Raw genomic sequence first — 110,048 nt, forward strand, 5'->3', positions numbered from 1 at the left:
TGACCGGAAAATCCTCTGTTTCGGTGGCCGTGATGGCCAGGTCGATGGTGACATCGAAACGCTGGCGGAACGCGTCGATGATTTCGTCGACGATGATCTCCGGCGCCGATGCCCCTGCCGACAGGCCGAGCGTCGAAATGTTGCCGATGTCATTCCATGGAATCTCGGCGGCGCGCTGCACGAGAAGCGACATGGTGGCGCCGGCTCGCTCCGCCACTTCGACAAGGCGGCGCGAATTGGAGGAATTGGGGGCGCCGACGATCAGATAGAGGTCAGCGCCCGGGGCGGTATCCTTGACCGCCTCCTGGCGGTTGGTGGTGGCGTAGCAGATCGATTCCGCCGCCGGCGCCTGCAGGTCGGGAAAGCGCTCCTGCAGCGCGCGGATGATGCCGGCGGTGTCCTCGACCGACAGCGTGGTCTGGGTGACAAATCCCAGCGCCTTTGGATCGGCAGGTTCAAGCCTGGCGGCATCGGCTTCGGTCTCGATCAGCGTGACCGCGCCCTCCGGCAATTGCCCCATCGTGCCGATCACCTCGGGGTGGCCGGCATGGCCGATCAACAGCACATGGCGGCCAAGCCGCTGATGGCGCATCGCCTGCTTGTGGACTTTGGAAACCAGCGGACAGGTGGCGTCGAGATAGAACAGGTTGCGCGCCTGGGCATCCGCCGGCACCGATTTCGGCACGCCATGCGCCGAGAACACGACCGGCGACTGCCGATGTTCGGCCGGGATTTCGGAAAGCTCCTCGATGAAGACAGCGCCAAGGCTTTGCAGCCCCTCGACGACGTATCTGTTGTGGACGATCTCGTGGCGGACATAGACCGGCGCGCCATATTTCTTCAGCGCCAGCACGACGATCTGGATGGCACGGTCGACGCCGGCGCAAAAGCCGCGTGGCTGGCAGAGCCGGATCGTCAGCGGAGGCTTGGTGGTTGTCTGAAGCATTAAATCCTGGCCGGTTCGTCAGCGCCGAAATGAGGTGCCTACCCCTGCCCTGTCAAGGGCGTCGGTAGAAAGGGGCGCGCTGCTTGCGTTCATTCCTCTTTCGCGGGACGGCGAAGCCGCAGGATGAGCACAGCGGCGAGTGCTGCGGCAAGCCCATACCAGGTGACGGCATATTGCAGATGGCTGTTCGGCAGGTCGATGATGGTGACGCCTCCGATCGGCAATCCGCCAGGATTCGGCGTCTTGTCGGCATCGATGAAGATCGGCACCAGCGTGAACCTGGCCGGCAGACCGGCGCTCGCCGCCATGACGTCGCGGTCCTTCCAGTAGAAGATGTTCTTCGCCACGTCATTGTCGGGAAGCATCATCGACGGCTTTGCCGGCAGCGGATTGCGGGCGAGCCCGGTGATGGTCACCTTGCCTGTGACCTGCCCCTTGGCGCGCTTGGCGGGATCTTTCAGATCATAGGGAATGAAACCACGATTGATCAGGACGAAGCGGCCATCGTCGAGGGCAAGTGGCGTGTAGACGTTGAAGCCGGCGTCACCCTCCCAGGTCGCGTAGAAATGCCGCTCGCCCGAATGCAGGAATGTGCCGGAGACCGTGACCGGCGTGTAGTCGACGTCGCCGGTCGAAGCGAATTCCTTCTCGACCTCGGCCAGCGGCTGTGGTGCCGAATGGGTGCGCTGGTCGATGGTCTGCAGGAGACCTTCCTTCCAGTGCAGGCGCTGGACCTGCCAGGTGCCGAGCGCCAGCAGGATCAAAAGCAGCACCAGGCCAAGGCCGAGCAGCAATGCCGATCGTGGCCGCGAACGGCCGTCACTTTTAATGGATGCCTCGCTCATTCGCCGCGGTCCAGCCGGCCTTCGGCCGCCTTGTTGGCATATTGCAGGGTGAGCAGCACGCCCTTGATCAGCCGCAGCGCCGTCAGGCACAGCACCAGGGCCAGCGGGATCCAGACCAGCAGATGCAGCCAGAGCGGCGGGCTCAGCGTCACTTCAACCCAGAGCGCCAGGCCGACGATGATGAAGCCGATGATCAGGATGACGAAGACCGCCGGCCCGTCGCCGGCATCGGCGTAGGAATAATCGAGGCCGCAATTGACGCAGCGTTTGCCGACGGTGAGGAAGCCGGAAAACAGCCGCCCCTCGCCGCAGCGCGGGCAACGGCCATGCAGCCCGGCCGAAATCGGATCGATCGGAGGCCAGATCGCCTTGTCTTCAGTCATGGATAGGGCCGTCACTCATGGTCATTGCTTGATCTCGATCGGTGTGCCATCGGCCGCCATTGCCCAGATTTCGTCCATGTCAGAGTCCGTAACGGCAATGCAGCCGTCGGTCCAGTCGACCAATTGAAGCAGCCGGCCCCACCAGCCGAAACCATTCGGCTGGCCGTGGATCATGATCATGCCACCGGCATCGATATTGCGCGCCTTCGCGGCCGCCAGATCATTGGCATTGGGGTACGAAATATGGATCGATCTGTGCGCGATGCTGTTGGGGTTGCGCCAGTCGAGCATATAGCGCCCCTCGGGCGTGCGCTGATCGCCCTCCTGGTGCTTGTGGCCGACGGGATCCCCGCTAAGCGCAATGCTGTAGCTGCGCAGGACCTTGCCGTCGCCGATCAATTCCAGCAGCCGTTCCGCCTTGTGGACACGCACCAGATCGACTTTCTCAGCCGCAAGGACCGGGAATGCCATGAGGATGAATGCGCAAATCACCCAGGGAATTGTCCGCCGCATTGGCAATCGATCAGCGATCATTGCGCCGAAAAGAAGAAGGTGGCCCCGTCGCCGCGGCCGCCTTCCCGAAATCGAAATCATAGACTCTTTGTTTCGACGCAATTCCGAACGGAAAACCGTTTACACTTTTCCTGGAATTGCTCCAAAGACTGGATCAGTGGCCTTCGATCACCGCGCCGGCAGATCCCCAGACATAGATCGCAGAGAACAGGAACAGCCAGACCACGTCAACGAAGTGCCAGTACCAGGCGGCTGCCTCGAAGCCGAAATGCTGCTTGGGGGTGAAGTCGCCCTTCATCGCCCGGACCAGGCAGACCAGCAGGAAGATGGTGCCGATGATGACATGGAAACCGTGGAAGCCGGTCGCCATGAAGAAGGTGGCGCCATAGATGGAATCCTTGAAGCCGAACGGAGCGTGCATGTACTCATAGGCCTGCACCATGGTGAACAGCATGCCGAGGCCGACGGTCAGCACCAGGCCGTTGATCAGGCCCTTGCGATCGCCATGGATGAGCGAATGGTGCGCCCAGGTGACCGTAGTGCCCGACAGCAGCAGGATGATGGTGTTGTAGAGCGGCAGGTGGAAGGGATCGAGAACCTCCATGCCCTTCGGCGGCCAGACACCACCGGTAAATGTGTGGCGCGCGTAATTCTGCGCCTCACCGGCAAAAAGGCTGGCGTCGAAATAAGCCCAGAACCAAGCGACGAAAAACATCACCTCCGAGGCGATGAACATGATCATGCCGTAGCGCAGATGCAGCGACACGACACGCGTGTGATGGCCCTCATGCGCTTCCTTGATCGTGTCCGACCACCAGGCGAACATGGTGTAGAGGACGATCACGATGCCGATGAAGAACAGCCACGGATTGGCAATGTTGAAGCCGAAGATCGGGAAGGAGCCGCCCTTCAGGTACTCCATGAGACAGACGCCGCCAAAGGCGGTAACGAGCGCCCCTACCGATCCCAGGAAGGGCCACGGGCTCGGGTCGACGAGATGATAGTCATGCTGTGGTTTTGCGTGCGCGTCTGGCATATCAACCCCCGAGATTTGCTTCGGTATTGGAAATTGTCTTGCTGTTGCCTTGGACCGGCTCCGAGGAGGCGACCGGCTTGGTCTTCTCGACTGGGAACATCGTGTAGGACAGGGTGATCGTCTTCACGTCCTTCAGTTCCGGCACATTGACGATGTCGGGATCCACATAGAACAGGACCGGCATGTCCAGCGTCTCGCCGGGCTTCAGCGACGTATCGGTGAAGCAGAAGCACTCGACCTTGTTGAAATACGGACCCGCCAGTTCCGGCTGCACGTTGAAGGTGGCGCGGCCGGTGACGGGGCGATCGAACTTGTTGGTCGCCTGATAATGCGCCTGCACGGTCTCGCCGATCTTCATGGTCATCGAGCGCTGGACCGGCTGAAATTCCCACGGCACGCCGGCAATATTGGCGTCGAAGCGCACCGTGATCTCACGATCGAGCACGCGGCCGGCATACTGCTTCTCGGCACGCTGCGTCTTGCCGCCATAACCGGTCGCCTGGCAGAACATCTTGTAGAGCGGCACGGCGGCATAGGCCATGCCGATCATGCCGGTGAAGAAGGCAAGGCAGACCGCCGCGACGATGACGTTGCTGTTCCTGCCGGCCGGCTTTTTGGACATCTCGACGCTCATCACATCGTGCCCAGATTGTGGCCGAACTTGACGATCGTCGCGATGTAGAAAATGACGACCAGCGCCGCCAGCGCCACGCCTATGGCGATGGATCGGCTACGCTGGGCCTTCTTCTGACGATCGGTCAAAGTGACCGTCTCAAGTTTTTCCTCGACCATGGTCATGCCCCACCCATGGCAAGTGCGCGTTCGACAACGCTGTCGGCCAGGTAGGCAGCGAAGATGGCGAAGAGATAAAGCAGCGAATAGGCAAACAGCGCCTTGGCCGGCTTCATGGCGCGGTCGTCGTCGGCCATGCCGAGCACTTTCCACGCATACCAGATAAAGCCAACGCCCAGCAGCACGGAGGCCACGCCATAGATCGGCGTCGTGTAGCCGAGCAGCCAAGGCAGCACGCCGACCGGGGCCAGCACCAGCGCATAGGCAAAGATCTGACGGCGGGTCGACGCCTCGCCGGCGACATTGGGCATCATAGGTATGCCGGCGCGCCCATAATCCTCGGACTTGAACAGCGCGAGCGCCCAGAAATGCGGCGGTGTCCACAGGAAGATGATCAGGAACAGGATGATGCTTTCGAGGCTGACCGACCCGGTCACTGCGGCCCAGCCTATGACCGGCGGAATGGCGCCGGCAGCACCGCCAATGACGATGTTCTGCGGCGTCCAGCGCTTCAGCCACATCGTGTAGACGACGGCATAGAAGAAGATGGTGAAGGCCAGCAGCGTCGCCGACAGCCAGTTGACCAGCACGCCGAGCGTCATCACCGACAGCACCGAGAGCACCAGGCCGAAGCTGAGCGCCTCGTGCGGCTGGATGCGGCCGGATGGCACCGGACGGCTGGCCGTCCTGGTCATCACCGCGTCGATGTCGGCGTCATACCACATGTTGAGTGCGCCCGAGGCGCCAGCGCCAATGGCAATGGCCAGGATGGCGATCACCGCCAGCAGCGGGTTGATGGTCACGGGTGCGGCAACCAGCCCGACAAAGGCGGTGAACACCACCAGCGACATGACGCGCGGCTTCAGCAGGGCGAAGAAATCGCCCGCCGTCGCTTCCGACATGCGGAAGCCCGCTTCGTCAATGCTGGTTTCGTCGACTAGGGCCATGCGTACTCAGTCCATTATTCCGTTGGCCAAAACCGCCGGCGGACCGGCGGTTTCGTATTCGAGCGAGGAGCCGCCTTACTTGATCTTCGGCAGCTGCTCCCACTGGTGGAACGGCGGCGGCGAAGGCAGCTGCCATTCGAGCGTGGTGGCGCCCTCGCCCCATGGGTTGGCACCAGCGATCCGCTTCTTCTGGAAGGCTTCGAACACGCCATAGAGGAAGATCGCCACGCCGACGGCCGAGATATAGGAGCCGATCGACGACACATAGTTCCAGCCGGCAAACGCGTCGGGATAGTCGATGGTACGGCGCGGCATGCCGGCGAGGCCGAGGAAATGCTGCGGGAAGAAGATCAGGTTGACGCCGATGAAGGTGACCCAGAAGTGGGTGTTGGCGATGACGGGCGAGTACATGTAGCCGGTCATCTTCGGGAACCAGTAGTACCAGCCGGCGAAGATGGCGAACACCGCGCCCAGCGACAGCACGTAGTGGAAGTGGGCGATGACGAAATAGGTGTCATGCAGCGAGCGGTCGAGGCCGGCATTGGCCAGCTGGACGCCAGTGACGCCACCGATGGTGAACAGGAAGATGAAGCCCAGCGCCCACAGCATCGGCGTCTTGAACGAGATCGACCCGCCCCACATCGTCGCGATCCAGGAGAAGATTTTCACGCCCGTCGGCACCGCGATGACCATGGTGGCGAAGACGAAGTAGCGCTGCGTGTCGAGCGACAGGCCGGTCGTATACATGTGGTGCGCCCAGACGATGAAGCCGACGGCACCGATCGCGACCATGGCGTAGGCCATGCCGAGATAGCCGAACACCGGCTTCTTCGAGAAGGTCGAGATGACGTGGCTGATGATGCCGAAGCCTGGCAGGATCAGAATGTAGACTTCCGGGTGACCGAAGAACCAGAACAGGTGCTGGAACAGGATCGGATCGCCGCCGCCGTCGGGCGCGAAGAAGGTGGTGCCAAAATTGCGGTCGGTGAGCAGCATGGTGATGCCGCCCGCCAGAACCGGCAGGGACAAGAGCAGCAGGAAGGCGGTGACCAGCACCGACCAGGCAAACAGCGGCATCTTGTGCAGCGTCATGCCAGGGGCGCGCATGTTGAAGATGGTGGTGATGAAGTTGATGGCGCCGAGGATCGACGAGGCACCGGCGATATGGATCGACAGGATCGCCAGATCCATCGCCGGTCCGGGCTGACCCGAGGTCGACAGCGGCGGATAAAGCGTCCAGCCACCACCGACGCCGTAAGCGCCCGGCGCGCTCGGCATGAACATCGAGGTGAGCAGCAGGATGAAGGCCGGCGGCAGAAGCCAGAAGGAGATGTTGTTCATGCGCGGGAACGCCATGTCGGGAGCACCGATCATGATCGGCACCATCCAGTTGGCGAAGCCGCCGATCAGCGCCGGCATGACCATGAAGAAGATCATGATCAGCGCATGCGCGGTGGCGAAGGCATTGTACATGCTCTTGCCGCCGTCGATCGCGGCGTCACCGTTCATGCCATAGACCATCTGCGCCAGACCGCTGAAGATCTGGATGCCAGGCTCCTGCAGTTCCATGCGGATGGCAACCGACAGCGCGCCGCCGATGATGCCGGCCATGATCGCGAAGATCAGGTAGAGCGTACCGATATCCTTGTGGTTGGTCGAATAAACCCAGCGCACCCAACCGTGATAAGGTTTGTGGTCGTGCCCATCGTGAGCTGCAGCGTCTGCCATGTTCCGCTCCGTTCCCTAAATCTTGCTAACCCGCGGCATCAGTTGCCGGCGGCCGCTACCTTGTTCTGGCCATCAACCTCAGCCATCAGCGTCTTGTTGGCGCCGGGCAGATTGGTCTTGGCTGCCGCCAGCCAGGTCTTGAACTGCGCGTCGGTGACGACACGGATGGCGATCGGCATGAAGGCATGGTCCTTGCCGCAGAGCTGCGAGCACTGGCCGTAATAAAGGCCTTCCTTCTCCGCCTTGAACCAGGTCTCGTTGGTGCGCCCCGGAACGGCGTCGATCTTGATGCCGAACGACGGCATGGCAAAGGAGTGGATCACATCGGTCGCGGTGACGAGCACGCGGGTCATCGTGTTGACCGGCACCACCAGCTCGTTGTCGACGGCGAGCAGGCGCGGATAGACCTTGCGATCCTCCTTGCCGGCCTTGGCGCGATCGCCGTCCTGGAGGATGGCCGAATTGAAGGTCAGCGTGTTGTCGGTCTGGTATTCGTAGTCCCAGTTCCACTGGTTGCCAGTCGCCTTGACGGTCAACTTGGCTTCTTCCGGCGGCGTATACTGCGCGGTCAGAAGCTGGAACGAGGGAATGGCGATCAGGAGCAGCACGATAACGGGGCCGACCGTCCAGATCACCTCGATCAGGGTGTTGTGACTGGTTTTCGAAGGAACCGGATTGGCGCTCGCCCGGAATCTGAAAATGCAATAAGCGAGAAGGAACAGCACCAGCAAGGTGATGATCACGATGAACACAAAGGTGTAGTTTCCGAACCACTCGATCTGCCGCATCATGTCGGTTGCCGGTGCCTGGAAGCCCGTTTCCCAGTTCACGGGTTGATCGGCATGGGCGGATGTGCCGGCAAAAATCGTGGCAGCGGCCCCAGCACTTGCTAGAAACTTGGCGTTTGCTAGGAAATTTCTCATCGCCCTCTTCGTCTCCCAGTTCCTCGCGGCTGTGCCAACGAGAATAACGAACAATGCCGGGACGGGAATCCCGACAGTCTCAAGCTGGTTCAAACCATACTCTTTTTCCCTCCGCAAGAAAGGAGCGGAGGAAACCGTGCGGCATTTTTGCGCGCAAGCTGGCATGGCCCTTCCGGGGCAGCGGCCACGGTGACGAATCGCGTATGTTCGGCAGGTTGCCGGCCTCATGCCGGCGGGGTTCGCGAAGCGTCGTAATTCAGGCGAATTTGGCAGGGAAAAGCGCTGTATTGCCTGTTTCGCGACAGTTCGGCCGCGGTCTCGTCCTTTACTTGGCATTGGCGCGGCTTAAAGTGCCGTGATTCGCAATGGAGCCGTCATGAACTCTTGGCTTTCGGGACTGAGGCATACGCGACAGGAGCTTTCGAGAGCACTGGCGAAGGCCGTGTTTCTCGCCGTCTTGTCCGCGGCCGGTCTGTTCGTCACCGGTCAGGCCAATGCCGCCCAGCCGAGCGGCACGGTGCGCTCGACGCATGGCGCGTGGTCGATCATCTGCGACACCCCGGCCGGTGCCACCTCTGAACAATGCGTGATGATGCAGAATGTCGTCGCCGAGGATCGTCCGGAGATGGGGCTGTCGGTCGTCGTGCTGCGCACCGCCGACAACAAGGCCGAGATCCTGCGCGTGCTGGCGCCGCTCGGCGTGCTTTTGCCGAACGGGCTCGGCCTCAATGTCGACGGCAAGGACATCGGCCGCGCCTATTTCGTGCGCTGCTTCCAGGACGGCTGCTACGCGGAAGTCATTCTCGAAAAGCCGCTGCTCGACACGCTGAAGACCGGCACGTCGGCGACGTTCATCGTCTTCCAGACGCCTGAAGAAGGCATCGGCATCCCTGTCGACCTCAAAGGTTTTGCCGACGGCTTTGCCGCCCTTCCCTGACAGCGGACGCTTGCGAAAAACCCGGCCCTGACGCAGAATTCCCATGGGATGCGGGTTTTTGGCGGTGGGGATCATCATGCGCTCGTTTTCATTGCTTCTATCCGCCGGTCTGATTTCGACCGGCGCGGTTTCCGTTGCGTGGGCTGAAGATAGCGAAATCATCACCGCGCCTGATCCAGCCGCAATTCTCGACATTGCCAAGGGCTACGGCTCGGCCAAGCTGGATAAGGACGACGGTGGCGACCCCATGGTCTCCGGCCGGCTCGAAGGCATGAAATATGTCATCTACTTCTATGGCTGCGAAAACCACGAGAAGTGCAAATCCATCCAGTTTTCCTCGGGCTACACCGACGCCTTCACGGCCGAGCAAGCCAACGAGTGGAACAAGAAGTATCGCTGGGTCAAGGCGTTTTCCGGCGACGGTTCCAACTTCAAGATGGATGTCAGCTTCATCGGCGGCATCACCAAGGCCAATCTCGAGGAGCAGTTCTCGAATTGGGATTCGATGACCACCAACATCAAGGATTTCGTCAACCAAAAGTGACGCCGGCAGCCTGTCGGCGAGCGCATTTGCCCACACAGCGCGTCGGGGGCGATTGTCTCAGCGCGGCTTCGCGCCTACATCGTGGGAAACCAGCTCTCTTCCCACGAATGGATGCGCCATGAACAGCCTGATCGGCCAATTCGACATTTCAGACGATCGCATCAAGCAGATCGTTGCCGACACCATCAACGGCGCCGACGACGGCGAGCTGTTTCTCGAATACAGCGAGAGCGAGGCGCTGATGTTCGACAATGGCCGGCTGAAGACCGCCAATTTCAACACCGACCAGGGCTTTGGCCTGCGTGCCGTCGCCGGTGAAGCCAGCGGCTACGCCCATTCGAGCGACCTGTCCGAGGCCTCGCTGCTGCGCGCGGCCGCTGCCGTCTCGACCGTCAAGGGCGGCTATTCCGGTACGCTTGCCGCCGCACCCGCCCGCACCAACCGCCATCTCTACGGCGACGAGAACCCGATCCCCTCGCCTTCCTTCGAGGCCAAGGCAAAGCTGCTGCAGGAAATCGACGCCTGGCTGCGCGCCGAGGATCCGCGCGTGCGCCAGGTGACGGCCTCGCTCGCGGCGTCCTGGCAGCATGTCGAGATCGTGCGCGCCGACGGCCAGGTGGTGCGCGATATCAGGCCCCTGGTTCGCATCAACGTCTCTGTGGTGGTCGGCGATGGCGACCGCCAGGAAAGCGGCTCCTACGGCATGGGCGGACGCAAGGCGTTTGGCGAATTCCTGATCGAGGACAGCTGGAAGCACGCTGCCAAGGAGGCGCTCAGGCAAGCGCTGGTCAACCTCGAGGCGATCCCTGCCCCGGCCGGCACCTTCGACATCGTGCTGTCCAGCGGCTGGCCGGGCGTCATGCTGCACGAAGCTGTCGGGCACGGGCTGGAAGGCGACTTCAATCGCAAGAAGACTTCGGCCTTCGCCGGCCTGCTGGGCCAGCAGGTCGCAGCCAAGGGCGTCACCGTCGTCGACGACGGCACCATCCCCGAGCGGCGCGGCTCGCTCACTGTTGACGATGAAGGCACGCCGTCGGCCCGCAACGTGCTGATCGAGGACGGCAAACTGGTTGGCTACATGCAGGACCGGCAGAACGCCCGGCTGATGGGCATGAAGGCCACCGGCAATGGCCGGCGCGAAGGCTATGCGCACCAGCCGATGCCGCGCATGACCAACACCTATATGACTTCAGGCGATATGGAGCCGGACGAGATCATCGCTTCGGTCAAGAACGGCATCTACGCCGTCTCCTTCGGCGGTGGCCAGGTCGACATCACATCGGGAAAATTCGTGTTCGGCTGCACCGAGGCCTACATGATCGAGAACGGCAAGGTGACGCAGCCGATCAAGGGCGCGATGCTGATCGGCAACGGGCCGGATGCCATGCACCGCGTCTCGATGGTCGGCAACGACATGAAGCTCGACAATGGCATCGGCATGTGCGGCAAGGCCGGACAGGGCGTGCCGGTCGGTGTCGGCCAGCCGCATCTCAGGATGAACCAGATGACGGTCGGCGGCACCCGGGTTTGAGGCTGCAAATCCGGCAGGCTTGAATAGCTTCCACGACAAGACTATCTTACCTTCGTCTTACATGAAGGCGTGGCGTGATGGCAGAAAAACTTATAACGACCGTCTCCACCAAGGGACAGGTAATCCTGCCCAGCGCGATCCGGAAACGGAAAGACTGGGGTGCGGGCACGCGCCTGCAGGTCGAAGACACTCCGGACGGAGTGCTTTTGAAATTAGCGCCGGTCTTTGCCCCGACGCGACCAGAAGACGTCTTTGGCGTGTTGCCGCACAGTGGCAAGCCGAAGACGCTGGAGGAAATGGACGCGGCCGTCCTTGCTGAAGCACGGCGACGCGATGCTCGCAATTGATACCAACATTGTCGTCAGGTATTTGACGAACGACGATCCGGAGCAGTCCCCACGAGCCCGGCGGCTGATCGATGGTCAAGCCGTCTTTGTCGCCGTCACGGTAATCCTGGAGACTGAGTGGGTGCTGCGCAGCGCCTATGGTTATAGCCAGGCGGTGGTCACCAGCGCATTGCGGGTGTTCGGCGGGTTGCCCACGGTTGAGCTGGAAGATGCCGCGATTGTCTCCTCTGCGCTCGATCTGTCGGACGCGGGAATGGATTTCGCAGATGCGCTGCATCTGGGGAAATCAGTTCACTGTGCCGGCTTGGCAACCTTTGATCGTAATTTCCTCAAAGCTGCGAGGGCGGCCGGATATGAGAGCGTGCAGGAAGCATAATTTGGAGGCGCGCGGCTGGCGCTCCGACCGTCGAGCTTGGTCTGAATGTGCCGACTGATCCTTGCTTTTCTAACTTGAATCCCTGTCGGCACCTTGAAGTGAACACAATCGGCGTTAGGAAATTAGTAACTGTTAAACTGCCTGGGCTGCCTTTTGCGCACGAACGCAGCACCAGTTCCTCGTTGCGGTGGTGGTTTTGGCAATGCGGCCCGTCCTGACTTCGTCTATCCTGCTTGGCTTCGTTTCGTTGATTGGTGCGACATCGCTGCAGGTCAGCCCGGCGGCGGCACAGTCGACCTTGTTCAAGCGAATATCGACGCAACCATCGAAGGATGGGGCACTCTCCGCCGCGGTTGGCGGCTCCACCAGCGTCCCCTACGGCTGGCTCGATTTCTGCCATCGCCGACCAAAAGAGTGCAAGGTGCCCGCTCTGCCGGCCACGAACGTCAAGCTGACCGCGCAGAACCTGCGCACCCTCAAGCGGATAAATCAGAAGGTTAACAGCTCCATCAAACCCGTCAGCAATTTCGATCACTGGGGCACGATGGCGGACCACTGGGATTACCCGGTTGACGGCAAGGGCGACTGCAAGATCTACGCACTCTACAAGCGTAAGCTTCTTCAGGAGGCTGGATTCCCCCGGCAGGCGCTGCTGATGACCGTGGTCCACGACCTTGACAATGAAGGCCACACCATCCTGACGGTGAAAACCGACAAGGGCGATCTCGTCCTCGACAATCTGGTCAACGAAATCAGGCCCTGGAACGCGACCGGCTACTACTTCCTGAAACGCCAGTCGCAGCAGAACCCGAATATCTGGGTTTCGATCAACAAGCGGGGTGGCACGCCGAAGGCCCTCACGAATGCTGCCAAGCTCGTCGACTGAGAAACCTTTCAGAGCCGAAGCGGTCCAGGCACTTGTGAACGCACGGTGAGTTCACAGCCGTCGAGATGAGGCTTCGCGACTGTCTCGTCCCCCAAGCGGAAGCAGCTTCAGACGGATACACGGTTCATATCTTTCCGGAATCGCCGCCAGCCTCCAATCAAGGCAGGCTGGCAGCGAAGCTTTCGCACAAATCCCTGATCAGGTGGCCTTGCCGCCGTTCTTCTTGCAGTCGGCCCGGAACTTCTCGCGTGCCTTGCCGTGCAGCTTCTTGGCATCGGCAAGGGCTGAGCATTGCTTCGAAATAGCGGTTTTCTCCGGCGTCATGGCGGTCGCCGGCGCCTTCTTCATGGGGGCGGCCGTGGTGGCGGCCGGCGCAGTGGTCGTCGTGGCTGCTGTCGTCGCTGCCGCGGCGGCTCCCGTCGCAATGAAACCGGCCACGGCGATAGACGTCAGAACGCTTGCAATCCTCATTATGGTTACTCCCTTGAGCCCCCCGGCACTGACTGGGTATCAGCGAGCCGGGGCGCCGCGAAATCTCAGCTGTGGCCAACCACGCAGTTGTGATCTGATCGCGGGTTGCCGCAGCGGCCCGGCCATGTTTTGCCGCGGGCCCGGCAAAGCCGTCTCACCTCACACAACGCGACCGGCGATGCGTTTCAAGCCTTACGCATGTCGCGACCGAAGTCGGGCCACCTCCGGGCGACATGTGCTATTTCTTGCAAGCGGGCTCATTGGGGTGCCCGCAAGACGGCTTCTTGACGCCTGGCGGCGGCGGCTTTGGCTGCGCCTGCGGCTGCCGGTGCACCTGCTGGATCTGCTGCTTCGGCTGGGCGTGGAACTCCGGCCTCTGCGGCTTGGGCTGACCCTGCACCTTCAGCTGCGGATTGCCATTGTTGACCTTGAATTTCTGCTGGACGTTGCCACCACCGGTTCCATTGGCGGGTAGCTTGTGGAATTTGGGACCGTTGCCATTGCCCTTCGCCCCATTGCCTTGCCCATTGGCCTGGCCGTTCGTCTGGCCACTGCCCTGATTGTGAAGCTTCTTGAACTTGCCATTGGGCGGATTCTGGCCTGAATTCTGGCCATTGAGCGCCGATGCGTTGTTCGCTCCATTCGCCGCAGGCGTGCCGTTGGCGCCAGGGATCTTGCGGAGCTTCTTGCCAGTCTTGCCAGTACCGTTCTGGCCCTGCCCATTGGCCCCGTTTTGCCCACTCACCACCGGGTTGCCGGTCACGGCGTTTCCAGCTGCCGTGCCCTGCTTGTTCAACAGCTTCTTAGACTTGTTGTTGGGTAGGATCGGGTTGTTGGGCAGGTTCTGTCCATTCAGCACCGGGTTCCCGGTCACGGCGTTTCCACCTGCCGTGCCCTGCTTGTTCAACAGCTTCTTAGACTTGTTGTTGGGCAGGTTCGGGTTGTTGGGCAGGTTCTGTCCATTCAGCACCGGCTTGCCATTGACGAGCGGCAGCGTCTTGCCGTCGGCGCCGGGCAAGGCATGACCTGTCAGCTTGTCGGCAGGCAAGGTCTTCGACAGCGGCGTGGCACCTCCGGGCTGCTGGCCACCCTGCCCCGGCTTCAGCGGCAGGCCGCCCGGGTTCTGCTTGGACAGCACGGCTTCTTTCTTCTGCAGAAGAGCTGGCAGCGCCACCTTGGTCGCCAGTGCGGCCGCACCTAGGCCCACGGCGCCGGCGGTCAGTTTCTGGCCCGTGGTGAGGCCACCGCCCTGGTTGTTGTTCTCGTTGATCGTCGTGTTGTTGATGATCGTGGTGTTGTGGATGTTATTGAAAATGACATTGTCCGGCGGTGGGAAGACGTCATGCGGCGGATTCACCCAGGCCGGCACGGGCACAAAGACGGGTGTCGGCAGAAGGAAGATTCCGACTGGCGGCGGCGGTGGCGGCAGTTCGATGAAGTCGCGCGGCCGCGGCGGCAGGAAGATCACCGCGATCGGTGGCGGCGGATCGAAATCGAAGTCGGGGTCGTCGAAATAGAGTACGGGACGGTCGACGTAGACGATTTCCTCCTCCGGCGGCGGCGGCACGTCATAGGCGTAGACGGTGAAATCCTCCGGGGGCTCCAGGGCCGCCTCGAAATGCTCGAGCCGGCGGCGGGCATCCCAGGCATGCGGGCCATGCGGGTAGCGCCGGAGATATGACCAGTAGGCTTCCGGCGTGTCCCGTAGCCAGGTTTCGCGCCAAGTGATCGCCTCGCGCCGCGCCGCGATGATGGCGCGCACGCGCTTGGCCATCGGATCGTGCGGATAGGCGCCGACGAAATCCTCATAACCGCGCAGCGTGTCGCGATCGAGCGCCGCTACATAAGCGTCGTGGGCATCGAAGTCGCGGATTTCCCTGGTCCGGTTGGCCTGGGATTCGGCCTCCGAAACCTTCGGCGCGGGCGCATCCGGGGCACGATCGAAGAACACGAAGGGCGCGCTAATCTTCGAGGCGTTCCAAGGCACTTCGGCCCCTTGCGTCACTTCGTTGACGCGCAGGCGCGTGCGGTCGAACACATCGTCGAGCGACAGGCCCCCGTCGCGCATCATCTCGGCCAGCGCCTGGGCATAGGCGCCGTACGGGCCCTTGCCTTCCGGCGCGACGGTTCCCGGCGCGGCGTTGAAGGCGATCAGCATGTTCGGGTCGGGATCGACCAGCGCGAGACCGCCGGCCAGCGGCTGGTTCGTTTGCGGGAATGCATTCGGTCGCGCCGCGTCGAGCACGACGATGTTGACCTTCGTCGGCAGTCCAGCCAGCGACTTGGTGACGTCGGAGAGCCGCATCGCCTGGAGCGGGACGTCGGCAGGATTGGCGATCTGGGCATCGACCGGCAGGAAGTAGTTCTCGCCTTCGAACTGCACACCTTGGCCGGCGAGGTAGACGAAGACGACCGCGTCGGGTCCGGCGGCGGAGACCTTGCCGAGGAAGTCGCGCAGCGCGCCGCGCAGCGACTCCTGATCCACATCACGGGCGCCGACCACATCGAAACCGGCAGCCTGCAAGGTCTGCGCGATCAGTCCGGCGTCGTTGGCGGGTGTCACCATCGCGCCGGACGGATAGGCAGCGTTGCCGATAACGAAAGCGAGGCGTTTTTGCTGTTGCGCGAGCGCGCCCGTCGCCGAGGCGGCGACGACAAGCAAGAGGACGAATAGACTGAGGAATTTCTGGAGCATCCGCATTTCAGGCCACCATGGGTAAAGAGCCGACGCTGTCGAGGCCCTTCCCCTCCTCCAGCGATCTGGACTAGATGGGCGCAAAGAGGCGGCTTTGCGGCGCGATCTCGGCAGGTTGGGATCGAGTATAGCCTAATTCGCGATTTCAAGGAAAAGTGATCGCTGTCCGCGCGGCAGTCGAACCGATCCGCCTACCGGCGCTTCCTGGGCTTTTCCAGCAGGGCGACCGCCTCGACATGGGGCGACCACAGGAACTGGTCGATCGGCGTCACGCTTCTCAGTTGATAGCCGCCGTCGATGAGGATGCGCAGATCGCGCGCCAGCGTCACCGGATTGCAGGACACCGCGGCAACGAAGGGAACATCCGAGCGGGCGATCTGCTTCGACTGGTCCTCGGCACCGGCGCGCGGCGGATCAAAGACAAGTCCGTCAAAGGCATTCAGTTCCTTGAACGTCAGCGGCCGGCGGAACAGGTCGCGGCGTTCGCCCGTCACCCGCTTCAGGCCGGTCGCGAAACGCGCCCCCCGGTCGAGTGCAGAGAGGGCCGCCGCATCGCCTTCCACCGCATGGACTTCCGACTTCGCGGCCAACCGCAAGGCAAAGCTGCCGCAGCCGGCGAAAAGATCGGCGACCTTCTTGGCGCGCTTCAGATGGCCGCCGACGATCTCGGCCATGGTCTGTTCGGCTGCCTCGGTCGCCTGCAGGAAGGCGCCGGGCGGCACGGCGACAGCGACGCTGCCGAACATGACCACAGGCTTCCTCGGTTCGATGACGATCTCGTCGTCGATGGACAGTCTGGCAAATCCCTGCGCAAGGACAAAATTGGAGGCGATACGGCGCTGATGTTCGCCGAGCTTGCCGGACTCATGCACCGCGACATCGAGGCCGGAACCGGTCACGGTGACCGCCATCCGGAACGATTTGGTGGTGGCGCATATCAAGTCAGCGAGCGCCCTGAGCCGGTCGAGCGCGGCGACGATCTCGGGCAGCGAGATCGGGCATTCGGATATGGAAATGATTTCCGGCGACAGATGGCGGTTGAAGCCGAGCAGCATGCCCGTCTCGCTGCGCCGGGCGGCGAGCACGACACGGCGGCGCGCGTGCGGCGCGCAGGCGACCAGCGGATCGATGTCGCAATCGAAACCCTTCAGGGCGTGCACCACCTTCTCGCGTTTCCACTGGCGATAGGCCTCGGCCTCGAAATGCTGCAGGGCACAGCCGCCGCATTCGGTGAAATGGCGGCAGGCGGGTTCGATGCGCAGCGGCGAGGCCTCCAGCACCGCCATCAACGCGGCGCGATCCCTTTCGCGCGCGGCGGTGACAGTCTCGCCCGGCAGCGTGAAGGGGATGAACAGATCGCCGCTTTCGGTCTCGGCAATGCCGTCGCCCTGGGCGCCCAGTTTTTTGATGGTGAAGCGCGTGCTCATCGATCCTTGATCCCACCGAGCAGGAATTCGCGGTTGCCGTCGCCGCCTTCGATGGGCGACAGATGCAGGCCGAGCGAGCGCCAGCCGGGAACGGCATCCAGCCAATCCTGCAGCAGGCCGGCGACACGGGCGGCATCGAAGGGGTCTTTCAGCAGGCCGCCCTTGCCGATCGCCTCGCGACCCGCCTCGAATTGCGGCTTGACCAGAAAGATTGCGGCGGCACCAGGCTTCGCAAGGGCGAGCGCCGGCGGCAGCGCCAGTTTCAACGAAATGAAGCTGACATCGGAGACAATGAAATCCGGAACACGGCCAGCAAGATCCGCGGCAGTGAGATCGCGGGCGTTCAAGCCTTCGATGACCGTCACGCGCGGGTCTTTGCCGACATCAGGATGCATCTGGCCGTGTCCGACATCGATTGCCGTGACATGGGACGCACCGCGTTCGAGCAGCACCTGGGTGAAGCCGCCAGTCGAGGCGCCGATGTCGAGCGCTTCGCGGCCGGCTGGGTCGAGACTAAAATGGTCGAGCCCACCGATCAGTTTCAGCGCCGCGCGCGAGACATAGCCCTGCGCAGGATCATCGATGGTAACAAGGCATTGCGGCGAAACGTTCTGACCGGGCTTGCGGGCAATCGTGCCATCAACCGTCACCGTGCCACGCTCGACCGCGTCGCGGGCACGCGAGCGGCTGGCAAACAGGCCGCGCTGGACGAGCAAATCGTCGAGCCGCTGGCGTGTGCTGGCTGGCAGAGGCGAGTTCATCGGCCTTCATGGCGAAAGCCGGCAGCGAAGGCAAGGACATTGGGCGGAACAAGGAAAGAAGCGGCGAACGCATCGAGCCGCGTGGCGGCTTGCGTGCATCGTATCAGGTCCGGCAAAATGGCAATCGAGAAGACGAGCCCTCTATTGTCGGAATCCCGGGGGAGGACGAATGCTGACGGGAACCTGCCACTGTGGCGCAACCCACTGGACCCTGGAGGGCGATCCCGGGCCGGTGACAGCCTGCAACTGCACGCTCTGCCGGCGCTATGGCGTGCTCTGGGCCTATGATTATGTCGACGAACGCATCCGCGTTTCGGGACCGATGGCCAGCTATACGCGCGCCGGAAAGGACACGCCGTCGCTGGAAATTCTGTTCTGCCCGACCTGCGCCTGCGTGCTGGCCTGGCGCGGCTTGCGCGCCGGTGCCTCCGGTCGCACACGCATCGCCGTCAATGTGCGACTGGCTCCGCCCGAGGCCGTCGCCGATCTGCCAATCGACCATTTCGACGGCCTCGACACATACGACGACCTGCCGCGCGACGGCCGTTGCGTGCGCGACATGTGGTTCTAGAGCGGTTCTGCGTTTCACGGAAACGCAGAACCGCTCTATCTCTTTATCTTGACGCAATTCCGGACGGAAAACCGCGCGGCACTTTTCCTGGAATTGCTCTAGCAGGCTGTTGAAGAAGTGCTGGCGCGGTTGTTTGGAGCGTGATTCACTTCTCCCCGGATGATTTGGGGATTTGTGGATGCGCGGCTCGGACGAACGGACAGGCTCTCTGTTTTCGTATGTCGATCTTGAGGCGCGGGTTCGACGTGATCATCCGCTGCGGGTGATACGGGAGATCGTTAACGCGGCTCTTGTCGCGATGGATGGCGATTTTGCGGTGCTTTATCCACCCGGGCTCGGCCGCCCGTCGATCGCCCCGGAACGGTTGCTGCGTGCGATGCTGTTGCAGGCCTTCTACGGCATTCGTTCGGAACGTCAGTTGATGGAGCGGATGGAGTTTGATCTTCTGTTTCGCTGGTTCGTGGGGCTTGGCGTTGACGATCCGGCCTGGGATCATTCGAGCTTCACCAAGAACCGGGATCGGCTGTTGGAAGGTGAGATCGCGGCAAAGTTTCTGCGCGCTGTGCTGGCGCAGCCAAAGGTGAAGCGGCTTTTGTCGTCGGATCACTTCTCGGTGGACGGGACGCTGATCGAGGCCTGGGCTTCGATCAAGAGCTTCCGCCGCAAAGACGGAGACGACAACGGTCCAGATGGAGCAGGTCGCAATGCCGAGCGTGGCTTTCATAAGGAGAAGCGCTCCAACGACACACACCAGAGCACGAGCGACCCGCAGGCGCGGCTCTACAAGAAGGGCGACGGGCAGCCGGCGAAGCTCTGCTGCATGGGGCATGCGCTGATGGAGAACCGCCATGGGCTGGCGGTCGATGGCGGCATCACCCAGGCCACGGGCACGAGCGAGCGTGATGCCGCGCTCGCCATGTTGGACCGCAGACCGTCGCGGCGGCGCATCACACTGGGTGCCGACAAGGCCTATGACGTGCGCGCTTTCATCAGGGATCTGCGCGAGCGCAAGATCACGCCGCACATCGCCATCGACGGCCATCTGAGCAAAACCGGCAAGCCTCGCGTGACGGCGATCGATGGTCGCACGCGCTCCCATGCCGGCTATGCGGTCAGCCAGCGCTGCCGCAAGCGGATCGAAGAAGTGTTTGGCTGGATCAAGGCCTCGGCGGGTATGGCCAAGGTCAAGCTGCGAGGATGCGCCCGTGTGGGCGCGGCCTTCACCCTGAACCTGGCGGCTTACAATCTGATCCGCTTGCCCAAGCTGCTGGCGGCGCCGGCATGAGCCTCACCGGCCGCTGGCGGATTGTCGCGATGCCCGACTACGTCGAGGACTATCGCGATATGATGGAGCCCGCCTACATTGAGTTCGCGGCCGATGGCTCCGGTGAATTCGCCTTCGGCTGCGTCACTGGTCAGATATTCGGCGCGGGCGATGGCAGCAATGTCGCCTTCTCCTGGCAAGGCAATGACGAAATGGACGAAGCCCAGGGCAATGGCTGGGCTGAAATCCAACCAGACGGCTCCATCAACGGACAAATCTGCTTCCATGGCGGCGACGAAGCTGACTTCGTCGCTCGCAAGTGCACTTCTTCAACAGCCTGCTAGAAAATGGTGCGGGACACCTGGCGCTCGACGGCCGGAGACAGACCGTCGTGCCGATCCCCTGAAGCTTGCTCACGTGGAGGCTCAGCCGCAACCGCGGACGCAGGCACGGTATCGGGCAGGACCACAAGCTGCGGCACCTGCTTATAGGAAAAGCCGCCCCTGATATCGCCCATCTTGCTGGCGACGATGCCCACCGCCGCTTTTTCGAGATTGCGGTCGTAACGCGTCTCGGCGGCGGATGCTGCGATGGTGGCTGAAAGCGCCACGCCACACAGAAGCGTTCTCATTGTTGTTGTCTCCCTGCCTGATCACGATCTAGCAGGGCGCCGTTGAAAAACGGCCAAGGGACACGGTAAGCAAAGCGCCAAACGGCAGCGTAAACAATGCGTTAAGAAATCAAGCCGGCAAACTGATTCAAGCGCTTGAGATTTTGATTCAGGCGCGCTGGGCGCGGGCCGTATGACCAAGCGCCGTGAAAACGGTGCGCACGATGCCGGCGGCATCGAGGCCGGCATCGGCATACATCTTTTCCGGCTTGGCGTGGTCGGCGAACACATCAGGCAGCACCAGCGGGCGCACCTTCAGGCCGCTTTCCAGCAGTCCTTCATGAGCAAGGAACTGCAGCACGTGGCTGGCGAAGCCGCCGATGGCGCCCTCCTCCACCGTCACCAGAACCTCGTGCGAGCGGGCCAGCCGCCGGATCAGATCCTGGTCGAGTGGCTTGGCGAAACGGGCATCGGCAACGGTGGTGGAAAGCCCGGCCGCACCGAGTTCCTCGGCGGCGATCAGGCAATCCTGCAGCCGCGTGCCGAAAGACAGGAGTGCTACCTTGGTGCCTTCCCTGACGATGCGGCCCTTGCCGATTTCGAGAACCGAGCCACGTTCCGGCATGTCGACGCCGACGCCGTTGCCGCGCGGATAGCGGAAGGCGATCGGGCCGTCATCGTAGCTTGCCGCCGTGCGCACCATGTGGCGTAGCTCCGCCTCGTCGGCCGCCGCCATCACGACAAAGCCCGGCAGGCTCGCCAGGAAAGTGGTGTCGAACGCCCCGCAATGGGTGGCGCCATCGGCGCCAACGAAGCCGGCGCGATCGATGGGAAAACGCACCGGCAGTTTCTGGATCGCGACGTCGTGCACGACCTGGTCGTAGGCGCGCTGCAGGAAGGTCGAATAGACCGCCGCGAACGGCTTGTAGCCTTCGGTCGCGAGACCGGCAGCGAAGGTCACCGCATGCTGTTCGGCAATGCCGACATCAAACGTCCTTGACGGGAACACTTCGCCGAACAGGTCAAGCCCCGTGCCGCTCGGCATGGCGGCGGTGACGGCGACGATGCGGTCGTCCTCGCGCGCCTCCTGGATCAGGCTTTCGGCGAACACTTTTGTGTAGGCCGGTGCGTTGGCCGGCGCCTTGGCCTGCGCGCCGGTGATGACGTCGAACTTGTTGACGCCGTGATATTTGTCGGCGGCTTCTTCCGCCGGCGCGTAGCCCTTGCCCTTCTGGGTGACGACATGGATCAGCACCGGGCCTTCGCCATTGTCGCGGACATTTTTGAGCACCGGGATCAGATGTTCGAGATTGTGACCGTCGATCGGGCCGATGTGATAGAAACCGAGCTCCTCGAACAAAGTGCCGCCGGTGACATAGCCGCGCGCATGCTCGACTGCCCGCGTGATGGCGCGATCGGCGCGCTTGCCGAGGTAGGATGTCAGTTTCTTGCCGAAGTCGCGCAGGCCGGCATAGGCCTTGCCCGAGGCGAGACGCGCCAGATAGGCGCTCATCGCGCCGGTCGGCGGGGCGATCGACATGTCGTTGTCGTTGAGGATGACAATGAGCCGTGCATCGAGCGCGCCGGCATTGTTCATCGCCTCATAGGCCATGCCGGCCGACATGGCACCGTCGCCGATGACGGCAATCACATTGTTGCGGCCGCCGGCGAGGTCGCGCGCGGCGGCCATGCCGAGGCCCGCCGAGATCGATGTCGAGGAATGAGCGGCGCCAAACGGATCGTATTCGCTCTCGGCGCGGCGGGTGAAGCCGGACAGGCCGCCTTCCTGGCGCAGTGTGCGGATGCGATCGCGGCGGCCGGTGAGTATCTTGTGCGGATAGGCCTGGTGGCCGACATCCCAGATCAGCCGATCGTCGGGGGTGTTGAAGACATAATGCAGCGCCACCGTCAGTTCGACCACGCCGAGGCCAGCGCCGAGATGGCCGCCGGTGCGGGACACCGCGTCGACCAGTTCGAGGCGAAGCTCGGAAGCCAGTTGCGGCAATTCGCTCTCGTCAAGCGCGCGCAAATCCGCCGGAATGCGGACCTTGTCGAGAAGCGGCGTATGCGGCGTTGCGTTCACGGGTGCTCAGGCTTTCTGTTCAACGGCGGGATAGGCCGCCGGCCTGCGAAAGTAAATGCGTGTCAGTGACGCGGATCAATCAGGTCCCCTCGCCGATTTCCTCAGCTTTCCGGCAGCGGGATGAACTCTTCCTCGTCTCCAGGAACGATATCGAAGCGGCCCGTCTTCCATTCCTGCTTGGCCTGTTCGATGCGCTCCTTGGATGAGGAGACGAAATTCCACCAAATGTAACGTTTCGAGCCGAGCGAAGCGCCGCCGAACAGCATGAAATGCGCACCGCTTTGCGACGATATGATGATCTCGTCGCCGGGCCGGAACACCAGCAGCCGTTCGGCCGGAAAGACGTCGCCCGAAATCGCGACCTCGCCTTCCAGCGTATAGATGGCGCGCTCTTCGGCATCGGCTGGGATCTTTATGCTGGCGCCCGGCGCCAGCCTGAGGTCGGCGTAGAGCGTCTCGGTATCGGCCCGCACCGGGGAGCGCAGCCCCTGGAAGTCACCGATGACGACGCGGCCGCGAACGCCTTCGGCATCGATCTCGGGCAGCCGCAGGGCAGCGGTGTTCTCGAACACCGGCGCCACTTCCTCCTTGCCATCGGGCAGGGCCAGCCATGTCTGCAGGCCGGAGATCGACATCGGCGCGCCGCGCAGTTCCTCCGGCGTGCGCTCGGAATGCACGATGCCGCGACCGGCCGTCATCAAATTCACGTCGCCGGGCTGGATCACCATTTCGGTGCCGAGCGAATCGCGATGCCGGATCTTGCCGTCGAACAGATAGGTCACCGTCGACAGGCCGATATGCGGATGCGGACGGACATCCATCGCCTGGCTGCCGCGCAGGATCGCCGGGCCCATGCGATCGAAAAAGATGAACGGCCCGACCAGCCGCCTCTTGGCGGTCGGCAACGCCCGACGGACCTCGAAGCCGCCAATATCCTTGGCGTTCGGGATGACCATCAGCTCGATCTGGTCGCTGGCGAAGGCGTCGCCCGCTTCAGGGTCTTTCCCTGGAAAGAAGCTCATGGACTCTCCTTGTCAGCGGTCAAGGACCGCTTTGGCAGCGTCAGGCAAAGCGGATCGCCGCTTTTGCCCGCAGTTTGGCCGCCACCTCTTCGCGATTGCGCGGGTGCTGATGGGTTTCGAGTGAATCGAGCAGCTCGCGCGCCGATGCCGCGATGGCCTCGACCGCATGGTCGAATGCATGCTGGTTCTGTTTCGAGGGCCGTGTCGTTCCGCTCAGCTTGCGGACAAACTGAAGGGCCGCGTCGCGCACTTCGTCATTGGTTGCCGGCGGATCAAAATTGAACAGGGTCTTGATGTTTCTGCACATCGCTTCCGTATCTCCTCTTGTCCTGGGCGCCATATCAATGGCGACGAACCTTATCCTCAATCACGATGATGTCCAAAACTCGGTGAACGGCTCGCGCCTCAGTCCGCGTCGAGCGGCTCCGTGCCAACCGGCTTGCCGTCGCGCGACAGCCTGATCTTCTCGACCTTGTCCTCGGCGGCCTTCAGCAGCCGGTCGCAATGCGCCTTCAGCGCCTCACCGCGCTCATAGATGCGGATCGACTGGTCGAGCGGCACGTCGCCACGCTCCAGATCATCGACGATCTTCTCCAGCGCGTCGAGTGCCTGCTCGAAGCTCATCGCCTTGACGTCTTCGTTGGTCTCAGCAGCCATCATTCATCCTTTCATCAGTCGGCCGACATGGGCGGCGACCGAAAATGCCAGTCCCTGCAGATCGTAGCCGCCCTCGAGCAGGCTGACGAGCCTGTTGCCGCTGTGGCGGGCCGCACGCTGCATCAGCTGGCCGGTCGCCCAGTCGAAATCGTCCTCGGTCAGATTGATCTCGGCCAGCGGGTCGCGATGGTGCGCGTCGAAGCCGGCCGAAATGATGATCAGATCCGGCGCGAAATTGTCGAGCGCCGGCAGGACACGCGACAGGAAGGCATCGCGAAACACCTCGCTGCCGGTCTGCGGTGCCAAAGGCGCGTTGACGATGTTGCCGGCGCCGGTCTCGCTCTTCGCGCCGGTGCCGGGATAGAGCGGCATCTGGTGCGTCGAACAATAGAGCACCGACGGATCGTCCCAGAAAATATCCTGCGTGCCGTTGCCGTGGTGCACGTCCCAGTCGACGACGGCGACGCGCTCGACGCCATGCTTCTTCTGCGCATAGCGCGCGGCGATCGCCGCCGTGTTGAAGAAGCAGAAGCCCATCGCCGTGGTCTTTTCGGCATGGTGGCCGGGCGGACGGGCGGCGACGAAGACATTGTCGGCGCGGCCGGTGAAGACATCGTCCACAGCCGCGTTGGCCGCGCCGATCGCGGTGATCACCGCCTGCCAGCTCTTCGGGCTGGCGGTGGTGTCGGCATCGATACGGGCAAGGCCCTCTTCGGGAATGGCGGCGCGCACACGCGCGACGAAATCGGCAGGATGGGCGTAGAGGATGGTGGCCTCATCGCCTTCAGGCGCCTTGACGCGATCGAGCGCGGCAAAGGCTTCGTCGTCAAGCACGCGCTCGATAGCGCGCAAGCGGTCCGGCCGCTCGGGATGGCCAGGCGGCGTGATGTGCTCGAGGAAGATCGGGTGGGTGTAGAGACGGGTTGTCATGCTCCCTATCTAGTGCCCCGGCGCGGCGATGGCCATGCATTGCGGCTTGATGACTGGGGAAAATCACGCCTGCGTCTATTGGCGTCGCTGCGGGGATTGGCGCTGCCGGCGCTTCGGCGTAAGGTCGCCGCCACTGCCTGGTGCCCGCCGCAAGCGGGAGAATCGGGAACACGGTTGAATTCCGTGGCGTGCCCAACGCTGTGAGGGGGACCGCGCCGGTAAATGCCACTGTCGATGACGGGAAGGCACCGGACGCGGGTTGATCCTGAGCCAGAAGACCGGCCTGGCAGGCATCGTCATCCGCATGGTCAGGCGGACGACATTGATTGCAATCGCAAGGGGACGAGCGATGCCGGAAGCCATGACCGCTCCTATGGGCGACGGATTTGACCAGATGGCGCGCGACGCGGTCTACCGCGCCATGTTCACGCGACGCGATGTGCGCAGCCATTTCCTCCCCACCGCGCTCGACGACGAGGTGCTGGCGCGGCTGCTGCTTGCCGCCCATCACGCACCATCGGTCGGCTTCATGCAGCCGTGGAACTTCATCGTCATTCGCGACGCCAAACGGCGGGAAAAGGTGCGCGACCTGTTCCTTGCCGCGCGTGAGCAGGAGCTGCCGGCCATCGAGGCAGAGCGGCAGGCGCTCTACCGCAAACTCAAGCTGGAAGGCATCTGCGAAAGCGCGCTCAACATCTGCATCACCTGCGACCGCCAGCGCTCGCAGGGCTCACCGCTGGGACGCTGGCACAATCCGGAGATGGATCTCTACAGCACGGTCTGCGCGGTGCAGAATTTCTGGCTGGCGGCGCGGGCCGAAGGCGTCGGTGTCGGCTGGGTCAGCATCATCGAGCCGCAAGCGTTGAAGAGCCTGCTGGCCATTCCCGATCACGTGACGCCGATCGCCTATCTCTGCGTCGGCCGTGTCTCGGAATTCGCGCCGAAACCGGACCTCGAAACGCATGGCTGGGGCCGACGCCTGCCGCTGCCCGAGCTGATCATGAGCGAGACGTTTTCAGGGCAAGGTGAGGCGCCACTCAAATCAGCGGTGGCACACCTCAACACCGTTGCTGTTGCGTCGGCGACCACCTGCCCGGCCGATCAGCGCGTCGCGCCAGCCGTGCCCCAGCGCGAACCGCCGAAGGAAGCCAGCGCCTTGTCCTTGAGTTCCCTGAACTTCGACGACGCCTCGGCCAGCCGGGCATCCCAGGCCGGATCGGGCACCTGGCCGGCAATGGTCTTGAAATAGACCTGCATCAGGCAAGCGATGGCGAACGGCTCGATGAACGCTGCCTTGAAAGCCCAGGCGAAGACGATGGCGAGCACGAAGGCCCAGCCGGCGAGCTGCCCTGGCATCATGAAGAGAATGGCGGCGGCCGGGGCCAGCATCAGCAGGAAGATGACGAACGACACGGCCCACATGATGATCGCCAGCCAGACGGCGTTCTTGACCATGGTCTTGCCGTTCTGGGCATAGAGCACGACGCCTTGGCGCGCGGTCTCGAAGGGCGAGGACGAATTGATGCGGATGTTGTAGCCGAGGATGATCTCGTCGACGTAGGTCAGCGACAGGCGGATCACCGTGTTGATGAACGAGACCAGCCCGCTCAGGCCCGGAATGGGCAGGAAAGCGGCGATGCCGCCGAGCAGGCCGGTGATGGCGCGGATGGCGCCCTTGACCAGCTGGTCGACGACGAAAAGGATGTTGGCCTCGGCGAACCGCTCGGTGACGACCTGCTTGGCATAGGCGATCTGGTTCTGGCCGTCGGGAACATCCCGGCCATCGATCAGATGAACCATGACGGCGATATGGCCGGCCTTGACGACGTAGAGGATGTATTCGCGGATCCAGTAGACGGCGATCGAGACGACGCCGAAACCGACCACGCCACCCCACAGGGCAAAAGACAGCGGCCCGTCAGGATCGGTGGAGATATGGCCGACGCCATAGCCGACCGAGGCGCCGGTGCCGGTCGCCATGATGTAGGCCAGCGTGATGCCGAAATAGACGATCATGCGAAAGACAATGAAGGGCCAGGTCCTGATCATGATGGACACCGACCTGCCGATCTCGAAATCCCACATGCTCCGAATCTCCCCTCAGAGATGGCTGCGGAGGATGCGCTCTGCCTGAAGATTGTCAATCGTGGGCGGTGCCAGCGAGGCGCCCAACGGGGATTTTAGTTCTGTTATGAACCTGGTTTCCTGAGCAGGCCCTCCAGCAGTTGCTTGAACGCCGCCACGACCATCTTCGACGTCGCTTCGGGGTCGTTCGAATTGGCGATCCGCTGCGCCGCCTGGCTGCTGGCGCCATTGATCAGCCGTGCGGCGGTCTCGGGGTCGACGCTCGGGACGACCACCCCTTCCCCCTGCAGGGCGGTCAGATGATCGGTCATTGAACCAACGCAGGCATTGGCATTCGACCATTGTGCCGGATCGCCCAGCACGGCCGGGCCGTCGCGGAACATGATGCGCTGGATTTCCGGCTCCAGCGCCATCTCGATATAGGTCGTGCATTCGTCGACGAAATGCTGCCAGCGAGTCGGCGCTTTCGAGGCGACCTCATTCACCCGAGCCGCCATCTCGCCGTCGATTTCGGCGATAACTGCCTCCAGCAGTCCCTTCTTGTCACCGAAGTGATGATAGAGTGCGCCGCGCGTCAGTCCGGCCGAGGCAGTGAAATCATCCATCGACGCTTCGGCGTAGCCTGTCGTGCCGAAGGCCTGGCGGGCCGCGGCGATCAGCTTGGCGCGAGTCTCTGCGATCATCTCCTTGCGGGGTCTGTGCATTCTGTCTGGCCTTATCCACATACGTTCCGTATGCCAATTGACATACGTCGCGTATGGTCTATCTAATCCTCATACGCTCCGTATGTAATTGTCAGATGGCCTTTTGTCGAGGAACCCCATGCAAAACCCCTATGCTGAAATCTTTCGTGCTCCGGGAACCAAGGGCTTCGCGGCCGCCGGCTTCATCGCGCGCCTGCCGATTGCCATGGCGCCGATCGGCATTGTGGCAATGCTGTCGCAGACGCGCGGCGAATACTGGCTGGCGGGTGCGGTCTCGGCGACGTTTGCTCTGGGCAACGCATTCGTTTCACCGCAAACGTCGAGGCTGGTGGATCGCCTTGGCCAGACGCGGGTTGCGGTCCCCACCACCCTCATCACATTTATCGCCTTTGCGGTGCTGATTGTTGCGGCCAATCAGGACTGGCCGGTATGGACACTGTTCGTGTCGGCGCTGGCCGCAGCCGCCATGCCCAGCATGCCGGCGATGGTTCGCGCGCGCTGGACCGAGCTTTTTCGCGGACGTCCGCAAATGAACACTGCATTCGCCTTCGAGTCGGTCGCGGACGAACTGGTCTACATTCTCGGCGCATCGCTTTCGGTGGGACTTAGCGCTGCGCTGTTTCCGGAGGCCGGCGTTCTGGTAAGCACGCTGTTTCTTGCCATTGGCTGGGCCGCGTTCATCCTGCAGCGTTCGAGCGAACCACAAGTGCGGCCGGTTGGTCATGGCTCCGCCGGCTCGGCAATCCGTATGCGGCCGGTGCAGATCATCACCTTCGCCATAATCTTCGTTGGCGCGACCTTCGCGACGACGGAGGTCAGCACGATAGCGCTCACCAAGGAGCTTGGGCAGCCCGGTGCCGCCAGCCTCGTCATCGGCGTCTATGCAGTGGGATCGTTCGCGCTTGGCATTGTGGTCGGCGCGCTCAACCTGAAGGCGCCGCTACAGCGGCAACTCGCCATTGCAGTCGCCGTCCTGGCGCTCAGCACATTGCTGCCGCTCACGGCTGGCTCAGTGCCACTACTGGCCCTGACCGTGTTCCTTAGCGGCGTGGCGATCTCGCCGACCTTCATCACCGCGTTCGGCCTGATCGAGCGGCATGTGCCGGAAGCGATGCTGACCGAGGGCATCACCTGGGTGACAACAGGGATCGGCATCGGAATGGCGTTGGGCGCGTTCGTCGCCGGCGCGGTGGTGGATGCGTTCGGCGCCCAGAGCGGGTTCTGGGTCTCCGTTGCATCAGGCACGATTGCGCTGGCCACCGTGCTGCTCGGCCAACGCAGCCTGGCCACCCGCGAATGCGACCTGGATGGGTGTGAGGCTGCCGCCGTTCCAGCGGAATAGCGCGCTCGGTCCCTGTTGGGGCCGGGCACTCCGCTCTATGCGGCAGGGCTTGAAATCCAGCGCGGTCGTGCCAGCGCAAAAAGCATTGTTGGCGCTCCGTGCAGCATCACCTCTTGTTCGAAGGTGAAGCCGCATTTCTCCAGCACGCGCCGCGATGCGGGGTTGGCGGCGCGGACGAGGCCAATGACCCGGTCGGCATGCAGAGGGCCGAACGCGGCCTGCAGCGCCGCCGCAACCAGTTCCGTGGCATAGCCATGTCCCCAGCTTTCCGGATGAAGATGGTAGGACAGGTTCAGGCCGTCGAAATCCGCCGAGACGGTGACACCGCCGAAGCCGATCAGCTTTCCATCGGCTTCGACCGCCCAGCGGCCAAAGCCATGCTTGTCCCAGTGGCCGATGTCGCGAGCCAGCCTGGCGGCGCTCTGCTGAGGCGTGTCCGCAACAGGATCGGGGCGATGGGCGACAGGTTCCCAGCGTGAGAAGAGATCGATCAGGAAATCCAGATCAGCCTGCGCCGGCCGGCGCAGCAAAAGCCGCTCGCTGCGCTGGCTCAGAGGCAATGACGCGTTCATGCCGTCATCTCCCGGCAAAGGGATTGGTCGACCTCTCAGATAATCTCGGTCTTGGCGATGTGGATGCCAAAGCCTTCGAGGCCGACATAGTGGCGCTCGCGTGAGGCGATCAGGTTGATCGAGGAAATGCCGAGATCTTTCAGGATCTGCGCGCCGAGGCCGATTTCGCGCCATTCATTCTCGCGCCGGCGGGCCTCTTCGTGATCCTCGCGGTCGCCGCTCTGCGGGCGCTTGCGCTCCTGATGGGCGACGCCGACCGAACCCTCTCTGAGATAGACGATGACGCCGCGCTTGCGCTCGCCCATCGCCTTCATGATGGCATCCAGCCGATGGCTGGTGCCGAAGACGTCTGTCACCACATCCTCGGAATGCAGCCGCACCGGCACGTCCTCGCCGTCGCGTATGTCGCCGAAGACGACGGCGACGTGATGCATCGTGTCCCAGGGCAGCGTGTAGGTGAAAACCTGCGCCTTGCCGCCGAGCGTGTCGATATCAGAGCAGGCGACGCGTTCGACCAGCGTTTCCTTGCGTTGCCGATAGGCGATGAGGTCGGCGACCGAAACCTGCTTGAGACCATGCTCTTCGGCGAAAGCCTGCACTTGCGGGCCCCGCTTGACGGTGCCGTCGTCGTTGACCAGTTCGGAAATGACGCCGATCGGCGGCAGGCCGGCGAGCTTGCACAGGTCGACCGCCGCTTCGGTATGGCCTGAACGCATCAGGACGCCGCCTTCACGCGCGATCAGCGGAAAGATGTGGCCGGGGCGGACGAAGTCGGAGGCGCCGACATTGCCATTGGCGAGGTTGCGCACGGTCAGCGTGCGGTCGTCGGCCGAAATGCCTGTCGTCGTGCCATGCTTGAAATCGACGCTGACGGTGAAGGCGGTGGTGTGGGCGGAATCATTGTCGGCAACCATCGGCTGCAGGTTGAGCCGCTTGGCTTCCTCGCGCGGCATCGGGGTGCAGACGATGCCCGAAGTGTTGCGGACGATGAAGGCCATCTTCTCCGGCGTGCAGTGGACGGCGGCAACGATCAGATCGCCCTCGTTCTCGCGCCCGTCATCGTCCATGACGACGACGATCTCGCCGCGTTCGAAGGCCCGGATAGCTTCGACAATCTTCTTCTGGTCGTAAGGCATGGACGCTCGCTTTGCTCGCAGGGCAGTAGGGGAATAGGGCAGTAAGGCAGCAGGGGAAAGCAAAAATTTGGCTGTCTGAGCGTTGGGCGTAGCATACTGCCCTACTGCCCTACTGCCCTACTGCCCTACTGCCCTACTCCCTTCCCCGTCTGTCCCCGATGGCGCAGATAGTGATCGGCGATCGCGCAGGCAACCATCGCCTCGCCGATCGGCACGGCGCGGATGCCGACGCAGGGGTCATGCCGGCCCTTGGTCATCACCTCGACGTCGTTGCCGTCCTTGTCGATCGACTTGCGCGGCGTCAGGATCGACGAGGTCGGCTTGACGGCGAAGCGCGCAATGATCGCCTGACCGGTCGAGATGCCGCCGAGGATGCCGCCGGCATTGTTGGACAGGAACACCGGCTTGCCGTCATTGCCGATGCGCATCTCGTCGGCATTCTGTTCGCCGGTGATGCGCGCCGCCTCGAAACCATTGCCGATCTCGACGCCCTTGACGGCGTTGATCGACATCAGCCCGGAGGCGATATCCTGGTCGAGCTTGGCATAGATCGGCGCGCCGAGCCCCGGCGGAACGCCGTCGGTGACGATCTCGATCACCGCGCCGACCGAGGAACCGGCCTTGCGGATGCCGTCGAGATACTGCGTGAAGACGGGAACGGAAGCCGGATCGGGGGTGAAAAATGGATTCTCCGCATCGCCAATGAAATTCCAGTTCCAGTTGGCGCGGTCGATCGACTTTTCGCCCATCGACACCAGCGCGCCGCGCACCACCATGCCCGGCACCACCTTGCGCGCCAAGGCACCGGCTGCCACACGCGCCGCCGTCTCGCGGGCGGAGGAGCGGCCGCCGCCGCGATAGTCGCGTATGCCGTATTTGACGTCATAGGTGTAGTCGGCATGGCCTGGCCGATACTGGCGGGCGATCTCGCCATAGTCCTTCGAACGCTGATCGACATTCTCGATCATCATCGAGACCGGCGTGCCGGTGGTGATCATGGTCTCGCCGTCCTCGTCGAGCACGAAGCCCGACAGCACCTTCACCTCGTCCGGCTCCCGGCGCTGGGTGACGAAACGCGACTGTCCCGGCCGGCGTTTGTCGAGTTCGGCCTGGATCTCGGCACGCGTGAAGCGGATACCGGGGGGGCAGCCGTCGACCACGCAGCCAATTGCTGCTCCATGGCTTTCGCCCCAGGTGGTGACGCGGAAAAGATGGCCGAACGTGTTGTGAGACATGGAAAAGTGCCCTGCCCGGCAGCGGAGCCGGTTGAAGCCTGCCTTCTATTGGCGTTTTTTGCAGTGGTCAAACTGTCATCCCCGCCGTTTAAGTTTTGACACATTCGGCTGGTTTCTGCTTTCTTCCATCCGCCGTTGAGGATCCGCCGCCACAGTGCCGGCGCAATGACCAAAGAGGACGATTATGCGTACCCTGATTGGCGCTGTTGCCGCCACGCTGCTCTATTCCACCGCTGCTTTCGCCGGCCAGACCGAAGGCCTGATCAAGAAGATCGACAAGGACGCGCTGATTCTGACGCTGGACGACGGCAAATCCTACAAGCTGAACGCCGAGACCGATCTCGACGCGCTGAAGCCGGGCATGGACATCGTCATCGCTTACGACGTGACCAACGGCGAGAACGTCATCACCGACATGCAGTTGCCGGACGGCGACACGAACTAAAGCTTCCGACCCAATTTGGATGCGTGCCGTCGGTTCGACATTCCGCCGAGCCGGCTCAGTCGTCTCTTACGCGATTACGGCCGCAACTGCCGTGTCATTTCCTGGGCCATTGTAGACCGCCTAAAGCCACTCCAGGCTCTTGCCTTCGAGTTTGAGCACGCGATCCTGCGGTATCTCCAGGTTCGCGGCCTCGTCTTCGGCCATATCAAGCACGAAGCGAAACAGCGTGCGCATGACGCCGCCATGTGTCACACAGATTGTCCTGCGGTCCATCTCGTCGAAGCAGGGCTTCACCCGTTCGAGCAGCATCTGATAGCTCTCCGCACCGTCGCCGGGCGGCTGAAAGTTCCATTTGTCCAGTGCGCGGGACCGGCTTGCTCCGGGTGACTGCGTCTCGAGCTCGGCAAAGGTAAAACTCTGCCAGTCACCGAAATTGACTTCAATGAGGCGTGCATCGGTTCGATAGGCGAGCGGATCGAGCGTCATCGCGGCGCGGATGCGTTCCATCGTCTCGCGCGTCCGGCGCATCGGGCTGGCGACGAAGTCGAATTCCCCGGGATCGCCGACAAGTTCGGCCAGCCGATGACCGTTCCCGGTCGCCTGTTCGCGGCCAAGGACATTGAGATCAGTATCGGCCTGCCCCTGAAGCCGGAACTCGGCGTTCCACGCGGTCTGGCCGTGGCGCACGATATAAACCAGCGGGTACATCAGGTCTTCCGGAGGTCGGGCCTGGGCCAGGGCGGAGGATAGGCGGGGGGAATTAGTCCTTGACCGTCGAAATATCGGGCGCGTCGACCGCCTTCATGCCGACCACGTGATAGCCGGAATCGACATGGTGCACTTCGCCGGTGACGCCACGCGACAGGTCTGACAGGAAATAGACGCCGGAATCCCCGACCTCTTCCTGCGTGACCGTCTGCTTCAGCGGCGAGTTGTATTCGTTCCACTTCAGGATGTAGCGGAAGTCGCCAATGCCGGAGGCGGCCAGCGTCTTGATCGGGCCGGCGGAGATGGCGTTGACACGAATCTTCTTGGCACCGAGATCGACGGCGAGGTAACGCACGCTGGCCTCGAGCGCGGCCTTGGCGACGCCCATGACGTTGTAATGCGGCATCACCTTCTCGGCGCCGTAATAGGTCAGCGTCAAAAGCGAACCGCCATCGGTCATCAGCGCCTCGGCGCGCTTGGCGATGGTGGTGAACGAATAGACCGAAATGTCCATGGTGCGCAGGAAGTTGTCGCGCGTCGTCTCGACATAGCGCCCGGTCAGTTCATCCTTGTCGGAAAAAGCGATGGCATGGACGAGGAAGTCGAGCTTGCCTCCCCAATGCCTGGCGACATTGGCGAAAACCTCGTCGAGACTCGCCGGATCGGTGACATCGCAATGGCCGGCGACAAAGGCGCCCAGCTCGGCCGCCAGCGGCTCGACGCGCTTCTTGAACGCCTCGCCCTGATAGGTCAGCGCAATCTCGGCGCCATGATCGACGCATGCCTTGGCGATGCCATAGGCGATCGATCTGTTATTCGCGACGCCAAGAATAAGGCCGCGCTTGCCGGCCATCAGGCCCTGTCCACCCGCCATGTGAGCGCTCTCCGCAAGGTTTCTGCTTTGTGGAGTGCCTATCGCACAGGCACACAGCCCCTTCAAGCGCTCAAACCGGACAGTTCGGGGGACAAAAGCGCTGGATCAGCCTTTTTGGCCGCGCAGCAACGCTTCGAGCGCGCTGTCGCCGCCTTCCGGCAGCATGATGCGCACGTGGGCGTAGAGGTCGCCATGGCCGCCAGCCTTTTCCGGCAGGCCCCTGCCTTTCAGACGCAGGACCTTGTCCGAGCTCGACCAGGCGGGCACATTGACGGCAAGCCTGCCGGTCGGCGTCTCGACCGGCACCTTGGCGCCCAGCACCGCATCCGCCAGCGACACCGGCAGATCGGCATGCAGGTCACGGCCTTCGATGCGGTAGCGCGAATGCCGGCGGATATGGATCTTGACCAGCGCGTCGCCCGGCTGGCCAGGCCCCTGCTCGCCCTGCCCCTTCAACCGGATGGTCTGGCCATCCTCGACAAAGGCCGGCAATTTGACCGCCACCTTGCGGCCATCCGGAAACATCGCCGTCACCTTTTCGGCGGTCGCGGCTTCCTCGATGGTGACGTCGAGCGTGACGTTCAGATCGGCCGCCGTCGCCGGCTGGCGACGGTCGCCGGCGCCAGCGCCGCGCGCACCGGAAAAGGCGTCGCCGAAAATCTGGCTGAAAATATCGCTGTTGCCGTCGAACGGATCACCACCCGGACGCCCCGAACGAAATTCGAATCGCGAACCACCGGCCCCTTGCTGGCGGCGAAACCCGCCGAAGGGATCGCCGCCACCGGCGGCGCCCTCAAAACCCTGGAAGCGCGGCTTGCCGTCGGCGTCGATCTCGCCGCGATCGAAGGCGGCGCGATTCTTCTCGTCGCCGACGATCTCATAGGCCTGGTTGGCCTGGGCAAAACGGTCCTTCGCCTTTGGATCATCCGGATTCTGGTCCGGATGATGTTTCTTGGCGAGTTTCCGATACGCCGATTTTATGTCCTTGGCCGATGCGTTCTTTGCAACGCCCAGGACCTCATACGGGTCGCGCATGCTTCCTGCCCTGGAAATGAGTTGAGTCCATACTTGCCCACTATATGCGCTTGCATAGGAAGAAATTCCAGTAGCGGGCCACCATATCGGAAGCGGAAAATGAGAGCCTGATCCGAAAGTCGGCGGCTGAGGATCGGTGAGGGATTTTTGTCGATCCGGAAGGAGCCGATCGCAGCCGATATCGGGATATCGGCAAGATTGGCGACGCACCGGGCGACGAAAAGAGCCGCCGAGCCGACCCGATCGACTTTCGGATCAGGCTCAGAGCGCCTTGAAGCCCTGCATGCGCCAGCCGCCGGCATTGGCGAGGCACAGTTCGCCCTCGAACATGGCAACGCCATCAAAGCTCTCGCGCGAGGCCTTGAAGCGGCGGCAGGTCTGGCCCCTGTCCTTCAATTCCGCCAGTTCGGTGATGGAGCCGCGTGAGCCGGTGCCGGCATTCGCCCACGGCACGGCCTGGCCGCCGAGTTGCTCGATGTCGGCGGAGGACACCGCATTGCCGATCGTCGTCTGGTCTGAGTCGCGATCCGAATCGGCAGGCGCTGCTGAAGCCTGCGTGCTGCTGGTCAGGATCGAGCGGTCGACTTCGGCTTTTTCCAGGCTGAAGCCGCCTGCGCCACAGCCAACAAGCGGCAGGGCGATTGACACGATCGCCGCTTTCGCGCTGGCCGAAGCGATAACGCCCCATTGCCTGCTGTCAAAAGCTTGCGCGATACGCGACAATCGGCAACCTCCCTGATTTCGTGACAATTTGAGAAAAACTATGAGTGACACAGAGTTAACAACCAGTGACTTTACCGAAGCGGCCGAGCCGTTTCGCCTCTTTGCCGCATGGCTGGACGACGCCACCAAGAGCGAAATCAACGACGCCAATGGCGTCGCACTGGCGACCGTCGATGCCGAAGGCATGCCGGATGTGCGGATGGTGCTGCTCAAGGGGTTCGATGAGGGCGGCTTTGTTTTCTACACGAATTTCGAGAGCGCGAAGGGCCAGGAGATTCTTGGCAGCATGAAGGCGGCGATGTGTTTCCACTGGAAATCGCTGCGCCGCCAGGTGCGCATTCGCGGTCCGGTGGAGATCGTCAGCGACGTCGATGCCGACAGCTATTATGCGACACGGCCGCGCGGCAGCCGCATCGGCGCCTGGGCGTCGAAGCAGTCACGACCGCTGGAAAGCCGCTTCGCGCTGGAGAAGGCTGTCGCCGAATACACAGCGCGCTATGCCATCGGCGAGATTCCGCGGCCAAAGCACTGGTCAGGCTTCCGCATCGTGCCGAAGACGATCGAGTTCTGGCATGATCGGCCGTTCCGGCTGCATGACCGGGTCGTCTTTTCCCGCAATGCCAAGGGCGGTTGGGACAAGACGCGGCTTTATCCCTGAGTTGGAACGCAGCGCGGACGAGCTGCTGATCGCTCTCGGGGCGCGCCTGGCCACGAACCGCCCGCGCGTCTTGTACCGTAATGCTGAGGCAATCGAGGCGACATAGCTCCATCAGCGGTGCTTTCAAGGAGCTGTTTCGTGACAAAAGCCAATTCTAGAGAGCGGAATTCTTCCCTGCCGTCCGATCTGGAAATAGCCCGGATTCTCGCCGAGCGCGTCGGTGAGCACAGGCAGGCGATGGGTGTCGTCGTCGGCATTGTCGAACCGCAGGGGCGCCGCATCTTTGCGCAGGGGCGTTTCTGCGAGGATGATCCACGCTCCGTGGACGGCAATACCGTCTTCGAAATCGGCTCCATCACCAAGGTGTTCACGACGCTGCTGCTGGCCGACATGGCCAACAAGGGCGAGTTGAAGCTCGACGATCCGGTTGCAATGCACTTGCCGCCCGAGGTTTCGGTGCCACAGCGCAACGGCAAGGCCATCACGCTCGCCGATCTCGCCACCCATATGTCCTCCCTGCCTCGCCTGCCCGACAATATGGCTCCAGAGAATGACGCCGATCCCTATGCCGACTACACGGTCGAACAACTCTACCAGTTTCTCTCCGCACATCAGCTGGCGCACGACATCGGTACGCGCCACGAATACTCCAATGTCGGCTTCGGCCTGCTGGGACATGTCCTGGCGCGGCGCGCCGGAACGGACTACGAAAGCCTGATCCGGGATCGAATCGCTGGACCGCTTGGGATGGAAAGCACGGCCATAGCGCTCTCGCCGGCATTGGCGGTGAGGCTTGCGCATGGCCACGAGTGGGGCCTGCGGCCTGTTTCGAACTGGACCCTGCCGACACTCGCCGGTGCCGGCGCCTTGCGTTCCACCGCCGGAGACCTTCTGACCTTCGTGGAAGCAGCCCTTGGCAACGCATCGCTATTGACCGCGGCCTTCGACCTGACCTTGAAAACGCGGCGGTCGATCGGTGCTGACAATGTGCAGATGGGGCTTGGCTGGATGATCACAAAACGCGGCGACGAGGAGATGATCTGGCACAATGGCGGCACCGGCGGCTATTGCTCCTTCCTCGGTTTCCTGCCGAAATCCAGGCGCGGTGTAGTCGTGCTCTCGAACACGGTGACCGAATTCGTCGACAATTCCGGCCAGCACCTGCTCGATCCCACGATAGTGCTCGCCGCGCCACCGAAGCGGCACATCGAAGTGAGCGTCGACCCCCGGCTCTACGACAACTATGTCGGCAAGTATCAGCTCACCCCAGAAGCCATCATTGACGTAAGTCGCGATGGCGACGGGCTTCTGGTCCAACTGACGGGCCAGGAACAGTACGAAATCTTCCCCGAGGGAGAACGCGACTTCTTCCTGAAGATCGTCAACGCCCAAATAACGTTCGAGGGCACCGGCCGCGCCGAAGGGCTGACACTGTATCAAGCCGGCCAGCAGCTGCCCGCCCCCCGTATTGAGTGAGCGGAAACAGCTTCAAAAGACCTATCAGGACTTCTTTCTGGTCATGAATGCGGTCAGCGCCGCACGAGCCTCATCCGACTTCAGCCGCTCGCGGAAATGCTCGCTTTCCTCGCCGATGCGGGCAACAAGGTCGTCACGCGAGCCGCGCATGAGATCGCGTGCGATCTTCAGCGCCTGCGGCGGCTTGGCGGCGATCTGGCCGGCGGCTGCCAGGACCGAGGCCTCCAGCGCACCCTCTTCGACCACTTCATAGATCAGGCCGGCGGCCTTCGCGCGCTCGGCGGAAAAACCCTCGCCAAGACCGAGCAGAGCGAAAGCACCTTGCTGGCCCAGAACGCGCGGCGCCAAAAGGCTCGATCCCGCCTCCGGCACCAGGCCGAGATCGACGAAAGGCGTCCTGAACACGGTGCGCGGCGTGGCGAAGGTCAGGTCGCAATGCAGGTTGATCGTCGTGCCGATACCGACCGCGATGCCGTCGACGCCGGAGACGATGGGTTTTTCGACCCTGGCCAGCGCCATCAGGAAATCCCAGACCTCGGTGCCGCCATCGCCGCCGGTGGCCACGACCATGAAATCGGCAAGGTCATTGCCGGAGGAGAAGGCGCCGGGCACGCCGAGGAAGACATGGACGCGGATGGCCGGATCGGCGTCGCCTTCGGCAAGGGCCGCCGACATTTTCGCGTACATGGCGCGCGTCAGTGCGTTCTTCTTGTCCGGCCGGTTCATGCGGATGATCTGGATGGCGCCCTGGCGCTCGACGAGGATATGGTCTGTCACGGTTTTTTCCTTGTGAACGTCAGGCTGAAATCAACGCCTTGCCGGCAGCAGCGAGACTTTCGGCACCGTCGATAACGCGCTCTTTCAGCGCACCCGCCTCGCCGAGCAGGTTTTCGGCGAAGAAGCGGCAAAGCGCGATGCGGCCCTGATCGGCAAGAGCGCCCCGCGCCAGATAAGCGCCGCCGGCGGCAAGCGAGATCAGCCGCAGATACGGCGTGGCACCCGCCAGCGCCTCCTCAGTCCGGCCGTCGGTCGACAGTTTTTGCAGGAAACGCGTCGCCTGCGTCAGATCGCCAAATGCTGCGTCGAGAGCATCGGCGGTGCGGCCGAAACCCTGCAGGTTGGAGGTGCGCACGGCGTTGGCGACCGCAGCCAATTCGCCGATGAAGCCATGCACATGTTCGCCGCCGCCGAGCGGCAGCTTGCGCATCACCAGATCGATCGCCTGGATGCCATTGGTGCCCTCGTAGATCGGCGCGATGCGCGCGTCGCGATAAAGGGCTGCCGCGCCCGTTTCCTCGATAAAGCCCATGCCGCCATGCACCTGAAGGCCGAGCGAAGCGACGTCAACGCCGACATCGGTCGAAAAGGCCTTGGCCAGCGGTGTCAAAAGATTGGCGCGGTCGCGCCAGTGCGCAGCCTGATCACCATCCGAGACACGCGCCATGTCGATGGCGTGGGCACAGGAATAGCTGATTGCCCGCGCGGTCTGCGTCAGCGCCTTCATGGTCAGGAGATTGCGCTGCACGTCAGGGTGATGGACGATCGGCGCCATGCCGGCACCGGCGTAATCCGCCGCCTTGCCCTGGCGGCGGTCGTTGGCATAGGCGATTGCCTTCTGGGTGGCGGCTTCCGCGACCGCGACACCCTGCATGCCGACGCAAAGCCGGGCATTGTTCATCATGGTGAACATGCAGGCGAGGCCCTTGTTCTCCTCGCCGATCAGCCAGCCGATGGCGCCGGGCTTGGCGCCCTGAAAGCCGTCGCCATAGATCATGGTGCAGGTGGGCGAGGCATGGATGCCGAGTTTGTGCTCGAGGCCGGAACAGAAGACGTCGTTGCGCGCGCCGAGCGAGCCATCGTCGTTGACCAGGAATTTCGGCACCAGGAACAGCGAGATGCCGCGCGTGCCGGCCGGCGCATCGGGCAGCCGCGCCAGCGCCAGATGGATGATGTTGTCGGTAAAATCGTGCTCGCCATAGGTGATGAAGATCTTCTGGCCGAAGATACGGTAGGTGCCGTCGCCGGCCGGCTCGGCGCGGCTGCGCAAGGCGGCGAGATCGGAACCGGCCTGCGGTTCGGTCAGGTTCATCGTGCCCATCCACTCGCCGGACACGAGCTTGGCAAGGTACTTCGCCTTGAGGTCTTCGGAGGCATGCTTGTCCAGCGCTTCGACCGCGCCCATGGTCAGCGTCGGGCCGATGCCGAAGGCCATGGCGGCGGAGTTCCACATTTCGAGCGCGGCGACACCGAGCATGGTCGGCAGCGCCTGGCCACCATACTCTTCCGGTCCGGAGAGCGCGTTCCAGCCACCTTCGATCCAGCGGCGATAGAGGTCCTTCCAGCCGGGCGGGGTGGTGACCGCAGCGTCTTTCAGCACGGCACCGTGTTCGTCACCGATCTTGTAAAGGGGTGCCACCTCCTCGGTGGCGAAACGGCCGGCTTCGCCAAGGACGGCATCGACCAGGTCCTCGCCGAGATCGCCGAACGTACCAGCGTCGAGGGCCGATTTCATGCCCGCCACGTGCTTCAGCGTGAACGCGATATCCTCGACCGGTGCCCGATACATGCCGCTTTCCTCCTCAGCTTCCGCCTGCCGACCCTATGGCTGGCGGAGCCGCAAAACCATCCGCCTTTGGGCGGTCTCCCATCTTCTTTTTACGTAAACGTCAAATTTTGTCACGCGGATTTTGCAATCGCGCCGGCCTGTATTAAATTCGATGGACGCCGCATCAAGTCGTACGGCGACAGACAGAACCAGCCGACCGGAACCAGCCAATGCTCGCCAGACCCGACGCTTATCGCTGCATCGAATGCGGCTTGCCCTGCCGCGCGCCGGGGTTCTGGCATCATGGGGGTCAGCTCGAACACGGTGCGGCCTACTGGTCGGATCGCGGCATATTGTGCTCGCCGCAATGCTCTCTCGCCCACCACCGCAAGCGCGCCGCCGAAGGCACGCTGCAGCAGGAGCCCGCGTCCGACCCGTTTGAATTTCTGCCGGGCATCCGGCGCTAGCCAGGCAATCGCCCGCCGAGCATCTTGCGTTGCCGGCGACGGAAATGAACATCCTGTCGTCTATGTTCAGAAGGCGATCTTTACGCCCAGCTTGCCACTGACGGTTGAACTGTCTTGGGACCACTTGCCCCGAATCTCACTGCTGATGGTGGTCGATTGGGACATTTTCAGATTGAAGCCTGCCGATACCGCTGCCGAGAAGTCCGCATCTTCGAAGTTACTCTCGATACCGGATACGCTCGCGGTATTTGAATAACCGAAACGCTGCTGCAGTTCAGCCCGTGCATAAGGGCTGATCACCATACCGTTTCCGAGTTGATAGTCGGCATAAACTCCAGGTTCGAACTTGATCGCGCCAAATGACAAGCGGCTTTTTCCGTACGAAACGCCAGAGCTGTCCGTGTATTCGTCGCCGGTGAAACCAACACCAAGCAATCCACCACGCAGATCGAAGCGCACCCGATCGCTCAGGTTGAAGATGTGGCCGATCGACCCCGTTACGGCGTAGCCTTTCGTGTCATACGTGCCCGAGCCGAGGCCTGTGCTTTCGACATCCGTGTTACCGAGGAAAGCCGATGCCGCCACAAGCACATAGCTGGTGCCGCGACGATAGAGCCCATAACCGCCGAACATGCCGCTTCTGTTGGTGGCTTCGCCGTTAGGGGGAAAAAAACCGAGCGCACTGGCGCCTACCTTGGCCGATGCATAACCGCCAAACAGGCCCAGATTTAGTCCGTGCTCATTGTCGAAACCGAAATGCTTTGCAGCGTTGAAGTCCACGCTGACCGCAGCGGAAAATTCGTCAACGTCGAAGTCCGGTCCGGTGGTCACGATCGGTCCCCGTGAAATCGTGAAGCCGTCGTGCTCCGTGTGCGCCAACTGGCCCGAAGCGAAGACGCCGAACGGCGTCGACAGGGCTTGCGGGGGCCCGTTCGCAAGGCCGACATCTGACGCGATTGCGTCATCGACAACGCCCAGAAGCGCATCCAGGGACGTGTCGACAACCGCGCCATTGGCTATGCCGTTGAGATAGCACTGCCCTGACAGAGTAATTCCGTCACCGACGAAGATGCAGGCGGCTGCCTTCGAAGGTACGAGAATAAACATGGCACCGATCGAGAGCGCAATCGCGTTGACCCGTTCAAAATACCATTTCTTTGCTGTCATTGTCATTTCCCCTCTTTATTACAAGAAAGACAATAATAATCAGGGATGCAATTCGCCGACGATATTCAAAATATCCGTCCGGCTTCAGCGTGCGCGCTCAACATACTGCGACTGCACTATGATGATTATAACAGGTTATACCCTGGGAAGATAGGTTTCGAGCGTCGAATCGGCTTCCGCATGCCGGCGCGGCCGGGGTCCTTGCCAAGCGAGCCTTTTGAAGCACGTGTAAGACGATGGTTCGCGCCGCCCCGCTCGGCCGATCAAACGCGGGTCGCGAGACCCTCGCCCTTTTTTTGAGGCGGTTTGTGGTGTAAAATTCAGTGGTCTTCGGAGATACGGGGTTCCGGCGTCTGAGGGGGGGCGGCGCATCAGCCGGACGGACACTTCGACGGCGCGAACGTTGTCGCAGCTGAAACGAGTCCGTGACATGACCTACAGTTTCTTCCGGCACTTTGCTGCAGTTCTGCTGGTCGTGTTTTTCGGTTCGATGGGTGCCCAAGCCGCGGTAGAGGACGTGCTTGCGTCAAAGCCAAGCAAGCGGCTTGCCATCGTCATTGGCAATTCGCACTACCAAAGCGCCCGCCTTCAACATTTGACCAATGCGGTCAACGACGCCACACAACTCTCCGAAAGTCTGAAAAGGCTGAATTTCGACGTGCTGACGGGGCTCGACCTTTCGTCGGACGGGTTTGCCAAGCTCTTTGACAGGGCCGACAGCAAACTCGCAACCGCCAGCGCTGTGGTGATCTTCTACGCCGGTCACGGCGTTCAGTTGCAGGGAGAGAATTATCTCCTGCCCGTCGATACACCCGATCCCGAAACCCTGGAAAAACTGACCGCGGGCGCGGTCAAGCTAAACGACGTGATCGCAAAGTTTTCCAACCGGGAAAGGCAGACGTTTATTTTTCTTGACGCTTGCCGGAACAACCCGGTCGGCAAAGGCGCCAGCGTCATGGATGGCCTTGCCCAGGTCGAAGTGGGCGAAAACACGTTTGTTGCCTTCGCGACCCAGCCAGGCAACATCACGGCCGATGGCTCGGGAGACAACAGCCCCTTCACCACAGCCCTGTTGAGGAACGTTGAGATTCCCGGGCTCAGCATCTCGGATATGATGATCCGCGTTCGCAACGAGACCGAGGCACTCACCGCAGGTCGTCAGGTTCCATGGGACCAGTCGAACCTTCGTGAGCAGTTCTATTTCACCGAGCAACAAGAGCTCGACCCGGCTCAGTTGAGCGCTAGCCTGTCTCGCATTCTGTCGGACCCGGCCGCCAAGAAAAAACTGCAGGTCGAGCTTGCTTCCAACGACCTACAGACCGCCGTGCTTATCGTAGGACAAACATTGCGATCGGCCGAGATTTCAGTCCCACCCGGCCCTTCACCGGAACCGGCAGGTACGCGGCTTGCCAGCCTTGAAGGAGCCCGGCAAAGCGTGGTTTCCGGTCTTGAAACATTGATCGTCGGCACGTCCGCCGGTGAGCCGGGCCCTGCGAAAGCGACCGATCTCGCACGCAGCATTCAGACGGAATTGCGCCGCTTGGGCTGCTATCGCATGACGGTCGATGGTGATTGGGGCAAGCGCTCGGTCCAAGCTCTCAACAACTATTACAAGAACACCAAGCGGGCTTTGTCGGCGACCGAGCCAACGGTTGAACTTCTGAGCGATCTCTTTTTGCACTCCGGCCGTGTCTGCAAAGATCCGGTCATCGTGAAGGTGAAGCCGGCGAAGGTCGCGTCGGACGCCGCTCCGCTGCGCAAAAAGGGGGCGGCGAGCCGAAAGACCTCCACGCCCTCACGTTCGCCATCGTCGCGTCCCGCCGCCCCCCCTCCCGACATCAGTGGCGGAATTGGGATTGGCGGTGTGTTCTAACCTGGCACAGGGTGCCCCAGCATCGAGAAGCATTCCTTAACCATGACGGTTCAGGATTTGCCTTTGATCAACGGGGATTCCCTGTTTTGAAATTGCCAAGGCGTTTCCACCGCCGTTCAAAGAGCGCTGTGCCAACGCTCGTCAAACCCTTTTTCCTTACGCATGCCGCTTCTCTAAAACCTCTGTACATTTTCTGGCGACACGCACTGACGCCTCTGGCTTTCGCGGCGACTGTGGCGCTGTCGATGGCGGCACAGGCTTCGGATTTCTCCGAACCGTGGAAGAGTGCCGACCGCGCTCTGGCCGTCGACGCCTACGAGTACAATTCCATCGACTGGGCGCAGCTGGCCACCGACAAGCGCATCGTCGCTTTCATCAACAAGGCCTCCGACGGCATGCCGCCGCCCTATTTCTGCTTCGGCAGCGATACGGACGTGAAGCTCTGCAAGGCGTTGTGGAAGCGCCATGCGGTGACACGTGAGCTGTTCCAGACGCGCAGGGTTGTCGCCAAGGCGCTCGGCATGAAATGGGGCGCCTATCATCTCGCCCGCCCCGGCAATCCGGTCGAGCAGGCCAACAATTTCCTCGATTTTGCCGATCCCGCGCCGGACGATCTCATGGCTCTCGACATCGAGGGCATCGATCCCTCGCAATGGATGTCGCTCGACGACGCCGAGGAGTTCGTGCGCCAGGTGCATCGACGCATCGGCCGCTTCCCGGTGCTCTACACCAACGGCAAGACGGCCCAATACATCGCCGACAACCGCTACAAATACCGGCTCCTGTCACGGCTGCCGCTCTGGTACGCGCGCTACAAGCCCGACATCGACGTGCATTTTCCGATGGGCAACTGGCAAGGCTATGCGCTCTGGCAATTCTCGGCGCAGGCCAATTGCGGCCGCTTCCGTTGCCCCTACAGGGTAGCCGGCACACCCAACAATATCGACGTCAACGTCGCGCCGACGGATGCCGCCACGCTGCGCCAGCAATGGCCCTTTGGCGGGCTGATCGACGTGCCATCCGACTATCTTGCCAGCGTGCCGGTGCCGGTCTCGCGGGAAGCAGCACTGGCCGGCAGGGCGACCATCATCTATGCCGATGTGGCAACGCCGCCGACGTTTGAGGAAATGGTCGCGGTGCTCGGTTCGCGCTGGTCGAAATTCAGCGACGGGTTCCGCATGCCGGTCGTGAAGACGGTGCCGCGGCAGCCGAGCTTCGGTATCGCGCAATATGTCGCCTGGAAGCGGACCGAACAGCGTTCCCCGGAGCAGCTCGACGCCGCCTTTGCCGCGGCCGATCCGCTCAGCACCGCTTCGACCGAAATCGATCGCGGCCAGCAGTAGGGCTGCTAGCTCGCCCGCTCGCGCGCCACGGCCTGCCAGCCGATGTCGCGGCGGCAGAATCCGTCGGGCCAGTCGATCCGGTCGAGCGCGGCATAGGCTCGCGCCTGCGCCTCACCGACCGTGGCGCCGGTCGCGGTCACATTGAGGACGCGGCCGCCATTGGCGACCAGCGCGCCGCCGTTGATGGCCGTACCGGCATGGAAGATCTGGACGCCGTCGCCCGCCGCATCCTCGACGCCACGGATGACCGAGCCCTTTTCCGGTGTGCCGGGATAGCCCCTCGCCGCCATCACCACGGTGAGTGCCGCCTCGTTGCGCCAACGCACCGACATATGCGCTAGCTGGCCGTCGGTTGCCGCGTTGAGCAGGACCAGCAGATCATCCTTGAGGCGCATCATCAGCACCTGGCATTCCGGATCGCCGAAACGGGTGTTGTATTCGATCAGCTTTGGCCCCTTGTCCGTGAACATCAGCCCGGCGAACAGAATGCCGGCGAAAGGCGCGCCAAGATCGGCCATGCCGCGCATGGTTGGCTCGATGATTTCGCGCATGGTGCGCTCGATCATTTCCGGCGTCATTACCGGGGCCGGCGAATAGGCGCCCATGCCGCCGGTGTTGGGGCCGACATCGCCATCGCCGACGCGCTTGTGGTCCTGCGCGGTGCCGAAGGGAAGTGCCGTGGTGCCGTCGCAGAGGCAGAAGAAGCTCGCTTCCTCGCCGGTCATGAATTCCTCGACCACCACTTCCGCGCCGGCGGCCCCGAAGGAGCCCTCGAAACAGGCATCGAGAGCTGCCCGCGCCTCGTCCAGCGTCATGGCGACGGTGACGCCTTTGCCGGCGGCGAGCCCATCGGCCTTGATGACGATCGGCGCGCCCGTCTTTTCGACATAGGCTTTCGCCGAGGTCAGATCGCCGAAACGGCCATAGGCGGCGGTTGGGATGTTGTACCGGGCGCAGAGATCCTTGGTGAAACCCTTCGACCCCTCCAGCCGTGCCGCAGCCTTGGAAGGCCCGAAGACGCGAATATTTTCGGCACGCAGATCGTCTGCAATACCGGCGACGAGCGGCCCTTCCGGACCGACCACGACGAGGTCGATTTTCTTCTCCCGGCAGAATGCGGCGACGGCTGGGTGATCCGCAATGTCCAGCTTCACCAGCTCGGCTTCGCTGGCTATGCCCGGATTGCCGGGGGCCGCGTAAAGCTTGGTCAGCAGTGGCGAGGCGGCAATCTTCCAGGCAAGCGCATGTTCGCGGCCGCCGGAGCCTAGAAGAAGAACGTTCATGGCCACCTCTTGATGCCGAAATTCTGCTCTGGCGGCCATCTGATGGCGTTTTCTGCGCTTCCGTTGCTCACGTTCCAAATGTCCGCTGCGCTACGGTTCTCGAAACCACCACCATATGACTCGCCAGAGCGAATTTCGAAACAGTCTCTTGCAGCACCCGCTATTGCTCTCCGGGCGACGGGTCAAGGCATCAGGGTGTTTTGATCGAAATTGCGCACGGGAACGTTATCCCTGCCGAAAATCGGCGGCGGTGTCCGCCGCCGATTTTCTGGCAACTCGATTTAGGCGGGAAAGACCACCGGGAACCAGTCCTCGCGCAATTTCTGGCCCGGCTGCATTCCATGGCCATTATAGGGCGGCGATGTACGGCCCGGCCGCTCGACATAATGGGCATCGTCACCGACCCAGCGCAGCGACAGCGCCCGGCGCCGTGCCGCGGTCGGGTTGCCGCGCGCGCCATGCGCGGTGCGGAAGTCGAACAGGATGGCATCACCCGGCTCCATCTCCCATTCGAGAACCTTCATCGACGGATCGTTGTCGGGATCGGGCACCGGCAGATAGTCGCCGTCGCCGGCGTAAAAATTGCTGTCGTCGAGCCAGCGTACCGGCAGGATCATCTTGTCCCATTTGTGCGAGCCGGCGATCAGGCGCAGCGTCGCCTCCTTCACCGGGTCGATGGGGATCCAGAAGCTGACCGTCTGCTGGCCATCGACGAAATAATAGGGGATGTCCTGATGCCAGGGCGTCGGCTTCTGCGTGCCGGGTTCCTTGACCAGCACGTGATCGTGGAAGAACTGCGCGGTGCGTGACTGCATCACCGCCGCCGCAAGTTCAGCCGCCGGCGATTCACGCACCACTTGGACGAATTCCGGGATGCGCTCCCAGTTGCAGTAGTCGTCGAAGAAACTGCCACGGCCATTGGCAATGTCCGATGCGGTGGCGCTGCGGTTCTGCATGTTGCGCTCGATGCCGGCGGCGATCGTGTCGACCCAGCCCTTGAAGGCGCCGCGGATGCAAACCGCGCCGTCACGCTGGTAGTCGGCGATTGTATCCGCATCGATGATGTCGGTTTTGATTGCACGGGTAGCAGTTTGGGAAGCCATGGCGTTCTCCTCTTGGAATGAACCGACTATCGCAACATCAATTCATTCAGTAAAATAATAACTTCTCATCTGACACATAGAATAAAGCTATGAGCCTGACCCTCACGCAGTTGCGTTATCTGGTCGCTGTCGCCCGCCACGGCAGCGTCACCGGTGCGGCCAGGGCGCTGAACATTTCGCAGCCCTCGATTTCGGTGGCGATCGACTCGATCGAAAAGGATTTCGGCCAGAAGCTGTTCGTGCGCCAGCGCGGGAGCGGCGTTTCGCTGACCTCCTTCGGCCGTGTCGTCGTGGCGAAAGCAAAACAGGTTCTTGCCGAAACGGACGAACTGGTGAGTCTCGGTTCGGGCAATTCGGCTGTCGGCGGCGAGCTGGTGCTTGGGTGTTTCGAGGATCTGGCGCCCTACTTCGCGCCGGGTCTCATCCGCGCTTTCTCCGAACGCCATCCAAGCGTTGCCGTCATCGTTCGCGACGAGACATTCGAGACGCTCGGGCGGCGCCTCAGCGATGCCGCCATCGATCTCGGCCTTAGTTACGATCTCGGCCTGCCCTCGCATTTCGCCCGCATCCTGCTGCATGAGTTGCGGCCGCATGCACTGTTGCCGGCAGGTCATGCACTGGCGGATCGCCCCGAGGTCAGCCTGGCCGACCTGGCCGCCTATCCGCTGATCACGACGGACCAGCCGCAGAGCTGGCAGCACATGCTGGACCTGTTCCGCAGCCGCGACCTCTCGCCGGTGGCCGACAGGGCGACAAGTTCGTTCGAACTCCAGCGCAGCATGGTGGCGAATGGTTTTGGCGTCGCGGTCAGCTACACCCGCCCGCATGGCGACCGCAGCTATGACGGCCTGCCGCTGATCTGCAAGCCATTGTCGGACCCGCTGCCGATGCAACGGATCATCCTCACCTATGACACGCATCAACGCGTGTCGAACGCGGCACTGGCATTCGTCGAGACGGCGAAAGACTGGTTTTCCAAGCGCGACATCTTCACCTCCTGACGAACTGACGGTCGCCCGTCATTCGCTTGCCGCTTGACGGTTTCCGCGGCTGCTGCCACTCCATGGGCATGGAACCGATCCAGTCGAAAGCCGCCCAGGGCCGTGTTGCCGATGCGCCGAACGGCCATTGGGTCTATCGCGTGCTGCCACGCTCGATCTGGCCCTATGCGCAGCTTGCGCGATGGGACAGGCCGATCGGCTGGCAATTGCTTTTGTGGCCGTGCTGGTGGTCGGCCGCACTCGCCGCGAGCGCCTATCCGCGCCCCGGCGATCCGCTGCTCTCGCTGCTGCCGGCGCCATGGTATCTCGTGCTGTTCCTGGTCGGCGCCATCGCCATGCGCGGCGCCGGCTGCACCTACAACGACATCGTCGACGAGGGCATCGACAACCAGGTCGAACGCACCCGCTCGCGCCCACTGCCGTCGGGCCAGACCACGCGCCGGCGGGCCTGGCTGTTCCTTGTGCTGCAGGCCCTGGTCGGCCTGGCGGTGCTCCTGCAGTTCAACAGCTTCGCCATTCTGCTCGGCATCTGCTCGCTGGCGATCGTCGCCATCTACCCGTTCATGAAGCGGATAACCAACTGGCCGCAACTGTTTCTCGGTCTTGCCTTTTCTTGGGGCGCGCTGATGGGATGGGCGGTCGAGTTCGGCGACCTCGATGGCCCTGCCATCATGCTTTATATCGGTTCGATCCTGTGGGTGATCGGTTACGACACGATCTATGCGCATCAGGACAAGGAGGACGACGCCATTGTCGGCGTGCGCTCGACGGCGCGGCTGTTCGGCGACAACACCAAGGCGTGGCTGGCAGGGCTTTATGGCGGCACGCTGATCTGCTTCGCCATCGCCTTCGCATCGGCGCAGGCACCGGTGGTGGCGCTCGCCGGATTGATCGCCGCCGGCGCCCATATGGCCCGGCAGATCGCGGTTCTGGATATCAACGATCCCGACCAATGCCTGCGGCTGTTCCGGTCGAACAACCAGGTCGGCTGGCTGATCTTCCTCGGCCTGATCGGCGGCGCATTGTGGGTGGCGCTGAAGCCGCTGGTCTAGCCACCTTCTCCCCGTCACTATACGGGGAGAAGGTGGCGGCAGCCGGATGAGGGGCAGCGCCGACCTTGGAGGCGAGGCGAGAGGTTCAGCGGCGAACCACCGCACACTCAATTAGTCTTAAGGTGGCCAAACACTTAGGTCGGCGCTGCCCCTCATCGCCCTGCCGGGCACTTCTCCCCGTATAGTGACGGGGAGAAGAAGGCTAGTCTCTTGAAATGATCTCCTGGCCGTCGATGACCAGCCTGAGACCGAGGTTGCCGGCCCTGCGGCGGGCGAGGAAGCGCGGGCGGCGCATGGTCGAGACGCGACCCTTGCGGCGATCCTGCGGCGGCAGTGTCTTGATGGCGGCGCCGAGCGATTCTTCCAGGGTGCGGGCGACGCCGTCCGATTCGATCAACAGCATCGGCAGGCGGTAGGCATCAGCCCAGGCGCGCCAGTCGGCGGCAACGTCTTCGAGATCGTCGGCCACCAGCAGCGGCACCGACAGCATCGGATCATTGTGCAGGAGTTCCAGGGTCACCGTGACATTGCCTTCCGGATCCTCCATCGCGCGGGCGGCAACGCCGCGGAACGCATTGGCGGGCAGTGCGATGATCGCCGGCACGCCGCTCATCTCGAGCAGGCGGCGGATCACGGCGCCGCGGTGGTCGATGGTGAACGTCACGTCGCCATAGTCGTCGCGCGTGGCGTAGCTAACCACCTGCGGCAGGCGGAATGGGTCGAGGCGCATGTTGCGTCCCGCCCAGACTGGCTTCAGTCCAGTGTTCATAGAGTGCCTTCCTGTCTGTCTCCTGAGAGCCGGTGTCCGGTTCTCTCCGGGCCAGTTTTCCCGGCCTCGTTATGGGGAAACAGTAGCGCGGGCTCCTTACCGCCGCGCTTAAGAAAGTCGGTTAAATTTTGCTGATCTCAGGGATGGTTATCGGAATGCCACCGACCACAAGATGTTGAAAGGATCAGATAACCTTACCGGGATTCATGATGCCGGCCGGATCGAAGGCGACTTTCACCCGGCGCATCAGATCGATCGCCATCGGCGGCGCCGTGGCGATCAATTCGTCGCGCTTCAACTGGCCGATGCCGTGCTCGGCCGAGATCGATCCATGGAAGGACCGCACGACATCGTGCACGGCCTTGTTCATGGGGTGGTAAAGGGCGAGAAACGCCTCGTCATCGCCATCGACGGGCCTCGAGATGTTATAGTGGAGATTGCCATCGCCCATATGGCCGAAGCAGACCACGCGGGCGCCGGCACTGACTGACGCCACCGCGCCGGCCGCCTCTTCGATAAAGCGCGGTATCGATGCGATCGGCACCGAAATGTCGTGCTTGATCGAAGCGCCCTCCGGCTTCTGGCATTCGGGTAGCGTCTCGCGGAAATTCCAGAAAGCGTCGCCCTGGGCGAGGCTTGCTGCGACCACCGCATCGCCAACGATGCCTTGCTCGAGACCATCCGCCAGCACCTCCTCGATCAGCGCCCGGCCGTCGGCTTCCGAGCGGCCCGAGGAAACCTGCATCAAGACATACCAGGGCCAGTCATCGGCCAGCGGCCTCACGACACCTTGACCATGTTTGAGCGTGAAATCGTAAGGTCTCTTGCCGATCAGTTCGAAGGCCGTGAGCGAAGCGCCGGCACGATCCGTCGCCAGGCTGAACAGCGATAGTGCCGCCTCGGGCGACGACAGGCCGACAAACGCGACCTCGCGCCCCTTCGGCTTCGGGAACAGTTTGAGCACGGCGGCGGTGATGATGCCGAGCGTGCCTTCGGCGCCGACGAACAGGTTCTTCAAATCGTAGCCGGTGTTGTCCTTCTTCAGCTTGCGCAGATCGTCGAACACCTCGCCCGTCGGCAGCACCACCTCGACGCCGAGGCAGAGTTCGCGCGCATTGCCATAGGCAAGCACGCCCGTGCCGCCGGCGTTGGAGGAGAGGTTGCCGCCGATCTGGCAGGAGCCTTGCGCGGCGAGCGACAGCGGAAACAGCCGGTCGGCGGCATCAGCCGCCTCCTGCAGCGTCTGCAGGATGACGCCGGCCTCGACCGTCACCGTGTTGGACAGGACGTCGATCTCGCGGATGCGGTTCAGCCGCGACAAGGACAGGATGATCTCGCGGCCGGACCCGTCCGGAACCTGGGCGCCGACCAGACCGGTGTTGCCGCTTTGCGGCACGATGGGCGTCCCCGTCTCGGTCGCCAGCCGCATGATCCGGCTGACCTCGTCGACGCTGCCCGGCCGCAGCACCAGCGACGTCACGCCGTGCCAGAGCCCGCGCCGCTCAATGAGGTAAGGCGCGATGTCCTGCTCATCGCGCAGCGCGTATTTGTCCCCGACGATGGCCGCGAAGCGGTCGATGAGGGCGGGATCGAGTGTCTTTGCAGCTTCGGTCATGTGGGAAAACTATGTTGTGGGCTGTGCGTTGTCACGAGGGGCGGCGGCGCGCGAGAGCCGGTCGTTGATGGCTTCGCCGAGCCCGTCGAAGGGAATTTTCTCGACCGCAATGGTGCGCGCGCCACTGCGATCGAGATCCTGCATATAGGCGAAAAGATTGCTTGCCGCTTCGCGCAGATCGCCAGATACCGACAAATTGCGGAAGGCAGCCGCATGGTGCCAGCCTTCAGCCCGCTGGCCGCCGAAGCCGAGCAGCGCTTCGTCCTTGCCAACCGTTCCGGCGTTGAGCCGCATCGCAGCACCCGGCGCATAGTGCGAGGCAAGCATACCCGGCGCCTCGACGCCGGCTGCACCGCCGCGCAACAGAGCCATGCCGATGGCCGCCTCGATCTCCTCGGCGGCAACGCCGCCGGGCCGAAGCAGGCGCAGTCCTTCGCCTTCGGCCTTGACGATGGTCGATTCCAGCCCGACCGGCGTCGCGCCGCCATCGACCACAAGCTTGATGCGGGCGCCGAGATCGTTCGCTACCGCTTGCGCCGTCGTCGCGCTGATCTTGCCGGAGGAATTGGCGCTGGGCGCGGCAAGGGGCCGGCCGAGTTTTGCGATGAGGTCGCCGCCAAAGCCCCTCGGCATGCGCAAGGCGATCGTGTCGAGCCCGGCCGTGACCAGCGGATGGATGCCATTGCCGGACCGCTGCGGCAGCACCAGGGTCAGCGGACCCGGCCAGAAAGCCAATGCCAGTTTCCTCGACAGCGGATCGAACACAGCGATGCGCTCGGCCATGTCCATGTCGGCGACATGGGCGATCAGCGGGTTGAAGCGCGGCCGTCCCTTGGCCTCGAAAATGCGCGCCACGCCGATGCCGTTGGTGGCGTCGCCGGCAAGTCCGTAAACGGTCTCCGTCGGGATGGCGACGACATCGCCGCTTTCGAGCAGCGCCAGCGCCCGCTCCAACGCCTCGCCGACGGCAAGTATCTCAGCCACTCTCGTCACCTCGCAGATAGCGGCTGCGTAGTACGATGGCGGCTGTTGAGCAAGCCGACTGTTCGGCAAGAAAGGGCCTTGGCGATTTATCAATCCCTAAAATGCTATGTTTCCGCGAAAGCCGGCATCAATTCCGGTCCGCTACCACAAGAGCTTGGGCAAAGGGGAGTGGTGATCGTGTCTGTGCGTATCTTGCTGGGGATCACCCTGGCGGCTTTGAGCGGTAGTGCTCAGGCCTCGTCGCTGGTCTTTCCCGGCCCGCCGGCCGCGACGCCCTCCATCCTCATGCTGAAGGCAGCCGACATCAAGGCAAGCGATGTGATGTCCGTCGTTGCGCTTGGCGAGCCCGACGTCGCTTATGAAAAGGTGTCGGCAATCCCCAACGCGCCTGAGGCACGGCACAGTTTCATGCCAGGCCCGATGATCATTCGTGGCGGCGTCGTCGGCGGCGACTTCTCGACACCGACACAAGGCAAGGCACCGGCCGCGACCACCGCCGCGGCGCCCGCCAAGGCGACCGCCTCGGCCGCTCCGACGCCGAACGCACAGAAGAAGCCGACCGCGCCGGCACCTGCATCGACCGCGCCCGTTCCCGGGGTCGGCAAGGTCAAATAGCGGCGCGCAAACTGGCGGACTGGCCGGATCGTTGACAGCTTGACGGCGCCCGGCGCACCATTGTCGCGCGAGCTCGTCCTGGCCTATCTGGCCGCTCAACGCTGCCGCCTGAATTTGGCCAAGCGTTTCAGGCAAAGGGGCGGCTCTGGCAGACGGGTTTCGTCGTTCAAAGGGGGTTGATCATGAGAATATCCAAGACCGTTACCGTGGCCGGGCTTCTGCTGGCGTCGCTGCTGGGCGCCAGTGCGGCGCAAGCCGATGACATGCTGGGGTCCTATGTCGCGCGTATTTCCGAGCGCGATCATCAGGCGAGCGACGGCTATGCGCTGGACAGCGCCGCGCAGATGGTGCGGCAGGATCGCGCCAACTGGCACAAGTTCCATCGCCGCGACAGCGACGACCAGGGCGATGCCTGGTTCACGACCAACGACGCGCGCGCCGATCTGCAGCGCATGCTGGAGCGTCCCGGCGCGATGAGTTCTTCGACCAAGCGCGCCATCGTCAATGGCGAACCGCTGATCCAGGTCGATGTCTACGAGAACAGCGTACGCATCAGCATCCTGGAGAACTGATCAATCGGCATTTGGGAAGACCGAAAAAGGGGCGGCGCTGATGCGCCGCCCTCTCTTCTCGACAGAACCGGATTGAAATTTCAGGCCGCTTCTTCCTTGTCGTCGTCTTCTTCGGACTCGCCGTCTTCGGATTCTTCTTCGCCGTCGTTGCCTTCCGCCTTCACAGCGTCATCGGCGTCGTCTTTGTCCTCATCTTCGTCTTCGTCGCCCGAGAGCGTGGCGGCTTCAGCGTCGTCTTCGTCGGACTCTTCGCCGTCTTCGTCGTCGCCTTCTTCTTCGTCGCCATCCTCGTCGTCAGAGTGATCGGCAGCTTCGACCGTGGCAGCGGCGGCATGATCGAGGGCGGTTTCGGAAGCGGATTCAAGCGCCTCGACAGGAGCCGAGGTTTCTTCAGTCACTTCGATTTCGTGATCGGAATTCATGGAAGCCTCCGTTGGGTTGGGGAACATGTCCCTTTTGCCACGGAGAGATCATCGTCATATGACTGTAAGCCGGCTCGAACGGCCGGCTCGCAGATATTTTTCTCAGGCGCTCAGCCGGCGATTTTCGAGAAATCCGCGACCTGACCTGTGGCTGCGCGGATGCGCGTGAGAAGCGCCAGACGGTTGGCCCGCACCGCCAGGTCTTCATCATTCACGAGAACAGCTTCAAAGAATGAATCAACGGGTTCGCGCAACGCGCTAAGCGCCAGCATGGCGGCGGAAAAGTCTTCGTTTTGAATCGCTTCGCCGGCTTGCTTCTCGGCCTGATTCACCGCGGCAAACAGCGATTTCTCGGCATTCTCCTTGAACAATGCCGGCTCAACGGTTTCGGCGACCGCTGTTTTCTTCTTCTCTTCGGCAGCCAGGATGTTGGCCGCGCGCTTGGTGCCGGCGAGCAGGTTCTTGCCGTCCTCAGTATCGAGGAAGGAGCCGAGCGCTTCCACGCGACGGACGATCTGCAGGAGATTGTCGGACTGCGGCGTGATGACGGCATCGATGAGATCGTGGCGGGCGCCTCGATCGCGGAGGTAGACTTTCAGGCGGTCGTGGAAGAACGACCGTAAATCATCAAACAAAGACATGTTGGCCTGGTATTCGACGGCCGTGTATCTGCTGACATATGCATCGGCGATCTTGAGGGCATCTGCTTCTTCGAGAGGGGAAATCCGGTTGGCTTTCTCTGCAGCCTCTAAGAGCGTGTAGAGATGCAGGTATTCGTCTTTCCCCAAATGCGTCAAGATTTCGGTTTCGGCCAAATGTTCCGCAGCAGCCTCACGGGAAGACAACACGCCGGCAACAATTCGCCCACGTATCGCGTCAGCTTCTTTTGATATTTCGAAGTCGCGCTGTGCGTAGAAGACGCCGGTAAGCTCAACGTTCAGAGAATTCTCGACCACAATCCTGATCGCCCCTAGCGCAGCCCTCCGCAGCGCATACGGATCCTTCGACCCCGTCGGCTTTTCGTCGATAGCCCAGAAGCCGACCAGCGTATCGAGCTTATCGGCAAGGGCGACCGCGACCGACACAGGATCGCTCGGCACATAGTCGGACGGGCCTTGCGGCTTGTAATGTTCCTCGATGGCTGCGGCCACGGACAGGTGCTCGCCCTGGAGCAACGCATATTTGCGGCCCATGGCGCCCTGTAATTCCGGGAACTCGCCGACGACTTCAGTGGTGAGATCGGCCTTGGCGAGAACCGCGGCGCGACGCGCCAGCGCGGGATCCGCACCGACGATCGGGGCCAGTTCCTCGGCAAGCCGGGCAATCCGCTCCACCCGCTGGCCCTGCGTGCCGAGCTTGGCATGGAAGGTGACGTCGAGATGGTCGAGCCGGGCCATGCGCTGGTCGAGCGGCTTTTTCAGATCGAGCCCGAACTTTTCAGCCGATGCCTCGAGTTGGCCGAGATCCGGCAGATCGCCCTGGTCGGTCGTCCAGAAATAGAGCGCGTCGGACAGGCGGGCGCGCACCACCTTGCCGTTGCCGTGGGCAATCTCCTTGCCGCCGTCCTTGGCTTCGATGTTGGCGGTAAGGATGAAGCGGTTGGACAGCGCCTCGCCCTCGCCTTGCGGGCGCGTGACAAAGCACTTCTGGTTGGCGCGGATGGTCAGCCGGATCACCTCGGCCGGAATGGCGAGGAACGCCTGCTCGAACTCGCCCATCAGCACGACAGGCCATTCGAGCAGCCCGGACACCTCTTCCAGCAAGCCTTCGTCCTCGACCATGTCGAGCCCGTTGGCGAAAGCAAGATTGCGGGCGTCGGCGAGGATGATCTCCTTGCGCCGGTCGGCGTCGAGCACGACCTTTGCCGCTTCCAGCTTGCTCACATAGTCGTCGAAGCGACGCACGGTGATTTCGCCCGGCGCGAGAAAGCGGTGGCCATAGGTGATGTTGCCGGAGCGGATGCCGTCGATCTCGAAATCGACCACGACAGGCTCCTCGGTCTCTGGGCCGAAAGTGCACAGGATCGATTGTAGCGGCCGCACCCAGCGCAGCGAGCCGGGCTTGGCCGAAGCCGGCCCCCAGCGCATCGACTTCGGCCAGGGGAAATTGCGGATGATATCAGGCACCAGTCCGGCGATGATCGCTTCGGCCGCCCTGCCAGGCTTCGAAATGTGGGCGACATAGAAGTCGCCCTTCTTCGGGTCGGAATGGACGTGCGCCTCGGCGACCGAAGACAGGCCGGCCTTGCGCAGGAACCCCTGGACCGCCTGTTCAGGCGCTGATGTCGACGGCCCCTTGATCTCTTCACTTATATCCTTCGAACGCGCGGTCAGCCCCCTGATATCGAGCGTCAGACGCCGCGGCGTCCAGTACTCGCGCGCCGCCTCATAGGTCAGACCCGCCTCGACCAGACCGTCGGTCAGCATCTTCCTCAGATCACCCGCCGCCTTGCGCTGCATGCGAGCGGGGATTTCCTCGGAGCGAAGTTCGAGCAACAAATCCGGCATCAGAGTGTCTCCGCCCGCATGCCATTTTCCTGTTTGCGCGTCCTCGCGCCGCCGGCGCTGCGGTCGCGCGGCTGGGCGGGAATCTCTTCCGAGCGGAGTTCTAGAAGCAGGTCAGGCATAGTTAGCTCCTCACCCTCCCCTTGATGGGGAGGGTCGGCGCGTTAGCGCCGGGGTGGGGTGGCGGCGTCTCAGTCTCAAGCGCCTTCGGCGTCTTGCGGGCCAAGGTGGGATTTTCGTTCTTCCACCGCCGCATAAATCGTATCGAGCACGGAATCCAGTTCGTTTTTGATTTCATAGTTCCAGAAGCGGATGACGCGATAACCCTGGCTCTCAAACCATTCTGTTCGACGCTCGTCATGGCGCTGCTGGTCATCGAAGCTGTGATGGGCACCGTCCACCTCGATGATCAGCTTCAGCCTATGTGAGATGAAATCAGGGAAGTAGATACCGACCGACGCTTGCCTGCGGAGATGAGTGCCTTCGACTGGAATGCGCCACAGATGCCGCCACAAGATGCGCTCCTCGTCGGTCATTGCCGCACGAAGCCGTTGCGCGGACTGCAGCTTAAACCGGTCGAGTTTTGGCATGGAAAGCCGCGCTAGCACCCCCACCCGCCGCTTCGCGGCGACCTCCCCCATCCAGGGGGAGGTAAAGAGGGCATAGCAACTCGGCTGGCCGCTGTCACCCTTTCAACACGGCTATCGCCGACTTCGGCTGATTTCCAGAAATTTTGGCCGCCCTGTCGGGACGAGGCGATCCAGCCCGTCCTTGGATCAAAGATTTCCATGAACCGAACGCAGCGCTGAAGCGACACACGCTCAGGCAGGAACCTATTGGCTGAACGACGATGAAAACGGCATCCAGACTTTTGCAGATCCTCGCGCTCAGCGCCTGCTTCACCGCGCAGGTCCACGGCGCCTTCTCGATGCCAGGCGTGCGGCAGGCGCTGCGGACGATGGCGGGGCAGAGCGGCCAGATCCTGTCGCCGATCAACGCTTCTCTTGAGATGATAAGGTCCGCCTGAAGCTCAGGCCGCCAATCCACCCGCCTGCGTCTTCAAAAACGCCTCGCCGCAGGCCTTCGCCAGATTGCGCACCCGCAGGATGTAGCCCTGCCGCTCGGTGACGGAAATCACGCCACGCGCGTCGAGCAGGTTGAAGACATGGCTGGCCTTGATGCACTGGTCGTAGGCCGGGAAGACCATCTTGTGCATCGGCAGATTGTCGTTCGACGCCGGCGCACCGGCATCGAGCAGCGCCTTGCACTCGGCTTCGGCATCCTCGAAATGCCTGAGCAGCATCGCCGTGTTGGCATATTCGAAATTGTGGCGCGAATATTCCTGCTCGGCCTGCAGGAAGACGTCGCCATAGGTCACCTTGTCGGCGCCCTCGCGGCCGTTGAAATTGAGGTCGTAGATGTTGTCGACGCCCTGCACATACATGGCCAGCCGCTCCAGCCCGTAGGTCAGTTCGCCCGCCACCGGCGCGCATTCGATGCCGCAGACCTGCTGGAAATAGGTGAATTGCGAGACTTCCATGCCGTCGCACCAGCACTCCCAGCCCAGCCCCCAGGCGCCCAGCGTCGGGCTTTCCCAATCGTCCTCGACAAAGCGGATGTCGTGCAGCAGCGGATCGACGCCGATTGCCGCCAGCGAGCCGAGATAAAGCTCCTGCAGGTTCGGCGGGTTCGGCTTCAGGATCACCTGGTACTGGTAATAGTGCTGCAGCCGGTTCGGGTTCTCGCCGTAGCGGCCGTCCTTGGGACGGCGCGAGGGCTGGACATAGGCTGCGTTCCAGCGACGCGGCCCGAGCGCGCGCAGCGTGGTTGCCGGATGAAACGTGCCGGCGCCGACCTCCATGTCGTAGGGCTGGAGAATGACGCAACCATAGGCCGCCCAGTAATTGTGCAAGGTCAGGATCAACCCCTGGAACGAGCGGCTGGGATGCATATGGGCTGATATTTCAATCGTCACGATGGCCTCGACAGCAAAGGCTAGCTTGCCGGCACGTCCTAGAGACACGACGGCGAAGCGTCAAGCAAGGCGCACCGGATGCGGATCACCGTGAGCTTATCGGGCGATGTTGAAAGCTTTGCGACTGGCTGGCCCATTGTCGACCTTGGCAGCCTGCGGTCTGTTCGATCCCTGTACAGCGACAGCAATGACAGCAGGTTTTCAGCCATGCCCAGTTCCATCATCGTCCGCCCGGTCACGCGACAGGATTTCGACCGATGGCTTCCACTGTGGGACGGCTACAACGCATTTTATGGCCGGTCGGGCGAGACGGCACTGGCTGGCGAGATCACAGCGATGACATGGTCGCGCTTCTTCGACGCCTATGAGCCGGTGCATGCGCTGGTGGCCGAAAGCGGCGGACAGCTTCTCGGCCTCGTGCACTATCTCTTTCACCGCAGCACGACGGCGATCGCGCCGAACTGCTATTTGCAAGACCTTTTCACCACGGAGGCTTCGCGTGGAAAAGGCATCGGCCGGGCGCTGATCGAAGGCGTCTATGAGCGCGCCCAGGCCGCCGGCTCGGGCCGGGTGTACTGGCTGACGCACGAGACCAATCAGACCGCGATGAAGCTCTATGACAAGGTCGGCGAACGCTCCGGGTTTGTCGTCTACCGGAAGCTTTTCTAGGGTCTGCTGATATTCAGGTGATGCCGGCCTGCAAATGGTGGTTTCCTGTGCTTCCGGTACTCACGGACCTAAATGTCCGCTCCGTTCCGGTTCTCGGAACCCATCATTTTCGGCTCGGCCTGACCTGAATCTCGACAGACCCAGGCCGGAAATGAAAAACGGGGCTCCGAAAGAGCCCCGTTCGCATTCCAAAAAAGCCAATTTCACCCCTTCGGGGCAGGCACCGGCTCGGGCTTGACCTTGGGGGTTTCCTGCGCCGTGTTGGACTCGATCGGCGGCAGGCCCTTCATCAGCTTCTGCTGCAAGGTGGCCAGCACATCGGGATCGGGCTTCAGGTCGCGCGCTTGGTTCCACTGGAAGGTGGCTTCCAGCTTGCGGCCGACGCGCCAGTAGGCGTCGCCGAGATGGTCGTTGAGAACCGGATCTTCCGGCTTCAGCGATACGGCGCGTTCCATTTCGCGCACCGCGTCGTCGAACCTGCCGAGCCGGAAATAGGCCCAACCCAGCGAATCGACGATGTAACCGTCGCTCGGCCTGAGGTCGACGGCCTTCTGGATCATCGCCAGGCCTTCCTTGAGGTTGGTGTTCATGTCGACCCAGGAATAGCCGAGATAGTTCAGCACCTGCGGCTGGTCCGGCTGCAGTTCCAGCGCCCTGCGGAAATTCGGCTCGGCGTTCGGCCATTCCTTCAGGCGCTCATAGGCGATGCCGCGCTGATAGAAGATGTTCCAGTTGGCCGCGGTCGGGGTCTTCAGCACCTCGACGGCCTTGTCGTAGAGATTGGCGGCCGAACGGAAATCATCCTTCGACGAATAGACCCCGCCAAGCGCCAGATAGCCGCGCATGTCGTTGGGATGGGCGTCGACGAAGGCCTTCAGATGGGTGATCGCCTCGTCATGGCGGTCGAGATCGGCAAGGTTGAGGCCAAGCTGCAGGTCCGAAAGCTCCTTCAGCGGCGAAGAATCAGGGATGCGCCGATAGAGCGCAATGGCGCCCTCGCCGTCCTTCAGCTGCTCGGCGACGGCGGCGAGCTGCACGAGGGCCGCGTCGCTGTCAGGCCGCAGGGCGAGCGCATATTGCAGGTAAAGGCGGACGAACGGTTCGCCGCCGCCACGGTTGAGCGCGGTGGCGAGATCGAGCAGGATTTCGGAAGCGCCGTCCGACGGACCGGAGACGAAGGGCGCGATCTTGTCGCCCTTGGCGATCCTGTCGCGCAAGGCGACGATTTCGAGCTTGCCCGGCGAAAACGCCTCGGCCTGGTCGAGCACCGATATCGCCTTGGCCTTGTCGCCCTTGCGGGCCAGGAACGAGGCATAGGCCTGGGCATTGCGCATCCAGGTCTCGGGCGCGGCACCGCCAGCGGTGGTGTCCTGCAGCGTTGCGGCGTAGATCGCCTCGGCCTTTTCGGGCATGTTGGAGGCGTCAGCGATCAGCGCGCGGTGGAAGGATTTGAACAGGCCGAACCAGTCCGGCCCCTGCAGCTTGTCGATCGACGCCATTGCATCGCTGGCCTGGCCGGCACCCTGTTCGGCCCAGCCGGACATGACGCCGGAGATCAGCCGGTCGAGATCGGATTCCAGCGACAGCTTGAGCCAGTACTGCGCCTTGGTGAAATCCTTCTTGTGGAAGGAATCGACCGCCAGCGCCAGGCGCGAGAAGCGCTCGACGTCAGGCACTTCCTTGAGCTTGTCGGCATAGACCAGGGATTCGTCGAAGCGGCCCTGCGCGATCAGCGACAGCATCAGGCTCTGCTGCAGCCCGGTGTCGCTCGGATCGAAGGCCAGGGCCTGCTTGTAGTAGGCGATGGCGCTGTCGAGGTCGTTGTCGCCTTCGGCGATCCGGGCGGCCAGATAGGCGCCCGAGAACGACGAGATCTTGACCGGTTCGGTGGATTGCTTGGCATAGGCCGGCAGAGCCGAGATCGCTATGCCCGTCACAATTGCCAGCCTTGTCAGCCAGCGCGCACGTCCTTGCTGCATCGTATCCCTTTCAGCCAGGCGCCATCTCCGCATCAGCGGGATCGACGTAGACTCGATCTTTCCGGGCAAAGCATGGCCTTTTTGGGGTCGCGCTTCAATCCGCCTGAAATTCACAATCGGGTCAGCCGATTAACAAACCATGGCTGGAGGAGACATTCGATCACGCAAAAGCCCACGTCAAGGTCTGCGCTCTTCCAGCGTGACGGATCGCTGCACCTTCGTATCGGGAAAGCCACCAGCCGCTATCGCGCTGCACAGCTCGTTCCATTCGCAGCCGTCGCACGCCTTGCGCACGCCACCAACAGAAAACGCCTGTCGCATCCGAGCCAGGATTGCCGCGTCGAGATCGAGGCGGACGCCGGCCTGGATTGGCAAGGCCAGCAGATCCCCGACATCGCGTGCGGCAAGCCGATCCCGTTCGATGACGCTCTCGTTGAGACAATGCGGTTCCGGCTCATCAACCAAAGGCGCGCAGATGTCGTCCGGACCGGAAACGAGGAGGATGTCCTCGCCCCGGCTCAGGCGCTCCGCGATCCCGTCATAATTGGCGGTGAAGGCGGGGCTGTATCCCTTGCCCACATAGGTGAGCAGGCAAAGGAGGTGATGGGTGCGCAGCCTGATCGTCACGGATTGGCCGGCTTCGCCTTGCCGCCGCGAAGCGCCATGAGTGTCGCGGCACCAAGTGCCGACTTCAGCAAACCGCCGACGATGAACGGCAGGAAGCCGAAGGTAATGGCCTTCTCAGTGCCAATCATGACAGCAAGCCATGCCGTGCCGAGCACCAGGCAGGCAAGATTGCCGAGCAGCATGGCGGCGAAGGCAAGCAGCACCCTGTTGCCGTTCCAGCCGCGCTCGGCCAGCCAGCCGACCAGCGCGCCGGTGACCGGGAAGGCGAAGAGGTAGCCGCCGGTCGGTCCGACGAAATGCGCTACGCCGGCAGCGCCGCCAGCCAGCACCGGAAAGCCGGCAGCACCTTCGACAAGCCAGGCCGCGATGGTGACCGCGCCAAGCCGCCAGCCATAGAGCGCGCCAATGAGCGTTACGGCGAAGGTCTGCATGGTCACGGGAACCGGCACCATCGGCACTTCGATGTAGGACGACAGCGCCAGGAACAGCGTGCCGAGCACGACGGCGCCGACCTGCCAGGCGAGGGAGCGATCCTGCAGCCGGAGCGGGCTGAAGGACGGCTTGCTGGACGTGAATGCGATGTCTGTCATGAGGATTCCTTCGACCGGTTTGAAATTATAGATAATTTCTGTTTTCGATCTATTATCGAATCCACATTTTCGCTGGGATAGCAAGCCTTCCCACGACAAAGACCGTCTGACCTGCGTCGCGACGCGCTTCAGATCATTGCTTTATGCATGTCGCGTTCCCAAAATCGGGGGCCACTTTTGGGCGACATGCATCAACCCACGATCGCGAAGGCTTCACGCGTCGCGCCGGAGGCCGTCCGGACCGGCTTGCGGCCGATCCACTGGACATGCCGCCCCAGTGTCGCGGCGGCCGATTCGGTGTTTCCTTGCCGCAAGGCGGTCAGGATCGCCCGGTGGTCCTGATCGGTGCGCGTCTCCCACTCCGAGCGCCATGCCGCGAACAGGAAGCGGGCGCTGGCGGCATGCAGATCGTCGATGGTGGCAAGCAGGCGCGGCATGCCGCATGGTGCCAGGATCAGCCGGTGAAAAGCGCGGTTGGCTTCTTCCCAGGACCTGACGTCGCGGGATTTGTCCCCGGCCTTGGTAGCTTCCTCGGCGAGATCGAGAATGGCTGAAGTCAGATGCGGCGCGGCATGGCGCAGCGCCAGCACTTCGAGGGCTGCCCGCATTTCGGCGACTTCCTTGACCTCGCCGAGATTGAAGGCCGCGACGCGCACGCCACGGCGCGGCTCGCTGACGGCCAGGCCTTGCGCCTCCAGGCGGCGGAAGGCCTCGCGCACCGGAACATGGCTGGTGTGGAACTCCTCAGCGACATGATCCTGCCGCAGCCGCGCCCCAGGTTCGATCGCGCCGGAGATGATGCGGTCCGCCAGCACCTTGCTGATGCGCACCGCGATGGTGTCGTCCGTGCCCTTTGCCATGTTTTATAGATAATTTGCGATGAGGCAGCTTGTCGAGACGGCAAGATCAGCTTCCACAACTGCCTGGCGAACGATGCCGGCATTCAGGGGCGTCCTGCCAGCCTTGCGTCCAGCGCCTGCATGGCGACAGTGACGAGATCGTGCAGGCGCTTGTTTGGTACGCCGTCACGCGCCTGTACCGAAAGTCCGTGCATGAGCGTGGCGTAGTAGTCGCCCAGTGCCTCCGCATCCGTACCCGGTTTCAGTTCGCCGTCCCGAACGGCCTCGTTCAGCCGCTCGACGATCGATACCGTGCGCGCCCGGCGGTGTTCCGCCAGCCACTCCTGCACACGGTCATTCTCGACGGCGCAGTTGGTGGCTGCCGATACCACCATGCAGCCCTGCGGCCGCCCTGGCTTCGTATAGGTTTCGACGGCCTCGCGCAGCATTCGCTCGATGGCGCTCCGGGCGATCGGCTCTTCAGCCAAGGCTCGCGTGGCAAAACCGCCTTCATTGGCCTCATAGAGCCCGACCGCTTCCCGAAACAGATCTTCCTTCGAACCAAAGGCCGCATAGATGCGCGCGGAGGCGATGCCGAGCACCGAGACGAGATCGGCCATCGAGGTGCCTTCGTAACCGCGCATCCAAAAGGCATCCTGCGCCTTCTCCAGCGCCTGATCGCGATCGAACTCCCTCGGTCTGCCCGCCATCGCGAACTCCATTTTTTATCGATCAACAAATAATCCGCTTGACTCCGGATTGCAAATTCCAATTCTTTGTCAATCGATAAAGAATCACAGATGGAGACTGACATGAGTTCACTGGATCAAGGCGCACCGCTGGATGTCGCGCCAACTCAAGCAGGGGCTGGCAGCAGGCGCGGCGCCACGCTGGCGCTGCTGGCCTTCGCCCAGCTCATCATCGCGCTCGACCTCAACATCGTCTTCGTGGCGCTGCCGGAAATCGGCTCGGGCCTCGGCTTTTCCGGCCAGACATTGCAATGGGTGGTGAGCGCCTACACGGTCTTCACCGGCGGCTTCCTGCTGTTTGGCGGCCGTGCCGCCGACCTTGTCGGCCAGCGCCGCGTCTTCATCTTTGCACTCTGGCTTTATGCGCTTTCGCTGCTCGGTGGCCTCGCCTGGTCGCCCGGAGTCATCATCGCAGCGCGTGCCGTGCAAGGCATTGGTGCTGCCTTCCTGTTTCCGGCGACACTGTCGCTGATCAATCGCCTGTTCGCCGAGGGACCGGAGCGCAATCGCGCGCTTGCGGTCTGGGGCGGCGCCGGGGCAAGCGGCTTGACCCTCGGCTCCCTGGCGGGAGGGTTTTTGACCAGCGCCTTCGGCTGGCCGGCCGTCTTCTATGTCAATGTGGCGCTGGCCGGGATCGCCATCGCCGCCGCCTTTGCCATCATCCCGCGTGATCCGAAACGGCACACGCGTCGCAATTTCGACCTGCCCGGCGCGCTCACCGTCACCGCGGGCGCCACGCTGCTGGTCTTCACGCTGGTTCAGGGACCGGACTATGGCTGGACGTCACCGACAATCCTCGCCAGCGCCCTGCTTGCAGCGTTCTTCCTGATTGTCTTCACCGTAATCGAGGCAAGGAGCGCCGACCCGCTGATGCCGCTGCGCCTGTTCCGCAACCGCAGCCTGGTCGCCGGCATGACGATCACCTTCCTCTACACGGGGACATTCGGGGCCCTGCCCTATTTCCTAACCGTGCTGCTGCAGACCGTGCATGGTTTCACCGCGCTGGAGACCGGCCTCGCCTTCCTGGTGCCGTCGATCGCCATCGCTACCGGCACGCAGCTAGGCGAACGCCTGGCGACACGCTTTTCGACACGCTCGACCCTGGTTGGCGGCATGATGATCGGAGCGGCTGGCACAGGCTTGATGGTCCTTGGCGCTTCGGCCTAGGGCAGCTACGCCGCCATCGTTCCCGGCCTGATCATCTCCGGGGTCGGCCAGGGCATCGTCTGGACCGCGATGTGGATCGCGGCCGCTTCGGGGGTCGCGCATGACGAACAGGGCGTGGCCTCGGGCATGGCCTGCACGACACTCAACATCGGCAACGCCATCGGCATGGCGACATTGATCGCGGTCGCCAACAGTCACATCGCCGGGCTGACGGGCGACGCGCTGAAGAACGCGATCGCCGACGGCATAGAGCTTGCCTTCTGGCTCGCGGCGGCAGGCATCCTGATCAGCCTGCTGGCCGCAATGGTCCTGCCGGCAAAAGCGAAATAGCTGGCGCCCCGGGTGACGCGCTCAGTTCACCCGGCTGATGCAGAAATCGATGACATCGATCAGCGCCGATTTCTGCGGCGTCTCTTCCAGCGGTGCCAGCGCGTCGCGGGCGATCTCGCCGAAATGGCGGGCGCGGCCGATCGTGTCGGCGATGGCGCCGTGGCGCGTCATCAGGCCGATCGCCTTTTCCAGCCCCGCGTCGTCGACGACATTGTCCTCGATGGCGCGCTTCCAGAAGGTGCGCTCGGCCTTGGTGCCGCGCCGATAGGCGAGGATGACCGGCAAGGTCACCTTGCCCTCGCGGAAATCGTCGCCGACATTCTTGCCGAGATCCTTGCTGGTGCCGCCATAGTCCAGCGCATCGTCGATGAGTTGGAAGGCAAGGCCGAGATTCATGCCGTAGGAGCGCAGCGCCGCGCGGTCGTTGCGTGTCGCCTGGGCGATGACGGGGCCGACTTCAGCGGCAGCAGAAAACAGCGCGGCGGTCTTGGCCTTGATGACGGCGAAGTGCTCGTCCTCGGTGGTTTCGAGGTTCTTGGCGGCGGCAAGCTGCATGACTTCGCCCTCAGCGATGATCGAGGCGGCACTGGACAGGATGTCGAGCGCTTCGAGCGAGCCGACATCGACCATCATGCGGAAGGCCTGGCCGAGCAGGAAGTCGCCGACCAGCACGCTCGCCTGGTTGCCCCAGATCATGCGGGCGGTCTTCTTGCCGCGGCGCATGCCGCTCTCGTCGACGACGTCGTCGTGCAGCAAAGTTGCGGTGTGCATGAACTCGACCGAGGTGGCGAGTTTGACATGGCCTTCGCCGGCATAGCCGAACATCTGCGCGGCAGCGAGTGTCAGCATCGGCCGCAGCCGTTTGCCGCCGGACGAGATCAGATGGTTGGCGACCTCCGGGATCATCTCGACGTCGGACCCGGCCTTGGACAGGATCAACTCGTTGACGCGCCCCATATCGGCGGCCGTCAGATCGATCAGATCCTTGATGGAGGCGGGCTCCCGCTTCCCGTTTTCGATGTTGAGAACGACACCCACGACAATCACTCCCGTCTTGGTATAACGCGTGCGACGGCACCCTTAGTCCCGATACGGACTCTAGGGCGGCGGACACGGCCACGGCAAGTGGCGAATTGGCGCGGCGTTGGTGACAGCCTGTCAACCGGCGCCGAATGGAGTTGAGTGCGGCCGATGATGCGAGGTTGGACGATCCGGCTCTGGCATTCGTTCTCGACGGTCGGCCTGCTTGTCGGCACCCTGTTCTTCGCAGCCTCGCTGACGCCTTCGCTCAACCCGCGCGCCGTGCTGGTACAGGGCGTCCTCTCGGGGCTTTGCTTTGCCGTGGGCTACGGCATCGGCGTCTTCGGCCTTTGGCTATGGGCCTATCTGGAGCTGCCGGCGCCCGGGCCGCGCAAGGCGCGGATGACCAAGCTGGTCGCGGCGATCGTCTGCGCGGCGATTGCGCTGGTCTTTCTCTGGCGCGCCTCCGCCTGGCAGAATTCAATTCGGGTCCTGATGGACCTCGAGCCGGTCGACAGCGCACAGCCTTTTCGCGTCGGGCTGATTGCGCTGATCACCTTCGTTCTGGTGTTGATGCTGGCGCGGCTCTTCCAGATCACGTTCCAGTTTGTCGCCGGCAGGCTTGCCCGTTTCATTCCCAGGCGCATCGCCATCGTCGCCGGGGTTTCGGTCGCTGTCCTGCTGTTCGGCAGCATCATCAATGGCGTTTTGCTCAGATATGCGCTCCATGTCGCCGACAGTTCCTACCAAGAGCTCGATGCCCTCGTCGAAGACAGCATCCAGCAGCCGAGCGATCCCGCCAAGACCGGCAGCGCCGCCTCGCTGATCGATTGGGAGCATCTTGGACGAACCGGTAGGGAATTCATCACCACCGGCCCGACGAAACAGGAGCTGCAATCGTTCCTCAAACACGATGCGCTCGAGCCGATCCGCGTCTATACCGGATTGCGCTCGGTTGATACACCGCAGGACAGGGCGAAGCTCGCGCTGGCAGAGATGAAACGCGTCGGCGCGTTCGACCGCTCGATCCTCGTCATCATCACGCCGACCGGGACCGGATGGATCGACCCGGCGGCCATCAACACGCTCGAATATCTGCGTGGCGGCGATGTCGCCAGCGTCGCCATCCAGTATTCCTATCTGCCGAGCTGGCTGTCGCTGATGGTCGAGCCCGGTTATGGCGGTGATGCCGCGCGGGCGCTGTTCGCCGAGGTCTATGGCTACTGGACGACGCTGCCCAGGGATCATCGCCCAAAGCTTTATCTGCATGGCCTGAGCCTGGGCGCGATGAACTCGGAGCAATCCAACGAACTGTTCGAGGTGCTCGGCGATCCCTACCAGGGGGCGCTGTGGAGCGGCCCTCCTTATTCGAGCCGCATCTGGCGCTCGATCACCAGCAACCGCAATCCGGGGTCGCCGGCATGGCTGCCGCGCTTTCGCGACGGCTCCTATGTGCGCTTCACCAACCAGGACAACGAACTCGATCTTCCGAATGCGCATTGGGGGCCGATGCGCATCGTCTATCTGCAATATGCCAGCGACGCGGTGACTTTCTTCGAGCCGAGATCCTTCTACAGGGCGCCTGACTGGATGGCGCAACCGCGCGGGCCCGACGTTTCGCCCGATCTGCGCTGGTATCCGATCGTCACCTTCCTGCAACTGGCGGTCGACATGGCGGGAGCCGCGACCATGCCGATGGGTCATGGCCATGTCTATGCGCCGGAACACTATATAGATGCCTGGATCGAGGTGACGGATGTTCAGGGCTGGTCGGCCGACGACATCGCCAGGCTGAAACGTCACTTCGCTCGGAGATAAGGCAAGAGTGCTGGAAAGAACGGAATCCGCGTGCCCGTTTACATCAGCGCCGCAAACTGAGAGTTTCGCCCGATGATAGAGCTCATCCGCACCAACGACGCCGTGATCATCTCCTTTGTCGAATCGCTGATGCGCGATGCCGGCATCGGCTGCTTCGTCGCCGACCAGAACATGAGCGTGCTCGACGGCTCGCTCGGTATCCTGCCGCGGCGCGTCATGGTCGACGCCGACCGGGCCGATGCCGCACGGCGCATCCTGACGGACGCCGGCATCGCCAACGAGATCCGTACAAAATAATGTCGGCCGCGCCAGCCGCCCTTGCCCCGGACACGCCGGCCCATACGGTCGATGCCTTCCATCGCGGCCGGTTCTGGCTCGTGCAGCCCAAGCATGGCGGCCACCGCGCCGGCATGGATGCGATGATGCTGGCGGCATCCGTGCCATCCGCCTTTGGCGGACGCCTGGCCGATTTCGGCGCCGGCGCTGGTGCTGCCGGCCTCGCCGTGCTGTCGCGCTGCCCGGCTGCCCAGGCCGTGCTGGTCGAACGTGCGCCGGAAATGGCCGCCTTCGCGGCGGCCACCCTTGCCCATCCCGGTAATGCGCATCTCAGCGATCGCGCCTCGGTGCTCGTCGCCGATGTCGCGGTTTCAGGCCAGGCCCGAGCGGCAGCTGGTCTAGCCGACAATGACTTCGACTACGTCATCATGAACCCGCCTTTCAACGCCGCCCGGGACCGCGCCACGCCGGAGCGCCTGAGAAAGGAAGCCCATGTCATGGAGGATGGGCTGTTCGAAAGCTGGATCCGCAGTGCGGCGGCGGTGGTCAGGCCGCGCGGCGGGCTTGCCGTCATCGCGCGGCCCGAACAGCTCGGCGCCATTCTCGACGCGATGTCAGGCCGTTTCGGCGATGCCGAGATGCTCGCCGTCCACCCTCGGCCCGATGCAGCGGCGATCCGCATCATCGTGCGGGCAGCGCTCGGGGCACGCGGAAAGCTCGCCATCCGCCCGCCTTTGATGCTTCACGCGCAATCGGGCAATGGCCCCGATGAGCGCAGCGAAATGATCACCAACGGTCTCGCCTCGCTGTTTGGAGATTGAGCTATTCCTGGCCTGCACATTGCCGTCGGCCGGGAAATCCCTACATGCCTGCAACCCATCGACCGGAGACCGTGCCCTCGTGAAACGCCTTTTGAACCGACTGCTGCCGAAATCCTGGCGCTCCACCGTCGTCACCATTCCGGTCATCCGGCTGCACGGCACGATCATGTCGGGCGGCCAGTTCCGGCAGAATCTGTCGCTGGCCTCCACCGCCGGCCTGATCGAGAAGGCCTTCTCCTTCGACGCGCCGGCGGTCGCCGTCTCGATCAATTCGCCCGGCGGCTCGCCGGTGCAGTCGCGGCTGATCTTCAAGCGCATCCGCGACCTGGCGGTTGAAAAGAACAAGAAGGTGCTGGTCTTCGTCGAGGACGTCGCGGCCTCGGGTGGTTATATGATCGCGGTTGCCGGCGACGAGATCTTTGCCGATCCCTCCTCCATCGTCGGCTCCATCGGCGTGGTCTCGGCCTCCTTCGGTTTCCCGGAACTGATGAAGAAGATCGGGGTCGAGCGCCGCGTCCACACCGCCGGCCAGAACAAGGCGGTGCTCGATCCGTTCAAGCCCGAGAAGAAGGAGGACGTCGAGCGGCTGAAGGCGCTGCAGCTCGAGGTGCACGACACCTTCATCGATCTGGTCAAAGAGCGGCGCGGCACGAAGCTGAAAGACGACCCGGACCTGTTCACCGGCCTGTTCTGGACCGGCAAAAGGGGTCTGGAACTTGGCCTCGTCGATGCGCTCGGCGACATGCGCACGGTGCTGAAGACCCGGTTTGGGGCGAAAACCCAGCTGAGATTGGTCACGGCGCCACGCGGTTTCCTCAGCCGCTTCGGCCTGTTCGGTTCCAGCAAGGGCTTTTCAGCGCCCGATATCGCGGCGGCTGCCGCCAGCGGCGTCATCGATGCGGCGGAAGAGCGCGCATTGTGGGCTCGCTTCGGGCTTTGAAAAACCGGCAAAACCGTCTAGCATGAGTGCTTGTAGTCCTATGCATGCCGTTTTCCCAAAACCGGACACAGTTTTGGGCGACATGCATTAACCGACCCTACCGGCCGCCTTCGCCGGCCCAGCGTGGGAGGAGTTTTGGCATGCCGCAGATCATTTTCTTCACCGTCGTTGGCGTCGCCGCCTATTTCGGCTACCGCACCTTCGTGCGCGAAGCCGAGCGCGTGACGGCCAAGGTGCGGCGCACCGAAAAGCAGGCGGCCAACGGCGCGATGGGAACGCTGGTCAAGGATCCGAAGACCGGCGAGTACCGGCTGGCCAAGGACTGAGCATCATTTCGCTTACATCAGTTGCGGCGGACACCGACACCGGTTCGCGTATTTGGCATGCGCATGCCAAGATCAACATGGCGCTGCATGTCACCGGCAGGCGTCCCGACGGTTATCACCTGATCGAAAGCCTGGCGGTGTTCACGCGTTTTGGCGACAGGGTCGAGATCGCGCTCACCGACAGCGACGATTTCACCGTGTCCGGTCGCTATGCGTCGGCGGTTCCGCTCGACGCCAGCAATCTGGTGCTCAAGGCGCGCGATGCCTTGCGACAAGCGGCCGGGTCCGAAAGAACACCTCCGGTCTCGATAAAGCTGGAAAAGAACCTGCCAGTCGCTTCCGGCGTCGGCGGCGGGTCGAGCGACGCGGCGGCCGTGCTGCGCGGGCTGGTGCAGACATGGGCCTTGGACATGGACGACGCCGGGCTGGGGCGGATCGGCCTCTCGCTTGGCGCCGACGTGCCGATGTGCCTGGCGGCAAAGCCGCTGGTGGCGCGCGGCATTGGCGACGAGCTGTCGATGGTGCCGGACTTTTCGGCACTGGGACTGGTGCTGGTCAATCCGGGCACGCCGGTCTCGACGGCGGATGTCTTCGCCGCACTTTCCCGTCGCGACAATGAGCCACTGCCGCCGCTGCCGCGCAGCATCGATTTTCACAGCTTGCGCAACTGGCTGGAGGTCACCCGCAACGATCTCGAACCTGCGGCCCTGGCACTGCAGCCCGCCATAGGCCGGGCGCTGTCGTGGCTGAACAATGCGGGATCGGGATTTTCACGCATGTCCGGATCGGGCGCGACATGTTTCGGCCTGTTCGAGACCGGCAATGTCGCCAAGCGCGCGGCGGCCGAAATTCGCAGCCGCCAGCCCGACTGGTTCGTCGCCGCGACGCGCAGCATGTCATCGGAGGCTGAGTGAAATGGCCAGGATTGACGAGAGCCGTGCCTTCATTCCGGTGCGCATCGCGGTGCTGACCGTTTCCGACACGCGCAGCCTTGCCGACGACAAATCCGGCCAGACGCTGGCCAACCGCATCACCGAAGCCGGCCACATCCTGGCCGCCCGCGATATCGTCACCGATGACCGCGACAAGATCCGCGACACGGTGCTGGCGTGGTCGCGGGACAAGACGATCGATGTCGTGATCACCACCGGCGGCACCGGCTTCACCGGACGCGACGTGACACCGGAGGCGCTGGAGCCGATCTTCGAAAAGCGCATGGACGGCTTTTCCGAAGTGTTCCACCGCATCTCCTACGACAAGATCGGCACGTCGACGATCCAGAGCCGGGCGACCGGCGGCGTCGTCAACGCCACCTTCGTCTTCGTGCTGCCGGGTTCGCCCGGCGCCTGCAAGGACGCCTGGGACGGTATCCTCAAGGCGCAGCTCGATTACCGGCACATGCCCTGCAACTTCGTCGAGATCATGCCGCGCCTGGACGAGCATCTGCGGCGCGGGAAATCGGCTCCGTAAAAGCCGAGGGCAAAGCCCCGGTTTCAGGCCACGTTTGCCAGGCAGAACGGCAGCAGTGCCTTCGAAACGCCATTCGGATGCCGGAGAAAGTACCTTCTCGCTGAAGCGGCCATTGCCGTTGCAACGAGGCAGATATGATGAACGAGCATACCGGTGGGTGCCATTGCGGCAAGATACGCCTGCGATTTTCAACCGAGCTCGATCCCTCGCAAATCGAAGTCCGCGCCTGCCAATGCTCGTTCTGTGTCAAACATGGCTCGCGCGCCGTCGCCGATCCGGACGGCAGGCTGATCATCTCGGTCAAGGATATCAAGCGATTGCGCAAATACCGGTTCGGATTGAGGACTGCCGACTACCTGATCTGCGGGGATTGCGGCGTCTATGTCGCCGCTATCGCTGGAGATGAAGATGCAATCGCCAGAGATGATGCGCGGGCAATCGTCATCGTCAACGCCCTGGATGATCAAGGAGCGTTCAACCGGGAACCGGTCCCTGTCGACTTCGACAGGGAAAGCAGAGAGCAGCGCCAGGCCAGGCGTCGCCTTCGCTGGATGCCGGTCGAGATGCGTTTCGACTGATCGCGCTCAGCGGATGACCGGTTCGCCATGAAAGCGTCGGCGCGAGGGGCGCGAAACACCGAAGCCGACTTCCATCATCAGCCGCGGCGTGCGCGCCGGCACGGTGCCCATGTGGAAGCCGAACGGGTCCTCGACGAAGCCGAGGCCGGCTTCGCCGGTCAGCGTCACCGGGCTTTGCTCGCCATAGACGTTCAACACTTCCTGGGCGGGATGGCCGACCAGCAGGGTCAGCTGATGTTTTATGGCGCGCCTGTTATGGCTGCCCCTGACATAGACATGCGGACCGGTATCGGCGTCGACGGGCTTGAGGTAGAAGAAGAATTTCAGCATGCGCCAGTCGTCGAGGTCGAAATGATACTTGCCGAGCGAGGCAAGGTTCTTGTCGGCGTCCGAGGCCTCGCCGGTCGGAAAGCTCCACCAGACGCGCGTCGTGATCAGTTTGGCCTGAGCGCCGAGATAATGCGCGGCAATGTCGAGAAGCAGCGGATCGCGCTGTATGGCGAGTGCCGCCGGACAGTCGAGAATGCGCTCGAAATAGTGCCCGCTGAGCAGCGAGCGGCCCAGGCGCTTTTCGGCCTGCGCATGTTCGCCCGGCATGAATTCGAGACGGCGGTCGAAATTGCCGAAGCAAGGCGTACGCCCCGCGAAATCTGCGATCTGCTCATGAATTTCCGGTGGCAGGACCAGGCCTGAAAACAGGCCGTCGGAACGCAGCGCATCGACCACCGCAGCCCGCTCGACACCGGAAAACATCGTATCCCCGACATTGTCGGCCGGGCGGGCACGTTTTGCGCCAAGCCAATGCATCCGGCGCCCGGGCATGGTGCGCGCCAGCATGAACATTGGCAGCCAGGCAGGGTTTTCGCGCAGGTCCGTGAGATAGGTCGGAATGCGCACCGCGATGCGCCGCAACAGGCTGCCACTGCGCGCAATGGCCTCGAGACTGGCGGCGCCGGATTTGTCTGATGATGAAAGGTTCATCGGGTCCTCTTCTATGAGGGTGATACCCGATGCCGCATCGGTGCTCACCACTCGCATGACCCAAACCCAATTCACCCACCTCAGGGGAAGGCTACCCCCGCGTCAGATTTTGTGCAATGCACAATGAACAGAGCAGCCGCAAAAAATCACTTTGGCGAGCGGTGCTGCTGCTTCGGCGGCGCCACCCAGATCTCGGCTTCGAGCTTCTTTGTCGCCAGGCCACGCGCCAGCGCCTCGGCGTTGCCGGCACTCTTCGACAGGGATGCGGCCTGCCGCTTGCTGATCACCAGTCCATCGGCGAGCGCGCGATTTCCCGAAAAGACCCTAGCCAGGAACGGCGTGCGGCTGCCCCGTGCGCGAGAGAATCGCGCCGCCACGGTCTGCCTCGCCGTATGGGCGATGACCGCTTCGATCCAGCCTTCCACCAGCCGCGCGCCCGGCTCCAGCAGCAGCAGCCAGTCACCCTTGGCCTGCCGGATCCCGGCGGCGATACCGCCGCTTGCCACATACTGGCAGCCAGCATGCTCGGCAACATGATGCGTCTGGTCGGTGGAGCCGGTGTCGCAGACGACGACCTCGCGCACCACGCCCTCCACCGCGCCGCCAATCAGCGAGGCGAGCGTGCGGGCGAGAGCCTCCTCGTCATTGCGCGTTTCGATGAGAACGCTGAGCATGTTTAGCCGAATAGCGGAAAGCCGCGCATAGCGCCAGTTTTTGCGGCGCAGCATAAAAAGTTCTTGCTTTGTTCTCATCGGCGAAATAGGAATAATTTCATGAACAGAGCGATTCGACACAACATGGACAGTCCCTGGGAGCGGGCCAAGATGGAACCGATCGTGCGTGCCGACATTGCAGCTTTCGGGGCAGGACGCGCCGAGATGGCCAATGCGATGATCGAGCAGAGTGGCATGCGCATCCGTCCGGACCGCAATCGCGGCCGGTCAGCAGGCATCAATCCGTCCGGCCGCTTCGAACCTGTCAGCCGGCATGTCTTCGATGATGGCTGGAGTTCCCTGGAGGAACTGCCGCCGTTCAAGACCGAGGTGCAGGTGGAAAAGCCGCGCACCATCATCACCCGCAACGAATCGCCCGACATCTCCTTCGACCGCTCGATCAACCCCTATCGCGGCTGCGAACATGGCTGCGTCTATTGCTTCGCGAGGCCGACGCACGCCTTCATGGGCCTGTCGCCGGGACTGGATTTCGAATCCAAGCTGTTCGCCAAGCCGGATGCGGCGCGGCTGCTCGACAAGGAGCTGTCGAAGGACGGCTACCAGCCACGCACAATCGCCATCGGCACCAACACCGATCCCTACCAGCCGATCGAGAAACAATACCGGATCATGCGCGAGATCCTGGAAGTGCTGGAAGCACGCGGCCATCCGGTCGGCATCGTCACCAAGTCCGCTCTGGTGACGCGCGACATCGACATATTGTCGCGCATGGCGGAACGGGGGCTCGCCAAGGTGGCGCTGTCGGTGACGACAATGGACCGCATGCTGGCGCGCACCATGGAGCCACGCGCTTCGACACCGACCAAGCGGCTGGAGGCGATCCGGCAGCTTTCCGATGCCGGCATTCCGACTTCGGTCATGGTGGCGCCGATCATCCCCGGCCTCACCGACCAGGAGATGGAACGGATCCTCGATTCGGCACATGCCGCCGGCGCACGCGAGGCGGGTTATGTCGTGCTGCGCCTGCCGCTGGAGGTCAGCCCGATCTTCAAGGACTGGCTGCTGCGCCACTATCCCGATCGCTACCGCCACGTGATGTCGCTGATCCGCTCGATGCGCGACGGCAAGGACTATGATTCGGAATGGGGCAAGCGCATGAAGGGCGCCGGACCCTACGCATGGCAGATCGGCCGCCGCTTCGAGATCACCGCCAAGCGGCTCGGCCTCAATGCCGAACGGCGCACGCTGCGCACCGACCAGTTCGTCGCCGCTGGAAGAGACCAGGAACAGCTGATGCTGCTCTGAGAATGCAATTTGCCGTGGCGGTTTGACCTGCCACGGCAAGAAATCCCGTCCGGCCTGCCCCGGCCTGCAGACGGTGCCCTCCCGGTCCGGCGCCCCACCCGACCCGGAGGGACTTGCGGAGAATCGGAGCCGATGCGAACCTCGCCGCAACATGGCTCGCGCGCGTTCCGATTCTCCGCTTCTCTTCGAAATCGTCGAGAAACCCGATTTCTCCTTCGAGACGAAGGCGATGGCCGACGGACTGTGGCCGGTTGCGGGGATGGACGAGGCCGGCCGCGGCCCCCTGGCTGGGCCCGTGGTCGCCGCAGCGGTGGTGCTCGACCCGGCCAACATCCCCGAAGGCCTCGACGATTCCAAACGGCTCAGCCATTTGCAGCGCGAGGCGCTGTTCCTGCGCATTCTTGGCTCGGCGCAGGCGGTTTCGATGGCCTCGATCAGCGCCGAGGGCATTGACGGCAGCAACATCCTCAAGGCGAGCCTCGAGGCGATGCGGCGCGCTTTGGTCGGGCTGTCGGTCCGGCCGAAGCTAGCTCTCGCCGACGGACGCGACGTGCCGCCCGGATTGCCGTGCGACGGCCGCGCGCTGATCAAGGGCGACCAGCGCTCGCAATCGATCGCCGCCGCCTCGATCGTCGCCAAGGTGATGCGCGACCGCATGATGTGCGGCTGCGGCAATCACCACGACCGTTACGGCTTCGAAGTCCATATGGGCTACGCCACCGCCCGTCACCGCACGGCGATCGAGGCGCATGGCCCGGTCGCACGGCTGCACCGCGTGTCGTTTGCGCCATTCAGGCTGGGTGGGGCTGAGGTCGTTGAAGAAGATGGCTTGGCCGGGCTCGATTGAGCCGAACGGATTGTCTCCCCCCTCGAAGGGGAGATGGCCGGCAGGCCAGAGGGGGTCGCCGCGCGTGAAGCACCAGCCTCTTCTTCGCCGGATAGGAAGATCGCGACAGGACGTACCGCCCCCCCTGTCGCCTTTGGCGAGATCTCCCCCTTAAGGGGGAGATTATCCGCGCTCAACAAAAAAGCCGCCAGGTTACCCGGGCGGCTCCATGTCGGCGGCTCAAGAGCCGCTCAGTTCAGCTTGGCCTTCACATCCGCGAGCGAAGCCTTGAACAAATCGGCTCCGGCCTTGACGTCGACCTTGGCGGCGAGCAGAGAGCGCGCGGCCTCGACGGCGATGTCGACGGCGCTGGCGCGGACTTCGGCGACCGCATCACGCTCCGCCTGACCGATCTTCTGCTCGGCGAGCGCGGTGCGCCGGGCCACATAATCCTCGGACTTCTTGTGTGCGTCGGCGGCGAGCATCTCGGCTTCGCGCTTGGCGGCCGCGACGATGTCGGCAGCCTCCTGCTCGGCTTCCTTGCGCTTCTTCTTGTATTGGCCGAGCAGTTGCTGGGCCTCGTCGCGCAGCTTGCGGGCCTCGTCGAGCTCACTGCTGATCCTGGCGGCGCGGGCGTCGAGCGCCTTGGCGATCAGGCCGGGCACCTTGATGTAGATGGCGACGCCCAGGAAGATGATCAGGGCAATCGTGGCCCAGAGCGTTGCAAGAGATGTAGCGTCCATGATGCGCTCCTCACCGGGCCACGGATTTGACCGCGGCCGCGATCTCGGCCTTGCTGGCCTTGCCGCCGACCAAGGCTTCGACGATCGCCGAAGCCGTATCCTCGGCGATGCTGCCGACTTCCTTCATGGCGTTGGACTTGATGGAAGAAATGCGCGCCTCGGCCTCGCCAAGCTTCTCGTCGAGCGCGGCCTCGATCTTCTTGCGCGCGGTCTCGGCTTCCGCCTTGGCCGCATCGGCGGCCTGCTGGCCGATCGAATTGGCGTTCTTCTTGGCTTCCGCCAGTTCCTGCTCGTAAGCAGCAACGGCAGCGTCGGCCTCGCCCTTCAATTTGCTCGCCTGATCGAGATCCTGGCTGACGCGATCGTTGCGGACATCGATGATGCCGCCGATGCGCGGCATCGCTACCTTCTTCAAGAAGAGGTAGAACAGCCCAAAGGTGATCGCCAGCCACAGAAGCTGCGACGGAAACGTCGCCGGATCGAATGGCGGGAACGTGCCATGCGCTTCGGCAGGCACGCCTGTGCCGGAATGCGTGTCGCCTTCCGTCACGGCGGGCGCGGTCTCTTCCGCAAAGGCAGATGTCACGAACATCTCATTCCCCTGTCCATAAGGTAAGGTCGCACCATGCGCCCCCCTTCGTCAGCCTGTGTTTCTTACTTGAACACCAGGAGGAGCGCGATCAGGAGCGAGAAGATGCCCAGAGCTTCGGTCACGGCGAAGCCGAAAATCAGGCGGCCGAACTGGCCATCGGCAGCCGACGGATTGCGCAGCGCGCCCGAGAGATAGCTGCCGAAGATGTTGCCCAGGCCGATGCCCGCGCCACCCATGCCCAGGCAAGCGATGCCGGCGCCGATTGCAGCTGCTGCATTTACTTCCATGTCAAACTCCTTGTGGTTCCGTTGTCGTTGCAGATTGTAGTTGGCGTCATGCGCCGGTGAAATTTAGTGGCTCGGGTGCAGGGCGTCGTTGAGGTACATGCAGGTCAACACCGCAAAGACATAGGCCTGCAGGAAGGCGACGAGCAGTTCCAGCGCCGTCAGCGCCACCGCCATGGCCAGCGGCAGGATCGAGCCCGCCACGCCGACCGCGCCCAGCGCGGAGAGGCTGACGACGAAGCCCGAAAACACCTTCAGCGTGATGTGGCCGGCCAACATGTTGGCGAACAGACGAACCGAGAGGCTGATCGGGCGCGAGACGAAGGAAATCACCTCGATCGGAACGACAAGCACCATCATTACGAGAGGCACGCCTTTCGGCACGAACAGCTTCAGGAAACCAAGGCCATGCTTCATGAAGCCGTAGACGATGACGGTGCCAATCACCAGGATGGCCAGACCGAAGGTGACGATGATGTGGCTGGTGATGGTGAAGAAATAGGGGAACAGGCCGAGCAGATTGGCGACCAGCACGAACATGAACAGCGAAAACACAAGCGGGAAGAACTTCATGCCCTGGGTGCCGGCGGCGTCACGCAACATGTTTGCGACGAATTCGTAGGCCATCTCGGAGACCGACTGAAGCCGGCCGGGAACCAGGCTGCGGCTTGACGTGGTGAGAAACAGGAACGCGGCGGCGACCACCACGGTCGCGACCATGAACAGTGCCGAATTTGTGAAGGACAGGTCGTAGCCGCCGATGTTAATCGGAACCAGCTTGATGATATGGAACTGGTGGATCGGATCGACCTTGTCAGCTGCCACGTTCTAACCCCGTCAATGCCGCGTACGGCCAAATTACCCTTGCCGCACGAGGGCGGCTATTTCCAAATGCCGCCTGAAGGGCGGTCATTTGCTGTCGTCCCGGCCAGAGCGCGATTTATCGCCCTGCCCGAATTCTGCCACAACGCCTGCGGAACGCATGACATTGAGTATACCGGCGCCAAAACCAAGCAGCAGGAAAACGATCAGACCCCACGGCGATGTCCCCGCCATACGGTCGATGATCCAGCCGATGCCGGCGCCCACCACCACGCCAGCGATAAATTCACTGGAGAGTTTGACCGCCTGGCCATATCCGGCCGCACTGCCCGCTTTCGCGTCGTCTTTCCCCTCGAGCCGGTTCGGCAGCCTTGTCGCAAGCGATGCTTCAAGTTCACGCCGACGTCGCTCAAGATCGTCGTCGCGGATGTCGGCTTCATGATGTTTGCCGCGGCCGGTTTCTCCGGTTCCGCCTGGCCCATTCTTGTCGGCCATCGCAACCCCCCTGCCCGGTCAGACCGTCACCGTCCGTCCGCTTCTAAAGTCGCCGGCAACATAGTTAGAGGGTTTGCGCCCGTCAAGCCACGGGCGGAAGATCATTGCCATGTATTTTAGGTAATAGAATCAACGAATTAGAGAGGTGCGACATCGTGCCCGTCGCGAGGATGGGGATGCGGCGCGCGAATCCCCCGGGCAATGGCTGCCTGATCGAGCCTGTGACCGGTGGAAAAGACCAGCGACCGACGGGCCCTCAGCTCCAGCCGCCGCCATAGGTGCGGTAAAAGATATGCAGGCCGATCTTGGTCATCTTCTGCATCGTGCGCGCCCAGCCCGGATGGACATATTGGGCATAGTAGTGGGTCGACGATCCGACCTCCGGGATGAAGATCTTGCCGGCGGTGACGGCCATGGCGATGTCCTGCGCGGTCTTGTAGGCGGCCGGGCTGTCGATGCGCTTCTTCCTGCCGTCACAGGCGAAGGAGAACTGGCAGCGGTTGAACCAGCTGTCATTCTGGTAGACGACGCCGCAGATCGAATTCGGATAGGCCGGATTACGCACGCGGTTGAGGATGACCTGGGCGACGGCAGCCTGGCCGCGCACGGATTCGCTCCTCGCCTCGAAATAGATGCCGTTGGCCAGGCACTTTTGCTCGGGCTTGGAGAAGACACTGGCCGGAAGCGGGTTCTGGATCCACCAATGGTCGCCCTTGGCCATCGGCGGAATGAAGCGGCCACTGTTGGGCTGCTCGTCCTGCAGCAGGGCCTCGAAGGGCGAGGCCTTGGCATAGTCCGGTTCGGATTGCGCATAGGCCGTCGCCAGCACATCGGGATGGTCGTTGTTGACCAGGGCGGCAAGCATGGCCGGCACGCCGGGATCCGGCTTCTTGTCCTCACGTGCATGGAATTCCGCGGCGATCTGGATTTCCTTGCCTTTGATCTGAGGCTTGGCGAAGGCCATTTTCAGGCCGCCGTCCATGCTCGGCCGCATCAAGGAGGAGGTCCGCTGGAAGATCGAACCGGCGTTGAAGTTCTTCGGTGGCGCAACGGGAGACACCTGGACGATGCGGCCCTTCTTGTCGGCGCGCACCACGCGATCCTCGTCGGGCGAGCCGCTGACCTTGCCGCCCTTGCCGCGGAACGACACGTTGCCGACGCCAGCCAGGTGGATGCCCGATCCGGAGATCGAGCCGGTGACGTCGGAATCCACGAACGGCATCTCGGCGGCATGCACCGAACCGGCGACGGATCTCTCGACATAGGAATTCCAGCGCGCCGTCGGCGATTCGAGGCCGGACACCAAGCTGGTCATGTCCTGGTAGGCGGCGACGGTCGGGAAGCCGATCCAGATGCCGAGGCCGATGATGAACGGAGATACGAAGCTGCGTTTCTTCTCACCGGCGGCGGCAACAAGCCGCTTCAACACACGTCGATGCACGGAACACTCTCCAGGAACGCCACTGACCCCACTGGAGAGCAAAATGATGCATTAACCTTGATGGGACGTTAACGGGATCGATCGGGTTTTCTCAGTCGGCTCAAGGTCGTGGTGTCGAAGTCGGGCGGTTTTGCGGCGGGATGGCGACGGAATACCAATCCGCGTTCCCGGGACCGGCCTTAACCGGATATCCATATTCCAACCATCACAATGGAGCTGTTCGAAACAGCGGCCGCGCAAGCCGAGCGACGAGGCAACGGTCGTGGACACTACAACCGCAAACGGCGTGAACTCGATAGAGCCACCCGGACGCCCCCAGCTTCATAATTTGACGGCCCTGCGGGCTTTTGCGGCCCTATCGATATTCATCCATCATCTGAAGTCGTTTGGAATCGATGCGTCGCAATCCATCCGGAATATGGATCTCGGCTGCGCCGTCTCGTTTTTCTTTGTCCTGTCGGGATTCGTGTTGTCATACAGTTTCGCAGGGCGTTTCTTTGACTGGCGCGATGTAAGACACTTTGTCTTCCAGAGATTTTTCAGGCTCTGGCCTGTTCACATGCTGTGTTCCTTTTTTGCCCTGGTGACGCTTCATGGACCCGCAAGCCTTCTCACCGCATATCTAACGACGACGCTCCAGAGCTCATGGATTCCGACCTACGGCACGGCCTACGCCTACAATGGCGTCTCATGGTCGATATCGGTCGAGTTATTCTTCTACCTTCTCCTGCCGTTCATTCTGATCCTGAGGCCAAACCAGGTCATGCTGGTGATTTGCGGCTGGACCCTTGCCGTCCTCGGCCTGCTTGCGTTCACGGCGGTTTTGCCCGGTCCGGTATTTCCGCCTTCTTCCGAACGACCGTGGCTGGATTTCTACGTTACGGACGCGTCGTTCGTTCAACTTTTTCCGCCTCTGCGCACGGTGGAATTCCTGTCGGGGATAGCCGTCTATCAATTGTTCAGACTTCGGCGCATCCCCGCCGGCTGGTTGGCGTCCACTCAGATTGCGGCAATCGCCTGCCTGGTGCTTTATGCCGGCGTGCATGACGAGATCACGCGATCCCTCGCCGACCATGCATCGGTCATGGCATCTGTCGCGTACCGCGAATATGGGATGTATCCGGTATTCGCTGCCTTGGTCTATGTCTTTGCACACCAATCCGGCGCGGTGACGCGCGTTCTATCTTGCCGCCCGTTGATTTTCTGCGGTGAGATCAGTTTTGCATTTTACATGATTCATCAAATCGTCATTTTCAACCTGGCCTACAATTACGAGTTCGATAAGCACTACGGTCCAATAGCAGCCACAATTTCGGCAGCGATATTGAGCCTTGGCCTTTCGGTCATCCTCCATCGAACGGCGGAAAAACCCGCCATCGCCTGGGCCAAACGGCGGTTCCCGATGTCCAGGCTCGCACCTTCATCCCCGCATATGCCGCTGGCTGCCTTGGTTTGACGTGTCTCAAGCTGATCCGGGTGCGACCGGCCGCAGGAAGATCGGCCACGCGACCAGCGCGCAGATGGCGGCCGACAGCCAGACGCCGGACCAGGACCAGAGGTGCAGCAGTCCGGGAATGGCCACGGGCACCAGGAAGAAGCCGACGAAAACAAAGGTGTTGGCCAGGCTGAGCGCGGTTCCGACATGGCCGGCGCCGGCAAGCGTGGCAAGCTCGGTGTAGGCGACGCCATGCCAGGCGGACACCGAGATGCCTGCGACAATCAGCACCAGGGGAAGGACAGCGATCAGGAAGGACTGGCCGCCCGGCACGACTGGACTGGCCAGGACCACCACCCAGAGCATCGCGAAGGCCGACGCGCTGAGCGCACTGCATGAGCGCAGAAACTGGCGCCGGTTGCCATGGCGGTCGGTGAAGCGGCCGCTCCAGACGCGCATGACCATGGCGCCGACCTGCACCGCGGCGAGGCTCGCGCTGATCGCTGCCGTTCCCAGCCCGGCGAAGTCATGCAGGAACACCGATGCGAAAGTGAGCACCGCCACTTGCGGAAAGCAAAGCAGGCCGATGGCGGTGGCGATACGCCAGACCTCGATGTTGCGCAGCGGCGCCGGTCCGGCCACAGCCGACGAAACGACGTGACCCGCCGTCGGCGGTTCGTGCAGCCAACGCCAGGCAAACAGGGCGGAAAGAGCGGATGCGCCTGCCAGGAGCGCGAACACCGCGGAAAAGCCGAAAGCGAGCGCAAGCGACGGCAGGACAAGCGCGCCAAGACCGCCGCCAAGCGGCACCGCCGTCTGCCTTATGCTCATGGCAAAGCCGCGCTCGTTTTCCCGGAACCAGCCCATGATGGCGCGGCCGCTCGAGCCGTTGACACTGCCGCCGAGCAGTCCCGTAATGAGCAGGCTTGCCGATAGCAGCATGACATCGGGGATGCCTGACCTAGTCGGCACGACGAGCATGGCCATGGCGAGGAGCCAGGCGGCCGTCGCGCCAAGCCCGATCAGAAGCACGCGGCGGTCGCCCCAGCGATCGGTGAGCAAGCCCCAGGGCAGTTCGCTGAGCGCAACGCCCAAGCCGAGAAGCCCGAGCGCCAGGCCAAGCTCGGCATTGCTTAGGTGATAGCCCTGACGAAGCACCACCGCCGTTGCCGGTATGCCGGAGAACGTGGCCGAGAAACTGGCGTTCGCGGCGACGCCGATGCCCAGGACCTTCCAGCGATGGCCAGGCTTGAACACCCTCCCAACTGGACTGGCAGCCCTGTCTTTCAGGATCTGTGTTGGCTGTTGGTCGGCGCAGTCGACGATGGCGGACATCGTTTCATTCCCTGATGGTCCAGTGGCCCAGACCTTGACGGCATCTCTCTATCGCCATAAATCCATCCTTAAAATCAGGAAGTTTTTGACTATCGATCCTGAAAAACAGGACATTCCCTATGCAACGCGTGACATTCGACCTCGACGTTCTCCGCAGTTTCGTCACCGGCATGGAGCTCGGCAGCTTTGCCAAAGCCGCCGACCGGCTTGGCCGGTCGACCTCGGCGGTCAGCGCGCAATTGAAGAAACTGGAAGAGCAGGCAGCGACGCCGATCTTTCGCAAAGCGGGCCGCGGCCTCGCCTTGACGGAGGCGGGTGAGACCATGCTCGGCTATGCGCGCCGGCTGCTCGAGCTGAATGACGAGGCGGCAGCGGCCATCCATGACGTCGAGCTGGAAGGCTGGGTGCGGCTCGGCCTGCAGGAGGATTTCGGCGAGGCTGTATTGCCCGATGTTCTCGGCCGCTTCGCCCGCGCCCACCCCAAGGTCAAGATCGAGGCCAGGATAGCGCGAAGCCACGACCTTGCCGAAAGGGTGATGTCAGGCAGCCTCGACATCGCGCTCGCCTGGCATAGCGGCCAGACCCTGCCCTACAGCGAGCACATCGCCGATGTTCCGATGCGTTGGATCGGCCCGGCCAAGCGCATCGAGACCAGCCTGCGCGACGGCGAACCGCTGCCGCTGGTAGCGCTCGAAGCGCCCTGCCTGTTGCGAACGGTGGCGACGGAAACACTCGACCGCGCCGGGCTGCCCTGGCGCATGGCCTTCTCCAGCCCGAGCCTTGGCGGCATCTGGGCGGCTGTCGCCGCGGGGCTGGGGCTGACGATCCGCACCGACATCGGCCTGCCGGCCAGCGTCAGCGCGATGAGGCCGGAGATCGCCGGTCTGCCGGCGCTGCCCAAAATGGCGTTGTTCCTGCATCGCCGGGATGCCGAACCCGAGCCGGTGGCGGCTCGGCTGGCCGACATCTTGCTGGAGGCGGCGCGGCAGGCATTGCCGGACAATGCGCGGACTGCCGGCTTGCGTGCTGTGGCCTGATCAGACGGGCGCTGGACTCAGTTGCGCTTCTTTGCCCGGCCGGCGAACGGATTGTCGGAGGTGCGCAGTGCGATGCGGATCGGTACGCCTGGCATGTCGAAGGCTTCCCGCAGGCTGTTGGAGAGATAGCGGACATAGCTTTGCGGCATCGCATCCGGCCGCGAGCACTGGACAACGAAACCCGGCGGCCGCGTCTTGGCCTGAGTGACGTATTTGACCTTCAGCCGGCGACCGGCAACGGCGGGCGGCGGATGGTGTGCCAGTATGGCCTCAAGCCAGCGGTTGAGCTTGCCGGTCGAGACACGGCTGTTCCACACCTTGTGGGTCCTCAGCACCGCATCCATCAGCTTGTCGAGCCCGCGTCCGGTCTCGGCCGAGACCGGCACGGCCTGGATGCCGCGGACCTGCGGCAGCAGCCGCTCGGTCTTCTCGCGCAGTTCCGCCAGCAGCTCCTGCGGATGATCGATCAGATCCCATTTGTTGAAGGCGATCACCGGTGCCCTGCCCTCGCGGATGATCAGGTCGGCGATCTGCAGATCCTGCTTCTCGAAGGGAATGGTGGCGTCGAGCACGATGACGACGATCTCGGCAAAGCGGATGGCGCGCAAGCCATCCTGCACCGACATCACTTCGAGCTTCTCGTGAATCCTGGCCTTGCGGCGCATGCCGGCCGTGTCGAACAGCTTCAGGCGGCGGCCATGCCAATCCCAGTCGACCGAGATCGAATCGCGGGTGATGCCGGCCTCCGGTCCGGTCAGCAGCCGCTCCTCGCCGATCAGCGCATTGATCAGCGTCGACTTGCCGGCATTCGGCCGGCCGACGACGGCGATGCGCATCGGCTTGGTGTCGTCGTAGGTATGTACGTCCTCGGCGTCCGGATCGGCGATGTCCTCGCCGATCAGCACCTCGGTGGCGGCGATCTCGTCGTCTTCGCCCTCTTCCTCTTCACCAAAGGCGCGCGCCTCGCCAAGCGCTGCGATCACCGCATCGCGGAGATCGGGCATGCCTTGGCCATGTTCGGCCGAAACCGGGATCGGCTCGCCCAGCCCGAGTTCCCAGGCCTCCAGCATGCCGCCCTGCGCGCCCTTGGCCTCGGCCTTGTTGGCGACCAGCACGACCGGCTTGCCGGATTTGCGCACGATCTCGGCAAAAGTCCTGTCGTCGGGCAGCAGGCCGGACTTGGCGTCGATGGTGAAGAAGATCAGGTCGGCGTCGCGGATGGCGATCTCGGTCTGGGCGCGCATGCGACCTGGCAAGGTCGAGGCGCCGGCGTCCTCGAAACCGGCGGTGTCGATGACATCGAAATGCAGGTCGTAGAGCTTGGCGGCATGGACGCGACGGTCACGTGTGACGCCCGGCGTGTCGTCGACAAGCGCCAGCTTCCTTCCCACCAGCCGATTGAAAAGGGTCGATTTGCCGACGTTAGGTCTGCCGATGATGGCGACTTTGAAGGTCACGATGTATTGCCCGAGCCGCGGATCAGCTCGGACATCAGCGTTGCCCGCTCGCGGGTGTTGCGCGGGGCGCCGTCATCGGCGGCGATCTGGTCGAACAGTTTCAGCGCGTCCTGGGTCTTGCCTTCCTTCCACGCGGCAAGGCCGAGCGCCTCGCGCGCCGTGTGGCGCAGCGTGTTGGTGTCCGATGTCAGCGCCTCGACGCGGCTGGACACGTCAGCGAAAGAGCCGTGATCGACGAGCAGGAGCGCTGCCCTCAGACGCGCCATGTCGCGAATGCCTTGGGGAATGGCGGTGTCGGCGGCGACATCGTCGAAATCCTTGACGGCGGCATTGGTGTCGCCCTTGCTCGCCTTGACGGTGGCGGCACGCATGCGGGCAAGCAGCGGATAGGCGCCGTAGCCATCCTTTTCCAACTGATCGAGCGCGGCCAGCGCATCGTCGTTCTTGCCGTCATTGGCAAGCTTCAAGGCCTGCGAGAAAGCATCGCCGGAGTGGTTGGCGCGCGTCTCGTCCCAATAGCGGTAGCCGACAAAGGCGGCGGTGCCGAGCACCACGAGGATCGCAATGACAAGCAAGGCCGGGCCGAAACGGTCCCACAGCTTCTGCGCCTGCTCGCGACGCATCTCGTCATTGACTTCACGGATAAAACTGTCGTCGGACATCAATCAAAACCACTTTTGCCCCGGGCCGGGGCGGTTCATGAGCCCGCGTTTTAGCGAAATTTTGTCGGCATGGAAGGGGTTCAAGCGGAAAATCGCCTAATCCTTGGGGCAAACGGACGAAAGGGCCAACCGCACCCACGCCACATTTCGGGGATAGCCGGCTTGCTGACCGCCCGGAGCCTGTAAGTTTGCCGATGCCTTGTTTGTCTCGCGTTGTTGCGTTTTCGCTTGCCTCGCTCGCCACCGCAGGCGCGGCTCTGGCCGATCCGCCCGCGCCACCAATGCCGGCAAAGCCCAAGCAGGTGGTCATCATCTCGTTCGACAGCGCCCGCGACATCTCGCAGTGGAAGCGCAGCCGCGCGCTGGCGCAGCGCACCGGCGCGCATTTCACCTATTTTCTCTCCTGCGTCTTCCTGCTGTCGCCGGAGACGCGCAAGGAATACACCGCGCCCGGCAAAACGGCCGGGAAATCGAACATCGGCTTTGCCGCCTCGAAGCAGGAAGTCGCCGATCGGCTCGAGCAGATCGGCCTTGCCGCGCATGAGGGTCACGACATTGCCAGTCACGCCTGCGGCCATTTCGACGGCAAGGACTGGAGCAAGGCCGACTGGCTGCAGGAATTCGGCTCGTTCAAGCATATTCTCGAGAACGCCTATGCGATCAACGGCATTGTGCCCGAGCCGCAGGGCTGGCGTTATTTCGCGCGACACGCAGTTGTCGGTTTCCGCGCGCCCTATCTGTCGATCAGCAAAGCGCTTTACGAGGCGCTGCCGACCGGCGGCTACCAGTTCGACGCCAGCGGCGTCTCCCAGGGCCCTGCCCAACCGCCGACCGTCGGCGGCATCACACGCTTTTCACTGCCGCAGATTCCGGAAGGACCGAAATCCAGGCCGGTGATCGCCATGGATTACAATCTCTATGTCAGGCATTCCGGCGGCTTCGAGCGGCCGAGCAAGGCCGACGAGTTCGCCGACCGGACCTATCAGGCGTTTCGCGCCGCCTTCGATGCGCAGTATCGGGGCAAGCGTATTCCTCTGGAACTCGGCTTCCACTTCACGCTGATGAATGACGGCGCCTACTGGAACGCGCTGGAGCGCTTTGCCGGCGAGGTCTGCATTGAAACGGATGTCGAATGCATCAGTTTTCGCGACTACGTTTCGCGGTTCAAGGCCGGCGAACAAACCGTGGGCGGCTAAGCCGCCCACGCCATTTCTTTCGTTCCGCGGTTAGGCCGGGTCGGACTGTTGAGCTTGGCGCTCAATGAAACGTCGGTCTATGGCGGGAAGCGGTTCACCTTCCAAAGTCGCCTCGAACGCGCGCAAACGTTTGTAGATTGAGGTGAGAACCACAATCTCGCTCCAAGAATTCACCAGATATTGAAATGACGATCTCACCTGATCAAAAGAGTTTAGAATCTGATTCAATGCACCAAGCTTGATCTTTCCCGCAACCATCGTGGGAACGAGAACGATATATGGAAATATATTATCAATCTGCAGATAAAATATTCTGGCAATATTGAAATATACGTAGTGAAAATATAGGCGAAAATAATTCTTCCGAACATTCCGGAACAGCTCGGCAACGGTCTGCGGTTGTGCACGTGCCGCATCGTCTTCACCATAAACAAGTTCCTTGCGATAAGCGGCCTCTACCCGCTGATTGCGAAACTCGAGCCCTGGTAGCTTAATCCCAACCAGCCAAAGGAAAGTTGTCCCAAAGATCGACCAGAGGATTGCAACCACTACAAGCGAATGCGGCACCTCACCTACGAGTGGTAGTTCCGTGACAGTTCCGGAAAAACGCATCAGCAGCGGTAAGAATGCGATCAATGTCATGATCGAGCTCACCAAGCTGACCCCGAGACCTTCCATCATGTTGGAAAACCGCATCGTATCGTCCTGGACACGCTGCGATGCGCCCTCAATATGTCGCAGCCTTTCCCAATTGGCCATGTAGTAATCGTTCATAGCGGTGCGCCAGCGGAATATCCAATGACTGACGAAGAACCTATTGAGGACCCCGACAGTAACTGCCACAAGCGCTATCCAGGTAATCGTCAGAAGCTGCGAGTAGAAATCCCACGGAGTGGTGGAAAATGGCGTACCGAGCGCCTTCTGAATCAAGTCATAAAACGGGCCATACCAGTCGTTGAAAGCTACGCTCACTTGAACCTGATAATAGATGACAAAGAGGATTAGAGACGACCCAAGAATGGACCAATTCTGCCAAGGATGCGGGCGATACCACGCCCAGAAACCGTAAAAAATCAGAACTACCACGGCGAAATATAGGTAGAACCAAAGAAACGGCTTGGACCAAAAGACCGACACGCCAACGATCTTTGCGACATCCGGCGCATCGGGCGGCAAGCCGACCAGGGCGCCTATCTGCTCACCGCCAAAAAACCAAAACAAAATCGCGGCAAGGCTCCAGGCAACCGCCGAAGAGAAAAAGAGCTTCGGCTGCGGGAAGAAGGATACGAACACTGTGGCGAATTCCTTGCTTGATGGGCAAATCAGCTGACTTCGGCGGGCATAAAGTCACACATTAGGGGGAAAGAAAATGCCTGCCCGATGCCCGGTGCAGAGCAAGACCACAAATCATGGCGATTTTGGCGCGGCCGACCATGTGACGGCACCGGAGACCACCAGCATGGCCGCAGCAGCGATGGAAGCGAGGAAGAAATTCCCTGACGCCTGCGCCAAAAGGCCGGCGGCGATCGGGCCAATGATCTGGCCAAGGCCGAACGAGGCCGTCATCAACGCAAAGATGCGCCGGGGTGCCTTCGGCGCCTGCTGCCGGGCGGCCTGCAGGGCCAAGTGCGGTGATGGCAATGAAGGTGCCGCCGAGCAGCAGCCCGCCAAGCAGTGGCCCCGAATATCCGCCAAGCGCCACGCTGGCGGTTACGCCGATCACTTCGATGAAGCATGCCAACGCATAGGCGGCGTAGAGCCCAATCCGTCCAGCGATCTTCTGCCACAGCCACGTCGAAGGAAAACCGGCAAGACCGGCGGCCAGCCACACCATGGCCTCGAAGACGCGGCTGCCGCCGCCTTGGCGGACGATGGCAACCAGGAACGTTGCCGTCACCACATAGCCAAAGCCAAACAACCCGTAGGCGATGATCATCTTCATCAGCGACCGGTCTTTCGGCAGCGCCGGCTCACGGACGGCTTCGCCGTTGGCGAGCGGGCCTTCGTTTGCCAGCAGCGCCACGACCACGAGACCGCAAGCCGAGATCGCCGCCGACCACAGCCAGCCCGCTGCCCAGCCGGCATGCTCGGTGACCAGCACCGCCATCATCGCCGCCGAGATCGCGATGCCGAGACCAACACCGCCAAAATGCCAGGCCTGCAGGTCGCCGCGACCGGCAGCATTGATATGGCTGAAAACGATGCTGGCCATGAAGACCATGACGAAGGCGCTGGCCAGACCGGCCAGAAAACGGATGACGAGAAAGGCGACCATGGTGTCGGTCAGTCCCATCAAGGCGGCAAGCACAGTGCTGGCGCCAAGACCACCCAGCATCAGCAGGCGCTCGCGGCCATGCGCCCAGCCGCCCGCCGCTACAAACGCGCCGACGAGGTAGCCGAGATAATTGGCCGACGCGATCCACCCGGCATTTGTCGGCGACAGATGGAGTTCTTCCATCATGCCGGGCAGGATCGGCGTGTAGACGAAGCGGCCGATGCCCATGGCGACGGCCATCGCAATCATGCCGGCGAAGGTGAAACGCAGCGCTGTTGAGGCCGATCTCATTGCAGCGCACAATAAATGCGGGGAGCGCCGAAACAATCCGCCATCTGTTGGGCCAGAACCACAGGGCGACCCGCTCGCTTCGACTTTTCCTAAAGCCCGAAAGTGTGGTGTCCGCTCAGCAGCGCCCACCGAAACCGGCTTGCAAGGAAGCGGTCTCGTGCACCGTCCGACGCGCCGTCAGCCTGAACGGCACATCGCCAAGTTCACGCTCGGACATGGTGTCCAGCACGGGATGCGAAAGCGGATCGGTGAGCCATGTCTGCGTATCGCTCTCGGAGCGTGGCTCGTAGGGCGTGCCCACAGCGAACAGAACCTTAAGCGACGACAGCATCCTTAACATTTCCGGCTCCACGGGTCTCTCTCCCATCAACAAAGTCTGCCGTTTCGGCGCGCCTTTCAATTGAGATTTCAGACGGAACAGTTTAGAAAATCTCAAATGGCCATGCTCAACCGCGTCCATCTCAACGGCCTTCGCGCCGTCGAAACCGTTGCCCGTCTCGGCTCGCTCGCGGCGGCCGCGGGCGAGCTCAATGTTTCCGTCAGTGCCGTCAGCCAGCAGATAAGCCGCACCGAAAAGCAGCTCGGCCAGGCGCTGTTCGAGCGCACGGCAAGCGGTCTCGTGCTGACCGAATTCGGCGCTGTCTTCGCGACCCGCCTTGGTGCCGGGTTTCGCGAGCTTGCCCAGGCCGTGGCGCTGGCCGACGAAGCGACGCAATGCACATTGGTCGTCTCGGCCGCGCCGGCCTTCGCTTCGAAATGGCTGCTGCCCAGACTGTCGCGTCACTTCGACCGCCATCCCAATGTGCTGCTGCGCATCGATGCGTCGGTGCGGCTGGCCAATCTCGATCATTCCGACATCGACATCGCCATCCGGCTTGGCGACGGCAAATGGCCGGGCGGGCGCGCGGAACTGCTCCTGGCGCAGGAGGTTTTTCCGGTGTGCGCCCCGGTCATCGCCAGGAAACTGCAATCGATAGAGGACCTCGCCCAGACCTGCGCCATCACCGACGAGCGGGCGATGATCAACTGGGAGAGCTGGTTCACGGCAGCCGGTGTTCCACCCGTTATCTTCCTGAAAGGCGCGCGCTTCACCGATCCGATGCTGTGCCTGGAATCGGCGATTGCCGGCCATGGCGTGATGCTGGGCTGGCAATTGCTGGCCGCCGATGCCCTGGCTGACGGGCGGCTGGTGGCGCCGTTCGGAATCCGCGCCCAGAGCGGGCTCGGCTACTGGCTGGTGACCTCGTCGGCCAAGGCGGAGAGCCGCAAGGTCGGAGACTTCAAGGCCTGGATCAAGGAAGAGATCGCGGCGACGATGGCGCAGTTTGGATCGGCGACGACAGGCCCCGCCAGCGCGATCGCGGTGGAAAGCACCGTGGCGCCGGTCTATGTAGAAGCAGATATTCAACCACGGCAGGCAGGATCATGACCACACATTCGCGCGGCGTTTCCGCAACGATCGACCCGGTGAAGCTCGACAGGCTGGCGGAAGTCGCCATCAAGGTCGGGCTGCAATTGCAGCCCGGACAGGACCTGGTACTGACCTCGTCGATCGCGGCCCTGCCGCTGACCAGGCGCATCGTCGAGCACGCCTACAAGGCCGGCGCCGGGCTGGTGACGCCGATCTTCAACGATGACGAGATGACGCTGGCGCGCTACCGCTTCGGGGCGGACGCCGGTTTCGACCACGCCGCCGGCTGGCTCTATGAAGGCATGGCGAAGGCCTTTTCCAACAATGCGGCCAGGCTTGCCGTGCGCGGCGAGGATCCCTCGCTGTTGTCGGCGCAGGATCCGGCGAAAGTGGCGCGCGCCAACAAGGCCAATTCGATGGCCTACCAGCCGGCGTTGGAAAAGATCACCGGCTTCGACATCAACTGGAACATCGTCGCCTATCCGGACCTCGCCTGGGCCAAGCAGGTTTTCCCTGGCGATGCCGACGATGTCGCGGTGGTAAAGCTCGCCGATGCGATCTTCGCGGCGTCACGAGTCGACGTGGAAGACCCCATCGCAAATTGGACGACGCACAATGCAGCGCTGCGCGGCCGCACCGAATGGCTCAACGGCCATAATTTCCACGCCCTACATTTCACCGGACCAGGCACCGATCTGACGGTCGGGCTGGCGGATGGCCATGAATGGATGGGCGGCGCCTCGACCGCCAAGAACGGCATCACCTGCAACCCCAACATCCCGACCGAGGAGGTCTTCACCACGCCGCATGCCAGGCGCGTCGAGGGCCATGTCTCCTCGACCAAGCCGCTGTCCTACCAGGGCACGCTGATCGACGAGATCTCGGTGCGTTTCGAGGAAGGCAGGATCGTCGAGGCCAAGGCTTCGAAGGGCGAGGATGTGCTGAAAAAGGTGCTCGACACCGACGAGGGATCGCGCCGTCTCGGCGAAGTGGCGCTGGTGCCGCATTCCTCGCCGATCTCGGCCAGCGGGCTGCTGTTCTTCAACACGCTGTTCGACGAGAACGCCGCCTGCCACATCGCGCTTGGCCAGTGTTACTCGAAGTGTTTCGTCGACGGCGCCTCGCTCAGCCAGGACGAGATCGCGGCGCGCGGCGGCAACAAGAGTTTCATCCACATCGACTGGATGATCGGCTCGGACAAGATCGACATTGACGGCGTCCACAAGGACGGCAGCCGCGTGCCGGTGATGCGCAAGGGCGAGTGGGCCTGAGGGTTTTCAACCAGCGAGGGTGTGATGACCTTCGACCTGATGGTGAAGCGGATTTACGAGCCACCCGCACCCGGTGACGGGCAGCGGGTTCTCGTCGACCGTATCTGGCCGCGCGGGGTCAGCAAGGAGCATGCCGCGCTGGCTCTGTGGCTGAAGGAGGTCGCGCCGAGCGATGAGCTGCGAAAGTGGTTCGGGCACGAGCCGGCGCGCTGGGCGGAGTTTCGGGAGCGGTACCGCGCTGAGTTGGATGGGAATGATGAGGCGGTTAGTCAGTTGCGCGGACTGCTCGGCGAAGGTCGTGTGACGCTGCTCTACGGCGCGCATGATGAGGCGCACAACAATGCCGTGGCGCTGGCGGGGTATTTGAGAGGAAAGTAACCTGCCTGTCGTCATCCTCGGGCTTGACCCGAGAATCCATGCCGTGACGTCTGTCCGGAATGCAGCAGAGCAGAACCTGCACCGTTGCGACGCTGATAGTTCACGGCATGGATCCTATGGTCTGCGCCGCGTCGCTTCGCTCCTTGCTCCGCCATAGGATGACGAAGTGAAGGGTATACAGCGCCGCTACTTCCCCACCGCCGCCTCATAAACATCCGGCTTGAAGCCAACCAGAACCCGGTCACCGACTTCCAGCACCGGTCGCTTGACCATCGTCGGCTTGGCCAGCATCAGCGCCTTGGCCTTCTTCTCATCGAGGCCCTGCTTGTCCTTGTCCGCCAACTCGCGGAACGTCGTGCTGCCCTTGTTGAGCAGCTTTTCCCAGCCGACCTTGCCGACCCAGCCATCCAGCCGCTTCGCGTCCAGCCCGTCCGCGCGAAAATCGTGAACCCGATAGGGCACGTCATGGCTTTCCAGCCAGACGCGCGCCTTCTTGACCGTGTCGCAGGTGGTGATGCCGTAGATGGTGATCGTCAAAGCGCGCTTCCCTTGGGCTGATAAGTCGAATCCGATTTCCAGCCTAAAACCGCCCTTCCCTCTTTGCCAGCGCCCAAGCCTGCATCTCCGGAATTTTCGGGCTTGCTGCCGGGTTACCGGCCCGTCAGGGGAGCACTTCATGGCAAAGGCACGCGTTACACCGCCACCGCCATCCATCGCGGCGAGGCAACCCGCAACAACCATGAAGAGATGGGTTTCCTCGATGGTTGGGGCACGGTGGCGGATCAGCTTGCAGAGTATGTGAAGACGATTTGAGCCTCTCACATGGCGGCTAGGGGATCGTCCCGGCCGCCATGTTTGTTTCTCAATCCTGTAGCGAAGAGCTAACTCCGAAGTCGGAGGTATTCTCCGGCCTCAGTAGTAAAAGCGCTCTTCGGTGATCTTGCCGTTCTTGACCGTGTACAGGCCAACCTCATCCATGGTGACACGCTCGCCGGTGGCCTTGGGCGTTATGTCGAAGGTGAAGCGCACCGCGAACTGGTCGCCATTGACATAGGGGCCTTCGACCGAGCCGCCATGGACTTCGTGGTTTTCCTGCCACCACTGGCTCTTCTGCCTCAGGGCCTCCTTGCCATGGCTGACGGCCATCGGCCCCTCCATGGCTTCGTAACTGGCGATATCATCGGCATTGTACTTTTCGGCAGCACCGTTGTGGTCTCCCTGCTTGAGGAGCTCGGTGAAATCCTTGGCAATTTCCGCGATGGTCATTTTGTGTTCCTCCTGTTCAGACGCACTCGAAGTAGGGGATCGCTTGCCGGCCCGCCACCTTTGCCCGCACGACAGCTGACAAGCCGTGTCAGGACGATAGATATAGCCCGGCTCTGTGACGACGATTTGAGGGAGAGCGATCGGCGCATCACATCGCACTCAGTGGCCAACATTCGGGGAAAACGTACCTCTCCAATCCGCGCAAACTGTGCACAAGTACGAACTCCCGCGCGACAAAGCTGATTGGGCCGACAGGCTGTTGCGGAACAAGTTTTTGATCATAGGCCAGCGTCAAATGCGGAACGAAACCGTCTGAAGCTTTCAGGCCTTCGCGCAACATTTCAGCGCCGAGCTTCCTGCTCAATTCACAAACCGGTCCATCATCGGCGAGAAGCACGAAAGGATGCTTGGCTGGGCGGCCCCTCGTCGCCGGGCGACCGGGAAAGCTCCTGAAATGACGAAAGGTGACCTCAAACTCAGACATCGCGATGCGCCGCCCCGATCGGGCGGCTGCGAAGATGGTTTTCGTTCGCAGTCTTTTGTAATCACCGACGTGTTGCAGGCTGACGTGAAACCGGTGGTAGAGCAGACGCGAGCCGGTTATCTCACATTGGCCGCATAGCTGGCTTTGACAATTCGCAAACCGCGAATAGTCCTTCTGCTGCAAAAACAAGCCGTAGAAGACGCGCTCCGGCCGCTTAGGCCGCCATGGCGGCTCTGGAATTCCGAAATCGAACTCGCCTTGGTACATACGCATACGCTCGCCAAGGAACGCTCCTGTTTTGCTCTGGTATATAGAACAAAACAGGAACAAACCTTTGAGTCAAGCGTAGATTGATCCGAAGCCTATGCCCCGTAGCCGATGATGCCCTTGACCTCCAGAAAATCGTGGATGGCCCAATCGGCATATTCGCGGCCGTTGCCGGACTGTTTGTAGCCACCGAACGGTGCGAACGTGTCCCATTCCGGATAGTTGATCGACACTTGGCCGGCGCGTAGCTGTGCGGCCACCTTGCGGGCGCGCTCGATATCCTGCGACTGCACGTAGGCGGCGAGGCCGTAGACCGTGTCGTTGGCGATCTTCACCGCGTCTTCGTCATCCTTGTAGGAAATGACCGACAGCACCGGGCCGAAGATTTCTTCCTTTTCGATGGTCATGCCCGGCGTGACATGGCCGAACACGGTCGGCCGCACATAATAGCCGCGGTTGAGATGTTCTGGCCGGCCGGGACCGCCGGTGACCAGCGTGGCGCCCTCCTTGATGCCGGTCTCGATCAGCCGCTGGATCTTGTCGTACTGGATGTTGGAGACGACCGGGCCGAGCCTGGTGTCCTCCGAGCGGGGATCACCGACATTGTGCGCTTCTGCGGCCTTCTTAGCGATGGCGAGCGCCTCGTCGTGGCGGGCGGCAGGCACCAGCATGCGGGTCGGCGCGTCGCAAGACTGGCCGCTGTTACCGAAGCAGCCCTCGACGCCCTTGCGCACCGCCGTTTCGAAATCGGCGTCCGGCAGCACGATGTTGGCCGATTTGCCGCCGAGTTCCTGCGCCACGCGCTTGACCGTCTGCGCCGCCGTCTGTGCAACGATGATGCCGGCGCGGGTCGAACCGGTGAAGGACACCATGTCGACGTCCGCGTGGCCGGCCATGATCTGGCCGACATCCGGGCCAGTGCCGTTGACCATGTTGTAGACGCCCTTCGGCGTGCCGGCGGCTTGCATCACTTCGGAGAAGACGATGCCGCTGATCGGCGCGATCTCGGACGGCTTCAGCACGACGGTGCAGCCGGCGGCGATGGCCGGCGCCACCTTGCAGACGATCTGGTTGAGCGGCCAGTTCCACGGCGTGATCAGCGCGCAGACGCCGATCGGCTCCTTGACCACCATGGTGCCGCCGCGCTTCTCCTGGAATTCATAGTCCTCCAGCGCATGAATAGTGGCTTCCATATGCGCCCTGCCCGCCCAGGCCTGCGCCTCGCGTGCCCAGGTGATCGGCGCGCCCATCTCCTGGCTGACGGCCTGGGCGATGTCCTCGTAGCGCTCGTTGTAGATCTCGAGGATGCGTTTCAGGAGCTTCAGGCGTTCGGCCTTGCTGGTCTGCGAGAAGAACGGGAAGGCAGCCTTGGCGGCCGCCACGGCCTTGTCAACATCGGCCTCCGAGCCGACGGAAATCTTTGTATAGGCCTCTTCGGTGGACGGGTCGATCACGTCAAGCGTCGCCGGCACCACGGGCGCCACCCATTTGCCGTCGATGAAGAAGTTGAGATGATTGCTCACAGGGAAATACTCCGATTTTCTGGGAAATGGACGGGCAGCCTATGCGGAGAGCATAGGGCAGTTGGCGCCACGGCGCAGGCTGATATGCGCCACGTCGCCGACGCTGAATTGAAAACCCTCGGCCTGGCGCGGCGCATCGATCACCACCGGCAACCCCTGCCCCAGTTCTGCGTGCAGGCGCAGCGTGCGGCCGTGGAAGACGATGCTGTTGACCCGCGCTGGCGCCGTGTCGGACGCGGCCTCGGTCGTCGCGAGCAGATCCTCCGGACGCACGCCAATGGTTCGCACCTCGCCTTCGTCGGGTGACTGGCCGGTTTCAAAGATGGCCTCCAGCGGCAAGGTGCCGGCGGTGAAGCGCAAGCGATCGCCATCGCGGCCGACAAAACGCGATTGCAGGAGATTCATGGTGCCGATGAAGCTGGCAACGAACTTCGTGGCGGGTCGGTCATAAAGCGTCGCCGGTGGCGCGATCTGCTCGATGCGGCCCTTGTTCATGACGACGATGCGGTCAGAGATCGACAGCGCTTCGGTCTGGTCGTGGGTGACCATGACGAAGGTGGTGCCAAGCCGCGATTGCAGCCGCTTCAACTCGACCTGCATCTGTTCGCGCAGATGCGCGTCGAGCGCCGACAGCGGTTCGTCGAGCAAGAGCACGCGCGGCTCGCAGACGATGGCGCGGGCGAGCGCGACACGCTGGCGCTGACCGCCCGACAGTTCCAGGACGCGGGCGCCAAGCTTGTCGGCGAGACCGACCATGTCGAGGGCTTCGCCGACGCGCTTTGCCTGCTCGGCACTGGTGAGTTTTCGCAGCGACAGGCCGAAGCCGACATTCTCGGCGACGTTCATATGCGGAAACAGCGCGTAGTCCTGGAACACGGTGTTGACCGGCCGGTCGAAGGGCCGAAGTGCCGTGATGTCGCGGCCGTCGAGCAGAACCTTGCCGGTCGACGGACTTTCGAAGCCGGCAATGACGCGCAGGCTGGTGGTCTTGCCGCAGCCCGACGGCCCGAGCAGCGTGATGAACTCGCCGCTGATAATGTCGAGATCGACAGCGTCGAGCCCGACGATGCCACCGGGAAAAATCTTCGAGACAGTTTGCAGCCGGACGAGTGGATCAGGCGCCATCGCGAACCTCGGAGGGTTTCGTGGTGTTGACCCAGAGTATCTGGCACTGCTCGGCGCCGGGATTGCGGAAGGCGTGCAAAAGCGTGCTCTTGAAGGCAAAACTGTCGCCGGTCTTCAAGCCGTATTTTGTCGAATCCACCACCAGCTCGACCTCGCCCGAAAGCACATAGCCGAATTCATGGCCGGCATGGGCATAGGCTTCCGCCGTGCCGCCACCGGCTTCCACCGTCACCAGCATGCCGGTCAGCGTCGCGCCCGGCGGCGACAGCAGCGCCTTGGCGATGCCTTCCGACTTCACGGGAATAACGCGGCGGCTGTTGGCACGCACGCAATAGAGATCGTTGACGGCATCATTGCCGTCGGCAATCAGCGCCGACGGCTCGATGTCCAGCGCGGCGGCGAGCGGCCAGATCACCTTGACGCGCAGCGAGGACATGCCGCGCTCGATCTGGCTCAGCGCACCGATCGACACACCGGCTTTTGCCGCCAGTTCGGCCAGCGACAGGCGGCGCTCCAGCCGCAGCGCCCGCACGCGCCGGCCGACGCGAACGTCGGCATCGTCCTTCGGCTTCTCGGCCGCTTCGTCCACTATGTCCATCCGTCGGTCCTTGTTGCGGTCTCCAGGGCCAGCACCTGACAATGGCCGGCCTCGGGATTGAATTCGTACTTTACTGGGCGTTTGCGCCGCCCCTCACCTGCCTGCCGGCATCCTCTCCCCGTATAGTGACGGGGAGAGGGACGCTCTCGTCGCCGGTTTCGCCAATCACCAGCGTCGCAGGGGAGTCGCCGCCATTGCGGCCAGCTCCTTCTCCCCGTCACTATACGGGGAGAAGTGCCCGGCAGGGCGATGAGGGGCAGCGCCAGCTTCCGCAATAACCGCCGATCACCCGCCCGCCTTCACCTTCTCGAACATCTTCGCCACGTCATCGTTCTGCTTCATCGGTCCGGTGAAGATGGTGGTCTTCAGCATCACTTCCGGATCGGACGGCAGTTGCAGCTTTTCAAGTTCATCCTTCGCCACGCCGGCGAAGGCGGTGCTGAGCGAGCTGCCATAGCCGTAGGACTGGATCAGGAATTTGCCCGAATCGGCGTCCAGCCGGCTGTTGATGAAGTCATAGGCGAGATCGACATTCTTGGCGTCCTTCAGCATGACGAAGCCGCAGGCCCAGGTCAGCATGCCTTCCTTCGGCTTCATGAACTCGACCGGCACGCCCTGCTTCTTCAGCGAGGTGGCCGACGCGTTCCAGGTCATGGCGGCGACCAGCTGGCCGCTGGCCAGCGCCTGCTCGACCGACGTCATGTCGGTGGTGTAGCTCGACAGCAGCGGGCGCTGTTCGCGCAGCTTTGCCGCGACCTTGTCCATCTGCTCCGGCGTCATGTCGAAGGGGTTCACGCCGGCGAGCAGTGCTGCGACGATCGGCGTGTCATGGACAGCGTCGATGGTTGCCATGCGGCCGGCATATTGCTTGTCCCACAGAAGGTTCCAGCTCGCCTCGGGGTTCTTCACCAGGTCGGTGCGGTAGAGGATCGAGGTGTTGCCCCAGTCCCACGGCACCATCCACACCTTGCCGTCGCCGGCCTGCAGATCGGGCAGGTTCTTGAATACAGGGAAGATCGAATCCCAGTTCTTGATACGCTTGGTGTCGATCGGCTGCAGCAGGCCTTCCTTGTTCCAGCGCGCCACCTTGTCGTAGCAGGGATGCGCGATATCGGGGCGGAAGCCCGCCTTGACCTTGGTGAAGGCATCGTCGTCGTCACCGAAGATCGAGGCCTCGACGCCATCGGGGTGCGCGGCAAGGAAGCTCTTGTTGAAGTCGGGCAGTTCGTAGCCCGACCAGGTGAAGTATTGCAGCTTTTCGGCGGCCAGCGCCACGGTCGACGACAGTGCGAGCGCCAGTGCGGCGAGGCCGGCGCGGGCCTTGTGTCCGGTTATCGATTTCAGGTGGAATGCCATTTTCGTTCTCCTCTCATTGTTGTGGTCAGGCTAGATTGCGGCGCGCGGCGCCGAGTCCGCGATGGCGCAGGATCTCGGCGGTGCCGGCGATGATGAAGGACACGGCCAGGATCACCGTCCCAAGCGCCATGACGGTCGGCAGCGAGCGGGGGAAGCGCAGCTGGCTCCAGATGTAGAGCGGCAGGGTCGGCTCTGTGCCGGCAAGAAAGAAGACGACGATGAATTCGTCGAAGGAAATCAGGAAGGCAAGCATGAAGGCCGACAGCACGGCGGGCAGGCTGAGCGGCAGCATGACGCGCCGAAACGTCGTCCAGTCGGAGGCGCCAAGGTCAAGCGCCGCCTCGCGAACCGTCCTGGGGATGGCGGCAAAACGGCTGCGCATGATCACCACGGTGGTCGGCAGCGCCACTAGTATATGGCCGAGCACGATGGCGATGCGCGATGGTCCGAGGCCGATGAGGTCGACCAGGATCAGCAGCGAAATGCCGACAATGACGCCGGGAATGAGGATCGGCAGCCGGGCGATGGCGCTGATCGTGGCGGCCAATGGCGAGCGGCCATAGAGGTCCATATAGGACACGGTGATGCCGCACAGTGTGGCGCCGGTGGCGGCGACGGCGGCGATGACGAGACTGTTCAACAGCGCGCCCGACAGCGCCGGATTGCCATAGAGCGTCTGGTACCATTGCAGCGTGAAGCCTTGCAGCGGAAACGCCGCCTGGATGGAATTGTTGAAGGAAAACAGCGGGATCAGCAGGACCGGCAGATAAAGAAACACCAGATAGGCAAGCACGTAGAGGCCGAGCCAGCGGCCATCGCGTTTCGTGCCGGCGCGTTGCGCTTTCATGTGCGGCTGCCAAATCTGCGGTCGGCGCCGCGCGCCACCAGCACCACAAGCAGGATGACCAGCATGACGCAAACCGAGAGGGCGGCGCCGAACGGCCAGTCATTGGCCTTGCCGAACTGCGATTGGATCAGCGTGCCGATCATGGTGCTGGCCGGGCCGCCGACCATGGCCGGGGTGACGTAGTCGCCGACCGTCGGCACGAAGACAACGAGAGCCGCGGCCAGAACGCCGGGCATCGAGTTTGGCAGCACAACACGGCGGAACGCGGTGAACGGCCGCGCGCCGAGGTCGGAGGCAGCCTCGAGCAGCGATTTCGGAATCGTGTCCAGCGCGACATAGATCGGCAGGATGGCGAAGGGCGCGTAGGCGTGCGCGAGCGTGACGACCACCGCGGCCGGCGTGTTGAGGAAGGCCAATGTCGGCTCCGCCCAGATGCCGCTTTCGATCAGCGCCGAGTTCAAGACGCCGTTGTAGGCGAGCACGATCTTCCAGGCGAAAACGCGCAGGAGATAGCTGGTCCAGAACGGCAACGTGACCAGGAAGAGCAGCAGGCCGCGCCGCCGCCCGGCATGGAAGGCAAGATAGTAGGCGACGGGATAGGCGGTGACGACCGTGGCCAGCGTCACCAGGCCGGCAATGACCAGCGAGCGCAGCGTCACCGTCCAGTAGAGCGGATCGGCGGCCACGGTGACGAAGTTTTCGACGGTCAGCCCAACGCCGAGCAGCGAGCCGTCATTGCCGCGGAAGGCGAGGAACAGCACCAGGCCAAGCGCAAACAGGATGAGCAGGAATGTGACCAGCGCTCCCGGCAGCAGCATGGCGAGCCGGAAGCCCGATGAAGACCGGGCTTCCGGCGCCTGCGTTGCAACTAGGGTCGACATCGACCTGCTCACTGGGATTTTGAAATTGGCTAAGATTTTTTCATATTCGTGAAACTGTCAAGCGGAATCCGATTTTCATGAATTGTCGCCATCAGCGCTCCAGCGACCACCAGAACGCTTGGGCTTTGCCCGGAACGGTCGAAAAGCCGTAGCCGACCTGGCAAGCCTGCCGTTCTCGGCTGCGTTAACTGGGTTATCTCATCCGAACCGTTTGGTCGGTGTGCCTCGAACGCCTGCGCGCACCGCGAACAGTCCACCCTCCTGCGGGTTTGCCCGCAGATGTCTCTCGCTCATGGTAAACCGCGCCGAGGTGACGAAAAGGATATCGAAATTCTCGCCGCCGAAAGCACAGCTCGTCGGCCAGCTGCAGGGCAGTTCCACCACCTGGTCCAGAACTCCGTCAGGTGAAATACGGACCAGGCAGCCACCCCCTGCAACGCGACAATTCCAGACATAGCCCTCCGCATCCATGCACGACCCGTCCGGCAAACCGCGTGGAAAGCCCGAGAACAAAAGACGCCTGCCGGTTATTCGCGATTGCACCCTGTCCCAGTGATAGCGAAAGATCTGGTTCTTCGTCGTGTCTGCCGTGACGAAGGCATCATCCGCCGTCCAGACCATCGTGTTGGTAATGCCGAAGCGATCGGCACTGAGCGCCTCGACGATGCCGGCTGTGTCGAGGCGATAGATCCGCCCTGCGTCCCGCGAGATATCGCGTGGACGATCGTCGGGGCCGATGTTGTTTTCCATGGTGCCGACCCAGAATGAGCCGTCCGGGGCGACCACGCCCTCATTCAACCGTGTGTCAGGGCTGTCCGGTTCGATCGTCGCGATCGTCCTGAAGGTTTCTCCGAAATCCCACAGTGCCACGTCCTTTCGCAGCCCGACGATTGCGCCACCATCCCTGCGCAGACCAATTGAGGTTGCGAGGTCCGGTGTCTGCCAACTCTCATGATCGAGAGTGACTGGATCGAGCTGGTGGATGCGCCGCCCGATGATATCCACCCAGATCAGTGTGTTCCTGGTCTCGTCTCAGAGCAGACTCTCCCCGACAATATCTTGGGCATCAAACACGAAGCCTGGCTGTTTTTCTCCGCTATCCACTACCCTTTCCTCCCCAACTGTCGCGCAGTCAACCGCTATTGACAGACAGGATTTCACAAAGATATACGCATTTCAAGAAAACATGTCATACAGGTTTGGGGAAAATGGTAGGCGATCGCAACATGGGACCTGACGAGACAAATCCCGGTCTGGTGAGTGCCGCCATTCAGGCCATCACCCAACACATCCGCGTGGAAGGCCTTGGTCCTGGCGACCTCTTGCCCAGTGAAGCCGACATGACCCGCAAGCTTAGCGTCTCGCGGACAGTCGTGCGGGAGGCGTTTCGATCGCTGTCGGCGATGCGCCTGATCGACATGAGCGCCGGCCGGCGCGCCAGCGTTGCCAAGCTCGACATCGGCGCCATGTCGATGGTCATCGAGCACGGCGTCACCACCGAACAGATCAGCGTCCAGCAGGTTTACGATGTGCGCCGTACCATCGAAATGCGCACGGTGGCGCTCGCCGCACTTCGGCGGACCGACGCGGAGGCGGCTGAAATACAAGGATACGCGCGGCTGATGCGCGAGAACCATCGTGCGCCCGAGATCGTCATGGAGCACGACATCGCATTCCATGAAGCGATCGCGCGTGCCTCTCACAACCCGGTGTTTTCGTTGATCATCAACGCCTTCAGCGGTGTCACGCGACGCACATGGGTGATCGGCTGGCGTACGCGGGCCACCGAGGCAGAGCAGATCAAGATGATCGACGGTCACGGGGATATTGCTCGGGCGATCATCGCGGGGAACCCGCAACTTGCCGCCGAACATATGGCCGCGCATTTCGACAAAAGCGTCAAGGCGCTGATCGACGCGGGGATCGCATGAAAATCCGCTCGCTTGAGACCATTCGTATCGAAGAGCGGCCCAATCTGCTCTGGATCGAGGTGCATACCGACGAGGGCATCACCGGCCTTGGCGAAACCTTTTTCCTGGCCCGCACGGTCGAGGAATATGTCCATGAATATGTCGCGCCACGCGTCATCGGCCGCGATCCACTGCAGATCGATCTGCTTTCCGCGGATCTGGTTGGCTATCTCGGCTTCCGCTCAAGCGGGGTCGAAGTCCGCGGCAATTCCGCCTTCGACATCGCGCTCTGGGATATTTTCGGCAAGGCCATGAACCAGCCGATTGCACAGCTTCTGGGCGGCTTTTCGCGGCAGTCCATCCGGACTTACAACACCTGCGCCGGCACCGAATACATCAAGGACGGCAAGGGACAGACAACCGCAAATTATGGTCTCGGCACGAGGCAAGGCTACGATGACCTGAACGGGTTTCTCCACCGCGCCGACGAATTGGCGGCAGAGCTGCTTGAAGACGGTATCACGGCCATGAAGATCTGGCCTTTCGACCATGCCGCCGAGAAAAGCCGGGGGCAAGACATTAGCGCCACCGACCTCAAAGCCGCGCTGCAGCCCTTCGAGAAGATCCGCAAAGCTGTCGGCGACAAGATCGACATCATGGTCGAATTCCACTCCATGTGGCAGCTTCTGCCGGCGATCAAGATCGCCAAAGCGCTCGGACCTTATGGCACATACTGGCATGAGGATCCCATCCGCATGGACAGCCTCGCCGACCTCAAGCGCTATGAGGCCGCGAGCCCGGCGCCGATCTCGGCATCGGAAACCTTGGGCAGTCGCTGGGCATTCCGCGACCTTCTGGAGACCGGCGCCGCAGGCATCGTCATGTTGGATATTTCCTGGTGCGGCGGGCTTTCTGAAGCACGCAAGATCGCAGCGATGGCGGAGGCCTGGCACCTGCCGGTCGCTCCGCATGACTGCACCGGGCCGGTGGTTCTGGCGGCGTCCACACATTTGTCCCTCAACGCGCCCAACGCACTCGTACAGGAGAGTGTGCGGGCATTCTACCGGACCTGGTACCGCGACCTCGTGACCGCACTACCGGAAGTCAAGGACGGCATGATCACCGTGCCGCCCGGCCCGGGCCTCGGGCTGGAACTCAATCCCGACCTCGGTCGGGCCTACACCGTCCATCGCCGCGTCTCCGACAAGGCGGACATCTGAAGCACACTCAACGGGAGGAATGAAATGAAACGACTGACTGCAACGCTTTTGCTCGCGACGACGCTGATCGCCGGGCCTTCCGTCGCCAGTGCCGACGGGCTCAACATCGTCTTTACGCACCACTCGTCGGCCTCGAACACGTTCTGGCAGGCGGTGAAGAAGGGCTTTGACGATGCCTGCGGCAAGGTCGAGGCCAAGTGCAACATGATTTTCACCCAGACCGAAGGCTCGGTCGAGCAGCAACTCGCCAACATGCGCGCCGCACTTGCGGCCAAGCCGGATGCCCTGCTGACCTCGATCGTCGACAACAAGGCGTTCGACGACGTCATCAAGGAGGCGCGAGATGCCGGTGTGTTGGTGATTGCCGTCAATGTCGATGACACGGAAGGCGCCAAGGGCAATGCGCGGCAGGCCTTCATAGGGCAAGGTTTCAAGCCGGCGGGCTATTCGCTCGGCAAGGCGATTTCCGACAGCTTCCCCAAGGATGGGCCGATCAAGGTTCTGGTCGGCATTTCGGCACCAGGCCAGAATTGGTCGGAAAGTCGTGGCGCGGGCGTGATGCAGTTCCTGGAGGAGTACAAGGCGGCCCATCCCGATCGCCAGGTCTCATGGGAGCGGATCGACAGCGGAACCGACCTTGCGGTCACGTCCGATCGTGTCGGCGCCTATCTCAACGCGCATCCCGACACCACCGCCTATTTCGACACCGGCTTCTGGTGCGCGGGCGTTGCGCGGTCGCTGCAGGATCGCGGCGTCGCGCCAGGCAAGGTCCTCCTTGGCGGTTTCGATCTGGTGCCGGAAGTCCTGCAGCAGATGCAGAAGGGCTACGTACAGGCCCTGGTCGACCAGCAGCCCTACATGCAGGGCTTCATGCCCGTCATGGAAGCCTACCTGAACAAGAAGGTAGGTCTGGCACCCTCAGACATCGATACCGGCCAGGGCATCGTGCGCCCGGACCAGGCCGACGCGATCATGACGCTTTCCGCGCAAGGCCTGCGTTAAGCCCACCCGCCATGTGTTCACCCGGCGGTGCTCACGCTGCCGAGTGGCCCCTTGCCTCGAATTCCTGGAGCCTGCCTTGAAACGCCTCTTCAAGACCTATCTGGAAAAGCCGGAACTGGCGGGACTGATCCTGCTGGCGCTTCTGGTGGTGATTTTCGAGATCCGCTCGGATGGGGTGTTCCTCAACCAGGACAACCTTCGTGGCATACTCGGCATTCTGCCCGAGACGGGCCTCGTCGCCATCGGCGTGACGATACTGATGATCAGCGGCGAGTTCGACCTGTCGGTTGGATCGGTGTTCGCGCTGATGCCGATGTGCATGGCCGTCCTCATGGTCGAGGGGGTCCCTTTCCCCCTTGCCTTGCTGGCCGGGCTTGTCGTTTGCGCGGCGATCGGATTTATCAACGGCTATGTGACGATCTGGTTCGAGATCCCAAGCTTCATCACCACGCTCGGCATGCTTTTCATCGCCCGGTCACTGACGATCGTCGTCTCGGGCGGGTTTCCACCCTTGCTTCCCGTCGATCTGCCGAACTGGCTGTTCACTTCGTTTGTCGGTCCCGGTCATATGTTCCGCATGTCGTTCGTGTGGTTTGTCGGAATTGCCGTGCTGACATCGCTGATGCTTTCCAGAACCAATTTCGGCAACTGGATAAAAGCCACCGGCGGCTTCCATCCCGCTGCCGCCTCGATGGGCATCCCGACCGCAAGGGTGAAACTCGCATGCTTCATGCTTTGCTCGATGCTGTCCGGTTTCGCCGGCATGTTGCAAGTGCTGAGGCTGGGCTCCCCTTTGCCTTCCATCGGCGAGGGTCTGGAACTCCAGGCGGTCGCCTCGGCGGTCATCGGCGGTGCTTCGCTCGCAGGCGGCATCGGTACGGTCGCTGGCGGCATCATCGGCACGATCCTCATCCGCATCATCGACAACGGGCTTGTGCTCTCCCACGTTGATGCGAACTGGTTCAAATTCGCGATCGGCTTCCTGACCATCTTCGCCGTCGTCGCCAATGCCTGGATGCGCAAGCGCGCCAAGGCGATCAAGATGGAGGGCTGAGGCATGGAAGACGCAATCATCTCCGTCCGCAATCTTCACAAATGGTACTCCGGCGTCCATGCGCTAAAGGGCGTGAGCCTCGATCTGAAGCGGGGCGAGGCGCTCGGGCTGGTCGGCGACAATGGTGCCGGCAAATCGACGCTCATCAACATCCTGTCTGGCGTCCATACCGCCGATGAGGGCGAGATCCTGGTCGACGGCAAACCCGTGCGGATCGCCAGGCCTCGCGACGCGATGAACCTCGGTATCGAGACCATCTACCAGTACAATTCGATGGTTCCCACCATGTCGATCGCCAGGAATCTGTTTATTGGCCGCGAGCCGACGCGGTTTTCCGTATTCGGTGTGGGCATCCTGGATCAGAAGAAAATGGCTAGCGAAAGCATCAAGGCGATTGCCGATGTCGACCTGCATCTGCGGTCGCCCGACGCATTGGTCGGCGAACTGTCAGGCGGCCAGCGGCAGGGCGTCGCCATCGCGCGCGCCATGCATTTCAAGTCGAAGGTGATGATCCTCGACGAGCCGACCAATCACCTTTCGGTCAAAGAGACCGGCAAGGTTATCGGCTTTGTACGTGGACTAAAGGCACAAGGGGTGACCGGCATTTTCATCAGCCACAACATGCATCACGTTTTTGACTGCTGTGATCGCGTGGTCGCGATGGCGCGCGGCGAGGTCGTGCTCGACAAGCGCATCGAGGAAACCTCCATCGATGAAGTCCACGGCGTGCTTTAGAAGCGGGAAATGGCGATGACGAATCTTTCCGGCAAAGTTGTGCTCCTAACCGGTGGTCTGGGTTCGCTCGGCCGCGCCCAGGCTGCCGCACTTGCCCGCGCCGGCGCGCGCGTGCTCTTGCTTGACCGACCGGAGAATGCCGAAGGACCCGGCATCGCGGCGGAATTGGCAGCGATAAACAAGGGTACGATCGTCTATGTCGGTTGCGACTTGAACCAGTTGGCTGAAGCCGAAACGACGATCAAGGCGCTCGCCGACGAAGAAGGCGCGATCGACATCCTGATCAACAACGCCGCACTCATCATCAACCGTCCGTTCGAGGAATTCTCACTTGGCGAGTACGAGGACCAGATCCGTGTGAATTCATCGGCCGCCTTCGCGCTGGCGCGCGCCTGCGCCCCTGGCATGAAGAAGAAGGGCCAGGGCAGGATCGTCAATTTCTGCTCGGTGACGCTGAACGGCCGCTGGGAGGGCTACGTGCCCTATGTGGCCTCGAAGGGCGCCATGCTGGGACTCACCAAGTCGCTTGCGCGGGAATTGGGACCACACGGCATCACCGTGAACGCGGTGTCGCCCGGCGCCGTCATTTCCGAGGCGGAGGCGCGCGTTTTCGGAGAACGGCTCGAGGAATACAATGACTGGATCCTGACCAACCAAAGCCTGAAACGCCGTATCGAGCCGCAGCATGTCGCCGATCTCGTGCTGTTCCTTGTTTCCCCAGCTTCGGACATGATCAGCGGCCAGAACATCAGCGTCGATGGCGGCTGGTAGCCGTGGCGCTCCGTCGATGACAAACAGTGATGTGGTCGAACTTGCCGATGGGCGCGCAAGCCTGGTGGTGAGCCCTCGCGAGGGCGCTGCCATCCTGCGCTACGACGCACTGCGCCCCGGCCGCGCGCCCACGCCGCTCATTAAGCCATCCCAGGGTATGCTCAAGTTCGGGTCTCAACTGCTGGTTCCCTGGTCGAACCGCATTTCCGGTGGCGGCTTCGAGTTTGATGGGCGCTTCCATGCGATAGAGCCCAATGTCGAAGGCGAGCCGTTCCCGCTCCACGGCGACGCTTTTCAAAGACCGTGGCGGTTGACGCAGCGAACCGGCACTGAAATGGAGCTGGCCCTGGAAGATGGGGCGATCGGACCCTATCGCTACCATGCGGGCGTC

At 62.6% G+C, this 110,048-nt stretch carries 118 protein-coding genes, 3 pseudogenes and 1 riboswitch (2 of these 122 running past the window's edge); of the genes and pseudogenes, 50 read left to right on the forward strand and 71 right to left on the reverse strand.

Annotated features, from left to right (window positions below):
- The 10 genes from ispH to coxB form a co-directional block, all read right to left on the reverse strand.
- Positions 1-946, reverse strand: the 5' portion of a protein-coding gene (ispH, locus tag DBIPINDM_RS06290) for a 4-hydroxy-3-methylbut-2-enyl diphosphate reductase (RefSeq protein ID WP_258584920.1). Its footprint begins 65 nt before the window's first position; the window shows 946 of its 1,011 coding nt (coding positions 1-946); the start codon lies at positions 944-946; the stop codon falls past the left edge of the window.
- A gap of 89 nt (positions 947-1,035) precedes the next feature.
- Entirely contained in the window at positions 1,036-1,791 is a 756-nt protein-coding gene (locus DBIPINDM_RS06295; protein ID WP_258584921.1) for an SURF1 family protein, read from the reverse strand.
- Positions 1,788-2,174, reverse strand: coding sequence for a DUF983 domain-containing protein (locus tag DBIPINDM_RS06300; protein WP_258584922.1), 387 nt, complete (start codon positions 2,172-2,174; stop codon positions 1,788-1,790). Before DBIPINDM_RS06300 ends, DBIPINDM_RS06295 begins: the two co-directional genes overlap by 4 nt.
- A gap of 21 nt (positions 2,175-2,195) precedes the next feature.
- On the reverse strand, positions 2,196-2,687 hold the full coding sequence (locus tag DBIPINDM_RS06305; RefSeq protein ID WP_258584923.1) for a L,D-transpeptidase family protein: 492 nt from the start codon (positions 2,685-2,687) through the stop codon (positions 2,196-2,198).
- 154 nt (positions 2,688-2,841) lie between these two features.
- Positions 2,842-3,723 carry a cytochrome c oxidase subunit 3 gene (locus DBIPINDM_RS06310; RefSeq protein ID WP_258584924.1) on the reverse strand — a complete coding sequence of 294 codons (882 nt, stop codon included), beginning with the start codon at positions 3,721-3,723 and terminating at the stop codon, positions 2,842-2,844.
- A 1-nt stretch (position 3,724) separates the two neighbouring features.
- Positions 3,725-4,357, reverse strand: a complete 633-nt coding sequence (locus DBIPINDM_RS06315) for a cytochrome c oxidase assembly protein (RefSeq protein ID WP_258584925.1) — start codon at positions 4,355-4,357, stop codon at positions 3,725-3,727.
- Complete coding sequence (locus DBIPINDM_RS06320; protein ID WP_258584926.1) at positions 4,357-4,521, reverse strand: hypothetical protein; 165 nt, start codon at positions 4,519-4,521, stop codon at positions 4,357-4,359. The genes DBIPINDM_RS06315 and DBIPINDM_RS06320 overlap by 1 nt, the downstream gene beginning before the upstream one ends.
- On the reverse strand, positions 4,518-5,462 hold the full coding sequence (locus DBIPINDM_RS06325) for a heme o synthase (protein WP_258584927.1): 945 nt from the start codon (positions 5,460-5,462) through the stop codon (positions 4,518-4,520). The genes DBIPINDM_RS06320 and DBIPINDM_RS06325 overlap by 4 nt, the downstream gene beginning before the upstream one ends.
- A 75-nt stretch (positions 5,463-5,537) precedes the next feature.
- Complete coding sequence (ctaD, locus tag DBIPINDM_RS06330; RefSeq protein ID WP_258584928.1) at positions 5,538-7,190, reverse strand: cytochrome c oxidase subunit I; 1,653 nt, start codon at positions 7,188-7,190, stop codon at positions 5,538-5,540.
- 38 nt (positions 7,191-7,228) lie between these two features.
- On the reverse strand, positions 7,229-8,113 hold the full coding sequence (coxB, locus tag DBIPINDM_RS06335) for a cytochrome c oxidase subunit II (RefSeq protein WP_416361744.1): 885 nt from the start codon (positions 8,111-8,113) through the stop codon (positions 7,229-7,231).
- Positions 8,114-8,489: 376 nt separating this feature from the next.
- Between coxB and DBIPINDM_RS06340 the strand changes: the two genes are divergently transcribed.
- The 6 genes from DBIPINDM_RS06340 (at position 8,490) to DBIPINDM_RS06365 (ending at position 12,734) form a co-directional block, all read left to right on the forward strand.
- Complete coding sequence (locus tag DBIPINDM_RS06340; protein WP_258584930.1) at positions 8,490-9,050, forward strand: invasion associated locus B family protein; 561 nt, start codon at positions 8,490-8,492, stop codon at positions 9,048-9,050.
- Between the two features lie 76 nt (positions 9,051-9,126).
- Positions 9,127-9,594, forward strand: coding sequence for a YbjN domain-containing protein (locus DBIPINDM_RS06345; protein ID WP_258584931.1), 468 nt, complete (start codon positions 9,127-9,129; stop codon positions 9,592-9,594).
- A gap of 118 nt (positions 9,595-9,712) precedes the next feature.
- Positions 9,713-11,125, forward strand: coding sequence for a metalloprotease TldD (gene tldD / locus DBIPINDM_RS06350; protein ID WP_258584932.1), 1,413 nt, complete (start codon positions 9,713-9,715; stop codon positions 11,123-11,125).
- Positions 11,126-11,202: 77 nt separating this feature from the next.
- Positions 11,203-11,472: an AbrB/MazE/SpoVT family DNA-binding domain-containing protein gene (locus DBIPINDM_RS06355; RefSeq protein WP_258584933.1), complete on the forward strand. Its 270-nt coding sequence runs from the start codon at positions 11,203-11,205 to the stop codon at positions 11,470-11,472.
- Positions 11,459-11,848 (forward strand): type II toxin-antitoxin system VapC family toxin, encoded by a 390-nt coding sequence (locus DBIPINDM_RS06360; protein WP_258589479.1) that lies wholly within the window; start codon positions 11,459-11,461, stop codon positions 11,846-11,848. The genes DBIPINDM_RS06355 and DBIPINDM_RS06360 overlap by 14 nt, the downstream gene beginning before the upstream one ends.
- A 202-nt stretch (positions 11,849-12,050) precedes the next feature.
- Complete coding sequence (locus DBIPINDM_RS06365) at positions 12,051-12,734, forward strand: transglutaminase-like cysteine peptidase (RefSeq protein WP_258584934.1); 684 nt, start codon at positions 12,051-12,053, stop codon at positions 12,732-12,734.
- 198 nt (positions 12,735-12,932) lie between these two features.
- Here DBIPINDM_RS06365 and DBIPINDM_RS06370 read toward each other — a convergent pair whose 3' ends face one another.
- The 4 genes from DBIPINDM_RS06370 to DBIPINDM_RS06385 form a co-directional block, all read right to left on the reverse strand.
- Positions 12,933-13,205 carry a hypothetical protein gene (locus DBIPINDM_RS06370; RefSeq protein WP_258584935.1) on the reverse strand — a complete coding sequence of 91 codons (273 nt, stop codon included), beginning with the start codon at positions 13,203-13,205 and terminating at the stop codon, positions 12,933-12,935.
- A 238-nt stretch (positions 13,206-13,443) separates the two neighbouring features.
- On the reverse strand, positions 13,444-15,906 hold the full coding sequence (locus DBIPINDM_RS06375) for a caspase family protein (protein WP_258584936.1): 2,463 nt from the start codon (positions 15,904-15,906) through the stop codon (positions 13,444-13,446).
- Between the two features lie 185 nt (positions 15,907-16,091).
- Positions 16,092-17,327, reverse strand: a complete 1,236-nt coding sequence (locus DBIPINDM_RS06380; RefSeq protein WP_258584937.1) for a class I SAM-dependent RNA methyltransferase — start codon at positions 17,325-17,327, stop codon at positions 16,092-16,094.
- Complete coding sequence (locus tag DBIPINDM_RS06385) at positions 17,324-18,088, reverse strand: TlyA family RNA methyltransferase (protein WP_258584938.1); 765 nt, start codon at positions 18,086-18,088, stop codon at positions 17,324-17,326. Before DBIPINDM_RS06385 ends, DBIPINDM_RS06380 begins: the two co-directional genes overlap by 4 nt.
- Positions 18,089-18,096: 8 nt before the next feature.
- Between DBIPINDM_RS06385 and DBIPINDM_RS06390 the strand changes: the two genes are divergently transcribed.
- The 4 genes from DBIPINDM_RS06390 to DBIPINDM_RS06405 all read left to right on the forward strand — a co-directional run bounded on the left by DBIPINDM_RS06390 (position 18,097) and on the right by DBIPINDM_RS06405 (position 20,267).
- Positions 18,097-18,264, forward strand: a complete 168-nt coding sequence (locus tag DBIPINDM_RS06390) for a hypothetical protein (RefSeq protein WP_258584939.1) — start codon at positions 18,097-18,099, stop codon at positions 18,262-18,264.
- Positions 18,258-18,659 (forward strand): GFA family protein, encoded by a 402-nt coding sequence (locus DBIPINDM_RS06395; RefSeq protein WP_258584940.1) that lies wholly within the window; start codon positions 18,258-18,260, stop codon positions 18,657-18,659. Before DBIPINDM_RS06390 ends, DBIPINDM_RS06395 begins: the two co-directional genes overlap by 7 nt.
- Positions 18,660-18,837: 178 nt before the next feature.
- Positions 18,838-19,944, forward strand: coding sequence for an IS5 family transposase (locus DBIPINDM_RS06400; RefSeq protein ID WP_258584941.1), 1,107 nt, complete (start codon positions 18,838-18,840; stop codon positions 19,942-19,944).
- Entirely contained in the window at positions 19,941-20,267 is a 327-nt protein-coding gene (locus DBIPINDM_RS06405) for a hypothetical protein (protein WP_258584942.1), read from the forward strand. Before DBIPINDM_RS06400 ends, DBIPINDM_RS06405 begins: the two co-directional genes overlap by 4 nt.
- Here DBIPINDM_RS06405 and DBIPINDM_RS06410 read toward each other — a convergent pair.
- The 6 genes from DBIPINDM_RS06410 to DBIPINDM_RS06435 all read right to left on the reverse strand — a co-directional run bounded on the left by DBIPINDM_RS06410 (position 20,264) and on the right by DBIPINDM_RS06435 (position 25,225).
- Positions 20,264-20,554 carry a hypothetical protein gene (locus tag DBIPINDM_RS06410; protein WP_258584943.1) on the reverse strand — a complete coding sequence of 97 codons (291 nt, stop codon included), beginning with the start codon at positions 20,552-20,554 and terminating at the stop codon, positions 20,264-20,266. The genes DBIPINDM_RS06405 and DBIPINDM_RS06410 overlap by 4 nt on opposite strands.
- 148 nt (positions 20,555-20,702) lie before the next feature.
- Positions 20,703-22,616: a 1-deoxy-D-xylulose-5-phosphate synthase gene (dxs, locus tag DBIPINDM_RS06415; RefSeq protein ID WP_258584944.1), complete on the reverse strand. Its 1,914-nt coding sequence runs from the start codon at positions 22,614-22,616 to the stop codon at positions 20,703-20,705.
- Positions 22,617-22,717: 101 nt separating this feature from the next.
- Positions 22,718-23,638, reverse strand: coding sequence for a pirin family protein (locus tag DBIPINDM_RS06420; RefSeq protein WP_258584945.1), 921 nt, complete (start codon positions 23,636-23,638; stop codon positions 22,718-22,720).
- 40 nt (positions 23,639-23,678) lie between these two features.
- Positions 23,679-23,945, reverse strand: coding sequence for a DUF2277 domain-containing protein (locus DBIPINDM_RS06425; RefSeq protein ID WP_027035955.1), 267 nt, complete (start codon positions 23,943-23,945; stop codon positions 23,679-23,681).
- Positions 23,946-24,043: 98 nt separating this feature from the next.
- The gene (locus DBIPINDM_RS06430) at positions 24,044-24,295 is read right to left on the reverse strand and encodes an exodeoxyribonuclease VII small subunit (RefSeq protein WP_056565628.1); all 252 of its coding nucleotides are present in this window, start codon (positions 24,293-24,295) and stop codon (positions 24,044-24,046) included.
- A gap of 3 nt (positions 24,296-24,298) precedes the next feature.
- The gene (locus DBIPINDM_RS06435) at positions 24,299-25,225 is read right to left on the reverse strand and encodes a histone deacetylase family protein (RefSeq protein ID WP_258584946.1); all 927 of its coding nucleotides are present in this window, start codon (positions 25,223-25,225) and stop codon (positions 24,299-24,301) included.
- 121 nt (positions 25,226-25,346) lie between these two features.
- Positions 25,347-25,527: riboswitch (cobalamin riboswitch) on the forward strand.
- A gap of 119 nt (positions 25,528-25,646) precedes the next feature.
- On the opposite strand from DBIPINDM_RS06435, the pseudogene bluB reads away from it, so the two are divergent.
- A pseudogene (bluB, locus tag DBIPINDM_RS06440) lies at positions 25,647-26,156 on the forward strand (5,6-dimethylbenzimidazole synthase); the annotation flags it as partial.
- Between the two features lie 170 nt (positions 26,157-26,326).
- Here the strand turns inward: bluB and DBIPINDM_RS06445 are convergent.
- Together DBIPINDM_RS06445 and DBIPINDM_RS06450 are read right to left on the reverse strand one after the other, a co-directional pair.
- Positions 26,327-27,310 (reverse strand): hypothetical protein, encoded by a 984-nt coding sequence (locus DBIPINDM_RS06445; protein WP_258584947.1) that lies wholly within the window; start codon positions 27,308-27,310, stop codon positions 26,327-26,329.
- 104 nt (positions 27,311-27,414) lie between these two features.
- Complete coding sequence (locus DBIPINDM_RS06450; RefSeq protein ID WP_258584948.1) at positions 27,415-28,014, reverse strand: TetR/AcrR family transcriptional regulator; 600 nt, start codon at positions 28,012-28,014, stop codon at positions 27,415-27,417.
- 118 nt (positions 28,015-28,132) lie between these two features.
- On the opposite strand from DBIPINDM_RS06450, the gene DBIPINDM_RS06455 reads away from it, so the two are divergent.
- Positions 28,133-29,356, forward strand: coding sequence for an MFS transporter (locus DBIPINDM_RS06455; protein ID WP_258584949.1), 1,224 nt, complete (start codon positions 28,133-28,135; stop codon positions 29,354-29,356).
- A 35-nt stretch (positions 29,357-29,391) separates the two neighbouring features.
- On the opposite strand, the gene DBIPINDM_RS06460 is transcribed toward DBIPINDM_RS06455, so the two are convergent.
- From DBIPINDM_RS06460 to aroC, 3 genes are all read right to left on the reverse strand, one after another.
- Positions 29,392-29,928 carry a GNAT family N-acetyltransferase gene (locus DBIPINDM_RS06460; protein ID WP_258584950.1) on the reverse strand — a complete coding sequence of 179 codons (537 nt, stop codon included), beginning with the start codon at positions 29,926-29,928 and terminating at the stop codon, positions 29,392-29,394.
- 35 nt (positions 29,929-29,963) lie between these two features.
- On the reverse strand, positions 29,964-31,064 hold the full coding sequence (gene ribB, locus DBIPINDM_RS06465) for a 3,4-dihydroxy-2-butanone-4-phosphate synthase (protein WP_258584951.1): 1,101 nt from the start codon (positions 31,062-31,064) through the stop codon (positions 29,964-29,966).
- Positions 31,065-31,189: 125 nt separating this feature from the next.
- Positions 31,190-32,299 (reverse strand): chorismate synthase, encoded by a 1,110-nt coding sequence (gene aroC, locus DBIPINDM_RS06470; RefSeq protein WP_258584952.1) that lies wholly within the window; start codon positions 32,297-32,299, stop codon positions 31,190-31,192.
- A gap of 184 nt (positions 32,300-32,483) precedes the next feature.
- Here aroC and DBIPINDM_RS06475 point away from each other — a divergent pair, with 184 nt between their 5' ends.
- Positions 32,484-32,744, forward strand: coding sequence for a DUF1344 domain-containing protein (locus DBIPINDM_RS06475; protein WP_258584953.1), 261 nt, complete (start codon positions 32,484-32,486; stop codon positions 32,742-32,744).
- A 120-nt stretch (positions 32,745-32,864) separates the two neighbouring features.
- Here the strand turns inward: DBIPINDM_RS06475 and DBIPINDM_RS06480 are convergent, their stop codons facing one another.
- The 4 genes from DBIPINDM_RS06480 to DBIPINDM_RS06495 form a co-directional block, all read right to left on the reverse strand.
- A complete protein-coding gene (locus DBIPINDM_RS06480; protein WP_258584954.1) occupies positions 32,865-33,452 on the reverse strand; it encodes a histidine phosphatase family protein in 588 nt (195 codons plus the stop codon).
- 52 nt (positions 33,453-33,504) lie between these two features.
- Positions 33,505-34,326: an enoyl-ACP reductase FabI gene (gene fabI, locus DBIPINDM_RS06485; protein WP_258584955.1), complete on the reverse strand. Its 822-nt coding sequence runs from the start codon at positions 34,324-34,326 to the stop codon at positions 33,505-33,507.
- 105 nt (positions 34,327-34,431) lie between these two features.
- Positions 34,432-35,361: a DnaJ C-terminal domain-containing protein gene (locus DBIPINDM_RS06490; RefSeq protein WP_027041438.1), complete on the reverse strand. Its 930-nt coding sequence runs from the start codon at positions 35,359-35,361 to the stop codon at positions 34,432-34,434.
- A 261-nt stretch (positions 35,362-35,622) separates the two neighbouring features.
- Positions 35,623-36,084, reverse strand: a complete 462-nt coding sequence (locus DBIPINDM_RS06495) for an RT0821/Lpp0805 family surface protein (RefSeq protein ID WP_258584956.1) — start codon at positions 36,082-36,084, stop codon at positions 35,623-35,625.
- A gap of 40 nt (positions 36,085-36,124) precedes the next feature.
- On the opposite strand from DBIPINDM_RS06495, the gene pdxH reads away from it, so the two are divergent.
- A complete protein-coding gene (gene pdxH / locus DBIPINDM_RS06500; RefSeq protein ID WP_258584957.1) occupies positions 36,125-36,742 on the forward strand; it encodes a pyridoxamine 5'-phosphate oxidase in 618 nt (205 codons plus the stop codon).
- Positions 36,743-36,880: 138 nt separating this feature from the next.
- Complete coding sequence (locus DBIPINDM_RS06505) at positions 36,881-38,218, forward strand: serine hydrolase (protein ID WP_258584958.1); 1,338 nt, start codon at positions 36,881-36,883, stop codon at positions 38,216-38,218.
- A 24-nt stretch (positions 38,219-38,242) separates the two neighbouring features.
- Here DBIPINDM_RS06505 and DBIPINDM_RS06510 read toward each other — a convergent pair whose 3' ends face one another.
- Together DBIPINDM_RS06510 and DBIPINDM_RS06515 are read right to left on the reverse strand one after the other, a co-directional pair.
- Positions 38,243-38,995, reverse strand: coding sequence for a crotonase/enoyl-CoA hydratase family protein (locus DBIPINDM_RS06510; RefSeq protein WP_258584959.1), 753 nt, complete (start codon positions 38,993-38,995; stop codon positions 38,243-38,245).
- A 19-nt stretch (positions 38,996-39,014) separates the two neighbouring features.
- Positions 39,015-40,784, reverse strand: coding sequence for an acyl-CoA dehydrogenase family protein (locus DBIPINDM_RS06515; RefSeq protein ID WP_258584960.1), 1,770 nt, complete (start codon positions 40,782-40,784; stop codon positions 39,015-39,017).
- 209 nt (positions 40,785-40,993) lie between these two features.
- Here DBIPINDM_RS06515 and DBIPINDM_RS06520 point away from each other — a divergent pair, with 209 nt between their 5' ends.
- Positions 40,994-41,230: a hypothetical protein gene (locus DBIPINDM_RS06520; RefSeq protein WP_258584961.1), complete on the forward strand. Its 237-nt coding sequence runs from the start codon at positions 40,994-40,996 to the stop codon at positions 41,228-41,230.
- A 66-nt stretch (positions 41,231-41,296) separates the two neighbouring features.
- Here DBIPINDM_RS06520 and DBIPINDM_RS06525 read toward each other — a convergent pair whose 3' ends face one another.
- Complete coding sequence (locus DBIPINDM_RS06525) at positions 41,297-42,397, reverse strand: autotransporter domain-containing protein (RefSeq protein ID WP_258584962.1); 1,101 nt, start codon at positions 42,395-42,397, stop codon at positions 41,297-41,299.
- A gap of 430 nt (positions 42,398-42,827) precedes the next feature.
- On the opposite strand from DBIPINDM_RS06525, the gene DBIPINDM_RS06530 reads away from it, so the two are divergent.
- Complete coding sequence (locus DBIPINDM_RS06530; protein ID WP_258584963.1) at positions 42,828-44,270, forward strand: caspase family protein; 1,443 nt, start codon at positions 42,828-42,830, stop codon at positions 44,268-44,270.
- Between the two features lie 245 nt (positions 44,271-44,515).
- Positions 44,516-45,613, forward strand: coding sequence for a glycoside hydrolase family 25 protein (locus tag DBIPINDM_RS06535; protein ID WP_258584964.1), 1,098 nt, complete (start codon positions 44,516-44,518; stop codon positions 45,611-45,613).
- Between the two features lie 5 nt (positions 45,614-45,618).
- Here DBIPINDM_RS06535 and purD read toward each other — a convergent pair whose 3' ends face one another.
- A complete protein-coding gene (purD, locus tag DBIPINDM_RS06540) occupies positions 45,619-46,896 on the reverse strand; it encodes a phosphoribosylamine--glycine ligase (RefSeq protein WP_258584965.1) in 1,278 nt (425 codons plus the stop codon).
- Positions 46,897-47,177: 281 nt separating this feature from the next.
- The gene (locus DBIPINDM_RS06545; RefSeq protein WP_258584966.1) at positions 47,178-47,999 is read right to left on the reverse strand and encodes a phytanoyl-CoA dioxygenase family protein; all 822 of its coding nucleotides are present in this window, start codon (positions 47,997-47,999) and stop codon (positions 47,178-47,180) included.
- A gap of 89 nt (positions 48,000-48,088) precedes the next feature.
- Here DBIPINDM_RS06545 and DBIPINDM_RS06550 point away from each other — a divergent pair, with 89 nt between their 5' ends.
- Complete coding sequence (locus DBIPINDM_RS06550) at positions 48,089-49,000, forward strand: LysR family transcriptional regulator (protein ID WP_258584967.1); 912 nt, start codon at positions 48,089-48,091, stop codon at positions 48,998-49,000.
- A 68-nt stretch (positions 49,001-49,068) separates the two neighbouring features.
- On the forward strand, positions 49,069-50,052 hold the full coding sequence (gene ubiA / locus DBIPINDM_RS06555) for a 4-hydroxybenzoate octaprenyltransferase (RefSeq protein ID WP_258589206.1): 984 nt from the start codon (positions 49,069-49,071) through the stop codon (positions 50,050-50,052).
- Positions 50,053-50,254: 202 nt separating this feature from the next.
- Here the strand turns inward: ubiA and DBIPINDM_RS06560 are convergent, their stop codons facing one another.
- The 3 genes from DBIPINDM_RS06560 to DBIPINDM_RS06570 form a co-directional block, all read right to left on the reverse strand.
- On the reverse strand, positions 50,255-50,821 hold the full coding sequence (locus DBIPINDM_RS06560) for a DUF6101 family protein (RefSeq protein WP_258584968.1): 567 nt from the start codon (positions 50,819-50,821) through the stop codon (positions 50,255-50,257).
- A 184-nt stretch (positions 50,822-51,005) separates the two neighbouring features.
- Positions 51,006-52,436: an FAD-binding oxidoreductase gene (locus tag DBIPINDM_RS06565; RefSeq protein WP_258584969.1), complete on the reverse strand. Its 1,431-nt coding sequence runs from the start codon at positions 52,434-52,436 to the stop codon at positions 51,006-51,008.
- Between the two features lie 9 nt (positions 52,437-52,445).
- Positions 52,446-53,420: an L-threonylcarbamoyladenylate synthase gene (locus tag DBIPINDM_RS06570; RefSeq protein WP_258584970.1), complete on the reverse strand. Its 975-nt coding sequence runs from the start codon at positions 53,418-53,420 to the stop codon at positions 52,446-52,448.
- A 177-nt stretch (positions 53,421-53,597) separates the two neighbouring features.
- Here DBIPINDM_RS06570 and DBIPINDM_RS06575 point away from each other — a divergent pair, with 177 nt between their 5' ends.
- Entirely contained in the window at positions 53,598-54,035 is a 438-nt protein-coding gene (locus DBIPINDM_RS06575) for a hypothetical protein (protein WP_258584971.1), read from the forward strand.
- 182 nt (positions 54,036-54,217) lie between these two features.
- On the forward strand, positions 54,218-54,607 hold the full coding sequence (locus DBIPINDM_RS06580) for a hypothetical protein (protein WP_258584972.1): 390 nt from the start codon (positions 54,218-54,220) through the stop codon (positions 54,605-54,607).
- Positions 54,608-54,687: 80 nt separating this feature from the next.
- On the opposite strand, the gene DBIPINDM_RS06585 is transcribed toward DBIPINDM_RS06580, so the two are convergent.
- The 3 genes from DBIPINDM_RS06585 to DBIPINDM_RS06595 form a co-directional block, all read right to left on the reverse strand.
- Positions 54,688-55,029 (reverse strand): ATPase, encoded by a 342-nt coding sequence (locus DBIPINDM_RS06585; RefSeq protein ID WP_258584973.1) that lies wholly within the window; start codon positions 55,027-55,029, stop codon positions 54,688-54,690.
- A gap of 110 nt (positions 55,030-55,139) precedes the next feature.
- A complete protein-coding gene (glyS, locus tag DBIPINDM_RS06590) occupies positions 55,140-57,536 on the reverse strand; it encodes a glycine--tRNA ligase subunit beta (protein ID WP_258584974.1) in 2,397 nt (798 codons plus the stop codon).
- 194 nt (positions 57,537-57,730) lie between these two features.
- Positions 57,731-58,123 (reverse strand): endonuclease domain-containing protein, encoded by a 393-nt coding sequence (locus DBIPINDM_RS06595; protein ID WP_258584975.1) that lies wholly within the window; start codon positions 58,121-58,123, stop codon positions 57,731-57,733.
- 260 nt (positions 58,124-58,383) lie between these two features.
- Here DBIPINDM_RS06595 and DBIPINDM_RS06600 point away from each other — a divergent pair, with 260 nt between their 5' ends.
- Positions 58,384-58,560 (forward strand): hypothetical protein, encoded by a 177-nt coding sequence (locus DBIPINDM_RS06600; protein ID WP_258584976.1) that lies wholly within the window; start codon positions 58,384-58,386, stop codon positions 58,558-58,560.
- 3 nt (positions 58,561-58,563) lie between these two features.
- On the opposite strand, the gene DBIPINDM_RS06605 is transcribed toward DBIPINDM_RS06600, so the two are convergent.
- A complete protein-coding gene (locus tag DBIPINDM_RS06605; RefSeq protein ID WP_258589207.1) occupies positions 58,564-59,484 on the reverse strand; it encodes a glycine--tRNA ligase subunit alpha in 921 nt (306 codons plus the stop codon).
- Positions 59,485-59,715: 231 nt separating this feature from the next.
- On the opposite strand from DBIPINDM_RS06605, the gene DBIPINDM_RS06610 reads away from it, so the two are divergent.
- Positions 59,716-60,177 (forward strand): GNAT family N-acetyltransferase, encoded by a 462-nt coding sequence (locus tag DBIPINDM_RS06610; protein ID WP_258584977.1) that lies wholly within the window; start codon positions 59,716-59,718, stop codon positions 60,175-60,177.
- Positions 60,178-60,380: 203 nt separating this feature from the next.
- Here DBIPINDM_RS06610 and DBIPINDM_RS06615 read toward each other — a convergent pair whose 3' ends face one another.
- The 5 genes from DBIPINDM_RS06615 to DBIPINDM_RS06635 all read right to left on the reverse strand — a co-directional run bounded on the left by DBIPINDM_RS06615 (position 60,381) and on the right by DBIPINDM_RS06635 (position 64,922).
- The gene (locus DBIPINDM_RS06615) at positions 60,381-62,156 is read right to left on the reverse strand and encodes a tetratricopeptide repeat protein (protein WP_258584978.1); all 1,776 of its coding nucleotides are present in this window, start codon (positions 62,154-62,156) and stop codon (positions 60,381-60,383) included.
- A 177-nt stretch (positions 62,157-62,333) separates the two neighbouring features.
- Positions 62,334-62,783, reverse strand: a complete 450-nt coding sequence (locus DBIPINDM_RS06620; RefSeq protein ID WP_258584979.1) for a DUF1284 domain-containing protein — start codon at positions 62,781-62,783, stop codon at positions 62,334-62,336.
- A complete protein-coding gene (locus DBIPINDM_RS06625) occupies positions 62,780-63,373 on the reverse strand; it encodes a biotin transporter BioY (protein WP_258584980.1) in 594 nt (197 codons plus the stop codon). Before DBIPINDM_RS06625 ends, DBIPINDM_RS06620 begins: the two co-directional genes overlap by 4 nt.
- A gap of 191 nt (positions 63,374-63,564) precedes the next feature.
- On the reverse strand, positions 63,565-64,233 hold the full coding sequence (locus DBIPINDM_RS06630) for a GntR family transcriptional regulator (protein WP_258584981.1): 669 nt from the start codon (positions 64,231-64,233) through the stop codon (positions 63,565-63,567).
- Between the two features lie 83 nt (positions 64,234-64,316).
- The gene (locus tag DBIPINDM_RS06635; protein WP_258584982.1) at positions 64,317-64,922 is read right to left on the reverse strand and encodes a TetR/AcrR family transcriptional regulator; all 606 of its coding nucleotides are present in this window, start codon (positions 64,920-64,922) and stop codon (positions 64,317-64,319) included.
- 102 nt (positions 64,923-65,024) lie between these two features.
- Between DBIPINDM_RS06635 and DBIPINDM_RS06640 the strand changes: the two genes are divergently transcribed.
- Together DBIPINDM_RS06640 and DBIPINDM_RS06645 are read left to right on the forward strand one after the other, a co-directional pair.
- Positions 65,025-66,128: an MFS transporter gene (locus DBIPINDM_RS06640; protein ID WP_258584983.1), complete on the forward strand. Its 1,104-nt coding sequence runs from the start codon at positions 65,025-65,027 to the stop codon at positions 66,126-66,128.
- 69 nt (positions 66,129-66,197) lie between these two features.
- Complete coding sequence (locus tag DBIPINDM_RS06645) at positions 66,198-66,458, forward strand: hypothetical protein (protein ID WP_258584984.1); 261 nt, start codon at positions 66,198-66,200, stop codon at positions 66,456-66,458.
- 21 nt (positions 66,459-66,479) lie between these two features.
- Here the strand turns inward: DBIPINDM_RS06645 and DBIPINDM_RS06650 are convergent, their stop codons facing one another.
- Positions 66,480-67,496, reverse strand: coding sequence for a polyprenyl synthetase family protein (locus DBIPINDM_RS06650; protein WP_019856937.1), 1,017 nt, complete (start codon positions 67,494-67,496; stop codon positions 66,480-66,482).
- A gap of 153 nt (positions 67,497-67,649) precedes the next feature.
- Between DBIPINDM_RS06650 and DBIPINDM_RS06655 the strand changes: the two genes are divergently transcribed.
- From DBIPINDM_RS06655 to DBIPINDM_RS06690, 8 genes are all read left to right on the forward strand, one after another.
- Positions 67,650-69,296, forward strand: coding sequence for an alpha/beta hydrolase (locus DBIPINDM_RS06655; protein WP_258584985.1), 1,647 nt, complete (start codon positions 67,650-67,652; stop codon positions 69,294-69,296).
- A gap of 72 nt (positions 69,297-69,368) precedes the next feature.
- Positions 69,369-69,593 (forward strand): DUF2007 domain-containing protein, encoded by a 225-nt coding sequence (locus tag DBIPINDM_RS06660; protein WP_258584986.1) that lies wholly within the window; start codon positions 69,369-69,371, stop codon positions 69,591-69,593.
- The gene (locus DBIPINDM_RS06665) at positions 69,593-70,393 is read left to right on the forward strand and encodes a tRNA1(Val) (adenine(37)-N6)-methyltransferase (RefSeq protein ID WP_258584987.1); all 801 of its coding nucleotides are present in this window, start codon (positions 69,593-69,595) and stop codon (positions 70,391-70,393) included. The genes DBIPINDM_RS06660 and DBIPINDM_RS06665 overlap by 1 nt, the downstream gene beginning before the upstream one ends.
- Before the next feature lie 79 nt (positions 70,394-70,472).
- Entirely contained in the window at positions 70,473-71,333 is an 861-nt protein-coding gene (locus tag DBIPINDM_RS06670) for a S49 family peptidase (RefSeq protein ID WP_258584988.1), read from the forward strand.
- Between the two features lie 140 nt (positions 71,334-71,473).
- A complete protein-coding gene (locus DBIPINDM_RS06675; protein WP_013896713.1) occupies positions 71,474-71,659 on the forward strand; it encodes a membrane protein in 186 nt (61 codons plus the stop codon).
- Between the two features lie 77 nt (positions 71,660-71,736).
- Positions 71,737-72,573: a 4-(cytidine 5'-diphospho)-2-C-methyl-D-erythritol kinase gene (locus DBIPINDM_RS06680; protein ID WP_258584989.1), complete on the forward strand. Its 837-nt coding sequence runs from the start codon at positions 71,737-71,739 to the stop codon at positions 72,571-72,573.
- Position 72,574: 1 nt separating this feature from the next.
- Positions 72,575-73,129, forward strand: coding sequence for a molybdenum cofactor biosynthesis protein B (gene moaB / locus DBIPINDM_RS06685; protein ID WP_258584990.1), 555 nt, complete (start codon positions 72,575-72,577; stop codon positions 73,127-73,129).
- Between the two features lie 134 nt (positions 73,130-73,263).
- On the forward strand, positions 73,264-73,707 hold the full coding sequence (locus DBIPINDM_RS06690; RefSeq protein ID WP_258584991.1) for a GFA family protein: 444 nt from the start codon (positions 73,264-73,266) through the stop codon (positions 73,705-73,707).
- Positions 73,708-73,713: 6 nt separating this feature from the next.
- Here DBIPINDM_RS06690 and DBIPINDM_RS06695 read toward each other — a convergent pair whose 3' ends face one another.
- Together DBIPINDM_RS06695 and DBIPINDM_RS06700 are read right to left on the reverse strand one after the other, a co-directional pair.
- Complete coding sequence (locus DBIPINDM_RS06695) at positions 73,714-74,688, reverse strand: hypothetical protein (protein ID WP_258584992.1); 975 nt, start codon at positions 74,686-74,688, stop codon at positions 73,714-73,716.
- A gap of 146 nt (positions 74,689-74,834) precedes the next feature.
- Complete coding sequence (locus tag DBIPINDM_RS06700) at positions 74,835-75,362, reverse strand: glycosyltransferase (RefSeq protein ID WP_258589208.1); 528 nt, start codon at positions 75,360-75,362, stop codon at positions 74,835-74,837.
- Positions 75,363-75,512: 150 nt separating this feature from the next.
- Here DBIPINDM_RS06700 and DBIPINDM_RS06705 point away from each other — a divergent pair, with 150 nt between their 5' ends.
- Together DBIPINDM_RS06705 and DBIPINDM_RS06710 are read left to right on the forward strand one after the other, a co-directional pair.
- Complete coding sequence (locus tag DBIPINDM_RS06705) at positions 75,513-76,667, forward strand: PA0069 family radical SAM protein (protein ID WP_258589209.1); 1,155 nt, start codon at positions 75,513-75,515, stop codon at positions 76,665-76,667.
- Positions 76,668-76,818: 151 nt separating this feature from the next.
- A complete protein-coding gene (locus DBIPINDM_RS06710; RefSeq protein WP_258584993.1) occupies positions 76,819-77,514 on the forward strand; it encodes a ribonuclease HII in 696 nt (231 codons plus the stop codon).
- Positions 77,515-77,744: 230 nt separating this feature from the next.
- On the opposite strand, the gene DBIPINDM_RS06715 is transcribed toward DBIPINDM_RS06710, so the two are convergent.
- The 6 genes from DBIPINDM_RS06715 to DBIPINDM_RS06740 all read right to left on the reverse strand — a co-directional run bounded on the left by DBIPINDM_RS06715 (position 77,745) and on the right by DBIPINDM_RS06740 (position 81,870).
- Positions 77,745-78,236, reverse strand: coding sequence for a F0F1 ATP synthase subunit B (locus DBIPINDM_RS06715; RefSeq protein WP_258584994.1), 492 nt, complete (start codon positions 78,234-78,236; stop codon positions 77,745-77,747).
- A 10-nt stretch (positions 78,237-78,246) separates the two neighbouring features.
- Complete coding sequence (locus tag DBIPINDM_RS06720) at positions 78,247-78,828, reverse strand: F0F1 ATP synthase subunit B (RefSeq protein WP_258584995.1); 582 nt, start codon at positions 78,826-78,828, stop codon at positions 78,247-78,249.
- 62 nt (positions 78,829-78,890) lie between these two features.
- Entirely contained in the window at positions 78,891-79,115 is a 225-nt protein-coding gene (locus DBIPINDM_RS06725; protein WP_010914827.1) for a F0F1 ATP synthase subunit C, read from the reverse strand.
- 63 nt (positions 79,116-79,178) lie between these two features.
- Positions 79,179-79,937: a F0F1 ATP synthase subunit A gene (locus DBIPINDM_RS06730; protein WP_258584996.1), complete on the reverse strand. Its 759-nt coding sequence runs from the start codon at positions 79,935-79,937 to the stop codon at positions 79,179-79,181.
- An 84-nt stretch (positions 79,938-80,021) separates the two neighbouring features.
- Positions 80,022-80,429, reverse strand: a complete 408-nt coding sequence (locus tag DBIPINDM_RS06735; RefSeq protein ID WP_258584997.1) for an AtpZ/AtpI family protein — start codon at positions 80,427-80,429, stop codon at positions 80,022-80,024.
- Positions 80,430-80,685: 256 nt separating this feature from the next.
- The gene (locus DBIPINDM_RS06740) at positions 80,686-81,870 is read right to left on the reverse strand and encodes a cell wall hydrolase (RefSeq protein ID WP_258584998.1); all 1,185 of its coding nucleotides are present in this window, start codon (positions 81,868-81,870) and stop codon (positions 80,686-80,688) included.
- Positions 81,871-82,132: 262 nt separating this feature from the next.
- Here DBIPINDM_RS06740 and DBIPINDM_RS06745 point away from each other — a divergent pair, with 262 nt between their 5' ends.
- Positions 82,133-83,326: an acyltransferase family protein gene (locus tag DBIPINDM_RS06745; RefSeq protein ID WP_258584999.1), complete on the forward strand. Its 1,194-nt coding sequence runs from the start codon at positions 82,133-82,135 to the stop codon at positions 83,324-83,326.
- Between the two features lie 6 nt (positions 83,327-83,332).
- On the opposite strand, the gene DBIPINDM_RS06750 is transcribed toward DBIPINDM_RS06745, so the two are convergent.
- Positions 83,333-84,640 (reverse strand): MFS transporter, encoded by a 1,308-nt coding sequence (locus DBIPINDM_RS06750; protein ID WP_258585000.1) that lies wholly within the window; start codon positions 84,638-84,640, stop codon positions 83,333-83,335.
- A 119-nt stretch (positions 84,641-84,759) separates the two neighbouring features.
- Here DBIPINDM_RS06750 and DBIPINDM_RS06755 point away from each other — a divergent pair, with 119 nt between their 5' ends.
- On the forward strand, positions 84,760-85,677 hold the full coding sequence (locus DBIPINDM_RS06755) for a LysR substrate-binding domain-containing protein (RefSeq protein WP_258585001.1): 918 nt from the start codon (positions 84,760-84,762) through the stop codon (positions 85,675-85,677).
- Between the two features lie 17 nt (positions 85,678-85,694).
- Here the strand turns inward: DBIPINDM_RS06755 and der are convergent, their stop codons facing one another.
- The gene (gene der / locus DBIPINDM_RS06760; protein ID WP_258585002.1) at positions 85,695-87,134 is read right to left on the reverse strand and encodes a ribosome biogenesis GTPase Der; all 1,440 of its coding nucleotides are present in this window, start codon (positions 87,132-87,134) and stop codon (positions 85,695-85,697) included.
- Positions 87,131-87,796: a tetratricopeptide repeat protein gene (locus DBIPINDM_RS06765; protein ID WP_258585003.1), complete on the reverse strand. Its 666-nt coding sequence runs from the start codon at positions 87,794-87,796 to the stop codon at positions 87,131-87,133. The genes der and DBIPINDM_RS06765 overlap by 4 nt, the downstream gene beginning before the upstream one ends.
- Before the next feature lie 194 nt (positions 87,797-87,990).
- On the opposite strand from DBIPINDM_RS06765, the gene DBIPINDM_RS06770 reads away from it, so the two are divergent.
- Positions 87,991-88,992 carry a polysaccharide deacetylase family protein gene (locus DBIPINDM_RS06770; protein ID WP_258585004.1) on the forward strand — a complete coding sequence of 334 codons (1,002 nt, stop codon included), beginning with the start codon at positions 87,991-87,993 and terminating at the stop codon, positions 88,990-88,992.
- Positions 88,993-89,022: 30 nt separating this feature from the next.
- On the opposite strand, the gene sbmA is transcribed toward DBIPINDM_RS06770, so the two are convergent.
- The 3 genes and pseudogenes from sbmA to DBIPINDM_RS06785 all read right to left on the reverse strand — a co-directional run bounded on the left by sbmA (position 89,023) and on the right by DBIPINDM_RS06785 (position 91,898).
- Positions 89,023-90,285: a peptide antibiotic transporter SbmA gene (gene sbmA / locus DBIPINDM_RS06775; RefSeq protein ID WP_258585005.1), complete on the reverse strand. Its 1,263-nt coding sequence runs from the start codon at positions 90,283-90,285 to the stop codon at positions 89,023-89,025.
- A gap of 114 nt (positions 90,286-90,399) precedes the next feature.
- A pseudogene (locus tag DBIPINDM_RS06780) lies at positions 90,400-91,558 on the reverse strand (YbfB/YjiJ family MFS transporter).
- 115 nt (positions 91,559-91,673) lie between these two features.
- Positions 91,674-91,898, reverse strand: a complete 225-nt coding sequence (locus DBIPINDM_RS06785) for a hypothetical protein (RefSeq protein ID WP_258589210.1) — start codon at positions 91,896-91,898, stop codon at positions 91,674-91,676.
- Between the two features lie 96 nt (positions 91,899-91,994).
- On the opposite strand from DBIPINDM_RS06785, the gene DBIPINDM_RS06790 reads away from it, so the two are divergent.
- From DBIPINDM_RS06790 to DBIPINDM_RS06800, 3 genes are read left to right on the forward strand one after another with little or no spacing between them, the layout of a single operon-like run.
- Entirely contained in the window at positions 91,995-92,987 is a 993-nt protein-coding gene (locus tag DBIPINDM_RS06790; protein WP_258585006.1) for a LysR substrate-binding domain-containing protein, read from the forward strand.
- The gene (locus DBIPINDM_RS06795; protein ID WP_258585007.1) at positions 92,984-94,240 is read left to right on the forward strand and encodes an aminopeptidase; all 1,257 of its coding nucleotides are present in this window, start codon (positions 92,984-92,986) and stop codon (positions 94,238-94,240) included. The genes DBIPINDM_RS06790 and DBIPINDM_RS06795 overlap by 4 nt, the downstream gene beginning before the upstream one ends.
- 24 nt (positions 94,241-94,264) lie before the next feature.
- Positions 94,265-94,618 carry a DUF488 domain-containing protein gene (locus DBIPINDM_RS06800; RefSeq protein ID WP_258585008.1) on the forward strand — a complete coding sequence of 118 codons (354 nt, stop codon included), beginning with the start codon at positions 94,265-94,267 and terminating at the stop codon, positions 94,616-94,618.
- A 186-nt stretch (positions 94,619-94,804) separates the two neighbouring features.
- Here the strand turns inward: DBIPINDM_RS06800 and DBIPINDM_RS06805 are convergent, their stop codons facing one another.
- The gene (locus DBIPINDM_RS06805) at positions 94,805-95,155 is read right to left on the reverse strand and encodes an ArsC family reductase (RefSeq protein ID WP_258585009.1); all 351 of its coding nucleotides are present in this window, start codon (positions 95,153-95,155) and stop codon (positions 94,805-94,807) included.
- Between the two features lie 102 nt (positions 95,156-95,257).
- Between DBIPINDM_RS06805 and DBIPINDM_RS06810 the strand changes: the two genes are divergently transcribed.
- Positions 95,258-95,431, forward strand: a complete 174-nt coding sequence (locus tag DBIPINDM_RS06810) for an SRPBCC domain-containing protein (protein WP_258585010.1) — start codon at positions 95,258-95,260, stop codon at positions 95,429-95,431.
- Positions 95,432-95,530: 99 nt separating this feature from the next.
- On the opposite strand, the gene DBIPINDM_RS06815 is transcribed toward DBIPINDM_RS06810, so the two are convergent.
- From DBIPINDM_RS06815 to DBIPINDM_RS06855, 9 genes and pseudogenes are all read right to left on the reverse strand, one after another.
- Positions 95,531-95,884 carry a nuclear transport factor 2 family protein gene (locus tag DBIPINDM_RS06815; RefSeq protein ID WP_258585011.1) on the reverse strand — a complete coding sequence of 118 codons (354 nt, stop codon included), beginning with the start codon at positions 95,882-95,884 and terminating at the stop codon, positions 95,531-95,533.
- Positions 95,885-96,032: 148 nt separating this feature from the next.
- Entirely contained in the window at positions 96,033-96,641 is a 609-nt protein-coding gene (locus tag DBIPINDM_RS06820) for a 2'-5' RNA ligase family protein (protein WP_258585012.1), read from the reverse strand.
- A gap of 89 nt (positions 96,642-96,730) precedes the next feature.
- Positions 96,731-98,158 carry an aldehyde dehydrogenase family protein gene (locus tag DBIPINDM_RS06825; protein WP_258585013.1) on the reverse strand — a complete coding sequence of 476 codons (1,428 nt, stop codon included), beginning with the start codon at positions 98,156-98,158 and terminating at the stop codon, positions 96,731-96,733.
- 39 nt (positions 98,159-98,197) lie between these two features.
- On the reverse strand, positions 98,198-99,283 hold the full coding sequence (locus DBIPINDM_RS06830; protein WP_258585014.1) for an ABC transporter ATP-binding protein: 1,086 nt from the start codon (positions 99,281-99,283) through the stop codon (positions 98,198-98,200).
- Positions 99,273-99,881 (reverse strand): cupin domain-containing protein, encoded by a 609-nt coding sequence (locus DBIPINDM_RS06835; protein WP_258585015.1) that lies wholly within the window; start codon positions 99,879-99,881, stop codon positions 99,273-99,275. Before DBIPINDM_RS06835 ends, DBIPINDM_RS06830 begins: the two co-directional genes overlap by 11 nt.
- A gap of 285 nt (positions 99,882-100,166) precedes the next feature.
- Positions 100,167-101,237 (reverse strand): ABC transporter substrate-binding protein, encoded by a 1,071-nt coding sequence (locus DBIPINDM_RS06840; protein ID WP_258585016.1) that lies wholly within the window; start codon positions 101,235-101,237, stop codon positions 100,167-100,169.
- A 25-nt stretch (positions 101,238-101,262) separates the two neighbouring features.
- Positions 101,263-102,084, reverse strand: a complete 822-nt coding sequence (locus DBIPINDM_RS06845; protein ID WP_258585017.1) for an ABC transporter permease — start codon at positions 102,082-102,084, stop codon at positions 101,263-101,265.
- Complete coding sequence (locus DBIPINDM_RS06850) at positions 102,081-102,965, reverse strand: ABC transporter permease (protein WP_258585018.1); 885 nt, start codon at positions 102,963-102,965, stop codon at positions 102,081-102,083. The genes DBIPINDM_RS06845 and DBIPINDM_RS06850 overlap by 4 nt, the downstream gene beginning before the upstream one ends.
- Before the next feature lie 198 nt (positions 102,966-103,163).
- Positions 103,164-104,069: pseudogene (locus DBIPINDM_RS06855) on the reverse strand (SMP-30/gluconolactonase/LRE family protein).
- Positions 104,070-104,173: 104 nt separating this feature from the next.
- Between DBIPINDM_RS06855 and DBIPINDM_RS06860 the strand changes: the two are divergent.
- The 7 genes from DBIPINDM_RS06860 to DBIPINDM_RS06890 form a co-directional block, all read left to right on the forward strand.
- Positions 104,174-104,896 carry a FadR/GntR family transcriptional regulator gene (locus DBIPINDM_RS06860; RefSeq protein ID WP_258585020.1) on the forward strand — a complete coding sequence of 241 codons (723 nt, stop codon included), beginning with the start codon at positions 104,174-104,176 and terminating at the stop codon, positions 104,894-104,896.
- Complete coding sequence (locus DBIPINDM_RS06865) at positions 104,893-106,095, forward strand: mandelate racemase/muconate lactonizing enzyme family protein (RefSeq protein WP_258585021.1); 1,203 nt, start codon at positions 104,893-104,895, stop codon at positions 106,093-106,095. Before DBIPINDM_RS06860 ends, DBIPINDM_RS06865 begins: the two co-directional genes overlap by 4 nt.
- 24 nt (positions 106,096-106,119) lie before the next feature.
- On the forward strand, positions 106,120-107,097 hold the full coding sequence (locus tag DBIPINDM_RS06870; protein ID WP_258585022.1) for a sugar ABC transporter substrate-binding protein: 978 nt from the start codon (positions 106,120-106,122) through the stop codon (positions 107,095-107,097).
- A 76-nt stretch (positions 107,098-107,173) separates the two neighbouring features.
- Positions 107,174-108,151, forward strand: coding sequence for an ABC transporter permease (locus DBIPINDM_RS06875; RefSeq protein WP_258585023.1), 978 nt, complete (start codon positions 107,174-107,176; stop codon positions 108,149-108,151).
- 3 nt (positions 108,152-108,154) lie between these two features.
- Complete coding sequence (locus DBIPINDM_RS06880) at positions 108,155-108,886, forward strand: ATP-binding cassette domain-containing protein (protein WP_258585024.1); 732 nt, start codon at positions 108,155-108,157, stop codon at positions 108,884-108,886.
- Between the two features lie 15 nt (positions 108,887-108,901).
- Positions 108,902-109,657, forward strand: coding sequence for an SDR family oxidoreductase (locus DBIPINDM_RS06885; RefSeq protein WP_258585025.1), 756 nt, complete (start codon positions 108,902-108,904; stop codon positions 109,655-109,657).
- Positions 109,644-110,048: the 5' portion of an aldose 1-epimerase gene (locus tag DBIPINDM_RS06890; protein ID WP_258585026.1), read on the forward strand. The gene runs 495 nt beyond the window's last position; 405 of the gene's 900 nt are visible here — the first part of the coding sequence; its start codon is at positions 109,644-109,646; its stop codon lies beyond the right edge, outside the window. Before DBIPINDM_RS06885 ends, DBIPINDM_RS06890 begins: the two co-directional genes overlap by 14 nt.

The sequence above is a fragment of the Mesorhizobium sp. AR02 genome, from assembly GCF_024746835.1.
GTDB lineage: Bacteria > Pseudomonadota > Alphaproteobacteria > Rhizobiales > Rhizobiaceae > Mesorhizobium.

Coding starts and splice junctions, on each gene's coding strand:
- DBIPINDM_RS06445 (WP_258584947.1), bottom strand. CDS start 27,310: ATGTGGGATTTCGAGATCGGCAGGTCGGTGTCCATCATGATCAGGACC.
- DBIPINDM_RS06525 (WP_258584962.1), bottom strand. CDS start 42,397: ATGACAGCAAAGAAATGGTATTTTGAACGGGTCAACGCGATTGCGCTC.
- DBIPINDM_RS06565 (WP_258584969.1), bottom strand. CDS start 52,436: ATGACCGAAGCTGCAAAGACACTCGATCCCGCCCTCATCGACCGCTTC.
- DBIPINDM_RS06340 (WP_258584930.1), top strand. CDS start 8,490: ATGAACTCTTGGCTTTCGGGACTGAGGCATACGCGACAGGAGCTTTCG.
- DBIPINDM_RS06315 (WP_258584925.1), bottom strand. CDS start 4,357: ATGAGCGTCGAGATGTCCAAAAAGCCGGCCGGCAGGAACAGCAACGTC.
- glyS (WP_258584974.1), bottom strand. CDS start 57,536: ATGCCGGATTTGTTGCTCGAACTTCGCTCCGAGGAAATCCCCGCTCGC.
- DBIPINDM_RS06750 (WP_258585000.1), bottom strand. CDS start 84,640: ATGTCCGCCATCGTCGACTGCGCCGACCAACAGCCAACACAGATCCTG.
- DBIPINDM_RS06845 (WP_258585017.1), bottom strand. CDS start 102,084: ATGAAAGCGCAACGCGCCGGCACGAAACGCGATGGCCGCTGGCTCGGC.
- DBIPINDM_RS06635 (WP_258584982.1), bottom strand. CDS start 64,922: ATGGCGGGCAGACCGAGGGAGTTCGATCGCGATCAGGCGCTGGAGAAG.
- DBIPINDM_RS06835 (WP_258585015.1), bottom strand. CDS start 99,881: ATGGACATAGTGGACGAAGCGGCCGAGAAGCCGAAGGACGATGCCGAC.
- DBIPINDM_RS06820 (WP_258585012.1), bottom strand. CDS start 96,641: ATGCGTATGTACCAAGGCGAGTTCGATTTCGGAATTCCAGAGCCGCCA.
- DBIPINDM_RS06475 (WP_258584953.1), top strand. CDS start 32,484: ATGCGTACCCTGATTGGCGCTGTTGCCGCCACGCTGCTCTATTCCACC.
- DBIPINDM_RS06345 (WP_258584931.1), top strand. CDS start 9,127: ATGCGCTCGTTTTCATTGCTTCTATCCGCCGGTCTGATTTCGACCGGC.
- DBIPINDM_RS06305 (WP_258584923.1), bottom strand. CDS start 2,687: ATGCGGCGGACAATTCCCTGGGTGATTTGCGCATTCATCCTCATGGCA.
- DBIPINDM_RS06530 (WP_258584963.1), top strand. CDS start 42,828: ATGACCTACAGTTTCTTCCGGCACTTTGCTGCAGTTCTGCTGGTCGTG.
- DBIPINDM_RS06355 (WP_258584933.1), top strand. CDS start 11,203: ATGGCAGAAAAACTTATAACGACCGTCTCCACCAAGGGACAGGTAATC.
- DBIPINDM_RS06425 (WP_027035955.1), bottom strand. CDS start 23,945: ATGTGCAGAAACATCAAGACCCTGTTCAATTTTGATCCGCCGGCAACC.
- DBIPINDM_RS06880 (WP_258585024.1), top strand. CDS start 108,155: ATGGAAGACGCAATCATCTCCGTCCGCAATCTTCACAAATGGTACTCC.
- DBIPINDM_RS06365 (WP_258584934.1), top strand. CDS start 12,051: ATGCGGCCCGTCCTGACTTCGTCTATCCTGCTTGGCTTCGTTTCGTTG.
- DBIPINDM_RS06640 (WP_258584983.1), top strand. CDS start 65,025: ATGAGTTCACTGGATCAAGGCGCACCGCTGGATGTCGCGCCAACTCAA.
- DBIPINDM_RS06705 (WP_258589209.1), top strand. CDS start 75,513: ATGGAACCGATCGTGCGTGCCGACATTGCAGCTTTCGGGGCAGGACGC.
- ribB (WP_258584951.1), bottom strand. CDS start 31,064: ATGCCTTACGACCAGAAGAAGATTGTCGAAGCTATCCGGGCCTTCGAA.
- DBIPINDM_RS06295 (WP_258584921.1), bottom strand. CDS start 1,791: ATGAGCGAGGCATCCATTAAAAGTGACGGCCGTTCGCGGCCACGATCG.
- DBIPINDM_RS06395 (WP_258584940.1), top strand. CDS start 18,258: ATGCTGACGGGAACCTGCCACTGTGGCGCAACCCACTGGACCCTGGAG.
- DBIPINDM_RS06695 (WP_258584992.1), bottom strand. CDS start 74,688: ATGAACCTTTCATCATCAGACAAATCCGGCGCCGCCAGTCTCGAGGCC.
- DBIPINDM_RS06325 (WP_258584927.1), bottom strand. CDS start 5,462: ATGGCCCTAGTCGACGAAACCAGCATTGACGAAGCGGGCTTCCGCATG.
- DBIPINDM_RS06310 (WP_258584924.1), bottom strand. CDS start 3,723: ATGCCAGACGCGCACGCAAAACCACAGCATGACTATCATCTCGTCGAC.
- DBIPINDM_RS06585 (WP_258584973.1), bottom strand. CDS start 55,029: ATGAATTCCGATCACGAAATCGAAGTGACTGAAGAAACCTCGGCTCCT.
- DBIPINDM_RS06450 (WP_258584948.1), bottom strand. CDS start 28,014: ATGCACAGACCCCGCAAGGAGATGATCGCAGAGACTCGCGCCAAGCTG.
- DBIPINDM_RS06560 (WP_258584968.1), bottom strand. CDS start 50,821: ATGAACACTGGACTGAAGCCAGTCTGGGCGGGACGCAACATGCGCCTC.
- DBIPINDM_RS06380 (WP_258584937.1), bottom strand. CDS start 17,327: ATGAGCACGCGCTTCACCATCAAAAAACTGGGCGCCCAGGGCGACGGC.
- DBIPINDM_RS06420 (WP_258584945.1), bottom strand. CDS start 23,638: ATGAGCTTCTTTCCAGGGAAAGACCCTGAAGCGGGCGACGCCTTCGCC.
- DBIPINDM_RS06385 (WP_258584938.1), bottom strand. CDS start 18,088: ATGAACTCGCCTCTGCCAGCCAGCACACGCCAGCGGCTCGACGATTTG.
- DBIPINDM_RS06680 (WP_258584989.1), top strand. CDS start 71,737: ATGGCGCTGCATGTCACCGGCAGGCGTCCCGACGGTTATCACCTGATC.
- DBIPINDM_RS06690 (WP_258584991.1), top strand. CDS start 73,264: ATGATGAACGAGCATACCGGTGGGTGCCATTGCGGCAAGATACGCCTG.
- ctaD (WP_258584928.1), bottom strand. CDS start 7,190: ATGGCAGACGCTGCAGCTCACGATGGGCACGACCACAAACCTTATCAC.
- DBIPINDM_RS06840 (WP_258585016.1), bottom strand. CDS start 101,237: ATGGCATTCCACCTGAAATCGATAACCGGACACAAGGCCCGCGCCGGC.
- moaB (WP_258584990.1), top strand. CDS start 72,575: ATGGCCAGGATTGACGAGAGCCGTGCCTTCATTCCGGTGCGCATCGCG.
- DBIPINDM_RS06400 (WP_258584941.1), top strand. CDS start 18,838: ATGCGCGGCTCGGACGAACGGACAGGCTCTCTGTTTTCGTATGTCGAT.
- DBIPINDM_RS06665 (WP_258584987.1), top strand. CDS start 69,593: ATGTCGGCCGCGCCAGCCGCCCTTGCCCCGGACACGCCGGCCCATACG.
- DBIPINDM_RS06815 (WP_258585011.1), bottom strand. CDS start 95,884: ATGACCATCGCGGAAATTGCCAAGGATTTCACCGAGCTCCTCAAGCAG.
- DBIPINDM_RS06720 (WP_258584995.1), bottom strand. CDS start 78,828: ATGTTCGTGACATCTGCCTTTGCGGAAGAGACCGCGCCCGCCGTGACG.
- DBIPINDM_RS06790 (WP_258585006.1), top strand. CDS start 91,995: ATGGCCATGCTCAACCGCGTCCATCTCAACGGCCTTCGCGCCGTCGAA.
- DBIPINDM_RS06755 (WP_258585001.1), top strand. CDS start 84,760: ATGCAACGCGTGACATTCGACCTCGACGTTCTCCGCAGTTTCGTCACC.
- DBIPINDM_RS06545 (WP_258584966.1), bottom strand. CDS start 47,999: ATGGCTTCCCAAACTGCTACCCGTGCAATCAAAACCGACATCATCGAT.
- DBIPINDM_RS06625 (WP_258584980.1), bottom strand. CDS start 63,373: ATGACAGACATCGCATTCACGTCCAGCAAGCCGTCCTTCAGCCCGCTC.
- DBIPINDM_RS06765 (WP_258585003.1), bottom strand. CDS start 87,796: ATGTCCGACGACAGTTTTATCCGTGAAGTCAATGACGAGATGCGTCGC.
- purD (WP_258584965.1), bottom strand. CDS start 46,896: ATGAACGTTCTTCTTCTAGGCTCCGGCGGCCGCGAACATGCGCTTGCC.
- DBIPINDM_RS06435 (WP_258584946.1), bottom strand. CDS start 25,225: ATGACAACCCGTCTCTACACCCACCCGATCTTCCTCGAGCACATCACG.
- DBIPINDM_RS06535 (WP_258584964.1), top strand. CDS start 44,516: ATGGCGGCACAGGCTTCGGATTTCTCCGAACCGTGGAAGAGTGCCGAC.
- DBIPINDM_RS06595 (WP_258584975.1), bottom strand. CDS start 58,123: ATGCCAAAACTCGACCGGTTTAAGCTGCAGTCCGCGCAACGGCTTCGT.
- pdxH (WP_258584957.1), top strand. CDS start 36,125: ATGAGTGACACAGAGTTAACAACCAGTGACTTTACCGAAGCGGCCGAG.
- DBIPINDM_RS06520 (WP_258584961.1), top strand. CDS start 40,994: ATGCTCGCCAGACCCGACGCTTATCGCTGCATCGAATGCGGCTTGCCC.
- DBIPINDM_RS06515 (WP_258584960.1), bottom strand. CDS start 40,784: ATGTATCGGGCACCGGTCGAGGATATCGCGTTCACGCTGAAGCACGTG.
- DBIPINDM_RS06610 (WP_258584977.1), top strand. CDS start 59,716: ATGCCCAGTTCCATCATCGTCCGCCCGGTCACGCGACAGGATTTCGAC.
- DBIPINDM_RS06460 (WP_258584950.1), bottom strand. CDS start 29,928: ATGAACGCGTCATTGCCTCTGAGCCAGCGCAGCGAGCGGCTTTTGCTG.
- DBIPINDM_RS06655 (WP_258584985.1), top strand. CDS start 67,650: ATGATGCGAGGTTGGACGATCCGGCTCTGGCATTCGTTCTCGACGGTC.
- DBIPINDM_RS06550 (WP_258584967.1), top strand. CDS start 48,089: ATGAGCCTGACCCTCACGCAGTTGCGTTATCTGGTCGCTGTCGCCCGC.
- DBIPINDM_RS06410 (WP_258584943.1), bottom strand. CDS start 20,554: ATGAGAACGCTTCTGTGTGGCGTGGCGCTTTCAGCCACCATCGCAGCA.
- DBIPINDM_RS06700 (WP_258589208.1), bottom strand. CDS start 75,362: ATGCTCAGCGTTCTCATCGAAACGCGCAATGACGAGGAGGCTCTCGCC.
- DBIPINDM_RS06870 (WP_258585022.1), top strand. CDS start 106,120: ATGAAACGACTGACTGCAACGCTTTTGCTCGCGACGACGCTGATCGCC.
- DBIPINDM_RS06785 (WP_258589210.1), bottom strand. CDS start 91,898: ATGTTAAGGATGCTGTCGTCGCTTAAGGTTCTGTTCGCTGTGGGCACG.
- DBIPINDM_RS06375 (WP_258584936.1), bottom strand. CDS start 15,906: ATGCGGATGCTCCAGAAATTCCTCAGTCTATTCGTCCTCTTGCTTGTC.
- DBIPINDM_RS06615 (WP_258584978.1), bottom strand. CDS start 62,156: ATGCAGCAAGGACGTGCGCGCTGGCTGACAAGGCTGGCAATTGTGACG.
- DBIPINDM_RS06860 (WP_258585020.1), top strand. CDS start 104,174: ATGGTAGGCGATCGCAACATGGGACCTGACGAGACAAATCCCGGTCTG.
- DBIPINDM_RS06405 (WP_258584942.1), top strand. CDS start 19,941: ATGAGCCTCACCGGCCGCTGGCGGATTGTCGCGATGCCCGACTACGTC.
- DBIPINDM_RS06710 (WP_258584993.1), top strand. CDS start 76,819: ATGGCTCGCGCGCGTTCCGATTCTCCGCTTCTCTTCGAAATCGTCGAG.
- DBIPINDM_RS06605 (WP_258589207.1), bottom strand. CDS start 59,484: ATGCATCCCAGCCGCTCGTTCCAGGGGTTGATCCTGACCTTGCACAAT.
- DBIPINDM_RS06490 (WP_027041438.1), bottom strand. CDS start 35,361: ATGCGCGACCCGTATGAGGTCCTGGGCGTTGCAAAGAACGCATCGGCC.
- DBIPINDM_RS06735 (WP_258584997.1), bottom strand. CDS start 80,429: ATGGCCGACAAGAATGGGCCAGGCGGAACCGGAGAAACCGGCCGCGGC.
- DBIPINDM_RS06715 (WP_258584994.1), bottom strand. CDS start 78,236: ATGGACGCTACATCTCTTGCAACGCTCTGGGCCACGATTGCCCTGATC.
- DBIPINDM_RS06430 (WP_056565628.1), bottom strand. CDS start 24,295: ATGGCTGCTGAGACCAACGAAGACGTCAAGGCGATGAGCTTCGAGCAG.
- DBIPINDM_RS06830 (WP_258585014.1), bottom strand. CDS start 99,283: ATGGCGCCTGATCCACTCGTCCGGCTGCAAACTGTCTCGAAGATTTTT.
- DBIPINDM_RS06390 (WP_258584939.1), top strand. CDS start 18,097: ATGGCGAAAGCCGGCAGCGAAGGCAAGGACATTGGGCGGAACAAGGAA.
- DBIPINDM_RS06600 (WP_258584976.1), top strand. CDS start 58,384: ATGAAAACGGCATCCAGACTTTTGCAGATCCTCGCGCTCAGCGCCTGC.
- DBIPINDM_RS06480 (WP_258584954.1), bottom strand. CDS start 33,452: ATGTACCCGCTGGTTTATATCGTGCGCCACGGCCAGACCGCGTGGAAC.
- DBIPINDM_RS06630 (WP_258584981.1), bottom strand. CDS start 64,233: ATGGCAAAGGGCACGGACGACACCATCGCGGTGCGCATCAGCAAGGTG.
- DBIPINDM_RS06795 (WP_258585007.1), top strand. CDS start 92,984: ATGACCACACATTCGCGCGGCGTTTCCGCAACGATCGACCCGGTGAAG.
- aroC (WP_258584952.1), bottom strand. CDS start 32,299: ATGTCTCACAACACGTTCGGCCATCTTTTCCGCGTCACCACCTGGGGC.
- fabI (WP_258584955.1), bottom strand. CDS start 34,326: ATGGCGGGTGGACAGGGCCTGATGGCCGGCAAGCGCGGCCTTATTCTT.
- DBIPINDM_RS06370 (WP_258584935.1), bottom strand. CDS start 13,205: ATGAGGATTGCAAGCGTTCTGACGTCTATCGCCGTGGCCGGTTTCATT.
- DBIPINDM_RS06360 (WP_258589479.1), top strand. CDS start 11,459: ATGCTCGCAATTGATACCAACATTGTCGTCAGGTATTTGACGAACGAC.
- DBIPINDM_RS06725 (WP_010914827.1), bottom strand. CDS start 79,115: ATGGAAGTAAATGCAGCAGCTGCAATCGGCGCCGGCATCGCTTGCCTG.
- DBIPINDM_RS06865 (WP_258585021.1), top strand. CDS start 104,893: ATGAAAATCCGCTCGCTTGAGACCATTCGTATCGAAGAGCGGCCCAAT.
- DBIPINDM_RS06800 (WP_258585008.1), top strand. CDS start 94,265: ATGACCTTCGACCTGATGGTGAAGCGGATTTACGAGCCACCCGCACCC.
- coxB (WP_416361744.1), bottom strand. CDS start 8,113: ATGAGAAATTTCCTAGCAAACGCCAAGTTTCTAGCAAGTGCTGGGGCC.
- DBIPINDM_RS06580 (WP_258584972.1), top strand. CDS start 54,218: ATGAGAATATCCAAGACCGTTACCGTGGCCGGGCTTCTGCTGGCGTCG.
- DBIPINDM_RS06850 (WP_258585018.1), bottom strand. CDS start 102,965: ATGTCGACCCTAGTTGCAACGCAGGCGCCGGAAGCCCGGTCTTCATCG.
- DBIPINDM_RS06320 (WP_258584926.1), bottom strand. CDS start 4,521: ATGACCATGGTCGAGGAAAAACTTGAGACGGTCACTTTGACCGATCGT.
- tldD (WP_258584932.1), top strand. CDS start 9,713: ATGAACAGCCTGATCGGCCAATTCGACATTTCAGACGATCGCATCAAG.
- DBIPINDM_RS06675 (WP_013896713.1), top strand. CDS start 71,474: ATGCCGCAGATCATTTTCTTCACCGTCGTTGGCGTCGCCGCCTATTTC.
- DBIPINDM_RS06770 (WP_258585004.1), top strand. CDS start 87,991: ATGCCTTGTTTGTCTCGCGTTGTTGCGTTTTCGCTTGCCTCGCTCGCC.
- DBIPINDM_RS06300 (WP_258584922.1), bottom strand. CDS start 2,174: ATGACTGAAGACAAGGCGATCTGGCCTCCGATCGATCCGATTTCGGCC.
- DBIPINDM_RS06455 (WP_258584949.1), top strand. CDS start 28,133: ATGCAAAACCCCTATGCTGAAATCTTTCGTGCTCCGGGAACCAAGGGC.
- ubiA (WP_258589206.1), top strand. CDS start 49,069: ATGGAACCGATCCAGTCGAAAGCCGCCCAGGGCCGTGTTGCCGATGCG.
- DBIPINDM_RS06645 (WP_258584984.1), top strand. CDS start 66,198: ATGTGGATCGCGGCCGCTTCGGGGGTCGCGCATGACGAACAGGGCGTG.
- DBIPINDM_RS06885 (WP_258585025.1), top strand. CDS start 108,902: ATGACGAATCTTTCCGGCAAAGTTGTGCTCCTAACCGGTGGTCTGGGT.
- DBIPINDM_RS06660 (WP_258584986.1), top strand. CDS start 69,369: ATGATAGAGCTCATCCGCACCAACGACGCCGTGATCATCTCCTTTGTC.